A 113,973-nucleotide genomic window follows, 5' to 3' on the forward strand; every position below is an offset into this window, starting at 1 on the left:
ATTTGTTGCTGACGCTGGATGTCCTGCTCGCCGAGCAAAACGTCACGCGTACGGCGCAACGCCGTAATCTTTCACAACCTTCAGTCAGCGTTCAGCTCGCGAAGTTGCGGGAATTTTTTGATGACCCTTTGCTGCTGCCGGGACCACGGGGGATGCGGCCGACCGCGCGTGCTGATGAATTACGTGAGCCGCTGCGACAAGCACTGGCCGCGCTGGAGCAGGCCGTATCTGCGGGTGAAGTGTTTGACCCCTCGACGGCAAAGAATATCTGGAATCTGGGGGCGGCAGATTATGGCGAATCGACCATTGTGCTGCCCGCGTTACGGGCATTACGTATAGCCGCACCTTCTGCACGGCTGGCTATTTTTGAAACGTCACCTGCGCGGATTATCCGCAAAATGGAGCAGGGTACGCTGGATCTCGCATTCCATACCGGCGAGGCGGTGATGAATGGCCTGCACAGCCGATTATTGTTTGCTGAACGTTATGTTTTGGTGAGCAGAAAAGGACATCCGCAGGTTAAAGGCAAGATATCGCGTTCAGCGTTTTGCGCACTGGAACATGTGATCGTTTCACCTGATGGTGGGGGTTTCTATGGCAATACCGACATCGCGCTGGCGGCCACTGGATTATCGCGCCGCGTCGTCATGTCAGTGCCGCATTTCCTGTTTGTCGTTCAGGTACTGATGACCACTGATCTGGTGGCGATGCTGCCGGAACGTCTGGTACGTGGAAATCCTGCTTTGCAGGTTACTAAACCGCCGCTGGATGTCCCGGGGTTCGAGATGTACATGGTCTGGCACGAGCGCGCTCATCGTGATCCTGCACATCAGTGGCTGCGTGAGTTTATCGCTGATTCAGTCTGAAAAAAGGCAGCCTTACGACTGCCTGTGTCTGACGGTGCGGAAAACCGGAACTTATTCGTTGAACAGCTTGGTATCATTCGCCAGGCTATCTACCACAACTTTTAAATCGTTGGCGGTAACTTTCTGTTTATCATTAGAAACTTGTTTACCGAATCCTTTACGCACGACTTTGATCACCGGTTTGCCAGTACTGGCGTCGATCAGCTCACCTTCGAAATACACTTCAGTGTCACGCGTGCGGTGGCCTGTCGCGGTTTGAGTTCCGGCAATAACCAGCGCGACCGGGACGACTTCATAGAACTGCAAACCTTCTGCCGACGTGTTCACACCGGTGATCGCACCTTTGAAAATCAATGTGCGCGGCCCTGCGTGATCTGTCAGTGGCAGGCGCTCTGCCAGTGCAGGTTTCATGCGGCTGTTGGCGTAATCCAGCACCCCCTGCAAGGTGGTTTTGTCGATCTGCGCCGTAGGCTGCGGTTCCGGGTAGAATTTAATCGGTTCGTATTTGATGTAAGAATAATTTTCTTTCTTAAACGAAGGATCGATCCAGCGCAGAACCGGATTTCCCCCAGCCGTTTTCACTTCCTTAAGGCCGGAATAATCGCCTAAAAAACCTGAGTATTTTTCCGTCTTGGTAATGTGGCTGGTACAACCGGCCAGGAACAGTGCGCCAGTCACTGCGGCGATCTGCATCAGTTTTATTGTTTTCATTCGTACCCTCGAAATATTTTAAGGAAGACCAAGTATGTATAGCACCGCTGCGGAATTTAACCTCTTAACGACAAAGAAAAATTGATATTCATCAGGATCGCGAAAATACGGTTCTGTGAGGTAATCATTTCTTCCTTAATTATTTTTTTGATGAATGAAACAAATAGTATTCACCTTTTGGACTGTCCCCCGTAGAGATGATGTTCCAGCCTTTTGACAGATAAAAAGCGACTGATTTTTTACTCTTTACTAAACATTTCAACGACCCCTGACGGGTAAACGTTTCTTCCGCAGCCTGAAGCAATGCTGAACCTGCGCCGGTTCCCTGATATTGCGGATCAACAAACAGGTTATGCAGGAAATTTTCCTGAGTGAAAATTGAGGCGAATCCCAGTAAATGTCCGTCACGTTCTGCCACCAGAATCGTCTCGCCGATCACTGCGCGGTCAAAATCTTCCAGCTGAAAATCGTCTTCCAGCCATGTCCAGGTATGCTTGCGTGAGGCCAGATACAACGTGCGTAAAAACGGACGGTCTGCTTCTTCATAAGGACGGACAATAAGTGATGAGGACAAGTAAAACTCCTGAGGAAATTTTTCATCAACGTGTGTTGTTCATGTCTGTTTCCTGATACTGCCAGTGAAGCGGAGTGAGTTCAATTACGTTGGCTGATCGGTTTTTTTAACGCATTTCCTGATTGATCTTCTGACCTCCGCCGCCAATAATGTTCCCTTGACTCGGGGTGCCCGCTGCAAAGCAGGGCTGAGATTTTACCCGTATTACCTGATCTGGATTATGCCAGCGTAGGGAAGTCAGGTATCTCTCCTGATACCGCCTTCCTGAGTGCCGGTGGGGAGATTTATGAATACCCGACCTACCTTCTTGCCCGGCGCCTTAGCCGCCACTTCTCTGAAACGACTCCGCCTTTCAGCGCCGCTGGTTCACTGCCTGACCAACGACGTGGTGCAATCTTTTACCGCCAATGTCCTGCTGGCGCTGGGTGCATCTCCGGCGATGGTGGTTGATCCCGCCGAAGCGGCGCAATTTGGCGCCATTGCTGATGCCTTATTGGTGAACGTCGGCACGCTGACACATCCCCATGCCGATGCGATGCGGGCGGCTATTCACGCAGCCAGTCAGGCCGGAAAGCCCTGGGTGCTGGATCCGGTTGCTGTCGGCGGTCTGAGCTGGCGTACAGAATTCTGTCGTGAAATCATCACACTTAAACCTGCCGCAATCCGCGGTAATGCCTCGGAAATCCTGGCTCTCAGCGGCCTCAGTGCGTCCGGGCGCGGCGTGGACAGCGGTGATGATTCCCTTTCTGCCTTACCTGCCGCACAGCAACTGGCGCGGGAGACCGGCGCGGTAGTGGCTGTGACGGGTGAAACCGATTACGTCACCGACGGGATGCGCAGTTGGGCGGTGGCTGGCGGACATCCGATGATGACCCGCGTGGTGGGTACCGGATGCGCATTATCTGCGGTGGTGGCGGCCTTTGTGGCTTTGCCGGGTGATCGCCTGGATAACGTGGCCGCCGCCTGCCGGGTGATGTCCTGTGCCGGCGAGCGCGCCTGTGCGGTCGTGAAGGGGCCGGGCAGTTTCACGCCTGAATACCTCGATAATCTGTATTTAATGGGCGAGGAATGGCTGAATGGCGAGGAAATACAATGAAACGTATTAATGCACTGACGATTGCAGGCACAGATCCGAGTGGCGGGGCGGGGATCCAGGCGGATTTGAAAACCTTCTCGGCGCTGGGTGCGTACGGCACCAGTGTGATCACCGCGCTGGTGGCGCAGAACACCCGTGGTGTGCAGTCGGTCTATAACATTGAGCCCGGTTTCGTTTCAGCGCAGCTCGATTCCGTACTGAGCGATGTGCGGATCGACAGTGCGAAAATCGGCATGCTGGCGAACAGTCAGATTGTGGAGGCGGTTGCGGAGCGACTCAGACATTATCAGCCGCCGTTTGTGGTGCTGGATACCGTGATGCTGGCGAAAAGTGGCGATCCGTTACTGCTGCCGGAGGCCGTGGATGCCGTGCGTCGTTTGCTGATCCCGCAGGCTTCCATTATTACGCCAAATCTGCCCGAAGCGGCGGCGTTACTGGAATGTGCGGTGGCGGCGAATGAAACCGAAATGCGTGAGCAGGGAGAAGCCTTACTGGCGATGGGATGTGGTGCCGTGCTGATGAAAGGAGGACATCTGAGTGATGAGGAAAGCCCTGACTGGCTGTTTGTGACCGGTTCCCGTGAGCGGTTTACTGCGCCGCGTGTGAATACCCGACATACCCATGGCACCGGTTGCACGCTGTCGGCCGCGCTGGCCGCGTTACGTCCGCGTCATCACAACTGGGCCGATACGGTACGCGAAGCCAAAGCCTATTTACAGCAGGCGCTGATGCAGGCCGACTCACTGGAAGTCGGCCACGGTATCGGGCCTGTGCATCATTTCCACCGCTGGTGGTAACCGCGGATTATGCCTGGTGCTGGGTTTCGCTCAGCGCCTGTTCAACCTGATGAAATTTCGTCAGCGCCTGTTGCAAATGAACGGCATCAAACGGGTTCAGCGGATAGAATTTTTCTTCTTTACGCGGGCGCAGCATGACGCGGATTTTAGTTGCTGACATCCGTTCAAACAGATAGCTGGCAATATCGTCGTTCTCCTCGTCCTGCCACGACAGCAGCAATGCCGCATGCTCACCGCTGCGGCGGCCAATAAATTGTCCGTGTGACCACAGCCCTTCAAATTCGCCATCCTTTTGCAGTTTTTTGCCACTGAACCACGGTGATTCAGCCAGCGTCAGGAGGGCTTGCGGCGTGATATCCGCATACAACTGGCGCCACTGCGGGCGGTTGTTATCCATCTGCCAGCAGGCCATGCCGAGATAATCGTTCAGTTCACGCCAGTCCTGTTCCAGTTTCTCCCTGAGTTCAGGATCCTGCACATGCATGAACTGTTGCAGGCCGGTCGCCTGCTCACCCAGCTTGTTATAGGCAATAACGGTCATGGTGCGGGGCTTACGGCGGAATGTGACCCACAGCAGCACTTTGGGGATGCGGAAAGTGATGGCCTGAACGGTGAGTTTGTAACGGTTGCCACGTGACATCACCAGGCCGCTGGAAGTGCCCCGTTTGTCCTGATAATTTCTCACCAGTACCACGCTGTTCTGTCCCATCCAGCCCGTGACGTAATGTTCTTTTTCGCTTTCTGCCACGTCCAGATCATGAACTATCTGGGTGATTTTCTCGTTATCGAGCTGGGAGAGGGACAGTGACTGATCGGCACTGTAGTAGCTTTTTTTCAGGGCGGCTGCGGCTGGCATAAAAGTATCCACGATATTGATGTGGTTTACAGCTTACACCAAGTTGTCATACAGATTTTAGGGATAACCCGCAAAATTTGATCGCTGTCGTTCACTGTTTGTGTATTACAACGTCCTTTTACTTACTCGGCATCAAACCAGTCACTGTTCTGTTCAGCAATCGGGGTAATGGTGGAAATCATTTCCTGCAAATGAATGCGGATAGCTTTTTCAGCGGCGTCCGGGTCATGCGCTTTCAGCCCGTCAAAAATCGCATAATGTTGTGCAATCAGATTTTCCGGCGGTGACACTTTACTGAGTGTCAAAAAGCGCACGCGATCCATTGTCGCTTTGATGTGCTCGACGGTTTCCCATGCCAGGCGGCAGTCGATGATCTGCGCAATCGTGCGGTGGAACTCATCATCCAGCAACAGGAATTCCTGCGTTTGCTGACTCTTTGCCGCCAGCGTCTGACGCTCAAGATTATGTTCGAGCAAGGCCAGATCTTTATCGGTGGCGACCATGGCTGCACGGCGTACCACGGCGGTTTCGACTGCTTCGCGAATGAAGCGTCCGTCGGCAACCCGCTTGGAGGAAATTTTCATTACATAGGTGCCGCGTTGCGGTAAAACCTGAACCAGCCCGGCTTCGGCCAGTTTGATAAAAGCTTCGCGAACCGGCTGGCGGGACACATTAAAGCGTGTGGAAATTTCTTTCTCCGACAGGAATGCCCCCGGCGCGATGGCACAGGTGACGATGTCCTGACGCAAGGTGCGATAAATCTGCTGATTAACCGGCACATTACTGAGAAATTCAAAGGAGTCTGTCATGGGCAAAAGTTGTCTTTAAAGTCGGGAAACGACAATACTAACATGAGTTTTCTGATGTTTTTGAGATTGTTAGCGCAAGCTTTCATCAAATTATTGGGAGTTTATATGCTCCCGGCAATACAGCTTTTTATAGGCCGCGGGTGTGATACCCAGCAGTTTACGAAATACCCGGCGAAAATACGCCACATCGTTAAACCCCGTCAGGCGTGCCACGTCTGCCACATTGCCGGTATTGGCCAGTAACAGCTTTTCTGCTGCAGCGACACGTTGTTTATGCAGCGCATCCGTCAGCGTCATCTGAAAGGTCAGGCGGAAAACCCGCCCGAGATAATCCGCGTTACAGTGCAGCCGCTGCGCCAGCTCAGAGGCCCCCAGTGGCAGATGAAACTGTGTGGTGATCAGCTGACGGGCTTTGTAGGCCAGCGCCACGCCGGGGCCGCCGGGTTCGACATTCTCCGGCCAGGCGCGCGAGACTTCCTCTAACAGCAAAATCAGGAACAGCTCAAGAGAATTACCGCCGCGTTCCTGTTCATATAAAAATAATCTGAACAGCGTTAACAGGGGTTCACTGTCCCTGACTTTACAATGCTGCGGAATATTTAGCTGTAAAGAGGGACTATTTTGCTGTGGTTTAATGATTGCTATATCTTCCACAATATCAAAATGCAGCCAGTAAAATTTTAAATCGGGATCAAAGGTTGTGACGCCTTTATGTTCCCTGCCGGGAAATAACAGTAAACTTTCTCCTGTATGCAAATCAAAACGCGTATTTTCTTCCTGTAAAGACAACGAGCCACGGACGACATAAATTAATTCGTGCGAACTCAGACGTCGGGTCGGATGTGTGCCAATTCCTCTGGAAATGAACAGGCCACCGTTTTGCACTTTAACCGGGTAATTTACGGAGAACGCGAGCATTTCAGGCATTTTAAGGCACTCATCAGGCAAGTTTTGCCTGACAGTAGCACAGGAAACGTGCACCACCAGCCGGGTATGAAGAGGTTTTGATCTGCTTCACAGATTCTGGATGTGAGTCGGAATTGTCCCGTTTAACTACTTTTCTCTCCTCTTGTTGGCATGAGAACCCTATGCCAGATTTATGGCGTACCTTATTTAATCTCAGGGCTGATACGAATAATTAGCCTTATTCATTGTGTTCCTACAGCTTATAAATAACGATATAAAAGCGAGGAAAGATAATGCCAACAGATTCAGTTAATACAGGCTCTGCACCGGTAAACGGTGAGGACAGAATACTTTCTGCTAATGCCAAACTTTCTGTCAGTGAAAAAATCGGTTATGGATTAGGTGATGCCGGTGGCACGATAATTACCTGTCTTATCACCAGTTTTCTGACATTCTTTTATACCGATGTTTTCGGGCTGACACCTGCGATTGTCGGTACGCTGTTTATTTCGCTGCGTGTGATTGACGCGATTTCCGATCCGCTGATGGGCATTCTGGCTGACCGCACGCAAAGCCGCTGGGGACGTTTTCGTCCCTGGCAGTTATGGATCGCGTTGCCTATTGGCGTGGTCGGATTTCTCACTTTTACGGTACCCGGCCTGAGTGGCGATGCCAAAATTGCCTACGCCTTCTTCACCTATTTCCTGCTCTCCGTGTCCTATACGGCAATCAACGTGCCGTACTGCGCGCTGATTAACACCATGACCACTGATCATCGCGAAGTGATGTCTTGTCAGTCGTGGCGCTTTGTACTGTGCGGCGTGGCGGGCTTTATGGTTTCCGTCGGGCTGCCGTGGCTGGTGCAGGTGTTGGGTAAAGGCAATGCGGCGGTGGGATATCAGCAGGGCGTAGGGTTGCTTTGCGCGGTTGCTGTGGTGATGTTCCTGTGGTGCTTCTTCACGGTACGCGAACGCCTGCCCCTTGCACTGCTCGGGCAATTCAGCGTTAAGGAACACATTCGCGGGATGCTGAAAAACGATCAGTTGCTGCTGGTTTTACTGATGTCTTTCCTGCTGATCAACGTGTTCAATCTGCGTGGCGGCGGCTACATGTATTTCATCACTTATGTGCTGAAAGGCGGGGCGGGCTACGCCTCTATGTTCTTCGGCATGGTAACGCTGGCATCCATTCTTGGCGCGGTGATCGTCAATCAGCTGACCAAATTTATCGACAGCGTGCGGCTGTATATGTTGACTAATCTGGTACTGGCGGTGTTTTCCCTGATGCTGTGGTTTGTCCCTGCCGGTGAACATTATCAGACGCTGTGGCTGGGTATCATCTTTGTACACTGTGTGATCCTCGGGTTCACCTTGCCGCTGCACTTTTCCATCATGGCGTTCGCCGACGATTACGGGCACTGGAAAAATGGTATCCGTTCCTCCGGCATGAACTTTGCCTTCAATTTGTTCTTTATCAAACTGGCCTGGGCATCAAGTGCCGGGATCATCAGCCTGGTCTTCATTATGGTCTCTTATCAGGCTGGCGCAGAGCATCAGACTGCAGCGTCGCTCGGCGGGATCACTTTGCTGGAAACATTGTTGCCTGCGGCGATGCATCTGCTGCTGGCGGGAACGCTGATGTTTTGCAAACTCGATAACAAATTGCTGTCGCGGATGTCGCACGATTTGGCCGCAAAAATCTAATTTACTGTTTTTCAGGAGGTTGTATGCCGTTTTCTCCGGTTGATTCTTTAGAAGTGCCTTTGCAAAAAGTGAATGTTTCCGATGCGTTCTGGCTGGAATATCAGCGACTGGTAAAAGATGTGGTGGTGCCGTATCAGTGGAAAGCGCTCAACGATGACGTCGCCGACGCCGAACCAAGCCATGCGATTGAAAATTTCCGAATTGCCGCCGGGCAAAGCGATGGCGAGTTTTATGGCATGGTTTTTCAGGACAGCGACGTGGCTAAATGGCTGGAAGCGGTGGGGTATTTGCTGGCGAAAACGCCGGATCCTGCGCTGGAAGCAACGGCGGATCAGGTGATCGAGCTGGTCGGCGCGGTGCAGCAACCTGACGGCTATCTGAACACGTATTTCACCGTCAAAGAGCCGCAACAACGCTGGGCCAATCTGGCTGAATGTCACGAACTTTACTGCGCCGGACATCTGATTGAAGCGGGTGTGGCCTATGCGCAGGCGACCGGCAAAACCCGGTTACTCGAGATTGTCTGCAAACTGGCGGATCACATCGCAGACGTTTTCGGGCCGGGCGAACAGCAACTGCATGGCTATCCGGGGCATCCGGAAATTGAACTGGCGCTGATGCGTTTGTATGAACAAACTGCCGAAACGCGATATCTCGAACTGACCCGCTATTTTGTTGAACAGCGCGGCACACAGCCGCATTTCTACGATATCGAATATGAAAAACGTGGAAAAACTTCGCACTGGAATACTTACGGTCCGGCGTGGATGGTGAAAGATAAGGCCTACAGTCAGGCGCATGTACCGGTGGCTTTGCAGACAACGGCCATCGGGCACGCGGTGCGTTTTGTGTATCTGTATGCCGGTGTGGCGCATCTGGCGCGGTTGAGTCAGGATCAGGAAAAACGCGAGGTGTGCCAGCGATTGTGGGAAAACATGACCCAGCGGCAGATGTACATCACCGGTTCAATCGGCTCGCAAAGCAGCGGTGAGGCGTTTTCTTCCGACTATGATTTACCCAACGACACGGCTTACACCGAAACCTGCGCATCGATTGGCCTGATGATGTTCGCCAACCGCATGTTGCAGATGGATTCTGACAGCCGTTATGCCGATGTGATGGAACGTGCGCTTTATAACACTGTGCTGGCCGGTATGGCGCTCGACGGCAAACATTTTTTTTATGTGAATCCTCTGGAAGTGCATCCGAAAAGCATTCCGTTCAACCATATTTATGACCACGTAAAACCGGTGCGTCAGCGCTGGTTCGGCTGTGCCTGCTGTCCGCCGAATATTGCGCGTCTGCTGGCGTCGCTCGGCCATTATATCTATACCCAGCGTCCGGACGGTGTGGATATCAATCTGTATATCGGCAGTGATGTCGAAGCGACCATCGGCGGAAAGGCGTTGCGACTGAAACAGTCCGGCGGTTATCCGTGGGCAGAAGGCGTGCTGATTGAAATCGATACCGATCAGCCACTGGAAGCCACGCTGGCGCTGCGTTTACCTGACTGGTGCGTCAGTCCGCAGGTCACGCTCAATGGCAATCCGCTTGAACTGACCAGCCTGACGCAACGTGGATATTTGCGTTTGACGCAGGAATGGCAGAAAGGCGATCGTATTGAAATGATGCTGCCGATGCCGGTGATGCGGGTGAAAGGCAACGCGCTGTTGCGGCATGTTGCGGGGAAAGTGGCAGTGCAGCGCGGGCCGCTGGTGTATTGCCTTGAGCAGGCTGACAACGGCAGTGAACTGCATAACATCCGCCTGCCGGGTGATGCGCAATTCCGTCTGATTTCCGGCAGCGGATTGTTCGCCGGTAAAACCTTATTGCAGACACAGGGCGAACGCCGGACATCCGTTCAGGCCAGTCAGCAGCCACTGTATCGTTACAATCCGCCAGCGCAACAAACGGTACCGCAAACCATAACCTTTGTGCCGTACTTTACCTGGGCGAATCGTGGGGAAGGAGAGATGCGGGTTTGGGTGGACGAATAAAACCGTCATCCTTCAGCCTGTTTCACGCGTCTGATCCCGGATAACCCCTGGACCAGACGCGCTTTATCCACTTCGGTTAGCTGCGGCGCATGCAGCAGAATCATAATCTCTGATTTATCTTCCTCACTGAACCCGCCGGCCAACAGGCGCTGACTAATGGCGCTCAAAATTTGCTTATCCTGTGCAGAGATGGAGTCCCTGACCCTATCGAGGCTTTTCGGTTTGTCCCCCATATCGGGCTGCGATAACCAGTCAGCAAAATAGCGGTACTGGATAGCTTTGGCGACGTCCATCTGCGCCTGAATAAAAGGAAGCACCGAGTGCGGGTCAAGCCCTGCCTCTTCCGCTTCAGCCTGCGCGAGAGAGAGGACCTTCTTTTCACGCACCAAATCTTCGACCGGTAAATGATTTGCCGCTTTATAAGCCGCCACGTCTTTCATATCCACCATGCGTCCGTTCATCGCCGTTGTGAGAGAAGAGATCGCTGTGGCCGGCACTGATGCTGCATAAACTGAGCCCACCATAAATAACGAAGACAAAAACACCATGATATAAGCCATAACACCCTCAGTTGCGTCAGGAAGAATAAGGAATTTACTTTGCCATCAAAATAATACCGCAGTGTTACAAAGATTCATGCATTACGCCTGAAATGTGCTCTGACGGCTTTTGAGTGATGGGCAGTATGGCAAGCATGGCGTACCGGGTACAGATTGTGCGGATGGCGGAAAGGGCGCTCCCGGAATGAACAGCATCGCGTTAATGTAAGATTACATTCAGCGAATAGGGAAAAATGCCGCTCCCCTGTGGCAGGGAGCAGCATTGGCATTCAGAATATCAGTTGTGAGACAGAGTGGAGTCGGGCAGGTGTTTTGGTGGTTTAATCACGAAGAACACCAGCATTGCACCCAGTGCGGCGACGCCACCAGCGAGAATAAAGGCACTGTCAAAACGTCCGGTGTTTTGCACAATGAAACCCGTCACGACCGGACCAATGATGCCCGAGACGCTGCCGACCAGATGAATAAATCCGCTGGTGCCGCCGACGCGGGATTTATGCACCACATCCTGAATAATCGCCCAGTAAATCGCACCGGTGGTATACAGGAAGAAAATAGACACTGACATCAGAATGACTGCCGGCACCACGCTGGTGACAATACCGGCGAGGGCGACACAAATAGCCGCGGCTAACAGGCTGACCACTAATATAATTTTACGCGACAATAACAAACGGCCGGTAATATTGAAAATCTTATCAGAAATATAACCGCCCAATGCCAGGCCGACAAAACCGACAATCCACGGAATAACCGTTGTCAGACTCATCTCTTTGATATTCAGGCCATGTGCCTGAACCAGGTAAGCCGGGAACCAGCTGAGGAAGAAAAATAAAATATAGTTGTAGCAGAAGAACGCAAATGCCGTAACCAGAATAATCGGCTGACGTAAATAATAGCCCAGACCATGTGCGGCCTGCGCCATATTCTCTTCTTCGCTTAAATGCTCGTTCTTCATTTCATCAACTAAACGCAATTCTTCCGGTGAAACGCGTTTACTTTTCAGCGGATTATCGGCAACGGTAAAGAACCACACGACCATCCAGACGATCCCGATACTGGCAATGACCATAAACGCCGGACGCCAGCCGAAGGAAATCGCCAGATACCCGACAATCGGCCCGGCCACTGCACCGCCGAGGGGAGAACCGGCGCTGAGCAAGCCCATCGCGGTTGCCGCCTGTTTCTTCGGGAACCAGCCGTTAATCATCTTATTTGCTGAGGCGCAGATCGGTCCTTCGGCCATGCCGAATAATACCCGTAAAATAAGCATGGAATAAAAACCGGTCGCGATAGCGGTCATGCCGCAAAATACTGACCATAAGCCGACGGCTAATCCCATTACCAGCGTCGGACCGAATTTATCCACGGCCAGGCCACCGATAAAGTTAAATATCGCGTAACCAAAGAAGAAACTGCCAAATATCATGCCGAATTGTTCGGGGTTAATGGTCAGTTCTTTTTCTATCATAGGCACAGTAATCGACAGCGCAACGCGGTCGAGGTAATTGATCATGTAAACCAAGAACAGCAAGAATACGATGATCCAGCGTAGGTTCTTAAACATAAATGTATGCTCCACTTGTAGGTGTCGTTTTAATAGTGTTGCGTTTTTATAGGTAGAATATGAGGTACGGGAGGCGGGAAGATATTTGAAATCTTCCCGTCTTTTATAAAAAAAATCAAAAAATCAGAATGTCAGTAAAACCTTGCAGCAGGAACGCTGATCTTTCTCAAACAGCGTTAATGCCGCTTCCACTTCGCTGGCGGGCATCCAGTGCGTCACCAGTTTTTCGGGTGCGATTTTTCCCTGCTCCATCCATTCAATCACCTGGGGGAACCGGTGACTGTTCAGGCGTGAAGAAAACAGTGAAATCTCTTTGCTGGTAATGCTTTGCTGCGTGACCAGGCTGGGCTCGCCGGAGAAACCCATCATACCGATACGTGCTGCCGGAGACGCCAGCAGAATAGCTTCCTGCAAAATCGCCGGATGGCAGGCGGCATCGACGATGAGCGTTGGTCGCACACCTTCAGCGGCCAGTTCATCAGCCACGCTGCGTTCGCTATTGTTGATGATCCAGTCTGCGCCGCTGGCCTGCGCCATCTGCAACCGTTCGTCGATACGGTCAGCGACAATCACTTTCTGCACACCATAAACGCCTTTCAGCACCTGAATCACCGTCAGCCCCATCGGGCCGGCGCCGTATATCAGCGCGGTATCCTGCGGCGTCGGTTGTAGAAACGCCGTGATATTGGCCGCGATAGTAAACGGCTCGACCATACTGGCGAGTTTGTCCGGGATTATTTCCGGCACCACATAAGCGTTTTTCGCTGGCGCACAGGCGTAATCACTGAAACCGCCGTCGCGGTGGACGCCGATAACCTGCAGTTCTGCACAGACATTCGGGCGGCCAATCGAGCACGGATAACAATGTCCACAGCTGACGACCGGATCGATAACCACGCGCTCGCCGATACGTTTGACGTCTACGCCTTCACCGACGCTGTCGATGTGGCCGAAAAACTCATGGCCGATTACCCGTGGATATTTCGCAAACGGATTGTGACCGTGATAAATATGAACATCTGAACCACAGATGCCCGCGTGACTGACCCGAACTCGTACCTCACCGGCGGCAGGTACCGGCAAAGCACGTTGCTCGATGACTAACTTTCCAGGTTTCTGAATAACGACACTGTTCATTTTTCGCTCCCTCACCAGTTCCACAAAGTGCCGTCTTCCAGACGGGCCACCGGCAGATACGCCGGTTCGTACGGATATTTCGCGGCCAGCTTTTCGTCAAACTCAATGCCCAGCCCCGGTTTTTCGCCCGGGTGCATGTAGCCGTTGTCGAACGTCCAGTTATGCGGGAAGACTTCCAGCATTTGCTCGGAATAACCCATGTATTCCTGCACGCCGAAGTTCGGCACCCACAGGTCGAAGTGCAGGGCTGCGGCCATACAAATCGGCGAAAGGTCAGAAGGGCCGTGGGAACCGGTACGCACCTGATACAACGAAGCGAAATCAGCGATGCGGCGCATGCCGGTGATGCCGCCAGCGTGCGTCAGTGTGGTGCGGATATAGTCGATAAGCTGTTCTTCGATAAGCTGTTTGCAATCCCAGATACTGTTGAACACTTCGCCGACTGCAATGGGTGTGACTGTGTGCTGGCGGATCAAACGGAAGCATTCCTGATTCTCAGCGGGGGTCGGATCCTCCATCCAGAACAGGCGATATTCTTCGATGCTTTTGCCAAAGCGCGCTGCTTCGATGGGCGTCAGACGGTGGTGCATGTCGTGCAGCAGATGTTCGTCGAAACCGAATTTATCACGCACGGCTTCGAACAGTTTTGGCGTGAAATCGAGGTATTTTTCCGTCGACCACAACTGCTCTTCCGGCCAGTTACCTTTCGTCGCCGGTTCGTAGGCCAGACCTTTGCCTTTCGCCATGCCGTAAGTCGTTTTCATGCCCGGAACACCGCATTGTGCGCGGATCGCCTTGAAACCGAGCTCTTTATGTTTGGCGTAATCGTCGAGCACTTCATCAATGGAATGGCCGGTGGTGTGGCAGTAGACCATGACGCCGGTGCGGGATGCGCCGCCGAGCAACTGGTACAACGGCATGTTGGCGGCTTTGGCTTTGATGTCCCATAACGCCATGTCCACGGCAGAAATCGCCGACATAGTGACCGGGCCGCGACGCCAGTAAGCGCCTTTGTAGAAAAACTGCCAGATGTCTTCAATCTGATGCGCATCACGGCCAATCAGTTGCGGACACACATGATCTTTCAGATATGACGCGACCGGTAACTCGCGACCGTTCAGCGTGGCATCACCAATGCCAGTCAGTCCGCTGTCAGTGGTGATTTTCAACGTAACAAAGTTGCGTCCCGGACAAGTGACAAAAACTTCAGCATTCACGATTTTCATCGGTTACGACCTTCTGCAGTAAAAGTAGGATGCATTTTCTGTGGTTATAAATACGCCTCATCCTAACTACCATACAAGTATGTTTATCGTTTTTTGCCGGAGAGGATCACACTTTGTGAGGGAAATGTTGCGGGGATTAAAAACAAAACGCCTGCTATTAACAGGCGTGATTTGACGTGAAAGAGCGGCAACTATTCCGCCAGCCGTACCACTTCATCCCATACGGCTTCATCGACCGGGATGCCCAAACGGTGGTTTTCTTCGCGGTTGGAAGCGGCAGTCTGGCCCGGATAACGGACATCGCGGCTGTTTTCTGCGGGGTCGGACTGATTCACATAGTCTGCAACGCTGTCGGCCATGCGTTCGGTGAATTCGGCACCACCGAGTTGTGTCGGGTCAAACACCATAAAAATCTGGCTGGCGCCGGTACAACTGCCTTTGCCTATTTTGTCGATCTCATTGGTGGGCGATCCGGCAGACAACAGCGCGGCCATAGCATCGAGCACAATTGCCAGGCCGGAGCCTTTCCAGTAACCCGTCGGTAAAATACGCATGGAGGCCTCGATTGGGCCAGGATCGTCTGTGAGATTTCCCTCTTTATCGTAGCCGCCGGGGAACGGCAGTTTTTCCTTTTTCAGCCGCGTGACCTGCAATTTACCGTAGGAATATTGTGACATCGCCATATCCAGCACGATCGGGCCTTTGGCCCGGGGCACGGCCATCACGAACGGGTTGTTGCCCACGCGGGGGTTTTTGCCGCCCCACGCAGGCATACAGGATTCAGTATTCGTCCAGCAAATCGCCGCCATGCCTTGTTCTGCCGCATGCCAGCCATAACTTCCGCCACGCATCCAGTGACTGCTGTTTTTCAGTGCGACAATGCCGACGCCGTATTCTTTTGCCATCTCTGCCGCTTTTTCGACGGCAAACAGGGCGTTGGTAATGCCGATCCCGCGGTTACCGTTGTAGATGGCGATGGCGCCAAGAGATTTTTCCAGCGCTGGTTTGGCATGAATATCAATCCAGCCTTTTTTAACGTAATCGACAAAGCGCGCCACACGGTTCAGCCCATGGGATGAAATGCCGTCGCAACTGGACTCTGTGTGGATTCGTGCACAGGTACGTGCGCTTTCTTCATCCAGACCGGCTTTTTGCAGGGCGCGGAAGATGGTCTGTTGCATCATGCTGAATTCAATTCTTGGCATGGTTGGCTCCGGTTGAGAGATCATCAGGCGTCAGAGGGGATAATTCTTCTGTCTGGATAAGAATATTATTATCACCCCAACATTTTTCGTATGGCCAGCCGGTAAGTTGCTCGGCAACTAAACGGGCTTCTGGTGTAACATCGTATTTACTACCGCCGGCTTTCAGACGCTCAATTTCACTGACCAGCAACGCATGGTTATGTCGGGTGAGACGGAATTTCATTGAGCTGTATAACCCTACCAGCAGGAAAATGACGGAACCTGCGCCAAATACCAGCGTGATGCCGTAAACAGCTTCGACCGGTTGCGTTGCGCTTTTCGGTGTAAATCCGTAATGCTGTAATAACAGGCCAACTCCAAATAACGCCACCGCCTGAACGGCTTTGCGTACAAATGTCATTACCCCGGCGAATATCCCTTCGCGCCGTTTTCCGGTCAGCATTTCATCCACATCGGGAATAAAGCTGTAGATATTCCAGCAAACATAACTGGTACCCGAACGGCCAACGCCCATTAAAATGACGGAGAGATAAAGCAGCGCCATATTAAAAGGCAATTGTAATAAATGAATGGCTAAAAATAACCCGACACTGCCCAGCATAAATAGCTGTGCGATGCGGTAAGAAGCCCCGTTGCCTAATTTCATACACAGGAAAATAAACAAGGCGACGCAGACAAACTGCACCAGAGTCATTAACGTCATGGCATTCGACGCGGTCACGGCGTTTTGCCCGAGGACAAAAATAATGTAGTAGGCCAGCACCGCACCGAGCACGTCGAGGGCGACATAACCGCCAAGATACATCCCGACATGCTGACGGAAGGTGCGGACTTTCATTGTCGAAATCAGTGATTTAAACAGATGTTTCATGTCACGGCGGAAAGAAAGTTTTGGTGCAGCGACGTCAACCGGGATCGGACGCTCCCAGGTGTAGAAGTAAAGCATCAGGATCACCACGGCAAACAGCACGCCAAAAATCACCCCCATAATCAGAAATGATGACGATGAATCTTCACCGAGATAGGCAATGATCCGGCCGGGTAACCAGGCCGCTAATATCGCGGCACCGGTAGAGAAGAACATTCTGACGCCGGTCAGTTTGGTGCGCATTTTAAAACTGGATGTCATTTCCGCTGCCAGTGTTTCATAAGGCACAATTGCCAGCGTATAAGCAGCATAGAATAGAATATAAGTGAAAAGGTAGTACCAGAATCCCATGCCGCTGACCCACATAATAATGTAGGTCACCATAATCAGCGGAGCACCAAATAAGAAGAAGAAACCGCGGCGGCCGTATTTTTTACCCAGCGGATTACGATAGAAATTATCCGTGACATACCCCATAAGCGGATCGAAAAAAGCATCCAGCAGACGTGCTGTCGCAATAACGGCACCGGCCTCTGCGGGGCTTAATCCTGCATAGGTAGTATAGAAAAACATTATCCACAGACCCAAAACCGCAAAACAACCGCCGCCGAAGAAATCTCCTCCGCCGTAAGCCAGCATATTTTTTACCGATATCGGTCTTTCTTTATCGTGATTAATCATACTACCCCTGCATTCCGTCACCGGATAAATAAGAGTCGTAAAAAGAAATACGTCGTTTTTGCCCGCAAAAAATTCATGAATGAATTATTCAGCGACATCGGCAGATTAAAATTAGGTAATGCACTTCTACCATACAAGTATGTGAAGTGGGTTTTATCGGATGGGATCACAAAAATAAGGGCAGAATTCCTCTGTACTGCAAGATGGATCACAGTACAGAGAATGAACAATGAGAAGGGGTAATATCAGCCGAGCAGTTCGCATTGAGGGGGTAAGCGGCACTGAATGGCATCAGGCAACACTTCGATACGGAACTGTTTGCCGGTCAGCGGTTCGCCGTCGAGGTTGAAGGTCATGTCGTGCGGCGCGGTGATTTCGAGCCACGGCAGACTGGCAGAAAGGATGTTTTTATTTTCTTCATTGCTGAGCAGACTGCGCAGGAATGAAGGCAGCAGCTCTTCTGATGTCAGAAGGCGTAGCTGCAACAGGCCGTCGTTGATCAGCGCGTCCGGGCAAATTTGTTGCCCGCCACCGGCCTGTCGGCCGTTACCGATGCCGATAACCAGCGCATCGCCTTCCCACTGAAAATCAGGGCCTTTAATTTCGCAGCGGTCAGCTTTGAGCGTATCCAGGCGTAAAAGTCCGTGGATGAAATAGGAAACACCACCCAGAGCTGCTTTCAGTTTTTCCGGTGTTTCCGTAGTGATACGCGTCCCAAAGCCGCCGGTCGCCATGTTGATGAAGAAATGCTGGCTGTTGACGCATGCCAGATCAATATCGACGGCCCGGCCTTTTACCGCCAGTTGTAACGCCTGTTCAGGCGTAGGGGGAATACCGCAGGCGGTGGCGAAATCGTTCGCCGTCCCTAGTGGCACAATCCCCAGTACAGGTCTGACACCGTCAATTTGCGCCAGCGCACCTGCCACTTCGTTAATGGTGCCATCACCTCCACCGGCGATCACGGTTTCACAGCCCAGTTCTATGGCTTCAGCGACATAACGCGCCGCATCACCGTGTTCCCAGGTGACCCGTACTTCCAGCTTCACGCCTTCGGCACGCAGCGCGTTCACCGCTTCGCGCAGTTCTTCGATGGCTGCACCTTTTCCATTTAAAATCAGCAGTGCTGTGGTCATGTACGCTCCTTTTATCTATACATAACAACAATAGATGATTATGACCGTATTTGGCTATCGGATAAATCAGTGAAGCATTCTTTCTGGTATTAAATAATTGCAGTTAAAGTCATTCAATAAAACACTTATTTATCTGCAAATGATTTTTTATTTTGAGGGCGGAAAGAGGTTATTTGTTCACTGAATGGGAGAACAGAGAATTGCCCGAATACCAAAAGAAAAGCCAGCTCAAGGGAGATTGAGCTGGCCAAGGAGGTGGTTCCTGGTATAGTCCGGTGCTTTATTTTGCATTCGAAGTAAATTGCGAATGCATATTAACCAGTCACCCTAAAAATAGATGTGATCGAATTCTTGTTTTCGAAGAATTCCTTATTTTGAATGCGGATTCCGGGTGTCGGTTTCTTCCAGATTACGCAACAAAATAGCGAATTCCAGGCTGACATCTTCCGGCAACGCGACATATACGAAGTGGCCATTACCCGGCGCCACGTCGGTCGGCTGACCTTTTTTGTTGCGCAGCGCTTCCAGTGTGAACTGAACGTTACCCTGCGGCGTCATCATTTCCACACTGTCGCCGACGCTGAACTTATTTTTCACGTCGATTTCTGCCCAACCATCCTTACGGTTACCGGTGAATTCACCGACAAACTGCTGGCGGTCGCTGACGGAGAAACCGTATTCGTAGTTCTGTTGTGCGTCATGCGTATGACGGCGCAGGAAACCTTCGGTGTAACCGCGATGCGCCAGGCCTTCCAGCGTTGAAAGCAGAGTCGGGTCAAAAGGTTTTCCGGCGACTGCATCGTCAATGGCGCGGCGATAAACCTGTGCGGTGCGGGCGCAATAGTAGAAGGATTTGGTACGGCCTTCGATTTTAAGCGAGTGCACACCCATTTTGGTCAGGGTTTCCACGTGCTGTATCGCCCGCAGATCCTTGGAATTCATAATATAAGTGCCGTGTTCGTCTTCAAACGCACTCATATATTCGCCCGGACGCATCGCTTCTTCCAGCATAAAGACTCTATCCGTCGGCTGGCCGATGCCTAATGTCGGTTCGGCGGCTTCAACCTGTTGAACGGGGATTGGCTCGTACTGATGCACGATATTGCCGATGGCGTCTTCTTTGCCTTCCTGAACCTTATATTCCCAACGACAGGCGTTGGTGCAGGTTCCCTGATTGGGATCGCGTTTATTGATGTAACCGGAAAGCAGGCAGCGGCCTGAATACGCCATGCACAGTGCGCCGTGCACGAAGATTTCGATTTCCATGTCCGGCACCTGAGCGCGGATTTCAGCGATCTCTTCCAGCGACAATTCGCGGGATAAAATCACCCGCGTCAGCCCCATTTGTTTCCAGAATTTTACTGTCGCCCAGTTAACGGCGTTGGCCTGCACCGACAGGTGAATATCCATCTGCGGAAACGCTTCCCGCACCATCATGATAAGGCCAGGATCGGACATAATCAGGGCATCCGGCCCCATATCGATGACCGGCTGTAAATCACGGATAAAGGTTTTCAGCTTGGCGTTATGGGGTGCGATATTCACTACCACATAGAATTTTTTACCCAGAGCATGGGCTTCGTTGATGCCGGTCTCCAGATTCTGGTGGTTAAATTCGTTATTACGTACGCGCAGGCTGTAGCGCGGCTGACCGGCATAAACTGCATCGGCACCGTAAGCAAAAGCGTAACGCATGTTTTTCAGGGAGCCGGCAGGGGACAGCAGTTCCGGAACAAAAGAATCGCGGGTAAACATAGTCAATCTCAGTCTGATCACAAGTCAGGGCCGTCCCGGATGCGGGGCGACGAAAGGTCGGAATTGTAACGTCTGAGTTGATCAAAAGCAGCCAGTTCGTGTGGGTATTTGAGGTTTTACGGGGGCAGATCAATTTTTGCATCCTGAGGCTACAACAGGGAATGTGGCAGCCTCAGGACAATCAGGTCAGGCGGTTTGCTGGGTAAGATCACGGATATCGGTACTGGTACCGTTTTTCACGACCGACTGAACGCCTTTCTTCGATGCACTTTCCGTTGAGTACATTTCGCTCACGCCGATCACCTGATGATTTTTTGCTTTCAGCACAAAGTAGAACTGGCCGTCTTTCGAGGGTTTGACTTCGTACTGCGCTTCGTCAGGTGCGTTGGTTTGAACCGATGAAATGCCGTTTTCGGCCGAGGCTTTGCTGGCATACATTTCACTGGTGAGGATAATCTCTCCGTTCCCGGCCTTCAGGTTAAAGTGAAACTGTCCATTCTTCGCTTTTTTCAGATCATAGTGACCATTAGCCATAAAGGTAATCTCCATCAGAGGGGTTATTTTCCAGAGATAAGTGTAGTTAAAGGAAACTTTTTCGCGGAGACAGGAGAAATTTAAGGCATGAAATGTGAACTGGCCGACAGACTTTCAGCAACTTTACAAAACTCAATTGCCGGCCAGAAGCGCGTTAAACCAAATGGCAGGGCTCCGCTTCCCAGCGGTAACCGACGCCGTATACCGCGCGGATAAACGCCTTTTCGCCGTCCAGTGATTCGAGTTTGCGACGCAGATTTTTGATGTGGCTGTCGATGGTGCGATCGGTCACAACGCGGTAATCGTCGTAGAGATTATTGAGCAGCACTTCGCGGGTAAAAACGTAACCCGGTTTGACGGACAGGGTTTTCAGCAGGCGGAATTCCGCTGGCGTCAGCTCCAGTTCGTGCCCCTGGAATGTCGCCTGAAAGCGGGCTTCATCAATATGCAGACCGGTTTCTTTTGCCACGTGCTCATCCGGACGTACACAACGGCGCAGGATCACTTTCACGCGCGCGACCACTTCCCGCGGGCTGTACGGCTTGCAAATGTAATCATCGGCACCGATTTCCAGGCCAAGCAGGCGGTCGATCTCTTCGGTTTTGGCGGTCACCATCATGATCGGGACATCAGAGAACTGGCGGATATCGCGGCAAATCGACAGGCCACTGCTGCCCGGCAGCATCAGATCCAGAAGGATCAGCGCCGGTGGCTGATTTTTAACCAGCGTAATCACGTCGTGCCCGTCCGGTAACCATTGGGTGGCATAGCCGGCGGCTTCCAGGTAGTCGATCAGCAACTGGGCGAGTTTAGGTTCATCTTCCACGATCAGAATTTTCAACGGCGCAGGGCCGGACAGTACAGAGTCGTTCATTCAGTTTCTCAGGCCATGTGGAACAGAAAGGGGCAGGACGATGGTAATGCGCACGCCACCTGCCGGAGAGTGGCTGGCGCTGATTTGCCCGCCGTGGGCTTCGACGATATTCTGGCAAATCGCCAGACCTAACCCCGAGCCGCCGCTGGCGCGGTTACGCGAGCCTTCGGTACGGTAAAATCGTTCAAAAATACGGATCAGTTGTTCATCACTGATGCCCGGCGCGCTGTCCTGGAACATCAGATGCAGCGTTTTTTCGCGAATTTCTCCCAGAATTTCCAGGCCGCCATTTGGGTCAGTATAGCGCAGGCTGTTTTCCAGCAGATTGTTGATAAGTTGCGACAACCGCTGCGGGTCACCAAATACTTCGGCGCTTTCCGGCAGATGGCTGGTGAGCGTTAAATGTTTGTTGTGGAAACGATCGCGCGAACCGGCCTCTGCCAGTTGCACCAGATGTACCACATCAGTGTCGACTTTACGGTACGCCAGCGCACCGGCATCAGACAGCGAAAGCTGGTGCAGGTCATCGACCAGTTTGGTCAGAATCGATACTTCAGATTGCAGTGATTCCAGTGAACCGACTGTCATTTTTCGCACACCGTCCTGCATGGCTTCCAGCTCACCGCGCAATACCGCCAGCGGGGTGCGTAATTCGTGAGAAATATCCGCCATGAATGCCCGGCGCATTTGCTCGTTTTTCTCCAGCGTCATTGCCAACTGGTTAAAGTCCTGCGCCAGTTTCCCCAGTTCGTCTTCACTGTCGACCTCCACGCGGGTGCTGAAATTTCCTGCGGCAAGCTGGTGGGTGCCATTCACCAGCCGTTTTACCGGCGCGAGCATTCCGCGGGATAAAACCCAGGTTACGGCGGCGGCCAGCAGTGCAGTAAAGGCGACAATCATCCAACTGGTCCGGCTTTGCTGGCGCTCAAAGTTGATATCGGCATCGCGGGTCAGGCGCTCAGCAGGTGTGGAAATTACCGAACCGATGACGACGCCATCAACGGTCATCACGCGGCGCGGTCCCTGGAGATCGGGGGGAACAGGCTGATCGTAACCACCGATCCGGCGATCGTGACTGTCGAGGATCCAGAATTTTGTCCGCCAGCCCTGCGGTGGCATTCTCGGGCTGCTGTTTTGTTCAAATGAGCGCATCAGCTGATAGATTAACCGGTCATTTGTTTCCAAAAATTCCCAGTTGCCATGCTGCTTGTACTGCTCCTGCAATGTGTCCGCCAGCAGCTCGACACGCTGTTCATTGCTTTGGCGGATGTAGTCAATAAAGCCCCGTTCGAAGCTCATCCGTACGCCCCAGTTCATGGTGATCAACACCAGCGCGCAGGTACAAAAGATGGCCATAAACAGCTTGGCAGTGATACCAGGTTTCATGATTTTCTCATCGGATCGGGGGAGCCGGCCTCAGCACGACGACGGCTAATGATGGCATTTTTCTGCGTGTCAGGCGGCACTTTGGAAAATACCCAGGCGGGCAGGGCAATCACCAGTGCCATTGACATGTAGCAATACAGGAAAGCGGTGTGCAGGGTGCTGCTGTCAGGTGTAATCGCTTGCTGATGTGCAAACAGGCCAATCAGCAACCCGGCGACGCTGACACCGAGGCTCATCGACAATTGCATGATCATCGACAGTAAGCTGTTGCCGCTGCTGGCAAGGCGCGGCGGCAAATCTTTGAGCGTAAGAGTATTCATCGACGAGAAGCGCAGGGAGTTCACCATTCCCTGGAAGAAAAGCACAATCGGGATCATCCACATGGCGCCATAAATCGCCACCAGCGGGAAGATAAGCGTAATCAGTGCCAGCAGCAAGGTGGCGCTGACCAGTGCAGAACGGTAACCCAGCTGATTTACCAGCCGGACCACCACGCGTTTCATCCCCATGCTGCCCAGCACCATCGGGATCATCATCAGCCCGGCGTGGAAGGGCGTAAAGCCCATCCCGAGTTGCAGAAAGACCGGCGTCATAAATGGCAACATGCCGCTGCCGATACGTCCCAGCAGGCTGCCGATCAGACCGATCTTAAAGGTTGGTGTATGGAACAGGCGCAGGGAAAACAGTGCCGAGAGATTGCCGCGCGCATGCATCCAGTAAATGCCCAGCGCGCCGCCACCGGCCACCACCAGCAATACGATTTCCAGCGCCGTCAGCCCCATGCTGCGGCTGCCTTCCAGTGCCAGCGTCAGCGTCGCCATACACACGGCCAGCATGACAAACCCGCTGATATCAAAGCGCCGGGTCTGCATTTTATAATTTGGCATGATCATTAATGTGGCGATGCAACCGGCCAGACCGACCGGCAGATTGATCAGAAAAATCCAGTGCCAGCTGGCATATTGCACCAGAAAACCACCCAGCGCCGGACCCAGTAACGGACCGACCTGACCGGGCAGTGTCACCATCGTCATCGCTGCCATGTATTCGCTGCGCGGGACAATTTTCAGCACCGTCAGCCGTCCGACCGGCACCATCATCGCGCCGCCGATCCCCTGAACTATGCGCGACATCACCAGTTCACGCAGGCTTTCCGATTGCGCGCACAGCAGCGAGCCGAGCGTGAACAGCACAATGGCTGAAAAGAATACCCACTTCACACCGACTTTATCCGCCAGCCAGCCGCTCGCCGGTAACATCACCGCAACCGTCAGCACATAAGCGACAATAACCGAATGCATGTGCAGCGGGTTTTCGCCCAGACTGCGGGCCATGGACGGCAGGGCAGTATTGACGATCGTGGTGTCGAGGGCCTGCATAAAGAAGCCAAAGGCGACGATCCACAATTGCCAGCGAACCGAAGGTGGCAGCGGCGTGGAAGGCGATAAGGTGTCAGTGTTTTCAGATTTCATGAGTCATCGCATCAGCACAATCATTTTTGTGGCATTTCAGGAGGGAATTCACCTGCAGACCGGCTCACAGTGTAGCCAGAATGTTTCAGCAGAAAATGGAGGAAATAAGGAGAGTCTTTCCCATTTTTTGACAATTCCTCTGACAATAAAGAATAGCTTTCAGCCTGACATTTTATATCAAAATGCTAAGGTTGACCTTTGACCATGAACCGTTCGCACGCAAAGTAAGTCTAATCTGAACTTATAAAGGGAGAGAATGATGAGCAAAAGAGAACTGGGTCGTTCAGGTATTCAGGTGCCGCTGTTAACCTTTGGTGGCAATGTATTTGGCTGGACCGTCGATCAGGCTGCCTCGTTTAACCTGCTGGATGCCTTGCTGGATCATAAACTGAATTTCATCGATACGGCAGATGTGTACTCGAGCTGGGTTGAAGGCAACAAAGGGGGAGAATCCGAAACCATCATCGGCAACTGGCTGAAAAAATCCGGTAAGCGTGACCAGATCATTCTCGCCACCAAAGTCGGTAAGCCGATGGGCGAAGGTAAAGTTGGTTTGTCGCCGCGCTATATTAAAGAAGCGGTAGAAGCCTCTCTGAAACGTCTGCAAACAGATTATATCGATTTGTATCAGTCACATGATGACGATGCGGATACACCGCTGGCCGAAACTATGGCGGCATTTGACGCGTTAATCAAAGAAGGGAAAGTGCGCGCCGTCGGGGCATCTAACTACAGTGCGCCGCGTCTGGCCGAAGCGCTTAAAGTCAGCCAGGAAAACGGGCTGGCGCGTTATGAAACGCTGCAACCACAATACAATTTGTATGACCGCAAAGTGTATGAGGAAGCGCTGGAAAAAGTCGTGACAGATAATGGTCTGGGCGTCATCAACTTCTATGGCCTGGCCGCCGGCTTTCTGACCGGGAAATATCGAACCAAAGCCGATGCCGGTAAGAGTAAACGCGGCGAAAACGTGATTGCGCGTTGCCTGAATGAGCGCGGCCTGAAAGTATTGGCCGGACTGGATCAGGTGGCTGAGAAGCATGGCGCACAACCGGGACAGGTTGCACTGGCCTGGCAGATTGCCCGCCCGGGCATTACCTCACCGATCGTCAGTGCGACCTCCCTGCAACAGCTCAATGAACTGGCGCAGGCTGCAACCCTGAAACTCGATGATACCGATATCAGGACCTTAAATGACGCCAGTGCCTGGTAAATCCGGGATCTGAGATATAAAAAAACCGCCTGATTCAGGCGGTTTGCGTTTATCTGCATCTTTAAATCTTAACGGAACAACGTTTGTGCCCAGCGCGCCAGACCGGCGGTGACCGAGCCAAAATCATTCCCTCCGACCAGCGGGATACCCGGTAACTGAGCCTGCAACGCAGCACGTAATAACGGTGAACGCGCACTGCCACCGGTCAGGTAAATTACATCCGGTTTAATTTCGCTGCTGGCAAGTGCCAGACTGACCTGCTCCTGAATACGTTCCAGTGGCTGAGAAATCGCTTCGCTCAGTTGTTGCTGGCTGATCGTTTCTGCCAGACCCGATTCAATGAAGTCCATTGCCGCCGTTACGCTTTCATGTTCAGACAGTGCAATCTTACTTTCTTCCGCTGCACGAACCAGACGGTAGCTCAGACGTTGTTGCTGAATTTTCAGCAGGCGTTTGATCAAATCAGGCTGCGCTGCATCGCGGATCAGATCACGCAACATGCGGCCATTCGCCACACTATAGAAATCCAGTTGCGCCGGAACGTCGTTGGTCGCGACGGCATTCCAGTAAGGCAGGGCCGGAATAGCGATACCTTTCTGGGTTTCACTGCCCATACCAAATTGTGGTGTCAGTTGCTTGAATGCGGTCATGATATCCAGATCATTACCGCCGACGCGGCAACCACTATGGCCGAGCAGGCTGTTCTGACGCTCTGCTTTATCACGCCATTGTGGCCCCATCAGCAGCACCGAGCAGTCGGTGGTACCGCCGCCGATATCGACAACCAAAACCGTTTTCTCTTCGGTCAGTGTGGCTTCGAAATCCAGACCTGCCGCCACCGGTTCAAACTGGAAAGCGATATCGCGGAAACCTGCGCGTTCAGCCGCACGCTGCAAAATCCCCTGCGCCTGGGCATTGGCCTCTTCACCCCCCATACCCTGAAAGTTAATCGGGCGGCCGATAACGGTCTGTTCAATACTTTCCTGCAAGACGGATTCAGCCTGGCGTTTGATGTGGAACATCATCGCACAAACCAGATCTTCGAACAGAGCGATCTGTTGAGGTTTCAGGCCATTTGCGCCAAGGAACGATTTTGGCGAACGCACAAAGTACACTTCTTCCGGATCTTCCATATAGGTCGAAAGCGCCTGCAAACCGAAGTTTACGCTGTTGGCATTGACCGGAATATCTTCCTCGCGGTTAAAGCTGATACTGCGACGCAGCAGCGCCAGATTTTCATCACTGCCTGCCGGAACCTGTCCGTGACGGTTCAGCCATTCGCTGACCGCTTCACGTGTCGGCGCACAAAGCATGGAGGGTAAGTAAGGATCGTTATTTTCGAGCGCCAGAAGGTGAGCGTTATTGTCACGCATCACCGCAACGGAGCAATTCGCTGTACCGTAGTCAAATCCAATAAACATCATTGTTCCCCATGCCAAAGAAGGGACGGGACTTTACCGGAGAGAGCGAGATTCATCAAGTCAGATGGGCGGTACAATTCTGAGGAAGTCCCTCTCCTGGGACGGAGAGGGAACAAAGGGCGGAGAATTACTTCATTTCTATCACTTCAATAGCCCCTGTGCTTTCGCGACGACATTATCAGCGGTAAAGCCGAACTCTTTAAACAGTTGCTCTGCGGGTGCGGATTCCCCGAAGGTTGTCATGCCGACAATGGCACCGTTAAGGCCTACATACTTGTACCAGTAATCGGCGATACCGGCTTCAACAGCGACGCGTGCGGTCACAGTTTTCGGCAGAACAGACTCACGGTACGCTGCGTCCTGTTGATCGAAGACATCGGTGGACGGCATGGACACCACGCGAACCCTGGTACCCAACGCGGTCAGTTTCTCTGCGGCTTCCACCGTGATGCCGACTTCAGAGCCGGTGGCAATCAGGATAACGTCCGGTGTGCCGTCAGAATCTTTCAGTACATAACCGCCGCGAGCTACGTTAGCCAGTTGCTCAGCCGTACGGGGCTGCTGAGTCAGGTTCTGGCGCGAGAAGATAAGTGCAGAAGGACCGTCAGTACGTTCGATGGCGTATTTCCAGGCGATAGCTGATTCTACCTGATCGCCCGGACGCCATGTGTTCATGTTTGGCGTCACACGCAGGCTGGCCATTTGTTCTACCGGCTGGTGCGTCGGGCCGTCTTCACCCAGACCGATAGAGTCATGGGTATACACGAACACGTTGCGGATTTTCATCAGTGCCGCCAGACGAACGGCGTTACGGGCATATTCCACGAACATCAGGAATGTCGCGGAATAAGGCAGGAAACCGCCGTGCAGGGCGATACCGTTAGTGATGGCGGTCATGCCAAATTCACGGACACCGTAGTGAATGTAGTTACCCGCTTTATCGTCACCGATAGATTTTGAACCAGACCACATCGTCAGGTTACTTGGCGCAAGGTCCGCAGAACCGCCGAGGAATTCAGGCAGGATTTTACCGAAGGATTCCAGGGCGTTTTGCGAGGCTTTACGGCTGGCAATATTGGCCGGTTTCGCCTGCAATTCTTCGATGTATTTCTGCGTTTCGCTTTGCCAGTTAGCAGGCAGTTTGCCGCTCACACGGCGCTCAAATTCTGCGGCCAGTTGCGGATAGGCTTTTGCGTAAGCCGCAAATTTCTCGTTCCAGGCTTTCTCTTTCGCTTTACCGGCTTCTTTGGCATCCCATTGGGCGTAAATATCCTGCGGTATTTCAAACGGAGGATAGTTCCAGCCGATATGTTTACGGGTGGCAGCGACTTCATCATCGCCCAGCGCAGCGCCATGCGCGCCGTGGGTGCCGGCTTTGTTCGGTGAGCCGAATGCAATGACGGTTTTGCATAGCAACAGCGACGGTTTGTCGGTCACCTTGCGGGCTTCTTCGATTGCCGCTTTCACCGCGTCAGGATCATGCCCGTCAATACCGCGGATCACATGCCAGTGATAGGCTTCAAAGCGTTTGGCGGTGTCATCGGTGAACCAGCCTTCAACATGGCCGTCGATGGAGATACCGTTGTCATCATAAAACGCAATCAGCTTGCCGAGCTTCATGGTGCCGGCGAGCGAACAGGCTTCGTGTGAGATGCCTTCCATCATGCAGCCGTCGCCTAAAAAGGCGTAGGTGTAGTGGTTCACGATGTCGTGATTTTCACGGTTAAACTGAGCTGCAAGCGTACGCTCGGCAATCGCGAAACCTACGGCGTTAGCGATACCCTGACCCAGCGGGCCGGTGGTGGTTTCGACGCCCGGTGTATAGCCGAATTCCGGGTGCCCAGGCGTTTTCGAATGCAACTGGCGGAAGTTTTCCAGCTCTTTCATTGGCAGATCGTAACCCGTCAGGTGCAGCAGGCTGTATTGCAGCATTGATCCGTGTCCGTTAGACATCAGGAAGCGGTCGCGATCGGCCCATTTCGGGTTGGTCGGGTTGTGATTCATGTAATCACGCCACAGCACTTCAGCGATATCCGCCATTCCCATTGGTGCGCCGGGATGGCCTGAGTTCGCTTTTTGAACGGCATCCATGCTCAGGGCACGGATCGCATTCGCAAGTTCTTTACGAGAGGGCATATTCACTCCATCTGTTTTTTTAAAGCTAAAGTTCAGCGCTTAAATTGAGTTAAAACTAAAGTTGTGCTGACAGCATATCTTCGAGTTTTTTCTGATCGACGGCGAACTGGCGGATACCTTCGGCCAGTTTATCTACCGCCATCGCATCCTGATGATGTTCCCAGAGGAATTCAGCCTGAGTCAGCGGTGCAGGCTTTTTACCCGCCTGAGAGGACGGTTGCAGTTTGCGTTCAACCGGCGCGTCACTGGCTTTTAGCTCTTCCAGCAGGTTTGGAGAAAGGGTCAGACGGTCACAGCCTGCCAGTGCCAGAATTTGTTCCACTTTGCGGAAACTGGCACCCATGATGACGGTCTCGTAACCGTGGGATTTGTAGTATTCGTAGATATCCCGGACAGATTTCACGCCCGGATCTTTTTCAACGTCGTAAGTGGCATTGGGCTCTTTGGCTTTGTACCAGTCGTAGATACGGCCAACGAAGGGAGAAATCAGGTAGACACCGGCTTCGGCGCAGGCGCGTGCCTGAGCAAAGGAGAACAGCAGGGTCAGGTTACAGTTGATGCCTTCTTTTTCCAGTTCTTTGGCGGCCTGAATGCCTTCCCACGTAGACGCCAGTTTGATCAGAATGCGCGATTTATCAATGCCATGATCCTGATATAAACCAATCAGTTTGCGGGCTTTTTCGATACACAAATCCCGGTTAAATGACAGCCGGGCATCCACTTCTGTCGAGACGCGCCCCGGTACACTTTTCAGAATTTCGGCCCCGATATTGACGGCCAGTTTATCTGTGGCATTGATCACCTGAGCTTCTTTGCTGCCGCCTTGCTTGCGGGCATAGTCCAGCGCGTCTTTAACCAGGTTTTGGTATTGTGGCAGGTCGGCTGCTTTGAGGATCAGCGAAGGATTGGTCGTCGCATCCTGAGGCTCGAAATGACGGATAGATTCAATGTCACCGCTGTCGGCAACGACGGTGGTGATTTTTTTTAGTGCGTCTAACTGGTTCATCTCTTAGCTCCTTGGCGAGAAAAAACGATACAGCAATTAAGGTCGAACGACTCTCTTTCGTAGGGCTCCTACCCTGCATCATCCGGTTAACAAACTGAATGCGCTTTTTCTGATTACTGCAATGGGTCTCAACAATGGCGGCCCCTGTTGCCCGTCAAACTGAGCGTCTGGCGAGAAAAGCGCAAGGACAAACTTTAAGCTTAGTGCATTTTTACGAGACGTCTTCCATGAATGAAAAGTAATCAATGTAACCGCTAATTTTTGGTCGTGATCCGCGTTTAGTCGTGGCAGGGTTATCTATACTGGTCAGCGGGAAAACCAGATGCTGATATTTCCCCGTACCCTACAAAAACAAGAAAAGGATCCTGCAATGGACGAACAACTCAAGCAAAGTGCGCTCGATTTCCATGAGTTTCCGGTGCCCGGAAAAATTCAGGTTTCGCCCACCAAGCCTCTTGCGACACAACGTGATCTGGCGCTGGCCTATTCTCCGGGCGTTGCTGCCCCGTGTCTGGAGATCGCTAAAGATCCGCTGGCGGCATACAAATACACCGCACGCGGCAATCTGGTGGCGGTGATTTCCAATGGTACTGCCGTTCTCGGACTGGGGAATATCGGTGCACTGGCAGGGAAACCGGTGATGGAAGGCAAGGGCGTATTGTTCAAAAAATTCGCCGGTATCGATGTTTTTGATATCGAAGTGGATGAGAACGATCCCGATAAACTGATCGATGTGATTGCCGCACTAGAGCCGACATTCGGTGGCATCAATCTTGAAGATATCAAAGCGCCGGAATGTTTCTACATTGAAAAAAAGCTTCGGGAACGCATGAAAATCCCGGTGTTTCATGACGATCAGCACGGCACCGCCATTATCTGTACTGCCGCAGTATTAAATGGTCTGCGCGTGGTTGGGAAAAGCATTTCCGATGTGCGGCTGGTCGTTTCCGGCGCAGGGGCTTCCGCCATCGCCTGCCTGAATTTGCTGGTGGCGCTGGGGCTGAAACGCCACAACATCACGGCCTGCGATTCCCGTGGTGTGATTTATCAGGGGCGTGAAGAAAATATGGCCGAAACCAAAGCGGCGTATGCCATTGCAGATAACGGCCAGCGTACGCTGGCCGATGCAATCCCGGATGCGGACATTTTCCTGGGCTGTTCCGGCCCCGGCGTGCTGACGCAGGAGATGGTGAAAACCATGGCCAAAGATCCGCTGATTCTGGCGCTGGCCAATCCGGAGCCGGAGATTTTACCGCCGCTGGCAAAAGCCGTCCGGCCGGATGCCATTATCTGCACCGGACGCTCGGATTACCCGAATCAGGTGAACAATGTGCTGTGTTTCCCGTTCATTTTCCGCGGCGCGCTGGATGTCGGGGCGACCACCATTAATGAAGAAATGAAACTGGCCTGCGTTCATGCTATCGCGGATCTGGCGATGGCCGAACAAAGTGATGTGGTGGCTTCCGCTTACGGTGAAGAAGAGCTGTCTTTCGGCCCCGAATATATTATTCCTAAGCCTTTTGACCCGCGTTTGATCGTGAAAATTGCGCCTGCGGTGGCGAAAGCTGCAATGGATTCCGGTGTGGCCATGCGCCCGATTGAGGATCTGGAAGCGTATACCGAAAAACTCGCCGAGTTCGTCTACAAAACCAATCTGTTCATGAAACCCATTTTCTCGCAGGCGAAGAAAGACGCTAAACGGGTGGTGATGGCAGAAGGAGAAGAGGAGCGCGTACTGCATGCCACGCAGGAGCTGATTTCCCTCGGGCTGGCGAAGCCAATTCTGGTCGGGCGTCCCAGTGTCATCGCTATGCGCATCAAAAAGCTCGGCCTGCAACTGGAAGCGGGACGGGACTTTGAAGTGGTGAACAACGAATCTGATCCGCGTTTTAATGAATACTGGCGTGAATATTATGAGCTGATGAAACGGCGCGGTGTATCGCAGGAGCAGGCGCGTCGGGCAGTGATCGGCAATCCGACACTGATTTCTGCCATCATGCTGCTGCGCGGAGAAGCCGATGCGATGATTTGCGGCACGGTTGGCACCTATCATGAGCATTACGATATCGTGGAGAATGTATTCGGGTTTCGCAAAGGTACACATGTTGCCGGGGCGATGAATGCGCTGTTGCTGCCGAGCGGCAACACTTTTATTGCGGATACCTACGTCAATGATGACCCGACGCCGGAACAACTGACGGAAATCACGCTGATGGCGGCAGAAACGGTGAGGCGGTTTGGCATTGAGCCGAAAGTTGCGCTGTTGTCGCATTCCAGTTTTGGTACATCAGACAGCCCGGCTGCGCTGAAAATGCGGCGTACGCTGGAGCTGATTAATGAGCGTGCTCCTGATCTGGAAATTGACGGTGAGATGCACGGCGACGCGGCGCTGGTCGAAAGCATCCGCCAGGACATCATGCCGGACAGCCCGCTGAAAGGTTCAGCAAATATCCTGATCATGCCGAACATGGAATCAGCGCGTATCAGTTACAACCTGCTGCGGGTGTCGTGTTCGGAAGGAGTGACCGTCGGACCGGTGCTGATGGGGGTGTCGAAACCGGTACATATCCTGACGCCAATTGCATCGGTCAGGCGAATAGTCAATATGGTGGCGCTGGCTGTCGTTGAAGCACAAACCGAGCCTTTATAAACACCTTATAGTGAAGAAAACGGGCCTCATAGCGAGGCCCGTTTTTCTCAATCGCTGGCTCAGTATTTTACTTCGCCGATACGCTCCAGCGCATCGACGATCAGATCCCAGAAACGCTGATGATCAAGTTTAACTGCCACTTGTGTATGGCAATCCGGCGGAGCTGGGACGCGGAAATCGGCTACTGTCATGCCCAGCGTTAAAGTGCCGGTCAGTTCGATATCCACCGGCACTTTTTGCACGGTCATTACGTTCGGATCAATCACGTAAGCCACAGCACAAGGATCATGAACCGGTGGAGAATCAAAGCCCTGACGGTCTTTGTAGCTCAGACCAAAGAACTCCAGCAACTCACCGACAAATTTAGCGGGCTGAGTACCCACAGCGGCAATGCGCGCGGCGACTTCTGGTGTCGCCAGCGCCTGATGGGTTAAATCCAGTCCGACCATGGTCAGCGGCCATTTTTCGTTGAACACGATATGCGCGGCTTCAGGGTCAATCTTGATATTGAATTCTGCGACCGCACTCCAGTTACCCACGTGATAACCGCCGCCCATCAGCACGACTTCCTTCACGCGTTCAGCAATGCGCGGTTCTTTGCGCACCGCCATGGCTATGTTGGTCAGCCCGCCAGTGGGTACCAGCGTGATAGTTTTCGGTGGATGAGACATGATCAAATCAATGATCAGATCGATGGCGTGAACAGGTTCAAGGGTGATGGCCGCCTCCGGCAGCACCGGACCATCTAGGCCGGACTCACCGTGGATTTCGTCAGCCACTTCAATCTGACGCACCAGCGGACGGGTTGCGCCCGCCGCAAACGGCACGCCGGTCAGATTAATAACACGCGCCACGGCAAGGGCATTGCGGGTGACTTTCTCCAGCGTTTGATTGCCGACGACCGTAGTAACGGCCAGCAACTCAATTTCCGGGTTACCGTGAGCCAGTAACATCGCGATAGCGTCGTCGTGCCCCGGATCGCAATCAAGGATGATCTTTTTGACCATTTTTTATTCCTTTAATTAATGTAGTGGTACGTCGGTTTCGTCAGCCAGATCGGATTATTTTTTAGCGTGTTGCAGCCACTTATCCAGTTCATTGGCAAATTGCTGGCGGTCGCGCTGATTAAGCGCGGGTGGTCCGCCGGTCTGTACGCCGCTGGCGCGCATGGTGTCCATGAAATCACGCATATTCAGACGTTCTTTAATGGTTTCAGTCGTGTAACGCTCGCCGCGTGGGTTGAGCGCAACACCACCTTTTTCAATCACTTCCGCTGCCAGCGGAATATCGGCGGTGATCACCAGATCGCCGGGTTCGGTGCGTTTCACAATTTCGTTATCCGCAACGTCGAAACCCGCTTCTACGCGTAAGGTGCGCAGGAATTTTGACGGCGGTGTGCGGATGATCTGGTTGGCAACCAGTGTCACCATCATGCCGGTGCGTTCCGCAGCGCGGAACAGCACTTCTTTAATGACGTTCGGACAGGCGTCTGCATCAACCCAGATTTGCATCAGTTTGGCGCTCCGTTTTCAGATAAACCCTTTTCAGCCAGCCAGTCGCGAACTGGCAGGAAATCGCTGTAAAGCGCGGCTTCCGGGCTGCCTTCTTCAGGTTGATAGCCGTATTCCCAGCGCACCAGCGGCGGCATCGACATTAAAATGGATTCTGTACGGCCACCGGTTTGCAGGCCAAACAGTGTTCCGCGATCCCACACCAGATTGAATTCGACGTAGCGGCCACGGCGGTAAAGCTGGAACTGGCGCTCGCGTTCGCCCCACGGCAGGGCTTTACGTTTTTCCACTATGGGCAGATAAGCGTCGGTAAAGCCATTGCCCACGGCCTGCATAAAGCTGAAGCTGGTGTCGAAATCCGGCGAATTCAGGTCATCAAAGAATAAGCCGCCGATACCGCGCGCTTCGTTGCGGTGTTTGATAAAGAAGTAATCGTCGCACCACTTTTTGTATTTCGGGTACACATCATCGCCAAACGGCTGGCAAAGTTGTTGTGCTGTCAGGTGCCAGTGGCGGGCATCTTCTTCAAAACCGTAATAAGGCGTGAGGTCAAAGCCACCGCCAAACCACCAGACCGGTGCTTCGCCGGGCTTTTCCGCAATGAAAAAGCGTACGTTGGCGTGGCTGGTTGGCACATAAGGATTCAGCGGATGAATAACCAGTGAAACGCCCATCGCCTGAAAACTGCGACCAGCCAGTTCGGGGCGATGCGCGGTTGCTGAGGCAGGCAGGGTGGCACCGGCAACATGCGAGAAGTTTACCCCCGCCTGTTCAAACACTGCGCCATGGGTCAGCACCCGGCTCTGGCCGCCGCCACCTTCTTCCCGCACCCATTGATCTTCAGAGAACTGGCCGTTGCCATCAGCGGCGGCCAGTTGCTGGCAAATATGATCCTGGAGCTTAAGCAGGAAAGTTTTAACTTGCTGGATGTCGGGAATGGATTGGCTCACGGGCAAACTCGCAGACGTTGACTGAAAAGACATTCAGCGCTTTGCAGGCGCTGAATCAGAAAGAGGAAGTGATTATATACCCAAAATCAGCCTGGTCGCCCAGATGCGTCTGCTTTTGGTGGCGGAAGAACTTTACCGTGGCTTGCGTTCATTGGCATCGAAGTAACTGAAGAAATTCACAATACCCTGAGAAATCGCCTGTGCGATCTCGCGACGGAACGCCGTGGTGCTGAGCAACTGTTCTTCCTGATGATTGGTGATAAACGAAGTTTCCACCAGAATCGACGGGATCGACGGAGATTTCAGAACAGCAAACGCCGCCTGTTCGGTCTGCTGGCTGTGCAGATGGTGGATCGGGCGGATCCTGTCGAGCACGTGATGCCCCAATGTCAGACTGTTTTTGATGGTGTCGGTTTGCACCAGATCGAACAAAACCTGTTGCAGATAATTGTTGTCTTCTTTGGCATATTTCGCGCCCGCAACCAGATCGGCATCGTTTTCTTTTTTCGACATATACCGCGCCATTGTGCTGCTGGCACCGCGATTAGAGAGGGCGAAAACAGACGCGCCGGAAGCGGTGGGGCTGGTGTAACCATCGGCATGAATCGAGACAAACAAATCGGCCTGATGCTGATGCGCCAGTTCAACGCGCTGATAAAGCGGAATAAAGTGATCAGAGTCACGGGTCAGTTTAACTTCAATATGACTTTGTTCACCGAGGAATTCCCGCACATAGTTGGCGATTTCCAGCACGACGTGTTTTTCTTCCGAGCCTTCATGACCGACCGCACCGGAATCGATGCCGCCATGGCCGGGGTCAATCATCACCAGTTTTTTTGCGCCCGCCGGTTTAGGGGCCGGGGCTGATTTGGTGATGTGTTCCTGCTGCGCAGCGCTGGCAGAGCGCGAACCGAATGCGGCAATCGCTAATCCCAGCCCGGACAACAATAGCTGGCGACGTGTGGCGGTGGCAGGCAAAGGCTGGAAATGCAGAAATTTGTTCAGAGGGTTTAACATCAGTCCGTTACCGTCAGAAAAGTGCAGAATGCTCTATGTTATAGAGTATCTTTTTTATAGTTTCGATCTGAGAACTATTACTTTTTATGAATATTGTGTCGTGAATGATGTCATGACCGAATAAATATCCGTTGCAGGAAAGGTGTCACGTTGTTTTATGTGAAGATTTTATCGTTCCAAATGGTTTGTAAAGTCCTCAATTTGTGATTTTGATGTTGCGTATCAAACAGATCACGCGATAATCATATAAACCCCTATCAACAGCGGCGAACAGTGATGGAAATTCGCGTATACCGTCAAGAAGATTTTGAAGAAGTACTGACCTTATGGGAGCGCTGCGATTTATTGCGCCCGTGGAATGATCCTGAGCTGGATATTGAACGTAAAATTAACCACAGCCCGGAGTTTTTCCTGGTGGCGGAAGTCGGTGGTGAAGTGGTAGGCACGCTGATGGGGGGGTATGACGGTCATCGTGGTTCGGCGAATTATCTGGGTGTGCATCCGGATTATCGCGGGCGTGGCATTGCCAATGCGCTGGTTAACCGTCTGGAGAAGAAGTTAATCGCCCGCGGCTGCCCGAAGATGAATTTAATGGTGCGTGCTGAAAACGATGCAGTGGTCAGTATGTATGAAAAACTGGGTTATGAAATTTCGGATACTCTTTTGCTTGGCAAACGTTTGATCGAAGATCAAGAGTACTGAAGCTGTTTCCTCAATAAAAAGCCCCGGCAAGTATGACTTTGCCGGGGCTTTTAGTTTTCTGATTTACTTAATCAATTTTACGCTTTTGACATCCACTTCCACAGAGTTCCAGTCTTTATCGACTTTACCTTCAATGCGGATTTTGTCCTTCGGCGACACGTTCTGTCCCTGCCAGCGTTTGCCGTCAATTTCGACATTGAGTGTGCCGGTATTGTCGCGGAAAATGTATTTATCGTGGTCGATACGCTGATCGATAAACCCTTCCAGCATAACCCACTGATCATCTTTCATGGTTTGCGCATCTTTTACTGTACTCAGCGCCGTGGTGCCAGTGAAACCGCCCTGTGCTGCTGGCTGGGTCTGCGACTCCTGCGCTGACGGGCCGTTAAAGCCACCGGTCTGTTGGGCAAATGCAGTCGCTGAACAAAGTGCAATCAGGGTTGCCAGAGTGATCTTCTTCATCATAATAGGTCGTCCTTAATTTAACGTTTCCGGGTACCGGCAACTATGACATCGTTTCGCATGTCTTGCCGTGCTGGAGACCATTAAAACAGACAGTTCTTAACAGTTTCTTAAGCGCATACCCGGCATACTTTAAATTGCAGATTATGAATTATTTTGGGTATGTCCTTGAGTGATGGTTAACTTTCACCTTATTTGCAGGAATGTTGTCCTTTTTATGAACCCGGATGATTATAACGACCACGGTATGTTGCGATTGCCGCTGTGGTTCTGGACTATTTTGATTTTGCAGGCGAGGACCTGGTTATTGTTTGTGATGGCCGGCGCATCGCGCCAGCAGGGGAGTGATCTGCTGGCGTTGTTTTATCCTGATCAGCAAAGTTTCTGGTCTGGCATGCTGCTCGGGTTGCCGCCCGCGCTGGTTTTTCTGCTTAGCGGCCGTCGCCATCTGTGGCCGCGTATCTGGCAGGCCGGTTACTGGTTACTCCTGGCAGGGATGTTTATCACTTTCGCATTGCAGGGGCTGGGGCTGTGGCAAAGCACAGATACGATTTCCGGCGTGGATATCGTGCTGGCCTTGCTGGATGCCGCCGCGCTGGCTTACTGGTTACTGAGCCGCCGTCTGCGCGCTTGTTTTGATGCCGCGCGGCGTCTGGCCTGATGCATATTCCATTCGAGGCTGAACTTTTTTACCAGAAAAGTACTCGAACTGGCGCTGAACAATAATGCGTAAATAAATAATAATTTCACTGCCGGTTTATCCGTCAGGCCGCACCGGCCAACGGGAACGGGGAGTATAGGAGTGTACCGAATGACTGTTCGCCTGCGGGTTCGCCCGATGTTACTGGTGCTGCCGCTGATCCTGACCGGCTGTTCGTCGATGTCATCTATGTCATGGCCGGGCGTGTCCTGGTCAGCCATGAATCCGCTTAACTGGTTTGGCAGCAGCCTGACGGTCAGCGACAAAGGGGTGGGTGATATTACGGCCAGCACCCCGCTGACAGAAACGGCCATTAAAGATGCGCTGGACGGCGACTATACCCTGCGCAGCGGTATGTCGATGAGCAACGGCAAAATGCTGAGCTTCTTCCAGGCGATGGACGGTAAAGACGTGAAGATGTCGATCAGCGGTGAGCCGAAAGGTAACGTCCAGCGCGTCGATGTTGTTGATACGAAAGTTGAAAGTGAATGGGGCGTTAAAATCGGTACGCCCTTCAGCGATCTCTACAGCAAGGCTTTCGATGTGTGCGTGAAGGGCGAAGGGGACGATGCTGAAAACGTCGAGTGTAAAGCGCCGCAAAGTGCTCACGTGACGTATGTGTTCAGCGGTATCTGGCATGGCCCGGATTCGCTGATGCCTTCGGATGATGCCCTGAAAGACTGGAAGGTCAGCAAAATTATCTGGCGTGCTAATCCTGCGCAGGCCGCTGCCGCGCAATAAACGGGTTTCTCCGCTTAAAAAGCCCTCAATGCCTTGCCTTCGCGCAAGGCATTTTTATTGACATCCGGTATGATATCGCCGGTCAAATTAACGAGGATGAGAAAATGACTCAGGTTCAGAGCGGCATTTTACCCGAACATTGCCGTTTCGCGATTTACATTGAAGCGAAAGCTCAGGGGGACCTGGATGCGCTCCGGCACGGCTGCCGTGCATTTTTGGCCGTACTGGAAGACATGCAGAAAAAATTTCCCACTGAACATCTTGGTGCGGTCGTGGCCTTTGGCAACGATGTATGGCGTGATTTATCCGGAAATCAGGGTGCCGCTGAGCTGAAGTCTTTCGAGCCGCTGGGTAAAGGTCTGGCACCGGCGACGCAGCGCGATATGTTGTTGCACATTCAGTCCCTGCGTCATGACGTGAACTTCGCGCTGGCACAGGCGGCATTGAAAGCCTTCGGCAGTTCAATCACTGTCGAAGAAGAAACCCACGGGTTCCGTGCGCTGGAAGAACGTGACCTCAGCGGTTTTATCGACGGAACTGAAAACCCGAAAGCAGAAGCCCGCGCTCAGGTGGCGATTATTCCTGAAGGCAGTGTTGATGCAGGCGGCAGTTACGTGATGGTTCAGCGCTGGAAACATAATCTGGTGCAATGGGAACGCTTCTCCGTGCAGCAGCAGGAAGATGTTATCGGGCGTACAAAAGAAACCGACGAAGAGCTGGATTCAGAAACTCGCCCGGACACTTCCCACGTCAGTCGTGTTGACCTGAAAGAAGACGGCAAAGGCCTGAAAATTCTGCGCCAGAGCCTGCCTTACGGTACGGCCAGCGGTGAGCACGGTTTGTATTTCATTAGCTATTGCGCCCGTTTGTGGAACATTGAGAAACAGCTGCTGAGCATGTTTGGCGATCTTGATGGCAAACGCGATGCCATGCTGCGCTTCACCCGTCCGGTGACCGGCAGTTATTATTTCGCCCCTTCACTGACCCGACTGTTAGCGCTTTAAGTTCTTCCGGCGCGTTCCGTCGCGGACGCGCCTGCTTCTTCCCTTTTTGTTATTCCCCCATCGCTTGTTAATGCCTTATAGCTTTTCATGCTTGAAAATCACCAAATGGTATATAAAACCGTTACAGCCTGACCCTCAGTTATAAATACACTGTGTGATATTGAGCGACATATATCAGCGTCGCATATCGGTTCACTCACCTAAGGCTAAGCATGAAAACACTCGGATTTACCGGCAATGTGCTGAAAAGTTCTGTGGCGGCATTGTTGCTGGCCAGCGGGGCGGCTTCGGCAACCGAATTGCTCAACAGCTCTTATGATGTGTCCCGTGAACTTTTTGCCGCGCTGAATCCGCCATTCCAGAAACAGTGGGCTGATCAAAATAATGGCGATAAACTCGATATTAAACAGTCGCATGCCGGTTCCTCCAAGCAAGCGCTGGCGATTTTGCAGGGCCTGAAAGCAGATGTGGTGACGTATAATCAGGTGACCGATGTGCAGATTTTGCATGACCGCGGCAACCTGATCCCGGCCAACTGGCAAAGCCGTCTGCCTAATAACAGTTCGCCATTCTATTCCACCATGGCCTTCCTGGTACGTAAGGGCAATCCAAAAAACATTCACAGCTGGGACGATTTAGCACGTCCGGGCGTGAGTCTGGTGTTCCCGAATCCAAAAACCTCCGGTAATGGTCGTTATACTTATCTCGGTGCCTGGGGCGCATTCAATCTGGAAGACAATAAAAACCAGACGCAGACCCGCGAAAAGATGGCGAGTTTCCTGAAAAACGTGCAGGTATTTGATACCGGCGGTCGTGGCGCAACCACCACATTTGTCGAACGTGGACTGGGCGATGTGTTGATCAGCTTTGAATCGGAAGTGAACAACATCCGTAAGCAGTACGGTGATGATAAATATGAAGTGATTGTTCCGAAGGTGGATATTCTGGCGGAGTTCCCGGTCGCCTGGGTGGACAAAAACGTTGAGAAAAATGGCACAGAGAAAGCCGCAAAAGATTATCTGAATTATTTGTGGAGCCCGCAGGCGCAGAAAATCATCACCAGTTTTAACTACCGCGTGTATGACAAAACGGCGATGGCGGCGGCGAAAGAGCAGTTCCCGGAGACCCAACTGTTCAAAGTTGAAGAGCAGTTCGGTGGCTGGCCACAAGTGATGGAAACCCATTTCAGTACCGGCGGTGAGCTGGATAAACTGTTAGAGCAAGGTCACAAGTAATGTTGTTGTCGAGCAAACGCGTATTACCCGGATTCACCCTGAGCCTCGGCAGCAGTTTGTTGTTCGTGTGCCTGGTGCTGTTGCTGCCGCTGAGTGCACTGGTGATGCAGTTGTCACAAATGACACTGGCACAATATTGGGATGTGATCACCAACGGTCAGGTGGTGGCGGCCTATAAAGTAACGCTGCTGGCGGCGGGCGTGGCGAGTATTTTTAACTGTTTCTTCGGCATGCTGATGGCGTGGATCCTGACCCGTTATGAATTCCCGGGTAAAAGTCTGATCGATGGTCTGATGGATTTGCCGTTTGCCCTGCCGACGGCAGTCGCCGGTTTAACGCTGGCAGGATTGTTTTCTACCACCGGTTTTTACGGTCAGTGGCTGGCGCATTTTGATATCAAAGTGGCGTACACCTGGCTTGGTATTGCGGTGGCGATGGCATTTACCAGCATCCCGTTTGTGGTGCGTACCGTGCAGCCGGTGCTGGAAGAATTAGGCCCGGAATATGAAGAAGCGGCTGAAACGCTGGGCGCTTCGCGCTGGCAGAGTTTTCGTCGCGTGGTGTTGCCGGAAGTGATGCCTTCCTTGCTGGCGGGTACGGCGTTGTCCTTCACCCGCAGCCTGGGCGAATTCGGCGCAGTGATTTTCATCGCCGGTAACATTGCCTGGAAAACCGAAGTGACCTCGCTGATGATTTTTATCCGCTTACAGGAGTTTGATTACCCGGCAGCCAGCGCTATTGCTTCGGTGATCCTCGCCGCATCGCTGCTGTTGCTGTTTGCGATTAACACCTTACAGAGCCGTTATGGCCGTCGTCTGGGAGGCCAGTAATGTCTGATATTCCGGCTTTTGCGGGCGAAAGACGTCAGCGTATTGACTGGGTGAAATGGTCATTGATCGGCACGGGGGTGCTGATTTGTATTCTGCTGCTGGTGATCCCGATGATCAGCATTTTTGTGCTGGCGTTTTCCGACGGCATTGCAGCGGTGTGGAAGAACCTGTCGGACTCCGACATGTTGCATTCTATCTGGCTGACCGTCCTGATGGCGCTGATCACCGTGCCGGTGAACCTGATTTTCGGCACGTTGCTGGCCTGGCTGGTCGCGCGCTTTAATTTCCCGGGACGTCAGTTATTACTGACGCTGATCGACATCCCGTTTGCGGTTTCACCAGTGGTTGCCGGTTTACTGTATTTGCTGTTTTACGGCACCAACGGCCCGATTGGCGGCTGGCTGGATGCGCACAATATTCAGTTTATGTTCGCCTGGCCGGGCATGGTGATGGTGACAGTATTCGTCACCTGTCCGTTTGTCATCCGTGAGCTGGTGCCGGTGATGTTGAGTCAAGGCAGTCATGAAGATGAAGCCGCGGTGTTACTGGGTGCGTCCGGCTGGCAGATGTTCCGCCGCGTGACCCTGCCGAATATCCGCTGGGCATTACTGTATGGCGTGGTGCTGACCAACGCCCGCGCGATTGGGGAATTCGGGGCGGTATCGGTGGTGTCCGGTTCTATCCGTGGCGAAACCTACACGCTGCCATTACAAGTCGAATTACTGCATCAGGACTACAACACCGCAGGCGCGTTTACTGCCGCTGCGCTGTTAACCCTGATGGCAATTGTCACACTGTTTCTGAAAAGCGGCCTGCAATGGCGTCTGAAGCGCCACAACGACCGTCTTGAGCGGGAGGAAAGTCATGAGCATTGAAATTAACGGTATCAACAAATATTTTGGCCGCACTAAGGTGCTCAATGATATCTCGCTCGATATTGCTTCCGGAGAGATGGTGGCGTTGCTCGGGCCTTCCGGCTCAGGTAAAACCACGTTGCTGCGTATTATCGCCGGACTGGAAAATCAAAGCGCCGGACACCTGAGTTTTCACGGTAAAGACGTGACGCGCCTGCATGCCCGTGATCGCCAGGTCGGTTTCGTTTTCCAGCATTATGCGCTGTTCCGCCATATGACGGTGTTCGACAACATCGCGTTTGGCCTGACGGTGCTGCCGCGCCGTGAGCGTCCGAATGCTGAAGCCATCAAACAGAAAGTCACTAAATTGCTGGAGATGGTGCAACTTGGCCATCTGGCAAACCGTTATCCGGCACAGCTTTCCGGCGGTCAGAAACAGCGTGTGGCGCTGGCCCGTGCGCTGGCGGTTGAACCGCAAATTCTGCTGCTGGATGAACCTTTTGGCGCGCTGGACGCACAGGTGCGTAAAGAGCTGCGCCGCTGGCTGCGTCAGCTGCATGAAGAACTGAAATTCACCAGCGTGTTCGTGACTCACGATCAGGAAGAAGCGATGGAAGTCGCTGACCGCGTGGTGGTCATGAGCCAGGGTAATATCGAACAGGTCGGCGCCCCGCAGGAAATCTGGCGTGAACCGGCAACCCGTTTCGTGCTGGAATTCATGGGTGAAGTTAATAAAATTCATGGCGAAATCCGGGGATCTCAGCTGTACGTCGGTGCATATCACTGGCCGCTGGATAACCCGCCCCTGCATCAGGGTGTGGTCGATTTATTCCTGCGTCCCTGGGAAATGGAAATTACGCCGCACAGTACAGCACGCTGTCCGTTGCCGGTGAAGGTGCTGGAAGTCAGCCCGCGTGGCCATTTCTGGCAGCTTATCGTGCAGGCCGAGGGCTGGCACGACGAACCGCTTTCGGTTGTGCTTTCCGAAATCCACGGTAATAGCGCACCGCAGCGCGGCGATCGTTTCTATGTCGGCGGACTGAATGGCCGCCTGTATGCTGGCGACCAGCCGTTACAACCCGTTGCGTTAGCGAAGAGTGCCTGATATTTTTTAATCAGCATTTTTCTCAGGGCGGTCATCGGGCCGCCCTTTTTATCGCCTGATACCTGTTTATGTGTTTTTTATCAGTCAATATACCTTTTTAATATAAGGCAAGCCCGTGAGTACGCTCGAACATTACATCGGCAATACCCCTCTGGTGAGATTACAGCGTCTGACGCAGGGGCTGGACAGCGAGATTTGGGTCAAGCTGGAAGGCAATAACCCCGCCGGTTCGGTTAAAGATCGCGCCGCGCTGTTTATGATTGAGCAGGCGGAAAAACGGGGCGAAATTCATCCGGGGGATACGCTGATTGAAGCCACAAGCGGCAATACCGGCATTGCGCTGGCGATGATTGCGGCGCTGAAAGGCTACAGGCTTAAATTGCTGATGCCCGAAAATATGAGCCTTGAGCGTCAGGCATCAATGCGGGCGTATGGTGCTGAACTGTTGCTGGTCAGCCGCGCGCAGGGAATGGAAGGCGCACGTGATCTCGCTCTGGAAATGGAAAAACAGGGACTGGGGAAAGTGCTGGATCAGTTTAACAATCCTGACAATCCGCTCGCACATTTTACGACGACAGGCCCTGAAATCTGGCAACAGACACACGGGCGCATCACCCATTTTGTCTCCAGCATGGGCACTACCGGCACGATAACCGGTGTCAGCCGTTATCTGCGCAGCCAGCATGCTGGCGTGAAAATTGTCGGGCTGCAACCGTCAGAAGGCAGCAGCATTCCAGGTATCCGCCGCTGGCCGGAAGAATATCTGCCGGGCATTTTCAATCCTGAACTGGTCGATGAAGTGATGGATATGGGGCAGGGCGAAGCAGAAGACACCATGCGGGCGCTGGCGCGTAGGGAAGGTATCTTCTGTGGCGTGAGTTCCGGGGGGGCGGTAGCGGGCGCTTTACGCGTCGCCAGAAATCATCCGGGTAGCGTGATTGTGGCGATTATTTGTGATCGTGGTGACCGTTATTTATCCACAGGTGTGTTTAATGTTTGATCCTATATTCATCTGTTGAATGTAAAATTAGAGTAAAAGCCGCTGCTAATGGCTGGCTTAGTGGTAAAAATGACCAAAATTTTAGCCAGGCGGAAATGAAGAATGAAAATTTTATTAGTCGATGACGATCTTGAATTAGGCACCATGCTCAGCGAATACCTGATCGCAGAAGGCTTTGATGCTTCTCTGGTGCTGACCGGTAAAGCGGGTGTGGAAGGTGCGATGTCTGGCGAATATACCGCAATGATCCTCGACATTATGCTGCCGGACATGAGCGGTATTGATGTATTGCGTCAGGTGCGTAAAAACAGCCGTCTGCCGATCATCATGCTGACTGCGAAGGGTGACAACATTGATCGTGTCATCGGTCTGGAAATGGGCGCAGATGATTACATGCCAAAGCCGTGCTATCCGCGCGAACTGGTGGCGCGTCTGCGTGCTGTGCTGCGTCGTGTGGAAGAGCAGCAGGAATCACACTCTGATAACTCCTCGGTCAACTATGGCGATCTGACGCTCAATCCGGCGACCCGCAGCAGTGAATGGCGCGGCGTGCCATTCGATCTGACGGCTTCTGAGTTCAACCTTCTGGAGTTACTGTTACGTTCTCCTGAACGCGTGGTATCGAAAGATGAGTTGTCGGAAAAAGGTCTCGGGCGTCCGCGCGAAGCTTATGACCGCAGTATTGATGTGCATATCAGTAACATCCGTCAGAAACTGGGGTCACTGGAAGGTGGCGATATTCTGACTATTGAAACGGTGCGCAGCATTGGCTATCGAATCCGCTAAACGACTGCGCGGCAGACTGTTCTGGAAAATACTGCTGGGATTCTGGTTTACTTTCGTGGCGATCACTCAGGGCCTCTGGGTGGTTTTTGCTTTCTACAATCCACATGAACCGCCGGAAAGCGGAATTGCCCGCCGGTTTGTGAAACTGCAAATTACCTCGGCTGTTTCCACGCTGCATTACGGCGGTCTGCCTGCTCTTAACGCCATGATGGCCGACTGGCCGCAAGATGACCGACAATTCTTCTCAGTGTCGCCGTCGTTGCTGCCTGCTAAAGGCAATACGATTAAGGATCTGGAACCCGGTAAAATTCCGCATGAAGTCGTGCAGTTTGTGCAGGGACCGGACGGGCAGGGTTACCGGCTGAAATATGATGTTGACGGGCTGATGCATGAATATCGCCCGAGACGTCACAGGGACTGGCTGAATATGCCGCCGCCACTGTTATGGCTGGGTGGACTGGGCGGTTTACTGTTCAGCGCCGTACTGGCATGGAACCTGACGCGGCCAATGTTGCAAATGCGTAAAGCCTTCGGACGGGTGGCGCAGGGGGATTTATCAGTCCGCCTGTTTACCAGTATGGGTAAGCGGCACGATGAGCTGTCTGAAGTGGCGCGTGATTTTGACTCTATGGCTGAACGCCTGCAGGTGCTGGTCAAAGCGCGCGAAGAGCTGTTGCATGATGTCTCGCATGAACTGCGTTCTCCGCTGGCGCGTTTGCAACTGGCAATCGGTCTGGCGCGGCAGAATCCGTCGAATGTCGAAAGCTCCCTGAGTCGCATAGAACACGAAGCGGGCAGGCTGGATAAAATGATTGGCGAACTGCTGGCGTTGTCACGTACTGAAAGCAGTGAAATCCCTGATGAAGAGTATTTCGATCTCTACGGATTGGTGGAGGCGGTCGTTAATGATGCCCGCTATGAAGCGCAGTTGCCGGGGGTCGAAATCGCGATGTACCCCGGGTCTCCGGATAATATGGATTACACCGTGAAGGGTAATGCTGAGCTGATGCGTCGTGCGGTGGATAATGTGGTGCGTAATGCCCTGCGTTTTTCGGCCCGCGGCCAAACTATCAGTGTTTCACTGGCTCAGGTTGAACAGTATTTGCAAATTGAAGTGGCCGATCAGGGGCCGGGCGTGGAAGAAGATAAGCTGTCGAGTATCTTTGACCCGTTCGTGCGCGTGAAATCGCCGCTGTCAGGCAAAGGCTACGGCCTGGGGCTTGCGATCACCCGCAAAGTGATGTTGGCGCATGAGGGGAAAGTAGATGCCCGTAACGCGCAGCCTCATGGCCTGATCATCAGCCTTCAAGTCCCGCACTGGCAAATGTGAGGCAATAAAAAACGGCGCTGATTAGGCGCCGTTTTTTTACTTCTCGCTGAGCAAATTACTTCCTGATGCGGATGATTGGGGTTTCGCCCACAGTCACGCTACCAGTCAGTTTAATCAGCTCTTTGATCTCGTCCATGTTAGAGATGACAACCGGAGTCAAAGTAGACTTCGCTTTCTCTTCCAGCAGAGCCAGATCAAACTCGATAACCAAATCGCCTTTCTTAACACGTTGACCTTCTTCAGCGATGCGTTTGAAGCCTTCGCCTTTCAGTTCAACGGTGTCGATACCGAAGTGCACGAACAACTCAATGCCACTGTCGGATTCGATTGAGAAAGCATGGTTAGTTTCGAAGATTTTACCGATAGTGCCGTCAACCGGAGCAACCATTTTGTTGCCAGATGGTTTGATAGCAATACCGTCACCAACGATTTTCTCAGCGAAAACAACGTCTGGCACATCTTCAATGTTGACAATTTCACCAGAGATTGGCGCTACGATTTCAATAGTGCCAACGTCTTTTTTATCATCAGAAACCAATGATTTCAGTTTATCGAACAAACCCATGATCTTCTCCTAAGCATTAATTTGGGCAGCTTTACCAGCATCGCGCAATTAGCAGAGTGTTTTTTCTTCAATGAACTTGTTAACCAGGTTCATCAACTCTTGCGCCGTAGGTTGGGCCAGGGCCTGGTCTGCCAGCGCTTTCACATCTTCGAAGTTTGTATTGCGAATAATTTTCTTGATGCGTGGGATAGAGATAGCGCTCATGCTGAACTCATCTAATCCCATGCCCAATAGAAGAAGTGTAGCACGTTCGTCACCGGCTAGCTCGCCGCACATCCCTGTCCATTTACCGGCAGCATGAGATGCGTCAATAACTTGTTTAATTAAACCAAGTACAGACGGAGACATTGGGTTGTACAGATGAGAAATCAGCTCGTTACCGCGATCCACCGCCAAAGTATACTGGGTAAGATCGTTTGTACCAATACTGAAGAAATCGACTTCTTTCGCCAGGTGATGCGCAATCACAGCCGCTGCGGGTGTTTCCACCATCACGCCGACTTCGATAGTCTCATCGAATGCCTGGCCTTTTTCACGAAGCTGCACTTTCAGCATTTCGAGTTCTGCTTTCAGTTCACGCACTTCTTCAACAGAAATGATCATCGGGAACATGATGCGCAGTTTACCGAACGCAGAAGCACGCAGAATACCTTTCAGCTGATCGTGAAGAATTTCTTTGCGATCCAGACAGATACGGATTGCGCGCCAGCCCAGGAACGGGTTTTCTTCTTTCGGCAGGTTCATGTACGGCAGGTCTTTGTCACCGCCGATGTCCATGGTGCGTACGATAACTGCCTGTGACCCCATCGCTTCAGCAACGGCTTTATACGCCTGGAATTGCTCTTCTTCGGTAGGCAGACTGTCACGATCCATGAACAGGAATTCTGTACGATACAGGCCGACACCTTCAGCGCCATTGCGCTCTGCACCGGCGACGTCGCGCACGGTACCGATGTTGGCACAAACTTCAACCTGATGACCATCAAGCGTGATAGCCGGTAAGTCTTTCAGTTTAGTCAGTTCGTCTTTTTCAGTGATGTACTGGTTCTGAACGGCTTTCAGCTCGTCAATAACGTCTGCTGTCGGGTTGACATAGATTTTATTGTTAACAGCATCGAGGATCAGATAGTCATCATTTTTAACTTGTTTGGTCACATCGCTGGTACCCACGATAGCAGGCAGTTCCAGGGAGCGGGCCATGATTGAGGTGTGAGAAGTACGACCACCCAAATCAGTGATAAAGCCCAGAACCTTGTTCAGGTTCAGCTGCGCTGTTTCTGATGGCGTCAGATCGGTCGCAACCAGGATAACTTCGTCCTGGATGGAGCTCAGATCAACGATGGTCATGTTCAGAATGTTGCGCAGCAGGCGTTTACCGATGTCACGCACGTCAGCCGCACGTTCTTTCAGGTATTCGTCATCAAGCTCTTCCAGGGCTTTCGCCTGGCCTTCAATGACAGAGAAAGCTGCAGCGTCAGCAGAAGCGTGCTCGTCTTTGATGAGGGCTATGATTTCCTGTTCAAGCTCTTCGTCTTCCAACAACATGATGTGGCCTTCGAAGATGGCTTCTTTCTCTTCACCGAAGGTCTCACCGGCTTTGGTCTTGATCACTTCCAGTTGAGCAGACGCTTTCGCACGGCCCGTCAGGAAACGTTCAACTTCCTGATCAACGTGATCTGGAGAGATTTTTTTCCGGTTGATGACAATTTCATCTTCTTTCAACAGAAGTGCTTTGCCGAAAGCGATACCGGGAGATACTAAAATGCCTGAAATCATAACCCTACCTTTCTCTTGACTGGTTTAAACTTTATAAGAGCGGCTGTGTATTACTCGAGCTCTGCCATCAGTTTTACCAAGTGTTCAACGGCTTTCTGCTCGTCTTCACCTTCAGCTGAGAGGGTCACAACGGTACCTTGGGTCAGGCCCAGAGTTTGCAGTTTGAAAAGGCTTTTAGCACTGGCGCTTTTACCGTTTGAAGTCACGGTGATGTCAGAAGCGAAACCTTTAGCTTCTTTCACGAACTGTGCAGCAGGGCGAGTGTGCAGACCATTAGGAGCGGTAATAGTAACTTCTTGCTGGAACATTGTTGTTTCCCCAACTTATTAAAGTAATGTTGTGGAGCTAAAGTTTAGCTTATGGCCTTCACTTTAGCCTGTAGAGATTCGCGCCTGACTATGGTTCAGGGGCAGGTTCAGATGCAACAGAAAAGAGAAAATAACGCACTCAGCGATAAAACTCTTTGCCCTGGATCCAGGCTTTTTCTGTTATTCCTCCATTATGCCGTCTTTTCCCCTCGTGTAACAAATCAGTAAATCGATTCAGCGGGGAAGACTCGTGGAAGCGATTAATTTCGAGCATCGAAATAATTGTCCGGTTAAATACTAAACCTGGCGGGTAAAATCAATGACGAAGTGGTGTAAAGTTTGACGCAGGCCACAAAAAAGCACCCCTCGAGGTGCTTTTTTGGCCGCTTTTAAGGATGTGGCATTATTGTTGCAATTCTTTTTCAGTGAATAAATCTGCAAACAATGCGGTACTCAGATAGCGTTCACCGGAAGAAGGCAGAATAACCACAATCGTTTTATCTGCAAACTCCGGTTCTTTGGATAATTTCACCGCAGCTTCAACCGCCGCACCGGAAGAAATCCCGGCCAGAATGCCTTCTTCTTCCATCAGACGGCGTGCCATCTGAATGGATTCGTCGTTGGTGATTAGCGTGACACGATCCAGCAATGCCAGATCCAGGTTACCCGGAATAAAGCCTGCGCCGATACCCTGGATTTTATGCGGGCCCGGCTTCACTTCTTCACCGTTGAGCGTCTGGGTGATAACCGGGGAGTCTGTTGGCTCAACGGCCACCAGTTTCACGCTGCTTTTTTTACTTTTCAGATAACGGCCCGTTCCGGTGATAGTCCCGCCGGTACCCACGCCTGCAATCAGCACATCCACTGCGCCATCGGTATCTTCCCAGATTTCCGGGCCGGTGGTTTGCTCGTGGATAGCCGGGTTGGCCGGGTTGCTGAACTGCTGAAGAATAAGATAGCGCTGCGGATCACTGGCCTGAATTTCTTCGGCTTTGGCAATCGCCCCTTTCATGCCTTTGGCGCCTTCTGTCAACACCAGATTGGCGCCGAGCGCTTTGAGCAGCTTACGGCGTTCAACGCTCATGGTTTCCGGCATAGTCAGTGTCAGCTTGTAACCGCGCGCAGCAGCCACATAGGCCAGTGCGATACCCGTGTTACCGCTGGTAGGTTCAACCAGTTCGATATCTTTGGTCAGAATGCCTTTCTTTTCAGCATCCCAGATCATGTTGGCACCGATACGGCATTTTACGCTGAAGCTCGGGTTACGTGACTCGACCTTAGCCAGAATTCGACCATTACCGATACGGTTCAGGCGAACCAGTGGCGTGTGGCCAATTGTTAATGAATTGTCTTCATAGATCTTGCTCATAACCCGTCCTTTAACTGTATGAAATATTCACGGTGTGAAGCTTTCAACACTATGAAATTAGTGGGAATCAGGAAAGCATACGCGAACCGCTTTCCCAGTGAAGTAAGGTTTTGGTATTTGCTATATCGATACGTTATTAAGAAATAAGTTTGAGGGAGAAAAGTCAAGCATAGCAGGCAGCCGCCCGCAGGCGGCTGTGAATAAAAAACGTTATTTGCGGCTGGAATTCACGTCGATACTATTGTTATAAACATCGCTTTTAACGTAAATATTGCGATAACGATCACACCACATGGCCGTCGCGCCGCACACGGCAACCGGCAGGATCACCAGATTCAGCAACGGGATCATCGTAAACAGGCTGACCAGCGAACCAAACTGCATGTTGTCGATTTTGTTGCTGCCGAGCGAACGGCGCATATCGGCAAAGCTGACTTTGTGGTTATCGAACGGATAATCGCAATATTGAATGACGACCATCCACGCGCTGAAGAAGAACCACAGCACCGGGGCCACGGTCTGGCCGATCACCGGAATAAAGTACAGCGCGAACAGCAGCAGGGCGCGCGGCAGGTAATACGCCAGTTTCTGCCATTCACGTTTCATGATACGCGGTAAATCTTTCATGATGTCCCAGATGCCGGTATCAGGCAGCGTTTTCCCTGTCAGGCGCGCTTCGAGTTGTTCGGCGAGCAATCCGCTGAAGGGGGCGGCTATCCAGTTGGCGAGGGTGCTGAAGAGATAGCTGAACACCAGCACGACAGAAAGCACCGCGACCGGCCAGATCAGATAATCCAGCCAGCTGAGCCACGACGGCACCTTGCTCATCATCGCCGGGATCCATTCACCCAGTTTGGTGAACAGCCACCAGAATGCGCCGCCCATCAACAGCACGTTGACGGCGAGGGGTAAAATCACAAAACGTCGTATCCCCGGCAAGGAAATGAGCGCCCAGCCTTGTTTGAAATAATGCACACCATTTTGTTGTCTGGTGCTGTGCGAGGAGGTCATAAACGAAATTTTCTCTCTGAGTTGAATGACATGGGCTATCATATCGGTATGATTTTCCACTGGCTAGCGGTGGATTGGCTGAAAAAACAGCAAAAAAAGGTGCAACTGCCCTATTTATTAGCAGAAAGTAGAGTCGAGACTTGCACTTATCTACGTGGGCAAATAGAGTTAATCATGTGAATGTTTGCCGTGGTGGCAATGTATTAGAACAACAGAGATAGCAATGATGCAGGATTTGCGTCTGATATTAATCGTTGTTGGCGCGATCGCCATAATAGCGTTGTTGTTACACGGTTTGTGGACCAGCCGTAAAGAACGCTCTTCGCTTTTCCGCGATCGTCCAGCTAAACGTGTGAAAAAAGAACGGGAACAATCTCCGTCCGAAGATTTTGTCGATGGAGTGGGGGAAGTGCGCGTGCGTCCTGCTTATCCTCAGGATGAACCGACTTTAGGTCAGTATGACGAGCCCGAACAGACTGCACCGCCACGTCAGCCGCAGGTTTCCCCTGCGCAGCCAGCGCCAGCATCTGTTGCTCGTCCTCAGCAACCGGCTCAGCCGCAGCAACATGCTGTGCAGGATGATCCCTTGCTGAGTGGTTATTCAGCTGCTGAACCCGTCACTGCACCGCGTCGCGAACCTGCCGCAGATTTTGCGCATCAGGAATACACGCCTGAAGCTAAACCGCACACACCGGTTCCGCCGCAGGAAATTCATGCTGATGCCGCGCCTGCTGCGAAAGCAGAACCTCAGGCTGCACCTTTTGCTCCTGCAGAAGAAGCACCGGCTGAGAAAGCGAAACTGAAAGAGACGGTTCTGGTATTGCACGTTGCCGCGCATCAGGGCGGTGTCATCGGTGGTGAAGTGTTGCTCAACAGCGTGCTTCAGGCCGGTTTCCAGTTTGGTGCCATGAATATTTTCCATCGTCACGTCAGCCCTGCGGGCAGCGGTCCGGTGTTGTTCAGTCTGGCAAATATGGTCAAACCGGGTTCCTTCGACCCTGACAATATGTCTGACTTCTCCACCCCAGGCGTTACGTTGTTTATGATGGTACCTTGCTACGGTGATGCGCATCAGAACTTCAAACTGTTGCTGCAGTCCGCCCAGCGTATTGCCGATGATGTCGGTGCGATGGTGCTTGACGATGAGCGTCGTATGATTACGCCGCAGAAGCTCGAAACGTACAAAGCGCGGATCCGCGAGGTCCTCGAGGCGATCGCCTGAGTCCGGCGTTCGTGAAACACCCACTTCCCTGACCCCCGCTTGCCGGGGGTTTTTTATCTCCACGGTGAGTCATGGCCACTATCGAAGAACAAATCAGTCAATTACGCACTCAGTTGCGCCATCACGAATATCAGTATCACGTTCTGGATGCACCGGAAGTGCCAGATGCCGAGTATGACCGCTTAATGCGCGAATTGCGCGAGCTGGAAACCGCGCATCCTGAGCTGGTCACCGCGGATTCCCCGACGCAGCGCGTGGGGGCGGCACCGCTTTCTGCATTTGAACAGGTCAGGCATCGGGTACCGATGTTATCGCTGGACAACGTATTTGATGAAGAAAGCTATCTGGCATTTTATAAACGCGTGCAGGATCGCCTGAAAACCGCTGAAGCACTGACGTTCTGCTGCGAGCTGAAACTTGATGGTCTGGCGGTGAGCCTGTTGTATGAAAATGGCGAACTGGTGCAGGCTGCCACGCGTGGCGATGGCACGACCGGTGAGAACATCACCGCGAACGTACGCACCATCCGCGCGATCCCTCTGCGTCTGCATGGCGACAACATTCCTGAGCGCCTTGAAGTACGTGGTGAGGTGTTTATGCCACAAGCGGGCTTTGAAGCGATGAACGACGAAGCGCGTCGTACGGGAGGGAAAGTGTTCGCTAACCCGCGTAATGCCGCCGCCGGTTCGTTACGTCAGCTCGATCCGCGTATCACCGCCAAACGTCCGCTGACCTTCTTCTGCTACGGCGTTGGCCTGCTGGAAGGGGGTGAACTGCCGCGCAGCCACTTCGCCCGCCTGCAACAGTTTAAAGCCTGGGGTTTACCGGTCAGTGATCGCGTCCGCCTGTGTACCGGCAGCGAAGAAGTGCTGGCGTTTTACCGTCAGGTTGAAGCCGACCGTCCGTCACTGGGCTTTGATATTGACGGCGTGGTAGTGAAAATTGACTCGCTGGATATTCAGGAAACGCTGGGCTTTGTGGCACGTGCGCCGCGCTGGGCAACAGCCTTCAAATTCCCGGCGCAGGAACAAATCACGCTGGTGAAAGACGTCGAGTTTCAGGTAGGGCGTACTGGTGCGATCACGCCGGTCGCACGTCTGGAGCCGGTTCTGGTCGCGGGCGTGATGGTCAGCAATGCCACGCTACATAACGCAGATGAAATCGAGCGCCTTGGGCTGCGTATCGGCGATACCGTGATTGTCCGTCGTGCCGGAGATGTTATCCCGCAGGTGGTGGGCGTGGTGCTGGATGAGCGTCCTGAAGATGCCCGCGAAGTGGTTTTCCCGACGCATTGCCCGGTCTGTCATTCTGATGTTGAACGTGTCGAAGGCGAAGCCGTGGCGCGTTGTACGGCGGGTCTGATTTGTGGTGCACAGCGTAAAGAAGCGCTGAAGCATTTCGTCTCCCGCCGGGCGCTGGACGTTGACGGCATGGGCGACAAAATCATCGATCAGTTGGTCGAGAAAGAATATGTCAAAACGCCGGCAGATCTGTTCCGTCTGACGGCGGGCAAACTTACCGGTCTGGACCGCATGGGACCGAAATCGGCGCAGAACGTGGTCAGTGCGCTGGAAAAAGCTAAAGAAACCACGCTGGCAAGATTCCTGTATGCGCTGGGCATTCGTGAAGTGGGCGAAGCCACGGCGGCTAACCTTGCCGCGCATTACGGCTCGGTTGAGGCGCTTAAAGCGGCAGATATTGAATCGCTGAAAGGCGTTCAGGATGTGGGTGATGTCGTGGCGAAACACGTGGTGAATTTCCTGTCGGAAGAACATAACCAGCAGGTCATCGACGAGTTGTTAAGCCCTGAAATCAATATTCACTGGCCGGAAGTGCAGGTCATTGTACCGGAAGAAATCGACAGTCCGTTTGCCGGCAAAACTGTGGTGCTGACCGGTTCGCTGTCGATTCTTTCCCGCGATGACGCCAAAGACCGTCTGACTGCGCTGGGCGCGAAAGTCTCCGGCAGCGTGTCGAAGAAAACCGATCTGGTGATTGCCGGTGAAGCGGCGGGTTCCAAGCTGGCGAAAGCACAGGAACTGGGCATTGAGGTGATCGACGAGGCGGAAATGATCCGTCTGCTGGGTGAATAAATCATGGAAAAAGAAGATCTGATCCAGATAGCCAATAGAGTGATGCCGTTCGGAAAATACGCCGGACGGGTGCTGATCGACTTGCCGGAAGAATATTTGCTGTGGTTCGCCCGCAAAGATGAATTTCCGCAAGGAAAACTGGGTGAACTGATGCAGCTGACGCTGACGATTAAAAGCGAAGGGCTGCAAAACCTGATCAATCCGCTGCGCCGCAATGGTCCGGGACTCGATGGCACCGACGAGTAAACGCTGTTGAGAACGGGTCAACTCATAAAACAAAGGCGCTGAATTCAGCGCCTTTTTTCTGCCTGCTATTTAGCCAGCTTATTCAGTAACAGGCGCGTGTTTCAGCGCCGCTTCCTGTTGTTTTTTCTGATAACGTTTTGCCAGCACCGCGCAGGTCATCAACTGTACCTGATGAAAAATCATCAGCGGCAGCACCATCATGCCAATCGCGCTGACCGGGAACAGAATGTTCGCCATCGGAATACCGTTCGCCAGGCTTTTCTTCGAGCCGCAGAACACGATGGTAATTTCATCGGGTTTGCTAAAGCCCATCCAGCGCGCCATATAGGTATTGATCACCAGGATAAAGGCCAGCAGCACCAGACTGAACACCACGATAAACAGCAGTGAACCGATGCCGACCTGATGCCAGATCCCCTGCGTCACGGCTTCGCTGAAAGCGGAATACACCACCAGCAAAATCGATGTCTGGTCGGTTTTGCCGATCATTTTACGGTGACGTTCGACAAAGCCGCCAATCAGCGGACGGAGTAAATGCCCGGCGACAAACGGCACCAGCAGTTGCAAAACAATATGCCAGACCTGTTCTAAACCATTCCCCGTTTCCCCCTGCACATGCATCAGCAGGCTGACCAGCAACGGCGAAACAAAAATCCCCAGCAGACTTGATGCGGAGGCGCTGCACACCGCTGCCGCTACGTTCCCGCCTGCCAGTGAGGTAAATGCAATCGCCGACTGCACCGTCGCAGGCAAAATACACAGATAGACAAAGCCGCTGTAAATTTGCGGACTGACGTCTACCGGATGCCACCACTGGAAAAGCAGCCCGAGGATCGGGAATAAAATGAAGGTACTGAACATCACCCACAAATGCAGACGCCAGTTATTGCTGCCCTGAAAAATAGCTTCGCGCGAGAGTTTTGCGCCATGCATGAAAAACAGCAGGCCGATGGCGAAAATGGTCAGATTATTGAAGAAAGCCACAAATATGCCGCTGGCCGGGAAGAACGTCGCCAGCAAAACCGTAGCGATGAGTGTCAGGGTAAAGCGATCGGGTAAGAAGCGCATAACAAGTCTCGGATTTGTTGTTTCTGAATGCGGCTATTCTGAGTCTTTGCGATACAATTAAAAAATTGATTTATTTAATCCATTAATGCAGAAAATTCATGAATTATTCGCTCAGGCAACTTCGCGTATTTGTGACCGTTTCACGCTACGGCAGCTTCAGCCGGGCTGGTGAGTCCATTGGTTTAAGCCAGTCGGCGGTCAGCCATAGTATGAAAGAGCTGGAAGCCGAAATGGGCGTGCGGTTGCTGGACCGCACAACGCGCGAAGTCGTGCTCACTGATGCCGGTCTGCGTCTGGCGAATCGTGTCGAGCCGTTGCTCGACGAACTCCACGCCATGCTGCTCGACACCCGCAGCTTCGGCACGCAGCATAATGGTCGGGTGCGTATTGCCTCTAGCCAGACGATTTCGGCGCAACTGATGCCGCAATGTATCTCCAGCGGCGAGCGGCAGTATCCGGACATTCGTATTTTGTTGCGCGATCAGGCGCAGCAACTGGTGCTTAACAGCGTCAGAAATGCGGAAGTGGATTTCGGCATTGTGATTGATCCGGGTGAAAACACTGATCTGGACTGCGAGCCGATTCTGCATGAGCCGTTTTTGCTGATGTGCCGTGAGGATCATCCGCTGGCGGCGCTGCCGGAGGTTGAATGGCAGGCACTGAACGGCCAAAAACTGGTGCTGCAGGATTACGCATCAGGAAGCCGGATCCTGATCGACGGCGCACTGAAAGCGCAGAAAGTGAAAGCGGAGATTGCTCAGGAAATCGGCCATCCAGCCACGTTATTCCCGATGGTGGAAGCCGGAATTGGTATCAGTGTTATCCCGGCGCTGGCGTTGCCCATGCCGGAAGGGAGCCGTCTGGTGGTCAGAAGCCTGGTGCCGGAAATCAACCGGGTGCTGATGCTGGTCAGACGTAAAAACCGGTCGTTATCACCCGCTGCACAGGCCATCTGGCAGGTGGTGAAAGAGCAGGCGAATTTATTGCGGGAAAAACGCAGCCAGCAGGGAATGTACAACCACTGATACCTTGCCGGCTGTTTCAGGCTTTGACCGGGGTTATACGTAGATATCGACTGCGTTGGTTTCTGAAGGCTTATTCACGCCTTCGTCTTTCTTCATTTCAGCGTCAGCTTGTTGTTGCTGCTGTTGCTGAAGTGCTTTCTGAGCCTGCTGCTGTTGAATCTGCGCGATCTGCTGTTGCAGCATTTCGATTTGCTGCTGCAGGAGTTCTTGCTGTTGCTTAACTTCGTCAGTATCGCCGCCTGAATTGCCCACGTTTTTGAGCTGCTCAGTCAGTTTGGTAATCTGCTTAGTCAGCTTTGCAATCTGGCTGGCACTGCCTGAGTCGCTGGTGGACGCAGAGCTTACCGAACTGCTGGTCGCGCTGATAGTCGTCATAAAAAGCCTCATTGAGTAAGAATAAAATTTTGCACGTAAAAGTGCTTAAGCTATATCGGCAAAAATCAGCGAGGCTTTACAGGCTTTGCATATTCCTTACGGTATTTATGGCTTTCATTCGGTTAACGCTTTCACTCTGAGCTTCGGCCACCGGGTCAGCCAGCCTTTGCTGCTGATCCGCTCGGCAAAAACTGCGGGGATCGCATGCCGCGGGTTTGGCGTAATACTGAAAGCAAACAAAGCATCCAGTCCCAGCGGCGCATTCAGCTCAATTTGCCCGTCAGCATTCATTCTTGCGCCGATAGCGGTTTCCATTTCCACCCAGTAGCTCATCGCCTCGGCGCTGGAGGCATAGGGCGCATGGCCGTGGCGCTCATGCATGCGGGCCTGATTTTTCACAGACCAGGGAAGGTCGGGCGATTGCGCTTTCAGGCGATGTTCATAGCGCTCGTCAGCTTCCGGCGAGCAATCCAGCGGATTGAAATACACCACGTCGATATCATTGAGTGCTGTGGCCTGCGCATATCCGTGTAGCCGGTCCCAGACCAGATTGCGGACAAAGCCCGCCGCCAGCCAGGCATCGTTAAGATTTTGCGTGCGTGCCTGCGTCAGTGCCAGCAAATGAAGCGGTTCCTCTCTGAGCCAGGTGATGATTTGCTGTTCCATTGTTGCCACGTGATGTTCTCCTTTTATCCGACGTCAGCGTTCTGAGAAGCCAAAGTGTAGCGCCCTTTTGTGACGCTTATCCAACGCACCATTTCGGATATGCGGCTTACGCCGGCGCGCTAAAATGTAGCAAGCCTCCCCTGAATACGGCTACAGGCCGCGCCTGCTGAGGGTTTCTTAAGTGGTACAGCCTTTGCAACATCCATCCTTTGCAACACAAATAAGAGCAAGGCTGTCGCAGTTCTTTTCAACAAAAATTGAATTATCACCGGGCAGGGGATCATTTATGCAAACCACGAAAGTCACACCTGTTTTAAAACGTACACTGGGGAGTTTTAAACTTTGGGGCATTGCCGTCGGGCTGGTTATCTCCGGCGAATATTTTGGCTGGAGTTACGGCTGGGCGCAGGCAGGCACACTGGGCTTTCTTATCACTGCTCTGGTGATAGCGGCTATGTATTGCGCCTTTATTTTCAGCTTTACCGAACTCACTACGTCGATTCCGCACGCGGGCGGTCCTTTTGCTTACGCTTACCGTGCGTTCGGGCCAACGGGCGGATTTGTCGCGGGTTTCGCAACGCTGGTGGAATTTGTTTTTGCGCCGCCTGCTATCGCGATGGCGATCGGGGCGTATCTCAATGTGCAGTTCCCGTCGATTGAGCCGAAATGGGTGGCTGTTGGCGCGTATCTGGTATTTATGGCGCTCAATATTCTCGGCGTCAGTATCGCCGCCACCTTTGAACTGCTGGTCACGTTGCTGGCAATTTTTGAATTGCTGGTCTTTATGGGCGTGGTGGCGCCGGGCTTTGAAATGTCGAACTTTGTTCACGGTGGATGGGCGGGCAGCGACACTTTCAGTCCCGCAGCCTTTTCCGGTATTTTTGCAGCCATTCCTTTTGCCATCTGGTTTTTCCTGGCGATAGAAGGTGCCTCAATGGCCGCTGAAGAGGCGAAAGATCCGCAGCGTACCATTCCGAAAGCTTTTATCGGCGGCATTCTGACTCTGACCGTTCTGGCGCTCGGCGTGATGTTGTTTGCCGGTGGTGTGGGCGACTGGACCAAGCTGTCGAACATCAACGACCCGTTACCGCAGGCCATGAAACTGATTGTCGGCAGCAACAGTGGCTGGCTGCACATGCTGGTCTGGCTGGGGCTTTTTGGCCTGATTGCCTCTTTCCACGGCATTATCATGGGGTATTCCCGTCAGATCTTCGCGCTGGCCCGGGCAGGTTATTTGCCTAAACGGCTTGCCAGCGTCAACGCCCGTTTCCAGACACCGCATCTTGGTATTATCGCGGGGGGCGTTGTTGGCATCGCGGCTATTTTCTCGGATTCACTGATCGTGATTGGCGGCCAGCCACTGACGGCCAATATCGTGACAATGTCGGTCTTTGGCGCCATTGTGATGTACATCATTTCGATGGCTGCATTGTTTAAACTCCGCCGCAGCGAACCGAATTTAATCCGTCCGTTCCGTGCGCCGCTCTATCCTTTTGCACCTGCTCTGGCGCTGGTGCTGGCAGTCGTCTGTCTGATCGCTATGATTTACTACAACACCTTACTGTTTTTGATCTTCGCCGCCATGATGTTGCTGGCGTATGCCTGGTTCCGTATCACCCATCAGTCGCGGACTGATGCTGCGGAAGATCCGCAATTACGTGGCCTGCGCCCGGTTCCCGCTAAAAGCAGCAAATAATCCGGCGCGCTAAGGAGTGTTATGTTTCAGACGACATTAAGTCACCGAAGGTATCAGTTTAAGGATTTACGCGAACTGATGGCAAAGGCGTCGCCCGCACGGTCGGGCGACTATCTGGCTGAAGTGGCTGCCGCCAGCGCTGAAGAGCGCATGGCGGCAAAAATGGCACTGGCTGATGTGCCGCTCAAAACCTTCCTGCAACAATTGCTGGTGCCGTATGAGGACGATGAAGTCACGCGGTTGATTGTCGATACTCATGATGTCGCGGCGTTTGCCGCGATTTCGCATCTCACCGTCGGGGATTTCCGCGACTGGTTGTTGAGTGAAAAAACCGACAGCGTTGTGCTGGCAGCCGTCGCCCGCGGGATCACGCCCGAAATGGCGGCTGCCGTCAGCAAACTGATGCGCAATCAGGATCTGATCCTGGTGGCTAAAAAATGCCGGGTGATTACTCAATTCCGCAATACTATCGGGCTGCCGGGGCACATGAGCGTGCGCCTGCAACCGAACCATCCGACCGATAATTTACAGGGCATTGCTGCCAGTATGCTCGACGGTTTGTTATATGGCTCCGGCGACGCGGTGATTGGCATTAATCCTGCCAGCGACAGCTTACCGCTGCTGGAAAACCTCAATTACATGCTTGATGACATCATTACGCGCTTTGAAATTCCCACGCAGTCCTGTGTTCTGACGCATGTCACTAACACCATCAAACTGGTGGAGCGCGGCGCACCGGTTGATCTGGTGTTTCAGTCGATAGCGGGAACTGAAGCGGCGAACAGCGGGTTTGGTATCAATCTGGCGCTGCTGGCGGAAGCGCAACAGGCGGCGCTTAGTCTTAAGCGTGGCACGCTCGGCGACAACGTGATGTATTTCGAAACCGGGCAGGGCAGTTGTTTATCTGCCAATGCGCATTTTGGGGTCGATCAGCAAACCTGTGAGGCGCGTGCGTACGCCATCGCCCGCCATTTTTCACCGCTGCTGATTAACACCGTGGTGGGGTTTATCGGCCCGGAGTATTTGTATGACGGTAAACAAATTATCCGTGCGGGTCTGGAAGACCATTTCTGCGGCAAACTGCTGGGCGTGCCGCTGGGCTGCGATGTCTGTTACACCAATCATGCAGAAGCCGATCAGGATGATATGGATACCTTGCTGACGCTGCTCGGCACTGCCGGGCTGACATTCCTGATTGGCGTACCGGGCGCGGATGACATCATGCTCAATTATCAGAGCACGTCTTTCCATGACGCGTTATATATCCGCGAATTACTCGGGCTGAAACATGCGCCGGAATTTGCCGTATGGCTGGAGAAAATGAAAATTATCGATCCGCAGGGCGTCTTGCAGGATACCCGGGCGTCCCATCCGTTACTGCGTCAGTTGCCGCAACTGAGCTGAGGTCTGTGCTGATGAATAAAGAAAAAGAGCAGGGATTATCGCCGCTGGTGCATAGCAACCCGTGGGAAACTCTGCGTCAGTTTACGGCCGCACGTATCGCGCTGGGACGTACCGGTTCGAGTCTGCCCACCGATGAGCTGCTGCGATTTGGTTTAGCCCATGCGCAGGCGCGTGATGCCGTGCATCAGCCCTTTGACAGCCAGAAGCTCGAACCCGAACTTTACGCGCTGGGGGTGGAAACGCTGACCGTTGCCAGCGCTGCACCGGACAGGGCGACCTATCTGTGTCGTCCTGATCTTGGCCGCAAGTTGTCAGAAAGCAGCCGTCAGGCCTTGCTGCGTCTGGCGCCGGAGCCTGCCGACGTGGTGCTGGTCATCGCTGACGGTTTGTCATCGAAAGCCGTGCACCGGCAGGCCGTACCGCTGATTGCGGCGTTATTGCCCTATCTGCGCACGCTGGAGCTGAAAATCGGGCCTGTGGTGCTGGCGCATCAGTCGCGGGTGGCACTGGGCGATGATATTGCGCAGGTGATGAAAGCGAAGGCGGTAGCGATTTTGATCGGAGAACGTCCGGGATTGTCATCTCCCGACAGTTTAGGCATTTACATGACCTGGGGGCCCCATACCAAAAGACTGGAATCGGAACGAAATTGTATTTCCAATGTGCGGCCGGAAGGGCTGAATTATCCGCAGGCGGCTTTTAAACTCGCCTGGCTGCTCGAACAATCTTTCCATCGCCAGTTGTCGGGCGTCAATCTGAAAGATGAAAGCGATAATCCGGCGCTACACAATAAGGTCGTGCCGATGTTTAAACTGGAGTAGGGGGAGGAGAAAAATAGAACCAGCTGCTGGTTCGCCTCCATCACGGTTTTTCTTCGGAGTACAGATGCGAAAAAAGCGCCTATAGGCGCTTTTTTCTGAATTGGTGGGCCGTGCTGGATTCGAACCAGCGACCAATTGATTAAAAGTCAACTGCTCTACCAACTGAGCTAACGGCCCGCAGAAGTGGTGGGCGATGACGGGCTCGAACCGCCGACCCCCTCCGTGTAAAGGAGATGCTCTACCAACTGAGCTAATCGCCCACTTCTGGGTACTTCCCCATGTAAGAAGAAACGTGCTGAGAAATGGTGGGCGATGACGGGCTCGAACCGCCGACCCCCTCCGTGTAAAGGAGATGCTCTACCAACTGAGCTAATCGCCCATTTCTCAATTCTTCCTACTTATCACAACGCGGCACTCTTAAAGAGTGGTGGGCGATGACGGGCTCGAACCGCCGACCCCCTCCGTGTAAAGGAGATGCTCTACCAACTGAGCTAATCGCCCCCGTCGTGATGGAGTCGCATTATAGGGATACTTGAAATTACGTCAACGCTTTTTAAAAACAAAAATGTTCATTCGGCTTATTTTTAGTCAACCTGACGTGTTTCTCGCCCGCGTAGTCGATTCTTTACGCATTCATGGCCTTAAACCACGTGACTGCCCCTGGTTGTGCGTTGAGGAATCAGGGCAGAGTGGTAGAATGTCAGCCACTTTTTGTTAATTGATAGCGACGTTTTTTGGCGTTGCGTGATTAAGGTTGCACCCAGATGAAAATCAAAACCCGTTTTGCCCCAAGCCCGACCGGCTATCTGCACGTCGGTGGCGCCCGTACCGCGCTCTATTCCTGGCTCTTTGCCCGCAACCTTGGCGGTGAGTTTGTGCTGCGTATCGAAGACACCGATCTCGAACGTTCCACTCAGGCAGCTATCGACGCGATTATGGATGGCATGAACTGGCTGAATCTGGACTGGGATGAAGGCCCGTATTTCCAGACCAAGCGTTTTGACCGTTATAACGCGGTGATTGATGAGATGCTGGAAAACGGCACGGCTTATAAATGCTATTGCTCTAAAGAACGTCTGGAAGCGCTGCGTGAAGAACAAATGGCAAATAACGAGAAGCCTCGTTATGACGGCCGCTGCCGCGACAGCCACGAACATCACGCTGCTGATGAGCCGTGTGTGGTGCGTTTTCGTAACCCGCAGGAAGGTTCTGTCATCTTTGACGATCAGATCCGCGGACCGATCGAATTCAGTAATGACGAGCTGGATGATCTGATCATCCGCCGTACCGACGGTTCGCCGACCTATAATTTCTGTGTCGTTGTCGATGACTGGGATATGGAAATCACCCACGTCATCCGTGGCGAAGACCATATCAACAACACGCCGCGTCAGATAAACATCCTGAAAGCGCTGGGCGCGCCGGTACCGGTTTACGCGCACGTTTCTATGATTCTGGGTGACGACGGTAAAAAACTGTCCAAACGCCACGGTGCGGTCGGCGTGATGCAATACCGTGATGACGGTTATCTGCCGGAAGCGCTGCTGAACTATCTGGTGCGTCTGGGCTGGTCTCATGGCGATCAGGAAATTTTCAGCCGCGACGAAATGAAAGCGCTGTTCTCACTGGAAAACGTCAGCAAATCTGCCAGTGCGTTTAACACTGAAAAACTGCAATGGCTGAACCATCACTACATTAACACGATGGATCCGCATTACGTGGCGACCCATCTGCTGTGGCATGTTGAGCAGGCGGGTATCGAAACCCGTAATGGTCCGCAGCTGTTTGAAATCGTGACCCTGTTGGGCGAACGTTGCAAGACGCTGAAAGAGATGGCGGAGTCCTGCCGTTACTTCTACGAAGATTTTGCAGAGTTTGATGCCGATGCGGCGAAGAAACACTTACGCCCGGTTGCACGTCAGCCGCTGGAAGTGGTTCGCGCCAAACTGGCTGCTATCACTGACTGGACCGCTGAAAACATTCACCATGCGATTCAGGGCACGGCGGATGAGCTGGAAGTAGGGATGGGTAAAGTTGGTATGCCACTGCGCGTTGCGGTAACGGGCGCAGGCCAGTCACCAGGTGTTGATGTCACCGTTCACGCTATCGGCCAGAGCCGTGTGCTGGCGCGTATCGATATGGCGTTAGCCTTTATTGCTGAGCGCGAAACACAAGCACAGTAATGGCGGTTAAATAGCGATAAAAAAGCCAGCGCGGGAAACCGGCTGGCTTTTTCTTTTCGTAAAACCCGGGTGTGAAAAACGTCTTAATTAACGTTGTTCAGTTGCCGGTGTTTCAACGGTCGGGCGGTAGGCCAGGAAATACATCAGGCCAACGAAGCCCGCACCACCTACGGCGTTACCGAGGAACACGGCCACGAAGTTAGGCAGGTATTCTGACCAGCTCAGCGCACCGGCAAAGATTGCCGCAGGCACGATAAACATATTTGCTACCACGTGCTGGAAGCCGATGGCCACGAACGCCATAACCGGGAACCACATGCCGATCACTTTGCCGCCAACTTCTTTGCTGGCGAAGGCCAGCCAGATTGCCAGACACACCAGCCAGTTACAGCCGATACCGGAAATGAACGCATGCATGAAGTCTGCGTTGACCTTCGCGGTGGCGGTTGCCACCGTTTTGCTCAGGAAAGCGCCTTCCGTCAGCCCCAGAACGTGGCCGAAGAAATAGGCCACTGCCAGGCTGCCCAGCAGGTTAGCGACAGTGACCCAGAACCAGTTACGCAGCACCGCGTAAAGGCTGATCTGACGCGCGAACCAGGCGATAGGTAAGGTCATCATATTACCGGTCAGCAGTTCTCCCCCTGCTAACACGGTCAGAATGATGCCTACCGGGAAGACGGCAGCGCCAAGCAAGTTACTGAATGAACCCCAGGATGCAGGTAATGTCCCTATTACATGCAGATCCAGAAGGAAACCGGTGGCGATGAATGCGCCAGCCAGAAAGCCCAAAATTAACAAATTCAACACGGTGGCGCGGCTTTTATTAACGCCCGCTGTGACGGCGATGGATGCGATTTCTTTAGGTGAATACAAGGACATGGGAGTGCTCGAATGGTGTAAGTTATGATTATTGCGCGAGAAGTCTATTCTGAGATTTATCTCAAAACAAGGCGATTATCATAGTCTGCTAACATTTTATTAATCATTCGGACATAGATGTTAAGGAAATGCGTAAGCAGATCAGAAAGCTAGGAAAAATGCGGGCTGGCGGACAAATTGTAAAACAAAGCGTCTGTCTGAAAATTTCCCTGATGGCAGAGGATTTTTCCCTGTGGAATGGGGGATTTGGCGGCTTTTTCAGCGCTTGAATTGAGAAACGGATTTAGCCGTTGACAGGGGTAGCGACGTTTCATATTATGCGCCCCGTTCACCCGTTTTTACGGGCATGAATTGGGGGTATAGCTCAGCTGGGAGAGCGCTTGCATGGCATGCAAGAGGTCAGCGGTTCGATCCCGCTTATCTCCACCAACTTCCTTTCCAGAGCAAGTTGGCTGTTTCCTTCCCAGGGAAACAAAAAAGTAAATGTGTACGACCTCGTGTGGGGGTATAGCTCAGCTGGGAGAGCGCTTGCATGGCATGCAAGAGGTCAGCGGTTCGATCCCGCTTATCTCCACCAAATATTAAAGAAACCCGCTTCGGCGGGTTTTTTGCTTTTGGCGCTTTGTCATTTCTCCTGCCTGTTTTACTGCGCTGAATCGCAGACATAAAAAAAGGCGCCGGAGCGCCTTTCTCGTCGTTCTGTATTTGCTTACTTACGCCAGTACCAGACCCGCGATAGAAGCAGACAACACGCTGACCAGCGTTGAGCCGTACAGCAGTTTCAGGCCGAAGCGTGAAACCACGTTGCCCTGATGTTCGTTCAGGCCTTTGATAGCGCCGGCAACGATACCGATGGAAGAGAAGTTTGCGAAAGACACCAGGAACACGGACAGGATGCCCACGCCGCGTGGTGAAAGTTCGGTTGCTACTTTCTGCAGATCCAACATCGCAACGAATTCATTGGAAACCAGTTTGGTTGCCATGATGCTGCCTACCTGCAAGGCTTCGTGACTTGGTACGCCCATCATCCACGCGAATGGATAGAAGACATAACCCAGCACGCCCTGGAAGGTGATACCGAATACCACGTCGAACAACGCATTCAGGCATGAAATCAGTGCGATGAAACCAATCAACATGGCTGCAACGATGATAGCCACTTTGAAGCCTGCCAGGATGTATTCACCCAGCATTTCAAAGAAGCTCTGACCCTGGTGCGTATTACCGATTTGCAGGTCTTCTTCTGAATCAACCTTATAAGGGTTGATCAACGACAGTACGATGAAGGTACTGAACATGTTGAGCACCAGCGCAGCAACAACAAAGCGCGGTTCCAGCATGGTCATGTACGCACCCACAATCGACATAGAAACCGTCGACATTGCTGTGGCAGCCATGGTGTACATACGTTTTTCAGACATTTTGCTCAGAATATCTTTATACGCGATAAAGTTTTCTGACTGACCCAAAATCAGGGAGCTGATGGCGTTGAAAGATTCCAGTTTTCCCATGCCATTAATTTTCGACAGAACCGTACCGATAATACGGATGACGAAAGGCAGTACACGAATGTGTTGTAAAATACCGATCAACGCAGAAATAAACACGATCGGACACAAGACTTTCAAGAAGAAGAACGCTAATCCTTTATCGCTCATGCCTCCAAATACGAAGCCGGTCCCTTCCGCAGCGAATCCTAATAATTTTTCAAACAAGTCTGAGAAGCCTTTCACAAAACCTAAACCAACAGAAGAATTCAGGAAGAAGTAGGCTAACAAGACTTCGATGACCAACAGCTGAACGATGAAGCGTAAACGGATATTTTTCCGGTCACGGCTCACCAGTAAAGCGAGTGCAGCGACAACGGCCAACGCTAATACAAAGTGCAATATTCGGGACATGGGTGCTCCAAATTAGAGGCAGGCTATATTTCGACGGTCATTTTATGTAACGCGTACATTTAAAACGTGAAGTCGATTGCAAATATAGAAATTACAGACACGAATTGCAACAAATCGCGGCCCATCACACAAAAAATCAAGATGTTAATAAAACTAAGCACAATTAGCATTCCTGTGCTAGTTTTATCATGTGCCGTAATGCGTTCTGAATCTGGCCCGTTAATGTCTGTTTTAGGAAAGTGCGCTGCGTCTGGCTTTCTGAAGCCGGGTGAGCGAATCACCCCCTCAGTTATTACCTTCTCGCTTACTGCTGCTGCCTATCAGAGTAATCACTCAGATCATTCCAAATGCACTTGATAATCATTATCAATTAGATATCATTGATGTAAGCGTAATAATTGTAAGGGTTAACTAACTATGCTGAACAGCCGGGCCGAATCTGCAGGCCGCGCGTCCAGAAAGATGAAGCTTTCACTGATGGGACCGGCCTTTATCGCCGCCATTGGTTATATCGATCCGGGCAACTTTGCGACGAATATTCAGGCCGGTGCTTCTTATGGCTATCAGTTGCTGTGGGTGGTGGTATGGGCCAACGTCATGGCGATGTTGATCCAGTTGTTGTCTGCCAAACTCGGTATCGCGACCGGCAAAAACCTGGCCGAACATATCCGCGATCGTTTCCCGCGTCCGGCCGTCTGGGCTTACTGGGTGCAGGCGGAGATTATCGCAATGGCCACCGATCTAGCCGAATTTATTGGCGCCGCCATAGGCTTCAAATTGCTTCTCGGGGTTTCCCTGTTACAGGGCGCAGTACTTACCGGGATTGCCACCTTTATTATCCTTGGGCTGCAAAAACGCGGGCAAAAGCCGCTGGAACTGGTGATCGCCGGTTTACTGTTGTTTGTTGCTGCGGCTTATATTGTTGAATTGTTCTTCTCGCAGCCAAGCATGCTGGCGCTGGGCAAAGGCATGTTAATCCCCGCACTGCCAACCGCTGATTCGGTGTATCTGGCCGCGGGTGTGCTCGGCGCGACCATTATGCCGCATGTCATTTATCTGCACTCTTCGCTGACTCAGCGGGGCGGCAAGGCGTCCAAAGCGCAGCGTTATTCAGCCACCAAGCTGGATGTCGGTATTGCCATGACCATCGCCGGTTTTGTGAATCTGGCGATGATGGCGACGGCTGCGGCGGCATTCCATTTCAGCGGACACAGCGGGATCAGTGAGCTGGATGAAGCCTATCTGACGCTGCAACCGTTGCTCGGCCACGCTGCCGCGACCACCTTCGGTCTGAGTCTGGTGGCAGCCGGTTTATCTTCTACAGTTGTCGGCACGCTGGCCGGACAGGTAGTGATGCAGGGGTTCGTGAAATTCTACATTCCGCTGTGGGTTCGCCGTACGGTGACCATGATGCCGTCTTTTATTGTGATCCTGATGGGATTAGATGCCACACGTATTTTGGTGATGAGCCAGGTATTGCTGAGCTTCGGGATTGCGCTGGCATTGCTGCCGTTGCTGGCTTTTACCGGTAACCGCAGCCTGATGGGCGAGATGGTGAATACTAAAACCGTGCAGTGGGCGGGGCGGGTCATCGTGCTGATCGTCGTCAGCCTTAACCTTTATCTGCTGACAGGTATGTTGAAATAACGCCTTCGCCAGCAACAGGTAATAAAAAACGGGACAGTTTGCGCTGTCCCGTTTTTGTTTTATTCCGTTGATTAATGGCGGTGATCGCCATGCCCGCCCCGGCGATCATCATGGCCGTGACCCCGATCCGGCCCGCGGCGGTGATCATAATGCGGACGTCCGTGGTCGCTGTGATGATAACGCGGTGGCGGCATCGGACGACGTGGAGGATGGCGTTCGTTCCACCAGCCATGATCGCGCCAGCGATAACCATCCCAGTAATAGCCGCGCGGGCTGCGTGCACCATAGTGGTGACCACGGTAACCATTCCACCAGCCTGGGTTACGCCAGTCATAGCCGTCCCAGTAATAACCCCGCCTGTCGCGATCACCGATATTGATAGAAAGGCCCGGCGTATTCAGGCTGAAGCTGCTGGCCTGCACGGTGGGTACCGCCGCAGGGAGCAGGGTAAAGAACAATGTGGCAAAAAGTACCGGCTTTAACATGAGTGGCCCCAGATTCCTTATAATTTATGCTGACAGTTATAAGGGGAAGAGGGCACCGGTACTATTGCTTACAATCCTGTTTTGAATGATTTACGCGCCTTAACGGTTTACTTACGAATCCTCCATAAAGGCGCGTTTTTTATACCGCAGGGTAATCGCTTACACTAAAATCCCTTCGATCGCCGCCAGTTCTTCTGTGCTGAAATGACGGTGAGAGACCATGCCCACGGCATCGTCGATCTGGCTGGTTTTACTGGCACCAATCAGGACGGACGTCACGCGGTCGCCGCGCAGAACCCACGCCAGCACCATCTGCGACAGCTTCTGACCGCGTGCCTGCGCAATATCATTCAGCTTACGCACTTTTGCCAGCTTCTCTTCCGTCAGCTGATCTGCTGTCAGGAACTTACTGCCGCTGGCTGCGCGGGAATCTTCAGGAATGCCCGCCAGATAACGGTCAGTCAGCACGCCGCCCGCCAGCGGTGAGAAGGCGATAGACCCGACGCCGTTATCCGCCAGCGTATCCAGCAGATCAGCCTCAACCCAGCGCTCGAACATGGAATATTTCGGCTGATGGATCAGGCACGGTGTGCCAAGATCTTTCAGGATTTCAAACGCTTTTTTGGCGCGTTCTGCCGGATAGTTCGACAAACCGACGTACAGGGCTTTGCCCTGACGCACGATCAAATCCAGCGCGGCCATGGTTTCTTCCAGCGGTGTATCAGGGTCAGGACGGTGATGATAGAAAATATCCACGTACTCCAGCCCCATGCGTTTCAGGCTCTGATTCAGGCTGGCGACCAGATATTTTTTCGAGCCCCAGTCTCCGTACGGGCCGTCCCACATGGTGTAACCGGCTTTGGAGGAAATAATCAGCTCATCGCGATAAGGCAATAAATCTTCCTGCAGGATGCGGCCGAAATGCTGTTCTGCCGAACCCGGAGGCGGGCCGTAGTTATTGGCCAGATCGAAATGGGTGATCCCATGGTCGAAAGCATGGCGGATCAGTTTCCGGCCATTCTCAAAATGGGCGTTATCGCCGAAGTTATGCCACAAACCCAGGGAAATGGCGGGCAGTTTCAGACCGCTCTGGCCACAGCGACGGTATTCCATATTCTCGTAACGGGTTGGACTGGCTTGATACACCATGTGAGTCCTTATAATAAATTCAGAAGTGAACAGAAGGTTATAAATGTCATAAAAAACCAATTTTAGTGTATGCGCTTTCACAAGCATTTCCAGCTAATCAGATCACATCCGGAACAATCCTTGTACGCAGGATCGTTGATTACCGTGACTATTCTTCCTGCCTATTACCTTTACTGCTGAATCCGCTTCCCTGCATTAACACAGTGCAGGGGTGTAACTCTGCGTTGCCATGCCTTATTTCGAATAATAAATGTGCTGTCCCCCGGTTTGGAGTAATACTCATATTAGTGGGATTAACTGGTTACTTTATTTTTCACAGAGGATCGTCATGGTTAATGAATACACAGTAGGTGACTATCTCTTAGATCGTTTATCACTCAGCGGGATCTCCGAGTTGTTTGGCGTGCCGGGCGATTACAATCTGAAATTCCTCGACAGTGTGATTAATCATCAGCAAATCACCTGGGTTGGCTGTACCAATGAATTAAATGCCGCCTATGGCGCAGATGGTTACGCCCGTACCAAAGGTATTGCGGCGTTGCTGACGACGTTTGGTGTCGGCGAACTGAGCGCACTGAATGGCATTGCCGGTAGTTATGCGGAATATGTGCCCGTCGTGCATATCGTGGGTACGCCAGCACTGACGTCTCAGCGTAAAGGTGAGCTGCTGCATCACACGCTGGGAGATGGCGAATTCTGTCATTTCATGCGGATGTCAGCTCCGGTCAGCGTGGCGCAGGCGTCCCTCACACCGGAAAATGCCCTAGCTGAAATCGACCGTGTGATTGAAGAAGTGATGTACAGCTCGCGGCCGGGTTACCTGTTATTGCCCAGCGATGTGGCCGCGTTGCCGGTCAGTACCCGTGCGCATGCGTTACCTGCGCGTCAGCCGCCTTTCTCGGCTTCTTCTCTGGAAGCTTTTACTGCCGCCGCTGAAACGCAGTTGCGGGGTGCAAACCGTGTTTCGTTGCTGGCGGATTTTCTGGCAGACCGCTTCAAGGTTAAAAAGGCGCTGGAACAGTGGATGGAAGAAGTGCCGCTGGCGCATTCAACGTTGCTGATGGGTAAAGGTTTATTCAACGAGCAGCAGGCGCATTTTGCTGGCACTTATTCGGGGGCCGCCAGCGCACCGTCAACGAAAGAAGCGATTGAAGGGGCTGATGTGGTGATCACGGTCGGGGTGAAATTTACTGACACCATCACCGCCGGTTTTACCCAGCAGCTTCCGTCCGGAAAATGCATCGACCTTCAGCCCTTTTTTGCCCGCGTGGGCGATAAGATCTTCCATCAGCTGCCGCTCGAAAAAACGGTCAGCGTGATGCACCGCCTCACCGCTGAACTGGCTTCCGGCCGGACGCCTTATCCTGTTAAACACAACGCATTGCCGTTGTCGCACGATAACAGCCTCGGGCAATATGCCTTCTGGCAACAGATTCAGGATTTCCTGCAACCGGGAGATGTGCTGGTCGCTGAGCAGGGCACCGCCTGTTTTGGCGCGGCGGCGCTGAATTTGCCGCAGGATTGCCAGTTCGTCGTCCAGCCGTTATGGGGCTCAATCGGTTTCACGCTGCCCGCCGCATTTGGTGTACAGATTGCCGTACCGGACCGCCGTGTCGTGCTGCTGATTGGCGATGGCTCCGCACAGCTCACCTTGCAGGGATTAGGTGCCGCCATCCGTTATGGCCTGCCGCCGATTATTTTTGTGATTAACAATGACGGTTATACCGTCGAACGGGCGATACACGGCGAAACCCAGCGCTACAACGACATCGCGCAGTGGAACTGGACACAGTTCCCGGCGGCCTTCGGCGGTAAAGAAGTCTTCAGTGCGCGGGCGGATTCGCCGCAGGCGCTGAAAAAAGCGATAGCAAAGGCCACCGCACGGCGGCAGATGGCCTGGATAGAAGTCATTTTGCCAAAAATGGATATTCCTGAACTGCTCAACTCAGTGACTAAATCGCTGGCGCAGCGTAACTCAGGGCAATAAATCAGTTTCCGGTGATGGCGGGACAGTCAGCTGGTCGATGAACCACCAACCCGCCGGACCGGGCTGATTGTTTTTACTCCAGACCGCATCCACCGATATCTGCTTCGGCCAGCCGCGCATCGGCAGGCTGACCAGTTTGTCATGTCCGAACTGTTTCACCAGCCAGTGCGGCAGTGTCGCCCAGCCAAATCCCTGTTCCGCCATTTCCAGCAACATCAGATAACTGGGCGCTGACCAGATCTGACCCCGCGCCCGAGGCATTTCACGACGGCTGTAAGGCTGCAGGCAAAGCTGGCGGAAGGTGTGCAACTGCTCCGGTTGCAGATCGGTGATTTTTGCCAGCGGATGTTCACGGCTGCAAAATACCGACATATCCGTTTGTTCCGGTAAACGCGCCACACCAATGTCCGGCGGATAACTCGCCTGTACTTCCACCATGCCGACATGGGCACGGCCAGACTGCAACAGGTCGATCACATCCTGATCTTCGGCGATCTGACATTCAAATTCGATATCCGGATACCGGCGTTCAAACCGGCGCAGCAGCGCCTCGTGGTGAGTCGGCTGGTAAGTGTCAGACAGCACAAACGTCAGGCGAGTTTCCACCTGCGTCGATAAACGCACCGCCAGTTCATCGAGGCGTTCGCTGGCCGCCAGAATCGCCTGAACGTGGCTGAGCACGCGTTGTCCGGCTGGTGTCAGCACCGGCTGGCGACTCTGGCGGTCAAACAGTGTTACGCCCAGATCCACTTCCAGATTGGCGATCGCCGTACTGACACTCGACTGACTCTTGCGCAGTTTACGCGCCGCTGCTGAAAACGATCCGGTATCGGCCGCTTCGACAAAAGCCATCAGGGCTTCCGGTGAATAGCGCATCAGGTACTCCTTCTGGTTCTGATCTATCTATTTTATCGATACTTTCTATCTTTTAACTATCTTATTTAGTGATGATAATGACTGCCTGTGACAGCCGTCACGTAACAATGATCAGGAATCAGGCAGGTTTTTATGTCTAAGCAAACACGGAATATCTCTCAGAAAACGTTCGGCGAACGCATTTTCCACGCGGTGGGTTTTGAAACAATCGCGGTACTGATTTCGGCACCGGCAGCAGCCTGGGCGCTGAACAAACCGGTCTGGGAAATGGGCGCGCTGGCGATCATGCTGTCGACGACAGCGATGGTCTGGAACATCGTTTATAACAGCCTGTTCGACAAATTCTGGCCGGTTTCCCGCGTGGTGCGGACATTTAAAATCCGCGTGGCGCACGCGCTGGGGTTCGAAGGTGGATTTATTATGATTGGTCTGCCGGTTGCCGCACTGTGGCTGGGGATCGGGCTGCTGGACGCCTTTATGCTGGAAGTCGGGTTCTTCCTGTTCTTCCTGCCGTATACCGTGGCCTACAACTGGGTTTACGACACGTTGCGCCAGCGCTGGATGGACCGCCGTCTGGCCGCAGAGGATTGCCCGGCCAAACATTAATCCGCATCGCTGAATGCACAAAAAAGCCCGCCGACATTTTCTTTGTCCGCGGGCTTTTTGTCGGTTATGGTTTTGCCATCCGCATAAACACAGGGTGTGCAAATGAAAACGTTAGGGTTGATTGGTGGCATGAGCTGGGAATCTACCGTGCCGTATTACCGCATGATTAACGAGCATGTGAAGCAGCAACTGGGTGGATTGCATTCTGCCAAACTGTTTCTCTACAGCGTCGATTTTTATGAAATCGAAAAGCTGCAAATGGCCGGTGACTGGCAGCAGGCAGGTGAAATTCTTGGTAACGCCGCGAATTCACTGGCGCGTGCAGGGGCGGAGGTCATCGTTGTGTGTACCAACACCATGCATAAAGTGGCAGACAATATCGAGCGGATCGGCGGCCTGCCGCTGCTGCATATCGCCGATGCGACGGCTGACAAAATCACCGGACAGGGGCTGCATAAAATCGGTCTGCTCGGCACGCGTTTCACCATGGAACAGGATTTCTATCGCGGACGTTTGCAGGAAAAACATCAGATTGACGTGGTGACGCCGGATGAAGCTGACCGCGCGATTGTTCATCGCATTATTTATGAAGAGCTGTGCCTGGGCAGGATTAAGGAGGATTCCCGCGCAGAATACCGGCGGATTATTGGCAAATTAGAACAGCAGGGCGTGGAAGGCATTATTCTCGGATGTACCGAAATCACCCTGCTGGTGGGCGCTGAAGACGCGAGCGTGCCGGTTTTTGACACCACCGCCATTCATGCGCTGGCGGCGGCGGAGTTTGCACTAAAGCAGGATTAATCTTCTTCCGGGACCGGCCGGTTGAGCCGCTGTTTTGCCACCTGCATCAGCGGTTTACCTGCCAGCATCAGCCAGGCTGGCAGCATCACGATGCACAGTAGCGGCAATAATTTCAGCCCCGGCACCACCGCTGCGGCCATAAACAAGCTGAGCCAGCCGTCGCGTGTCACGACCAGTACCATGCCCATGACGGCGCATGAAACGGTCACCGCCGCCGGCACATCCGGTGCGTACTGATGCAACATCAGGCCAAGCGATACCCCGACAAACACCGCCGGGAAAATGCGTCCGCCACGAAAACCGCAGGCTGCCGCCACCACTAACGCCGCCAGTTTGGTCAGGGTGATCGCCAGCAACGGCCCCATCTCAAACAACGCATTGGAATGTGCCAGTTCCTTCATTTCATCCAGCCCTTTAAACAGGGTAATTTCCCCGCCTGTCAGCGCCAGTAAACCCAGCACAAACCCGCCAATACCCAGGCGCAATACCGGATTCTGAATATTGTTAAACATCCGGTGAACATGCGGGAACAACCAGACGGCAATCATCCCCAGCGCGATGGCAATCAGCACCACGACTGACCCGCTGAAAATATCCATCAGGCTGGCGGCGTCATACGACGGAATGCTGAGCGAAAAATCGGGCTGAAAAAACTGATCGGTGGTGATGGCGCCAGCGCCCGCGGCGAGCAATGGCGCAAAAAGGCGATCCCATAACTGCACATCTTTGCTGGTGCCGAGGGTTTGCGAAAAAATCAGCGCGGCTGCCACCGGCGTGCCGAACAACGCGCCGATAGTCCCGGCCGCCGCCAGGATCACCCAGTCCGTCGTTGGCACTGCGGGCAATAAACGGGATCCTATTGCCGCCACCAGCGCGATATTAATCACTGTAATCGGATGTTCCGGCCCCAGACTGACACCGCCTGCCAGTCCGACCATCAGCGCCAGCGCCAGCCCAGGTAAAGCGCTGACTGCCACCGGGGCGCCAATCAGAGATTCCGTGGCAGGATCCGGCCCGGCGTGGCCTGGCATATACTTAATGATGGCGCCGACGCCAATGCCGGTCAGTGTCAGCATAAACAGCGTCCAGCTGGCGGATTGTGTATTGATATTCAGCACGGCGGGAATGTTCTCCCACAGCAGATTTTGCAGCGCGCCAGAAATCATCATGACGAATACCAGAACCAGGCTGGACATCACGCCAATAATGATCGCGGGCAGGGCAAAAGCTAACATGACTCTGGTGCGGGGATGGAACATGCACGTATTTCCTTATTTATAATTTTGTTTGCTCTGATAGCTTAGATGAATCCCGGCAAAGTCGGTTTGCGGGCTGTCGACATTATTTTGTGTGGCATGCTGCATAAATGTGGGTTGCTTCAAAACTGCGTTGCAGCGTATAGCAATTACCGCTATTTTGCCCACACGAATTTGGCGCAAATGCGCAGCATAATGAATTTACTTTTGCGGAGAATAACATGACCAAATACTCCCTGGTGGGCGATGTCGGGGGCACCAACTGCCGCCTGGCGCTTTGCGCGTTGGACAGCGGCGATATTTCTCAGTCTAAGACTTTCTCCGGGCTGGATTACGACAGCCTCGAAGCCGTGGTGCGTGAGTACCTCGCGCAGCAGCATCAGGATGTTGAGGATGCATGTATTGCCATCGCCTGCCCGATCACTGGCGACTGGGTGGCCATGACCAACCATACGTGGGCCTTTTCCATTGCCGAAATGAAGAAAAACCTTGGCCTGCAACATCTGGAAGTGATCAATGACTTCACCGCTGTTTCGATGGCGATCCCGATGCTGAAAGAAGATGACCTGTTGCAGTTCGGCGGTAAAAAAGCGCAGGACGGCAAACCGGCAGTGATTTACGGTGCTGGCACGGGGCTGGGCGTCGCACACTTAATTCATGCCAATAACCAATGGTTGAGTCTGCCGGGCGAAGGCGGCCATGTTGATTTCGCGCCAAACAGCGAAGAAGAAGACATCATTCTTGAGCAGTTGCGTACCGAAATGGGGCACGTTTCTGCCGAGCGTATTCTCTCCGGTCCGGGGCTGGTGAATCTCTACCGTGCCATTGTTAAATCAGATAACCGCGTGCCGGAAAACTTCAAACCGAAAGACGTGACAGAACTGGCGCTGGCAGACGAAAATCTGGACTGCCGCCGCGCACTGTCGCTGTTCTGCGTCATCATGGGGCGTTTCGGTGGCAACCTGGCGCTGAACATGGGGACCTTCGGCGGCGTGTACATTGCCGGCGGCATTGTTCCGCGCTTCCTGGACTTCTTCAAAGCTTCCGGTTTTCGTGCCGCGTTTGAAGACAAAGGCCGCTTCAAAGATTATCTGATGGATATTCCGGTGTTCCTGATCACGCACGATCAGCCGGGGCTTGTGGGTGCCGGGGCGTACCTGCGTCAGTCTATCGGCCTTCCTCTTCGTCCTTGAAGTTGCAGCGGTGTTGGCTGCGCTCGAAGACCCGAATCACTGACATCAGTCAGCTCATCGGGATCTTCTCACTTGCCGCCTTGCTGCAACTCCAATGACTTAGCGGAAGAATCGGGCTTTCTATTTCAAAAGCCCGATCAAAACCGCATTAACTGCCTGAATTCTTTCACCTTGCTGCGACTTACCGGCACCTCGAAATCTAAATCACTTAAGCGCAAAATATAGGTGTTATTGAACCACGGCACGATCTCGCGGATTTTCGACAGATTCACGCAGTACGAACGATGACAGCGGAAAAAATGCTCCTCCGGCAGGCGGTTGCATAATTCGGTGATGTTCATCGGCATGGTGAATTCTTCTTTGCGGGTATATACCTGCGTGACCTTTTCCTGCGCGGCGGCGTAATAAATATCGTTGATATCGGTAACGATAATCCGCTCATCTTTGATCAGATTGATGCTGTGACTGACACGCGGGGTGCTGCCCGCGACGGGGGCAACACCTTCCGGTTTATCGCCCGGTTCCTTCACTGTCAGCTCTTTATCCCGGCGAAAATGTGACTCCAGCTTTTGCAGCATGGTGACAATGCGTGACTCGTGATAAGGCTTAAGAATGTAATCAAATGCCTCGATTTCAAAGGCTTCTGCGGCGTGCTCCTTATAGGCGGTGATAAACACGATATAAGGTTTATGCGCAAACTTACTGATGTTTTGCGCCAGTAATACGCCGTCAAGGGAAGGGATGCTGATATCGAGAAAAATCGCGTCCACTTCATGTGATTGCAGGTATTTAAGCACGTCCAGCCCGTCATCCAATATTGCTTCAATGCTGATGCTGCTGTGGGTATTAATCAGATAACTCAGCTCTTCCTGAGCCGGTACTTCATCTTCGACGATAATCGCTTTCACTGAATTATCTCCCGGTGCGATGGCCCGAAAGGCGGGCGGGTAAAATGAAAAAGCGTCCCTGTAGTCAGGCTATTTTGCTCTCAAGGGCTTGCGTGACTTTTGCAGGAGCGTGGGTAATAACAAACGAAATATCGGTGCCTGGCTCAAGACGGCGGATGCTCAGGCCCTGACCATACAGCAATGAAACACGGTGATGCACATTGAGCAGGCCGATTTTGTTGCCGGGCATTTCATTGCGTGCCACACGGTCAATGGTTTCCTGATTAATACCGTGGCCGGTATCTTTTACTGACACCCTGATACCGTCAGCCTGATGCTTCACTGAAATCACCACCACGCCTTTTCCGCTGCATTTCTGGATGCCGTGCACAATGGCGTTTTCGACCAGCGGCTGGATCAGCAGGCTGGGGATTTTCACCGAAATGTCGTCATCAATGTCATAAATCACCGTCAGTTTGCTGCCGAACCGCGCCTGCTCAATGGCGATGTAATCCTGTACCTGATGAAGTTCTTTGCGCAAGTCGATCAGTTCATCGTTCAGTTCCAGGTTATAACGCAGATAACGGGAAAGGTTGATGATGAGCTGGCGCGCCACGTCGGGGCGGGCGCGGATAGACGATGAAATCGCATTCAGCGCGTTAAACAGAAAATGGGGATTTATCTTGCTCTGCAACGCCCGCATTTCGGCTTTATTGGCCATCTCGCGCAACTGTTCGGTGCGTGATACTTCCATCTGCGTCGACATAATTTGCGACAGCCCGATCGCCATCACTTTCAGCGAATAAGTGATGCGGTGCGGGTCGCAATAATAGATTTTCAGCGAGCCGGTGACTTCGCCTTTTTCCCACAGCGGAATAATAATCAGCGAGTGAATTTGCGGCGTACGGTGCATTTCATCGTTGTTTCTGACCGTGATTTCACCGCTTTCCAGCGTCGCTTTGGTCATCTCACTCAGCGTTTCATGGCCGATATTATACTCTTCAGCACCCACGCCGACGTACGCCAGAATGTTTTTGGTATCAGTGATCGCCACCGCATCGGCGTCGATATCATCACGAATAATGCTACAGATACTGGCCAGGGATTCGGCGTTGATATTCCTGCCTTCTATGTTACGGCCATCTATATTGCGAAAGTACGGCAGCGTTTTATTGGCAATATCCAGCGCCAGCCGCGCCTGCCGTGCGGCAATCACCTCTTTTTCATCCTCGACACTTTGCACCAGCAACACAATCAGGCCGATGGAACTGGCTCCGAGGATCAGCGGTGCAGCGATGTTCATGACGATATCCAGCCCGAGCGAAAACGGTCGCGCCATCAGTAAAATCAGGATCATGGTCAGCGTTTCGCACAGCATGCCGCCCAGAATGCCGACTTTCCAGTGCAGTGATTTTTTGACTTTCTTATTGATATAACCGGAAAGGAAACCTGCGGTAATACTGGTGATGAGGCACGGAACAGACGTTGGTCCGTGAATGTCGATCAGGAAACGGTGCGTGCCGGAAATCAGGCCGGTAATGATCCCGACCCACGGCCCGAACAGGATCCCGCCCGACATGATCGCGATCGTACGCACGTTGATCAGTGAGCCTTCGACGTTGATCCCTGAGAGCGTACCGAAAATGGCGAACAGAGAGAAAATGGCGGTGACCGCAGTCAGTTCCAGCGGCGTATGGGTTTCATTTTCTTTGTGCAGCAGTTTGCGGAACAGCGGGGTTCGCGTGAGGAAGAACAGACAGATGAGCATCAGCGCCGCACGGTCGAAGACCGCCAGCAGCATATCGAACATGTGAGGCATGGCAGATTAGGCTCTTTGCACGATTGAAAGATAAGCGTGCCAAATGGATTCAGCGGTTATTATATGTAAAAGGTCAGACTTTCACCATCGCCAGACACAGGAGCACATTCCGACATGATTTTGTTATCCACGCCGCGGCTGATCATGCAGCCCATCCAGGCTGACGACTGGGCATTTTTCTTGCGGCTGTATCAGACCCCGGACGTCATGCGTTTTATCGGCGATATCGAAACCCACGCACAGGTTCATAGCCGTTTTGAACAACGTCTTGGTCACTGGGATCGCTACAGTGATTTCTGGCTGTGCCTGCTGATCCGCGAAAAAGACACCGGCGCGGCGGTGGGACTGACCGGATTTTTCCCGGACTGGCGGCCCTATAAACAGGGCGAAGTCGGATTCATTCTGGCGCCTGAACATCAGCGCAAAGGTTATGCAGCGGAATCCCTGCGCGAAGTGCTGAACTTTGCGTTTGACCAGTGTGGTTTTCACCGTCTGCAGGCCAACGTGCTTGAAGGCAACGACGCTTCGCGCCGTGTGCTGGAAAAATGCGGATTCCTCATGGAAGGCCGTTTACGGGACAGCTACCGGATCGGCGACGAGTGGAAAAACGACTGGCTGCTGGGGCTGCTGGCGACCGATCCGCGTCCGCAGTAAAAAAATAATGCGCAGTATCTCGACAGCCATTTTCCTCTGCGTTATGTTCGTAGAAGGCCGTTACGCGGCCAGCGTCGCTCGGACGGTCCGGGCGCTTACGTATCCCAGAGGAAATTATGGCTGATTCCAGTTCACCCCGTCGTTTTTCACGTATTGATCGTCTTCCCCCGTATGTTTTCAACATTACCGCTGAACTGAAAATGGCCGCACGCCATCGTGGCGAAGACATTATCGATTTTAGTATGGGTAACCCCGACGGCCCGACACCGCCGCACATTGTGGAAAAACTGGTGCAGGTTGCGCAGCGTGAAGACACGCACGGTTACTCGACCTCACGCGGCATTCCGCGTCTGCGTCGTGCGATTTCCCGCTGGTATGCCGATCGTTATCAGGTAGAGATCGACCCTGAAAGTGAAGCTATCGTCACTATCGGTTCGAAAGAAGGGCTGGCACATCTGATGCTGGCGACGCTCGATCACGGCGACACCGTTCTGGTGCCCAACCCAAGTTATCCGATCCACATTTATGGTGCCGTGATTGCCGGTGCGCAGGTGCGTTCTGTGCCGCTGGCTGAAGGTGTAGATTTCTTTGCCGAGCTGGAAAAAGCCATTCGCGAAACCATTCCGCGGCCGAAAATGATGATCCTCGGCTTCCCGTCCAACCCGACGGCGCAGTGCGTGGAGCTGGATTTCTTCGAGCGCGTGGTGGCACTGGCTAAGCAATACAACGTGCTGGTGATCCACGATCTGGCGTATGCCGACATCGTATACGACGGCTGGAAAGCGCCGTCAATCATGCAGGTGCCGGGTGCAAAAGACATTGCGGTGGAATTCTTCACGCTGTCGAAAAGTTACAACATGGCGGGCTGGCGCATCGGTTTTATGGTCGGTAATCCTGAACTGGTCAGCGCGCTGGCGCGTATCAAAAGTTATCACGATTACGGCACCTTCACGCCGTTGCAGGTGGCGGCCATCGCGGCGCTGGAAGGGGATCAGCAATGCGTGAAAGACATTGCTGAGCAATATCGCCAGCGCCGTAACGTGCTGGTACGCGGGCTGCATGAAGCGGGCTGGATGGTGGAAAATCCGAAAGCGTCGATGTATGTCTGGGCAAAAATTCCGCCTGCATATGCGCATTTAGGGTCACTGGAATTCGCCAAACGTCTGCTGGCCGACGCTAAAGTTTGTGTGTCGCCGGGCATTGGTTTTGGTGATTACGGCGATACCCATGTGCGTTTCGCCCTGATCGAGAATCAGGACAGGATCCGCCAGGCGGTGCGCGGCATCAAAGCGATGTTCCGGGCAGACGGTTTGCTGCCACCGAAAAAAACGGCGGGTGAACCGCCTGTGGAGCCGGAACAGGCCGTTAACGAATAATATTCTGATGCGCTGAAAGCGATAAATGAAAGCCAGTCATTCAGATGACTGGCTTTTTTGTTTTTATGCGGCCGGTTTGTTCAGCGAATATCGGCAGGCGAACAGCCAAAACGCTCTTTGAAGCGCAGGGAAAAACGCGAGCTGGCCCGATAACCGCAGGCATCCGCGATTTGCGAAAGATTCCAGCGCGTGGTTTGCAGCAGGGTGATCGCATGATGCATGCGGATATCCTGCAACAACGTGCGAAAACTGATTTGCTCTTCCACCAGACGCCTTCTCAGCGTGGCTTCGCTCATCGCCAGTTGCTGGCTGGCGCTGGCGGCCGTCCAGGCAAATTCCGGCGCGGCCGCCAGCAGGGCGGTAAGACGTGTACCGAGCGGTTCTGCGGCGCGCGGCATAAACAATATGCGGCGTTCTGCCAGCGCGATAAGTACGGCGGTAAGACGATTTCGCTGCACTGTATGACTGGCCGGATTGCCGATCCCGCGCAGGCAAAAATCGAGCGTATCGCGTAATTCGTCATCCAGCGGGAGAGTTTCAAACCCGTTCAGCGGCGACAGCGCAGTCAGAAGGCGGGCGTTATCGCGATAAAATTCCGCTACCAGCGCAGGTGAAAACCCCAGATACAGCGACGAGAAAAAACCGTTTGCCGCGTCCGGCGTTTTACTGACGTGCGCCAGCGTATGCTGCGACACCACGATCAGATGTTCCGAATTCCCAAGCTGCACCGACGTGCCGTTTTCATGGCGCAGCGCCAGCTGACCAGAATTTACCCGCAGCAGCGAAGGCTCAAAAAAACGAAAATTCGACACCTGATGAGGCTGTTGCAGATAAGGCTCGGCCCGTGAAAAAAGCCGGTCATGACTGACCGGCAATTTATTTGGCAAAAGACTCACGGCGTGACTGTGCTGCTCAGAGGACATGGTTTCTCCTGCCTGCGGACTTTAATCCAGATTGGGATTTAACGTGTAGGTGCCGGTCAGGCTGGCCTGCGCCAGAACGTGACCTTCGATGGCCTGCAACACATCCGGGCCAAAGAATTTATCCTGCAAATCCAGTTTTTCAATGTCCAGCGCATACAGCGTAAATACGTAGTCATGCACCCGTTCATCGTTCCACGGCGGGCACGCGCCGTCGTAACCGTAATAGTCGCCGCCCATGTTTTCATCATCGCCAAACCATGCGGTATAGCCGTTGATGCCATGACGCATTCCGGCGCTGGCGGGCAGCGCGGGTTTGCCGTGCGGCGTCACGCTGTTGCTGTGACTGCCTGCGGCGATTTCGCGAGCATCTGCCGGAATATCCACCAGCAGCCAGTGGAATAAATCGATGCGCGGCAGCGAAGCTGGCACCACTTTGCCTTCCTGATTCACGTCGTCCGGGCGGCCTGGTACGTGCGGATCCACACACACCAGCACAAACGAACGGGTATTTTCCGGCACATCACTCCACGCCAGGTGCGGGTTCTTATTATCGGAAAGTGCAATGTGGTTTTGGGTATCTTTCACGGCAAATGAAAACTCACCCGGGATAGGTGCACCGTTCTCAAAACTCTGGCTAATCAATTTCATCGTAAACTCCGCATCAGACAATGCTATTTCAGTGTGCGTTGATTATAAAGAGCGGTGCGGACAGACAGGGAACATCACCGGTCAAATTATTCACTTTTCCTGTCATTATGAGCGGAAAGGTGAATGTCTGCCGCGTTTAATCCCTGTTGCGGGTATATCCACAAAGTCTGCGCAATTCCTTTCTATACTCAGGGCAATATTCCTGTTTTCCACACGTTATCCTCCGGCGAGGAAATTACTCATGAAAACCCGTTATTCGCTGTCGCAGATCAGCCTGCACTGGGCAACGTTACTGATGATTATTCTGACCTACACGGCGATGCTGACCCGTGATTATTTCCCTGAAGATAATCAGCCGCTGGTGCGTTTGCTGCATTTTAATTTCGGGATTTGTGTCTGGTTGCTGATGTTTGTGCGCATTTTCCTGCGGACCCGCCATGCGACACCGGCGATCACGCCGCCCGTGCCGCGCTGGCAAAAAGCCGCGTCCCATGCAGTGCATGGGGTGTTATATCTGCTGTTTCTGTCGTTGCCGGTGCTGGGGATTTTGACGCTGGAGTTTGGCGGGCGGGAGTGGTTTTTATTCGGCTGGCCGGTGCCACAGTTTGTGACGCCGGATCCCGATGTACGCCGCACGGTGAAAACGGCGCATGAGTTCCTGGCAAACTGCGGTTATTACCTGATTGGCCTGCACGCGCTGGCAGCGATTTATCATCATTACTTGCGCAAAGATGACACCTTACTGCGCATGATGCCGGGAAAATAAAGCGGGATTCACCGGCAGAAATCTGCCGGTGAAGGGGAGGCGGTTATTCTTCGTCGTGTTTGTAATGAATGACCCGGCGTTTACCGTCAATCTGTACGTCAGCCCATTTACGCGTTACCGGTTTGACCTCGCCGTTGCGCAGGGCAGTGATCAGCGCAGGGTTATCCTTTTCTTCATACAGATAAAGTTCTCCCGTTTGCGCCCATTTCCCGGCCTGTCTGGCGTAAATACGGCAGTTGACGGAAGGCGTATCCAGCGTATTACAGAGGAAAACTTCTTTCTGCCGGTCGTTGTTTAAATCCAGCGTATTGACGATACACGCGCCCTGCAGGCTGTGACAGTCGCGCAGTGTGTTGCGGTATTCATCCAGCTGCGGCAGGTTTTTCCACCAGGTGTCGTCGGGGGATACCGCGCCTTTCGCGAGCTGAATCATCTTCTTAGCATCTTCCACGCGATAATTTTCCGCCAGTGCAGCATGCTCTTTATCATCGTAAGCGCCCCAGCGTGATGTCTGCGCGATCATATTTTTCAGTGTGACCTGCAGGCGCGGATCGGCAGTAAACGCGGGGTGTTGTTGCAGCGCTGTCAGCGCCTCGTTGCCACGGCGACCGGTATCGAAACGCAGCATCTTCAGATCGAAATCCTTCGCCTGCGTTTTGCCGCTGTCGAGTCGCGCAATCTGATTGTTGACGCTGATACGGTAAGGATCGAGCAGCGGGCTGTTGGCCGCCATCAACAGAATGACCACCAGCAGCGACAACGGCTTATTGAATTGGGTAATACGCGGCAGCCAGTCCGGGCGTTTATCGATCACCGAAAAACTGTAGCAAAGGGCGGCGATCAGCGTCACGCTGATCACCAGCACCGCCCACAGACGTTGCGGCGTCCAGCCGTATTGCGAAACGCGCAGGCCGGTGGAATACAGCGCCAGCACGGCATACACCGGCAGCAGTAAAATCGCCGCATTCACCAGCAAACGGATCGCCCGCGGATACGGTTTTTCAGCGTGATCGGTTTCGCGTACCACGTTAACCAGCAGCAGAATGCCGAGCGCCATGGTGGTCAGCAAACTGGCTGCGGACCAGGCTTGCGATAACACCGTCAGGCCGGTGAACGGCAGGGCGAACAGGAAAATCAGCGCAACGAACGCCACCAGCGGCAGCAGGCCTTTGAGAATAAAACGGATGATATTGCGGGTGGTATTCATCAGCGCCGGTTGCGTGCGGCAGGTGACGATACTGATGCCCAGCAGCAGGCCGAACACCAGATGCATAAACAGCGGCGTATCGAAAAACAGCTCATGGAAATATTCAATGCCGATCACCCGGAACAGCCCGGCACATAATGCCATCACGCCAACGGCCAGCAGCATCATCAGCAACGTCAGCATGGCGCACAGCGTATTCTGGCTGTAGCAGGCGGAAAGGTTGGCGTAACGGTAACGGCTTTCTGCCGGGAACGCCTGCACCTGTAGCCACGGCAAAACAAAAAAGACCAGCAGCGTCAGCGACAGGTTAAACGGCACCATCACGCTGTCCCCGGACGTTGCCGCGATATTGCTTTTCGCCCAGGCTGCCATGCCCGCCAGTAACAGGATGAGTAACCCCGTTCCGCCCCAGAACCGGCGATCACCAGGCTGTACTACTGACAGAGAAATCAGCACCGGTAATGTTAATGCCATAGTCTGGCCGTAAATATTATGAGAGAACCCGGCATATCTGATGGCCGCGTGATCTGAAAAGAAGTAATACAGCAGGAACCCCTGCAACAGGCAAATCGCAAGGATTAACCAGCGGGTGGGAACGGGCAGAGGCGGCATCGCGCGACCTGCTCTGTTGAACTGAGACATCCGTGACTCTCCGAAAGTGTAAGAGGACATGTTGTTAAAAACGCATGCCAGTGTAGAGGGTTCCGGCTTCCGGTGCAGAAAACTCTTCACCTGAGCGGCCTCAGCGTTTTGTGAGCGACCCTTCATAACTGGCAAAATCAGCGGCAGTCACTAGGCTTATGGACTGGATGGAGAATTTCGAGGTGAAAATGGCAGAACATGAACTGAAAGAAAAGCGCATTGAAATTGTTAAGAATTTCTACGCCAAACTGGATCAGGCAGATGCCTCTTTACTGGATCTCTTTGCTGAAGATGTGGTGCTGTTTTTTCCGAAATTTGGCACTGCGCAGGGAAAGTCTTCACTGGGGGAACTGGGTAAACGCTTTGCGCTTGAAATCGACAAGATCCAACATATTCAGAACGCTTTCCGCTTTCTGAGTGACGGAGATGCCATTGTGCTGGAAGGGCAGATGCGCGGCGTGATGCAAAACGGTGACCGCTGGCCGACGTCCGAAGTCGGCAGCCATCATTTCTGCACTGTCTTTGTCTTTGAAGATTTGCTGATCAAACGGCTGAGCATTTATCTCGATCCGGACTTTAATCTTGAGGATAAAAAGCGGGTGAATAATTACCGGCAGGTGATGAAAAGCGAGGAAAGCAAAACCTGAGATTGTCGGATAAAAAAAGAAGGGAAACCGTTTCAACCCACGGTTCCCCTTCGCCAACTGCCTCTCATCAGGATTCGGCAGGGACAATGTTGTTCTTATAGCGTTGCAGAATGGGTGAGTTGATCTCCGACGGGTTTTGCAACTGCCACAGGTTACGTTCGATACCGTCATTCACCAGATAAATCACGCCGGATTCAATCGCCGACATCAGGCATAACATCACAGGCTCATTGGTGGTGTAGCCCAGTTCGCCTTCCAGCAACCGCTGATAATCGATAAAGCGGAACACCCCGGCCTGCACTTCATACGACAAAATCGTTTTGCTGGTATTTACGGAAGATAAAACCTCGCCGGTATTGACGTCGACAGCGCGCAGGTTCACGGCTATCTGGTCCAGCTGGTATTGCGTACTGGCACCGATACCGAAATACCGCGCCCCCACGCCGCCTGATTTCACATTACTTTCGTAACCGATTATCGAGCCTTCAATCAGAATATTCGCTGCCACCAGCGAGGAAAGTGGCCGCTGATTATTGATCGCGACACTGCCATTTTCCTGCGCGGCACGGATAATTTTGCGTTCGTTCAGCAGGTTTTGCAGCCCCTGACGTTCCAGCGGGATAAACCATTTTGAATCTTTGAGTGCCGATACCAGCATCGCTGTGGCGCTTTGTGGCACGGCGGTCGAGAAGTTACTGGCCGGATACGGTTTGAACTGGCCCGTTTCATCCTGAATGTTATAGACCGACACAAAAATCCGGCCCTGCGGCGAAGGCAAATGCGTCAGATCGGTATAGCTTGGCGCCCGGGGCAATAATGTCGGTCTTGCGGCTTCTTTCGGTGCTGCTGTGAGGCACCCGCTCAACACAAAAACTGCGATGAGTAATAAATAGCTGCGCATGATGTCGTTCCTGTTTTTATTGATCGTCGGAATCAGTTGGTGGTGGCGGACAAACCCTGAACCTGAATAGTGGAAATTTTACCGGTCTTGCGGTCAGTGACATTCATCACCAGCTGTCCGTCGGTATTCTGGATATCCACGATAAAGTCCTGTGTTACCAGCCGCCCCGGTTTTCCCTGATTGACGTTGCCCATCAGGCTGCCCAGCAATTGTGACTGAATCGAGGCGGTGAAATTGTCCAGTGCAGACGTCGAGGTGGACCCGAAGTCATACGCATCGGGGTCTTTATAGGAGTTTTGCGCCTGAGCTTCGTTGAGCAGAAACGCGCCATTATTCGGGTTGCCGCCGAAATTCGGGTTGATGAACTGGAAAACCATATTGCCGCCCCAGGAAACCGGGGACGCCGTCAGCAATGCCAGCAGCATGACTGAACGCGAAGCTGAGACTGGAATATTCACGATGCTCTCCTTAAGAGGCTGTGCATTAAAATTCGTCATGGGCGAGATCCCCGGTGCCCAGTAACGCTTTGTCTAATTGCCGCCGTGATAACGCTTCGGTTACACCGGCAATGGCGGTATCGACGTCCTTATTAAAATTGCGCCGGTTGGGAAACAGCAAAGTCTGATACAGGGTGTCCTGACCTATTTTTATGGTGATCCAGCTCCCCCAGCGGGCGCTGGGCCTTTCTGAAATGGTGATGGTTTCCGGGTAGTTCTGTTCCCATTTGCCGGTAAAGCCACGGTAAAAATCGTGGCCGACCGATGTCACGGTTCTGTCGGTGATAAGCCCCGGGTCTTTTATATCCGCAGCCTGAACATGCAGGCAGGTGGCGCATAACAGCGCCAGCCAGAGCCAGAAGCCCTTTATGCAAATAGTCATGATGTCAGCGCTTGAGATTGTCATTCGCCCAGGACGCCGCCTGGGTACGGTTTTTAACCGAGATTTTTCTAAATAAATTATAGAGATGCGTCTTGACGGTGTTCTCGCTGATAAACAGCAAACGCGCGATTTCCGTGTTCGAGGCGCCCACACGTAACTTATTGAGGATCTCTTTTTCACGATGGGTCAGGCCGGTTTCTTCTGAGTGAAGATGACGGAAAGCACCGGACTGATTGATCAGGTAACTGGCGAAGCCCTGAGAGAAGTAACATTCTCCGCGGATCACGCTTCTGATCCCTTCCACCAGATGTTCTTCGTCAGTGGAGAGATAAAAAACGGCGCTGATCCCCGGCCAGGTTTCAATTTCCCGAAAATGATAATTATCAGGTGTGTTTAATAATAATAACTTCACGTTGTCGTGATAGCGGTTAATAGCGGTTTGCCACAGTTCAATTGTCCGGCGATCGGCTTCCATCATATCGAAGAGAATTAATGCCTGTTGAAGCGCCTGATCCTCAAGTGATTTATGGATATTATGCAGCCGGGTATTGACACAAAGTTGCTGTTTTAATTGTTGCAATAAAGCACTGGCTTGTAATGATGGTTTGGTCACTAATAAAAGAATATTATTATTGATTGCTGCTTCATTACTCATAATGAAACCCTGCCCTGATTTTTATAGCCACAGTCTGCCACTGCCTGAATATTGAAAAGGCACGGAATAGACTGAGATTTTATTTTGCTAAATCTATAGCTGTATGTTTGCTGTGCATATCTGAAAGTAGCAAATATTCACAACCTGAGGCACATAATATTTTCAGGTGGTTTATGTGCGGTACTGACTCAATTTAGCTTTTGGTTTACCTTACGCAAGGCTTATTTATGTTTCAAAATGTAACTGAAAATGTATAAAGCTTTCCTTATGTATTCCGGGAAATTAAATTCCGCCCTATTAAAGAGGGCTTAAGTAATAAATTTACACTATCTTAACGTTTGGCCTTGTTAAGACAGCATATTTGTCAGATAGCGCTGCGAATTAAGGGGGCTCAAACACCAGCCGGCTGCGTATTTCGCCTTAAATAACTCAAACTGGTTTATCTTTTCGTATTGATTTTACTTAGGTGAGCACATCTGCAGGCTTCTTTATGCCCTGTTAAACCGCGCCGCAAGGCAGCGGGAAGGCATTTTTAAGCGACTGTTAAGGGGTGGAAATGTGCGGGGGATCTCTTTTAGGGCTGTTTTAGTTTCAGAGAGAATTAAGAATAGTTGCATTTGTGTGATTATTTAAAACGGTTTGCTCTGTAACTTTAGGATTAATGCCATGGGTTGATTAGCCGTGCTGACCTTTTACTGAGACGCGCTGGTCAATCCGTATGATAAATACCGCCTCATGCTTTTTGATGACGTCTGAAATTAAAATACGACGAGCGGGTGAGTTCCTTATTTTGAGCAAACACCATAATCAATTCGTCAGCAGCAATTAGCCGGTAAGCAAAGTGTGGTGCCGGTATATACAGGGTGACGAAATGAAAAAGACTTTATTGACCCTGGCGTTACTTTCAACCTCCTGGGGCATTCATGCACAGCAATTTGATATGGCCTATCCGGAAATGAATTCTGAGGTGCCGGATCAGATTTTTGCTGGCGTAAGGAATTCATCGGGGAATTCGTCAGTGATTTATCAGAACGGTAATAACAATCTGGCCACCACTTATCAGACGGGTTCTGGAAATTCCGGCGTTATCCGTCAGTCCGGGTCAGAGAATACTGCGCTGGTGAATCAGCGAGGTAATGGAAATAACGCGGATATATCCCAAAGCGGCAGTGATAATTTCGCCTACGTATCGCAAACCGGTGGCGGGGATGCATCCATTACGCAACAGAATTTTGGCAATACCGCATACATTCTGCAAAAAGGCCGGAGTGTGACGGAAATTCGCCAGAATGGTACGAACCAGAGCAGCGGCGTCGTGCAAAATTCGTCAGGAATGGCGATTAGAGTGACACAGCATTAACACACCAAACATCCGATATTAAACCAATGGGGTAGCATCATGAAACTTTGGAAAATTGTGGCAGTCTCCGCTTTAGTCGTCAGTGGCAGTGCATTTGCAACCAGTCCTGGTCATGGCGGGGGTGGCTCTGACCACGGTCATAATCCACCTTCATCAACTGTGCCGACATTCACTGCCACTCAGTGGAATTCTGAAATTCAGATTTACCAGCAGGGCACGGCAAACCTGGCGAATGCCACTCAATCTGGCGCACAAAAATCGCTGACCGCAATCAGTCAGGATGGCTACAGAAATAGCGCCGGGACGACTCAGACCGGTGATGGCAGCCTGATCAGTGTGGTACAAAAAGGTGAATACAACGGCGCTAACGTTTCTCAGAGCGCTAACGGCAGCAAAGTGCTCGTGTCCCAGAACGGTTCAGGCAACTATGCCCAGGCTTCACAAGGTGCCAATGGATCTCTGACCAGCATTACTCAGGTCGGTACCGCGAACCTGGCCTACGCGTCACAAAACTGATTAGTGTTCCCTCCCCTGCGAAGGGGAGGAGTAAAGCAGAACAGGGCACTAGCCCTGTTTTTTTTCGACGGAACCCTGAGGATAAACGCTATGCACTTACTGCTGATCGCCGCCGTGATGTCCAACCAGCTTTGGTTTGATACGCACAACGAGGCGCAGAATTATGTTATTACCCCGATGGTCAGTCTCACCAAAGCCTGTTCCTGTCAGGTGGCGGTTTCTGTTTTGCAGGAAAGCACCGCAGGCACCAGCACCAGCCGCCAGAGCCACAATGTGAATCTTTCCGCCAATCAGCCACAGCCTCTGGGACAGATGCGTTTTGCCGTCCAGCCCGGCGGGAAAACACAAATTATGATAACCATTACAGACGGCGACAAACTGCGTCTGGAAAAGCAGCTTACCTTGCCGAATGACGCCTGATACCGGGCGGATCACACCGCCAGATTGTCATAGCCTTTGCGGCGATAATTAAGGACAGAGATGCCCCAGAACACGACGAAAATCGCCACAGCCGCATAGCCGACGCTGCCCATATTCTCATTCAGGCGTTCGACAACCGCCCATATTCCGCCGTGTAAATCCAGTTTATCGGCCATCAGTCCGAGTGCTTCCAGGCCGCCGATCAACAGAGCGATCATCACGCTGGTGGCTGTAATCGTCATGTTGTAATAGAGCTTTCGCACCGGTTTATCGAACGCCCAGCCGTAAGCGCCGACCATGACAAAGTTATCCAGCGAATCGACCAGTGCCATGCCGCTGGCGAACAACGCCGGAAATACCAGAATGCTCCATACGGACATGCCGGAAGAGGCCCCCGCAGCGGAAATCCCCAACAGGCCAATTTCCGTGGCGGTATCAAAACCCAGCCCGAACAAAAATCCCACCAGATACATCTGCCAGCTTTTATTCACCAGATTAAACGCAAAGCTGAATAACCGGCTCATCACACCTCCCTGCATCGCGTGGGTTTCTCCGGCGTCCGGAAAGCTTTTGCCCTGTTTGATCTTCTGAAAACGGCGGTAAACATCGCGCAGGATCAGCGCATTCAGCAGGGCCATCATCAGTAAAAACAGTGCGGAAACCATCGTGCCGATGGTGCTGCCATAATCGTGCAACCAGCCAATTTTGTTGCCAAACATCAGTGACGTTGCGGCGATCGCCACGCAGGCCAGTACCACAATGCTGGAATGTCCGAGGGAGAAAAATGCCCCGACGGCCACCGGACGCTGACCCTGTTGCATCAGCTTGCGGGTAACGTTATCGATAGCTGCAATATGATCGGCATCGACGGCATGACGCAGCCCGTAACCGTAAGCCAGCAAGGCCGCCGCCACCAGCGCCGCATTGTGGCGAAACACCACCAGTGCCCAGCCCCAGGCCAGTAAATTGATTGCCAGCAGCCCGATCAGCAGCCAGAAAGCACGACGGTGCGTGTGAAAAAAATCACGGTTAATCATGGGAGTCCTTGTTGTTAAAACCAGAAGAAAATTGCAGACGGGCGCAGGCGATAACGGCCTGACCCAAAGCCAGCCCGCCGTCTCCGGCGGGCACGTTTTGCGGCATCAGCACGCGAAGGGGGGCTAAATAATGATGTAAAAGCTGGCGCAGCAGGCGGTTGTGCAGCACGCCGCCACCCAGTGCGACCGTGCGGGTGTCGGTTCTCACCGCGTGGTAGCAGGCGAGGGCGGCAAAGCCTTGCGCCAGCGCGTCGTGAAAAGCGAAAGCCCGTGCGGCAGGCGTGGCATTCCAGCCGAGCCATTGCTGCCAGAACGTCGCTAAATCCAGAAAAGTGCCCGACGGCGTATGCCGCAGTGGCATCGTGACCGGATGCGAAATACCCTGTGCACGTTGTGCCAGCGCTTCCAGACGGCATGCCGCTTCGCCTTCCCAGCTCAGTTGCGCAGGCGTACAGCCGAGTGCGGCGGCGACGGCATCAAACAAGCGCCCGCAGGAAGACGCCAGCGGGGCATTAATCCCGGCGGTGATGGCTCTGGAGAGCGGCAACCACGGATATGCCTGCAACACCTTTGCCTCCGGGCGTGTCTGCCAGTCCGGCACAAACGCCTGCCACTGCGCCAGCAAATTTCGCCACGGTTCCCGCGCGGCCCGGTCGCCACCCGGCAGCGCAACGGCAGGCAATCCGCCTAAATGTTCACAGTGCAGATAATCCACCTGTAAACACTCACCGCCCCACAGGGCACCGGTTTTATCGTCAGCAATACCATAACCCAGCCCGTCAAGCGCCAGCCCGATGACCTTGCTGCCATCCAGCGGCCAGTGATGTTCCGCCAGACACGCGGTGATATGAGCGTGATGATGAAGAACATCAATCATGCGTACACCGTGACTTTCCGCCTGCACATGACTGATATACGCCGGATGTGCATCACGGGCCACCGCCAGCGGCATACAGTCATAAAGGTGCTGAAAATGTTCAATCGCCTGCTGCTGCTGTCCGGCAATATCGCTGCGGGTGAGTGACCCGAAATGTGCGCTGAGAATCGCCTGATCACCGCGCACCAGACAGAAGGTATTTTTGAGGTCACCGCCCAGTGCCAGCAGCGACGGCTGGGCATCGAATCCGTCAGGCAACGTAAAAGCATCGGGCACATAGCCGCGTGCGCGGCGCAGCATTTCAGTACCGTGCGGCGTCACACGCAGCAGCGAATCATCGGCGCGCTGGACGATATCGCGGTTATGCAACAGCCACATGTCTGCAATGCCATCGAGTTGCAACAGCGCAGCCGCATTAGTCAGCACGGGGGCACAACCGTTCGCATTTCCGGAGGTCATCACCAGCGGAGTATCCACTGCCTGCATCAGCAAATGATGCAGCGGGGTAAACGGCAGCATCAGTCCGACTTCGTCCAGTTCCGGCGCGATTGCCGCGCACAGCGGCGACATCGCGCTTTTCGTTGCCAGTACGATGGGCGCGGCCGGTGACTCCAGCATTTCGCGCAGTGCAAATGGCGGGCTTTCATCGCTGCATTCTGCCAGCCAGCCGATGTCCGGCAGCATCACCGCCAGCGGTTTTGACGGACGCTGTTTACGTTCGCGCAGCCGCATCACCGCGTTTTGCTGCGTGGCATCGCAGGCCAGATGAAAGCCTCCCAGCCCTTTAATAGCGACGATTTTACCCGCGCGTAATGCCGCAACCGCGTATTCCACCGCCGCATCTCCTTGCGCCAGCATGTCGCCATTTTGCAACGTCGCGCTGACCTGCGGCCCGCACTGCGGGCAGGCGACCGGCTGTGCGTGAAACCGCCGGTCGGCGGGGTTCTGATATTCCTGCTGACAGTGCGGACACAATGTAAATTCCGCCATGCTGGTGGAAGGGCGGTCATAAGGCATGGCGCGGATCAGTGTAAAACGCGGGCCGCAATGTGTGCAGTTGGTGAAGGCGTAGCCGAAACGACGATCACCCGGGCGGGTGATGTCTTTCAGGCATTCCGGGCAGGTTGCCGCGTCGGGCACCACCTGCGTATCCATCCGGCTGTGACGGCTGTCAGCGATAGTGAAATTTTGCGGAAGCGTCTGCCAGTCGAAAGGATTGAAGCTGATGCTGTCGATGCGCGCCAGCGGCGGGCAGTCGCGCTGTAATTGTTCAATAAAAAGTTCGAGATTGACCGGCTGAAGCAGCCTGATTTCCACACCCGCGCTGTCATTACACACTTCCCCCCGGAGCTGCAGACGGTCGGCCAGTTGCCAGATAAAAGGTCGGAAACCGACGCCCTGGACTTTGCCGCAGACGCGAATGAGCAGACCGGAATCAGACATAAATACCTCTTAAATCTCAGGGGGGGGTTGCTCCTCCCCCTGCGAAGGGGGAGGAGCTTAAAAACTAAACCTCAACCACCGGGATCACATCTTCCACGGCGCTGCGCAGGCGCGCTTTCATGTCGCTGTAAGTCTGATGAGCGTAGTTCTCTGCCCAGCGCTGATCGGCGATCTGCTCGACTTTCACCGCGCAGTATTTGGTTTCCGGCGTTTTGGAAATCGGGTCGAGATTGTCCTGGGTCAGTTCATTACAGGCACCGATCCACCACTGATACGTCATGTACACCGCACCCGGGTTGATACGTTCGTTGTAGTTGGCGCGGGAAATGACTTTGCCACGGCGTGATGCCACCCAGACCAGTTGCTGATCACGGATACCCAGCGCCTGGGCGTCCACCGGGTGCATCTGCACGAAGCCCGGTTCATCAGCCAGCGTTTGCAATGCCGCACAGTTACCGGTCATTGAACGGCAGGAGTAGTGACCGACTTCACGCACGGTACACAACACCAGCGGATAATCGCCGTCCGGCACTTCAGCCGGTGCGCGCCACGGTGCGGCAAACAACTGGCCTTTACCGGTCGGGGTATCGAAGTGATTGTCGGCATACAGATATGGCGTCCCTGGGCTTTCAAGCGTGGTACAAGGCCACTGCACGTGTCCCAGTTCGCCCATTTTTTCGTAGGTGGCGCCGTAAAACAGCGGACACAGGCTGCGCATTTCGTCCCAGATTTCCTGGTTATCGTTGTAATGCATCGGATAACCCATTTCGGTCGCCAGCAGGCTGATAATGTCCCAGTCGCGCTTGACGTTATATTTTGGTTCGATGGCTTTCTCGAAGCGCTGGAAGCCACGGTCTGCGCAGGAGAAGACACCGCCGTGTTCGCCCCAGGAAGTGGCCGGTAAAATCACGTCGGCCTGCTCGGCGGTTTTGGTCATGAAGATGTCCTGAACCACCACGAATTCCAGTGCTTCAAAGCCTTTGCGCACCAGACCTAAATCGGCTTCGGTCTGCAACGGATCTTCACCCATGATGTAATAGGCTTTAACTTTGCCTTCAAGGGCCAGATGCGGGATTTCCGTGATACGGTGACCGACTTCGGTGTCCATCTGATTCACGTCAATGCCCCAGGCATCGGCGAATTTCGCGCGAACTTTCGGATCAGTGACGGACTGATAGCCCGGGAATTCATTCGGCAGCACGCCCATATCACAGGCACCCTGCACATTATTCTGACCGCGTACCGGTCCGACGCCGACGTTGGCGCGGCCAAGATTACCGGTCAGCAAAGCCAGCCCTGCCAGACCTTTTACCACGTCAACCGCCTGACCAAACTGGGTGACGCCCATGCCCCACATGATGGTGGCTGAAGGTGCAGCGGCGTAAGTGCGCATCGCCTGACGGATTTGCTGCGCAGAAACACCGGTCTGTTCTGCCACGGCTTCCGGTGAGTAATCCGCCACATTTTTGCGGTATTCCTCAAAGCCTTCGGTGTATTTCGCGACATAGTCATGGTCATACAGATCTTCTTCGATCAACACGTGGGCAAAGGCATTTACCAGCGCCATGTTGCAGCCGTTTTTGATTTGCAGATGCTGATCGGCAATACGTGCGGTTTCGATGCGGCGGGGGTCGCAGACGATGATCTGCGCGCCTTTTTCTTTCGCTTTGATCACACGGCGCGCGACGATGGGATGGGAATCCGCGCAGTTATAGCCGAACACCAGCAGACATTTTGAGTTTTCGATATCGCCGATGGAATTACTCATCGCGCCGTTACCGAGCGTGGCCTGCAAACCGGCCACCGACGGGCCGTGACACACGCGGGCGCAGCAGTCGACGTTATTGGTGCCGATCACTGCACGGGCAAATTTCTGCATCACATAGTTGGTTTCATTGCCGGTCCCGCGGGAAGAACCGGTGGTCATAATGGAACGCGGGCCGTGTTTTTGTTTAATGTCTTTCAGGCGCTGTGCGGTGTAACGGATGGCTTCATCCCAGCTGACGGCTTCGAATTTTCCGCCTTTCTGGCGGCGGATGAGCGGCTGGGTCAGGCGCGGGGTCAGCAGTTTGGTGTCATTGAGAAAATCCCAGCCGTAATAGCCTTTCAGGCACAGTTCGCCCTGATTGGTGACGCCGTTCGCGGCTTCCGCACGGATGATTTTTCCGTTATCTACAACCAGATTTAATTTACATCCGGCGCCGCAATACGGGCAGACAGTGGTGACTTTTTTCATGGTCTTGCTTCCTTAATCCGGGGTTAAAACAGCAACGGGGAGGTGCTGTCGAGCGCAGCGCGGCGGCGTTTTTCTGCGTTCATTTCCTGTAAGTGGTTACGGTCGATAGCGAAAAGTGCCTTGGTCGGGCAGATTTCCATACAGGCCGGGCCTTCAGCGCGGGTGTGGCACAGGTCGCATTTGTGCGCCTCGGCTTTATCCGAGGTGGTGACCATCGCCGCGCCGTTCTGGCGGAAAACGGGTTTGGTGACGACTTCCATGGCGCCGTACGGGCAGGCGACAACGCAGGTCTTACAGCCGATGCAGCGTTCCTGCATCACCTGTACATGATCTCCGGTGCGAAGAATGGCGCCGTTCGGACAGACGTTGGCACAGGGCGCATCTTCACACTGGCGACACATCACCGGTGTACTGAGATTGACACCTTTAATAACGTGCAGACGCGGTGCGAATGTCGCGGCGTTGAGCAGCGAGATATCCTGCGATTCACTGTGAGCCATCACGCAGGCAATTTCACAGGTACGACAGCCGATGCATTTTTTAGGGTCGGCGATGATAAACCGGTTCATTTTTCTCTCCAAATCCCCGTCGTCCTTGACATCGCAGGTGCGTTGGCTGCGTTCACTCGCCCGAATCACTGACTCATGTCAGCTCATCGGGACTCCTTCGCTTGCCGCCTTCCTGCCATGCCAATGCCTTAGGGGATTTCAGTGTGCTTTTAATTCAGGGGGTTAAAAGTTTTCATCTACTTCTATACATAAAACGTGCCAGTTTCGGATGCTTGTTTTTATCTATGTATTTCAGTTGGTTATATAAAAATTACGTAACGATGACGAAATGTCGGGCTGATGTCATGTCTGTTTCGTCACCGCATCGACAGTTATGTCGACAGCCGCTGTCAGAGGCTTTCGGGCCGGAAAGGGGTGATTCCCAGCCCCTGATCCAGCGCAGGCAATAGCTGATACAGGCGGTTCACGGCCTGTTCAACGGCGGCACTCATCGGGAAGTAAAAAGCCACCACGTCCGGCTGAATGCCGACAAAGGTGATCTGCGGGATATCCTCACGCAATTGCTGAATAAGGAACGTCAGCGGCAGATTGTGGGTGGTCATCATGAACATCTCAGCGATGTCATCTTCATCGATAATGCGCATTTCACCGGGCGTCAGCCCCATGTCGGTGGCATCGACAATCACCAGATGCGCAGGCCGCAGTTCGCGTAAATAACCGATGTCGTTCTCTGGTGCCGCACCGCCGTCAACCACAGTCCAGCCGGACAGCGGTTTTTCAGCGCACAGTTCGGCCAGCCGCGGGCCGGCACCGTCGTCGCCCATCATGCTGTTGCCCACGCACAGCAATGCGTAGCGGGAGGATAAATCAGGCATCGTATCTCCTGACCATCAGGTACATGGCGGGGTCGTTTTCAATCTGGGCAAGCAGGGTGATCAGCGCATCGCTCCAGCCCTGTTGCGTATCACTCATGTACGGGCGGGCAGCGCTCAGCGCCAGCGCCAGCAGGTGGGTGTGGCTGCTGTCGATAATGATCTCTCCGAAACGCTGCACACCGGCCAGTTTTCGATATGCTTCGCTGTTTTCTGGCAGGCAGTCAATCCAGTGCATATACCCGTCGAGAGGGCATTCGAGACGGGATTTCAGGCAGTCGATCACCCCGAGGTGATGGCCGATCGCCAGGCTGTAATACACCACTTCCTGCACTTTTTGCGAACTGCGTTTCAGGGCGCTTTTCTCATCGACAAACTTGCTGCTCAGCGAATAGAAAATCACTTTGTTCTTGTCCGGCTGATGACCGGCGTAGGGTTGATGTCGCGCGTAGCGCTGGTCGTTGACGGAGGTCATCACAGGTGTACCTCGCCACGCAGAACCTGCTGATAAATGTGCTGCAGGTTGCCGACAATTTCGTTGAGACGCAGATCGCCTTGTTCTTCAAGATATGCAGAAACGCGCTGTTCCACGGGTTGTAAGCCGGGCGCGGCCACGATATCCATAAAGGTGTCGGCAATCTGACGGCCATAACGGTAACCGGCCATCCGGCGCGCTTCGCGGTCCAGCAACACGCGCAGCGGCTGCGGTAAATCCGGGTGCAGCAGCAGAGCCGGTTCGGTGGCCGCCTCATCGTGTTGCTGGCCTTTGATCTTCTGATCCAGCAAACCCAGCGCCATCGCAAAACCATAAATGGTGGCGGCCGGTGTCGGCGGGCAACCCGGAATATACACATCCACCGGCACGATTTTGTCAGTGCCGCCCCACACGCAATACAGATCGTGGAAGATGCCGCCGCTGTTGCCGCAGGCGCCGTAGGAAATGCAGATTTTCGGATCCGGCGCAGAATCCCAGGCGCGCAGCGCCGGAATACGCATGGCGCGGGTCACGGCACCGGTGAACAGCAAAATGTCTGCGTGACGCGGCGACGGGACCACTTTAATCCCAAAGCGTTCGGCGTCGAACAGCGGGGAAATGGCCGCGAAAATCTCAATTTCACAGCCGTTACAGCCGCCGCAGTCCACGCGGTAAACGTAAGCTGAGCGGCGGATGCTGTGAAGCAGTGTGGATTTCAGTTTGGCAATGCTTTCATCCAGCGTGACGGGTACCGGCAGGCCATTTTCGTCACGCGGAGCAATCAGGTTATGACTCATGAATGAGCCTCCGTGGTCATGTGCCGGCCAATATCAATACGGTCGGAGGAAGAAAGGCTGTGCAGTTTTTTGCATTCGGGGCAGGTTTCATACTGCTCCCGGCGGTCAGCAACTTGCCGGTCGCTCAGGGCGGCGCTTTCCTGCAACAGGCTGAGTGCGAAGTCGATTTCCTTTTGTACCGCGTAAGGTTTGCCGCAGGCACGGCAGTGACAGATAGGAAAATCCGCGGTCTCAAACAGGTCTTCTTTACGCCAGACTGCCAGTTCAAATTCCTGCGACAGTCTGATGGCCGCCGTCGGGCAGACTTCCTCGCAGCGGGCGCAGAAAATGCAGCGGCCTAAGAACAGTTGCCAGCGGAGGGTTTCGCCGTCTTCTGCCGTGGTCATGGTCAGCGCGTTAGACGGGCAGGCGTTGGCACACGCGCCGCAGGCAATACACTGCTGTGCGGTGTATTGCGGTTTGCCGCGAAAATTCGCTGCCAGATCCAGCGGCTTAAACGGATAAGCCACGGTTGCGGTGCCGGTTTTAAGCACTTTTTTAATCAGTTTCAGCATGATGGGAGCAGCTCCTCAAAGCGGCGAATTTTTGCGTTCGATGCCGTAGCGTTCGATCTCTTTGTAAGGCACGACGATGGACGTTTTCTTACGCACATCGACAACCGTCATGCGGTCGGTGCAGGAATAACAAGGATCGAGACTGCCGATAATCAGCGGCGCATCGGAGACCGTATTGCCGCGCAACATGTAACGCAGCGTCGGCCAGTTGGCGTAAGTCGCCGCACGGCAACGCCAGCGGAACAGCTTTTGGTTGTCGCCGGTCATGCTCCAGTGAATGTCGTCACCGCGTGGTGCTTCAGCAAAACCGAGGGCGAAACGGTGAGGAATATAATTAAAGCCTTCCACCGCCAGCGGGCCGCCGGGCAGGCTTTGCAGGCCGAACTCGATCATATTCAGGGCGTTAAACACTTCGTGGATGCGCACTTTCAGGCGGGAATAAACGTCGTTACCGGTTTCGCTGCACAGTTCAAATGGCAGTTTGGCGTAACCGGCATACGGGTGATCCTGACGCATATCGCGGCGGTGACCGCTGCCGCGCACCATCGGGCCGACATTACTGAAATCCCGCGCCACCTGCGGATCCAGAATACCGACGCCGATGCTGCGCTGCCGGGTATTTGGCGTGCTGAGCAGGATATCCACCAGCTCGTTAAGATCCCGGCGCATGCTGCCCGCCAGCGCAATCGTGGCGATCATGTCGTCTTTGAGGATGTCACGGCGGATGCCGCCGATCAGGTTCATGCCGTAGGTTTTACGCGCGCCGGTCAGGATTTCTGCCATCTTCATCGACTGTTCACGGACGCGGAAAAACTGCATGAAACCGGAATCAAAACCGACAAAATGACAGGCAAGCCCGAGGTTCAGCAGATGGCTGTGCAGACGTTCGACTTCCAGCAGAATAGAACGGATCATCTGGGCGCGTTCCGGCACCACGATACCCATCGCGTTTTCGACCGAAGAGGTGTACGCCACGCTGTGCGTGAAGCCGCAGATGCCGCAAACACGGTCTGAGAGGAAGGTGACTTCGTTGTAGCCCATGCGGGTTTCGGCCAGTTTCTCCATGCCACGGTGCACGTAAAACAGCCGGTAATCGGCATCGATAATGTCTTCGCCGTCAACGAACAGACGAAAGTGTCCCGGTTCGTCAGAAGTGACGTGCAGCGGACCAATCGGCACAATTTTGCTGCCTTCTTTGGCTTCGGAAATAAACGGATAGGTTTCTTCGTCCGTGGTGGGTGCCGGGCGCTGGCGGTAATCCATCGCATCTTTGCGCAGCGGGTATAAATCGTCCGGCCAGTCATCCGGCAGCACCAGACGGCGTTCGTCCGGCAACCCGACCGGGCGCAACCCGTACATATCACGCACTTCACGTTCGCCCCAGACCGCTGCCGGTACGCGCGGTGTCACGGAAGGGAATTCCAGCGACACAGGATCCACTTCGGCGCGCACGGTGATCCAGCACTTCACGCCTTTTTCCATCGACAGCACGTAATACAGCGCGTAGTTGCCGCACAACGTACGTTCGTCATTGCCGAATAACACGGAAAGCCAGCCACCCTGCTGGTAATACAGCCATTCGACCACTTCCGGCAGCCAGTTCAGCCTGATGGTGACGGTCGCCTGCGTGTCGGTCTGCCATTCACTGCCTAAGATCGCCGACGGAAACTGCTTCGCCAGCGCGGCCAGATACTCTTTACCGACCGGGTTTTGATTTAATGCGGTATTGAACTCACTCATTACAAAGCCTCTTCCCGCCGCAGCGGGACAAGAAAAATGTCAGGTCAGCCTGCGACCAGCCAGGAAACCAGCGCCAGAAACGCCAGCCCGAAACCCGCCCAGGTGGTGCGGGAAGTTTTAAGAAAGCGCAGACGGGCGACGCTGTTCTCGATGAGCGCCACCACAAATACCGCGATCAGCAGTTTCACCAGACACAGCACCACGGCGGTCAGCAACGTCAGCGGCGTGAGTTGCTCCGCCAGTCCGAACGGGAAAAACAGACCAAGGAATAGCTGCAACACCACCAGTTGTTTCAGGCTGATGCCGATTTTCAGCACGCCCAGCGCCGCGCCGGAGTATTCGGTCAGCGGGCCTTCCTGTAATTCCTGCTCGGCTTCCGCCATGTCGAACGGCAGCTTGCCCATTTCGATATAGGTCGCGAATGCACAGGCCAGACCGGCCAGAACGAGGGTTAAGGAAGACGACAGCGGCCAGTGCAGAACACGGGCGGCAATGGCGCCAAGCGAGGTGGAACCGGCGACCAGCGCCGCAATCCACAGCCCGAGCAGCAGAATGGGCTCGACCAGCACACCAAGCACCGCTTCACGGCTGGCGCCGATGCCGGTGAAGGTGCTGCCGGTATCCAGCCCGGCGATGGCAAACACAAAACGCACCACGGCAAACAGGTAGATGACCGTGATCAGATCGCCCGCCGCGCCCATTGGCGACGCCAGCGTCACCACTGGCAGGGCGGTGGCGATCACCAGTAAGCCGCCGGTCAGCAGGTACGGCATGCTGCGAAACGCCGCACCGGCCGCAGCGGGTGCGACACTCTGGCGGGTCAGCAGTTTGGTGATATCACGGTATTCCTGTAACACGCCGGGTCCCTGACGGTTGTGCATCCGTGCGCGCATTACGCGGCTGAATCCGGCAAACAGCGGCGCGAGCGCCAGCAACGCAATCGCCTGAATCAGCGCCAGCGGCCACAACGAACCCGCGAGTAAGAATGAAGTGTTCATAGTCAGTTCCTCAGGCAAAAGCCACGACCAGCAACACGGCCAGTTCGATGAAAGCCAGACGACGGCAGAAGGCACCCAGCCAGCCACGGTGCAGCGCGGCCACCAGCGGAGCCGGTGTCATGTGCTGACGCAGGCGATAAAGCGGGGCAAACATCACGCGCAGCGGTTGGGCAAAACCCGTCGCTGTCACCACCATGTCAGCGGAATGGCCGTAGCCACAGGCCCAGGCATCGCCGCGTGAACGGTTTGGCAGACGGGAACCGCGCAATACCGTGGCGGCAATCCACGGCAGCAGCGGCATGCCCAGCAGCAGAATGGCGACCATCGGCGCGGATACCGCAGACGTGGCGGAGAACGCCGCGCCATGTCCGGCGGCCTGTAAAACAGGCACGTTCAGCACTGAGGCGGCAACGGCGGAGAAGTGCGGAATCAACCACGGCGAGGCGACACCGAAAACCACACACAACAGCGCCAGCAATACGCTGCTGAGTGTCATCAGTCGCGGGGCAGGCGTGGCGTCTGCCGCCGCCGGACTGCGTGGTGTGCCTAAGAAAGTGACGCCGAAAACTTTGGCAATACACATCAGCGCCAGCGCACCGGTCAGGGCCAGACCGACCGCCAGCAGCGGCCCGAGCAGACGTGCGATAAACACGTGACCCGCACTCAGCTGGAACAGCGACTGATACAGCAGCCATTCGCTGGCAAAGCCGTTCAGCGGCGGCAGGGCAGCCATCGACATCAGGGCAATCAGCATCGACACGGCGGTCCACGGCATCAGACGGGCGATCCCGCCGAGTTTTTCCATGTCCTTAATGCCGGTCTGCATTTCGATTTCACCGGCACCGAGGAACAGCGCGGTTTTAAACAACCCGTGATTAAACAGGTGAAACAATCCGGCCAGCAGGGCGAGCGAAGCCAGCAGCGGCAGATTCAGCGCCACGCCCACCATGGCGCCGCCGATGCCGAGCAAAATAATCCCGACGTTTTCCAGCGTGTGATAGGCCAGCAGACGGCGGATATCGTGCTCCATCAGCGCGTACAGGCCGCCGATAAATGCGGTCAGGATTGCCAGAAGCAATACCATCAGGCCCCACCAGAGTGGCGGTGCGCCGAGCAAGTCCAGACCGACTTTTACGATGCCAATAATGCCGATTTTCATCAGTGCCGAAGAGAACAGGGCAGCAGCGTGGGCGGGGGCGCTGGAATGCGACTGCGGCACCCAGGCGTGCAGCGGGATAATCCCGGCGTAGAGTCCGAAACCGGCCAGTGCCAGCAGGAAAGCCAGCGATTTAATGCCTGGCGTAAACGTGGTGTGGCGAAGAACCTCAAAATCCAGACTGCCGCTGGCGTGATGCAGCAGCGCAAACGCCAGGATCAGACACAGCGTGCCGAGGCGGCCGGATAAAAACTGATTCAGACCGGCACGGCGGCTTTTCACATCGTCGGCTTGTACGATCATGAAATACGCACACAGCGCGGCCATTTCCATCATCAGGATCAGTTCAGCCGCATTGGCGGAAATCGCCGCGGCAGTCAGCGCCGCCAGCAGCAGATTGCATAACAACCCGGTACGGGCGCGCTGCCGTGGACGGGCATTCGCCAGCCATGCGCAGGCATACAGGCTGCTGAACAAGGCCGTTACCGACATCGCCAGTAACAACAATGCATTCAGCGGGCTGAAGCTGGCGCGGTAAGGCAGAACCGGCAGTGTAAGGGTCATCGGTGCGCCACTGTTAACCATCTGAATCGCAGCGATAATAACCGCCACGGATGCCACCATGCTGCCAGCGCCTGAAATCAGGCTGCTTAATTTCGCGGCTCCTGCCAGTAACCCGCAGATAATGCCGCTGAAAACCCAGACCAGCAGCGCCAGCGTCAACAGTGACGCCGGATCCAACGCTAATAGTGCCGTCATTGTTTGGCCTCCGTGTCAGGCGCACTAAAGGATGTCAGCCCGGCCGGGAATACATTCATCGCATTCAGGCGTTTTTGCTGGCTGGCATTGTCAGACAGACTGGCCGTGATAAGCCGGATGGCCTGTGTGGGACAGGTCTTGATGCATGCCGGACCCTCAGGGCTGAAGCTGCATAAATCGCATTTCACTGCCACCGCGCGAACCCCCGGCACACAATCCAGGAAAGGGCTGATCGCACGTGGCGGGCGCGGCGCGGGCGGCGCTTTTGAGGTGTTACAGTCGACGGGCATGTCCAGCGGCGTGCTGCCGGAAAAGGTGATGGCACCGAACGGGCAGGCAAGCCCGCACAGTTTGCAACTGACGCAGAGGCTTTCATTGAGATGAATCGCGTCGTTTTCACGGGTGATAGCATTAACCGGACACACCTGTGCGCAGGGGGCATCTTCACACTGGTGACACATCACCGGCGCGGAATCCAGACGGTTTCGCATCACCTGCAAACGGGGGGCAGATTGTAAACCGTGACGCTGGTGTTCCTGCGAACAACTGGCCATACAGGTATTGCAGCCAATACAAAGTTTCGGATCAGCTATCACATATTGATTCATGGCATTTTTAAAGCTCATGAAGTCTCCTTGGTATTTCGTCAAAGGTGACGAAATCGGCACTTAAATTGACATTTCGACATTTATGTCGGAATAGATCCCAGTAAAAAAACGGCAATGAAAACATTCCTGTTATGCCGGTGTGATAATGTATTTCTGAATGTAAATCAGGCGTGGTCGAGTAATTTATCGAGTTGCGAATGAATGGGCTGATTAGTTTTCAGTGAGTCGAAAATACACTGATAAATAGCCGATATTTTATTGAGATAATGTTCCAGCACGGCGTTCTTATCTTTAATATCCACGGTGCCATCAACCCGGCCTTCTTCACTCAGCGTGGCGTGTGCAAACGCTCTGAAGTCGGGTTCTTCACCGCTGTGCGCCATGTTCAGGCTGTAAACGATATCCTGACTGTAGAAGTCGTCGCTGAGATGAATACTGACGGAAAAATGGTTAAACAGGGTGAAGCGGATATCCTGATCTTCGCCGCAACTGAATTCATGGTTTATCTTTTTATTTGAATGGGTTATGGCCTGTGTCAGGCTGTTCTGATACAGGCGCCATTGTGATTTCAGATGGCTGTTTTTGCTGGCTATATAATCCGCTTTACTGGTCAGTTCGCTGAGAGTGCTCATTGTCATTACCCGTTATTGAGGTGTGCGTAGGTGCCTTTCCGGTCCGTCTTTATGCAGAAAGTGACGACGAAAATACGGCGCATACATCCCTGCTGGCATAAAACGTGCCAGTTTCCGGTTTTGTTTAAAAACTGCTTTATTATTAAAAGGTTAAGATATTTAAAACCTGTGTGCCCGGTCGCATGAAAAACATAATGACATGTCGATGACACGGTATTTCGACATATATGACGGACTGCGCCGGGATTATTTCGCTATCCGGTTTTCTTCTCCGTGTCTCCGTGTCGAAAAATTGTGGCATCAATATTGCTACTTACCTTCCCATGCGCTGTTTATTAATCTCCTGACGGAGAGGGAAATAATGCACGAGATTACGTTGTGCCAGAACGCCGTGGAAATAATGCAACAGTTTGGACGGCAAAATAATGCCCGGAGAATTACGGCGGTATGGATGGAAATTGGCGCGTTTTCCTGCGTCGAACCTGAAGCGGTGCAATTTTGCTTCGAACTGGCGTGCCGCGAAACACTCGCTGAAGGCTGTGAATTGCATCTCCACACACCGGCGGCAGAAAGCTGGTGCTACACGTGCCAGCAGGACATCACTTTACTCAGCCCCGGCGTGCTGCTGTGTCCGCACTGTGGCGGACGTGATGTGCGGGTGGTGGCCGATGACGGCATGAAAATTAAACGAATCGAAATCGAATAACGGGCACCCGATGTGCCCGGGGAGAAAGCTATGTGCAGTACCTGCGGTTGTGCCAGCGGCGAACTTCGTATCGAAGGCGTCAGCCCTGAACACACTCATCACCATTCCCATGATCACGATGATTCACATGATCATCGCCACGGTCTGCCGTTTGCACCGCGACGCCTGGTGGACATCGAAATGGACGTGCTGGCGAAGAATAACCATATCGCTGCCCATAACCGCGAGCATTTTGCGGCGGCGGGCATTCTGGCACTGAATCTGGTGTCCAGCCCCGGCTCCGGTAAAACGACCCTGCTGACCAGTACCCTGACCCGGCTGGCACCGTATTTCGACTGCGCGGTGATAGAAGGCGATCAGCAAACCACTCACGATGCCGATCGTATCCGTGCCACCGGCGTCCCGGCGATCCAGGTGAATACCGGTAAAGGCTGCCATCTGGACGCGCAAATGGTTCATGATGCGCTGCATCAGCTGTCGCCAAACAATAACAGCCTGTTGTTTATCGAAAATGTCGGCAATCTGGTGTGTCCGGCCAGTTTTGATCTCGGTGAATTGCACAAAGTGGCGGTGCTGTCCGTCACGGAAGGCGAGGACAAGCCGCTGAAATATCCGCATATGTTTGCCGCATCGCGCCTTATGGTCCTCAATAAAATCGACCTGTTGCCGTATGTCAGTTTTGACGTCGAAGCCTGTATTGCCAATGCGCGCCAGGTCAATCCGCAGATTGAAGTGATCCGGCTTTCTGCCACTACCGGCGAAGGTATGGAGCAGTGGCTGGTCTGGCTGGAGCAGCAACGATGTGCATAGGCATTCCGGGACAAATCGTCGCGCTGCATGACCAGCAGCCTGATCACGCCTGGGCAGAAGTCTGCGGTCTGCGCCGCGAAGTGAATATTGCGCTGGTGTGCGACGGCCAGCCACAAACGCTGATCGGCGGCTGGGTGTTAATCCACGTCGGTTTTGCATTGAGCAAACTTGATGAACAGGAAGCACAAGAAACGCTGGCTGCGCTGCACGCGATGGAAGAAGTAGAAGCCGATGTCGCCCTGTTTCTCGGTGCGGGAGAGGCCCGATAATGCGTTTTGTTGATGAATTCCGTGATCCGAAACTGGCGAAAACGCTGATTGAACGGCTGCATCAGCGGGCGGCATTACTGCCTTACACCGCTGAAAAACCCATGCAGATTATGGAAGTGTGCGGCGGCCATACCCATGCCATTTTCAAATTCGGGCTGGATAAACTGCTGCCCCCGCAACTGGAATTTATCCACGGGCCGGGGTGTCCGGTGTGCGTGTTACCGATGGGGCGTATCGATGCCTGCTGTGAAATTGCCGCACATCCCGACGTGATTTTCTGCACCTTTGGCGACGCGCTGCGCGTGCCCGGCAAGCAAGGCTCGCTGTTGCAGGCGCGCGAACGGGGTGCCGATGTGCGTGTGGTTTATTCCCCGCTGGATACGCTGAAACTGGCCCGTGCAAATCCGGCACGTCAGGTGGTGTTTTTCGCCCTCGGTTTTGAAACCACGCTGCCGGTTACCGCTGTCACGCTGCAACAGGCACGGCGCGAACGTCTGCCCAATTTCAGCGTGTTCTGTCAGCACATCAGCCTGATGCCGACCTTACGCAGCCTGCTCTCGCAGGATGATGTGCGGATTGATGCTTTTCTGGCTCCCGGTCACGTCAGCATGGTGACGGGCACCGCACCTTATCATTTCATCAATGAAGAATTCGGCAAGCCACTGGTGATCAGCGGCTTTGAGCCACTCGATATGCTGCAAAGCGTGCTGATGCTGGTGGAACAAGTTTGCGAGGCATCGTGTAAAACGGAAAACCAGTATCGCCGCGTGGTGCCGGAAGAGGGTAACCTGCTGGCACAGGAAGCGATGCGCGAAGTGTTTACGCTTGCCGGTAGCAGCGAGTGGCGCGGTCTGGGCGTGATTGAAGCCTCAGGGATTTCCCTGGCCCCCGCCTATGCCTCATTTGATGCAGAGCGGCGCTTTAACCCGCAGGCACAACCGGTAGCGGACGATCCCCGCTCCCGTTGCGGTGAAGTGCTGACCGGGCGCTGCAAGCCGCATGAGTGCCCGCTGTTTGGCACCGCTTGTACGCCACATAATGCATTTGGTGCGCTGATGGTGTCTTCTGAAGGTGCGTGCGCGGCGTGGTATCAGTACCGGCATCAGGAAACGGCAATGGCGGATAAACCGCAGCAAAAGCATCAACAGCAGAAGGTAAGTCAGGATGAGTGATCGCAAAGAAGTCGTCACAATGGCGCATGGCAGCGGCGGCCGCGCCATGCAACAGATGATCGAACAGATGTTCATCAGCGCATTTGATAATCCCTGGCTTAACGAACGGGAAGATGGCGCACGATTGTCACTTGCCAGCCTGAGTGCACAGGGCGACCGGCTGGCGTTTACCACGGACAGTTACGTGATTGATCCCATCTTTTTCCCCGGCGGCAATATCGGCAAGCTGGCGGTGTGCGGCACGGCAAACGATCTGGCGGTCTGCGGGGCGACACCCGCCTATCTTTCCTGCGGTTTTATTCTGGAAGAAGGATTAGCGCTGGATGACTTACAAAAAATAGTCAGCGCGATGGCGCAGACCGCACATGCTGCGGGCATTGCCATTGTGACCGGCGACACCAAGGTTGTGCAGCGAGGTGCCGCCGACAAAATCTTTATTAATACCGCCGGGATCGGCGTGATCCCAACGGCCGTTAACTGGGCCGCCGGTACGATAAAAGCAGGCGATAAAGTGATCGTCAGCGGGACGCTCGGCGATCATGGTGCGGCGATCCTCAATCTGCGTGAAAAGCTGGGGATGGATCTGGGCGTGGAAAGTGACTGCGCGGTGCTTGCGCCGATGATTGCACCACTGCGACCGCTGGCTGGCGTGCATGCCTTACGTGATGCCACGCGCGGCGGGGTGAATGCGATTTTGCATGAATTCAGCGCCGCCAGTGGTTTTGGGATATGCATCGACGAAACCGCGTTGCCGGTGAAACCGGCTGTGCGTGGCATCTGTGAATTACTGGGGCTGGAACCGCTGAATTTTGCCAATGAAGGCAAACTGGTGATCGTCGTGTCCGACCGGGCCGAAGAGCAGGTGCTGAACCTGTTACGCAGTCATCCGCTGGGCGCTGATGCGGCGACTATCGGCGAGGTGACGATAAGTCCGCAGGTGTGTCTGCGCGGCGCGCTGGGTGTTTCCCGCCAGTTAATGTTGCCCCATGCGGAGCCATTACCCCGCATTTGTTGATCTCGTCAGGGGAGCGCGCCGCCGCGAAGGCGTAAACTTTCTTAATCGTTTCTTCAAAAACGCTTTACATCAAAAGCCAGAGCCCACGGTATGCAGAGTGCAACAATGAGCACCACAAAACACAAAGGATTACTGGAACTGACGCGCACATTGCTGCTGCAACAGAACATGACATCGCTGCTGGAAACCCTGACGCAAGTGGTGCAGAGCGCCGGTATTGCGGAGGCTGTGACGCTGGTGTTGTTCGACAATAACAGCGAACGCGTCAGTTTTTATGGCATCGATCCGCATCATCAGCCGGTCAGTTATGAAGATGAAACGCTGCTGGCGACCGGGCCGGTACATGCCTTGCTGAGCAATCCTAAAACGCAGGTCTGGCGCAGCGAAGCGTTGCATCTGCGCTATCCGCAACTGGCGGCGCTGAACCTGTATCCGGCGTTTACCGATTATTGTCTGGTGCCTCTGCTGGCCTCTTCCGGCTTGCTGGGGGGCTGTGAGTTTACCCGTCAGCACGCGACCCCGTTCAGTGAGGAAGACAAGAACGGTCTTTATGAGCTTTGTACGCTGGCGGCCATTGCGGTCGAACAAATCCAGTTGCGCGAAAACGCCTCGCTCCAGCAATCCCTGCTGCGCCATGAACGTGACGATTTCCGCATTCTGGTGGATATCACCAACGCCGTCCTGTCCAAGCTGGATCTCGACGAACTGACCGGCGAAATCGCCAAGACTATTCACCATTTCTTTCACATTAATGCCATCAGCATTGTGTTGTGTGATGCCGATAAAGACAGCGAACAGGCCAGTGTTTACGCGACACATTATGTGCAAACGCACGTCGCGGAGCGTGAACAGTCGCGCATGACGCTGGAGGGTTCCCTGGAACAGCAGGTGATGAAAAATGGCGAAATGTTGCTGACTAACGTGCGGTCCGCCGAAGAACCGGATAACGATGAAAGCACGTTGTTCCAGCTGTTATGGCGGGATCAGACCAAAACCCTGTGCATTCTGCCGCTACGTTTTGGTCATAAAACGCTGGGGGTGTTGAAACTGGCACAGTGCCAGCCGGATAACTTTAATTCCGCTAATCTGCGCGTGTTGCAGCAGATCGCCGAACGCATTGCGATTGCCGTGGATAACGCACTGGCCTATCAGGAAATTAAAAGCCTGAAGGAAAAACTGCAACACGAAAACCTGTATCTCACCGAGCAGATAAACAGCAATAACCCGGATTTCAGCGACATTGTCGGCCGCAGTTCCAGCATGTCGGCGGTGCTGAAACAGGTTGAGATCGTGGCGAAAAGCGACTGTTCTGTGCTGATCCTCGGCGAAACCGGCACCGGTAAAGAGCTGATCGCCCGTGCGATCCATAATCTCGGCGATCGTCGTGATCAGCGCATGGTGAAAATGAACTGCGCGGCCATGCCTGCCGGATTAATGGAAAGCGATTTATTCGGCCATGAAAAAGGCTCGTTTACCGGGGCTACCGCTCAGCGGATGGGGCGTTTTGAACTGGCTGATAAAGGCACCTTATTTCTCGATGAAGTGGGTGAAATTCCGATTGAACTGCAACCCAAGTTGCTGCGCATTTTGCAGGAGCAGGAGTTCGAGCGTGTCGGCGGCAATAAACTGATTTCGGTGGATGTGCGGATGATCGCTGCGACCAACCGCGACCTGTGCCAGATGGTTGCCGATAAAGAATTCCGCAGTGATCTGTATTACCGGCTGAATGTGTTCCCGATTGTCATCCCGCCGTTGCGTGAGCGCCCTGAAGACATTCCGCAACTGGTGAAATTCCTGACCTATAAAATCGCCAAGCGCATGAAACGCACCATCGACAGTATTCCCGCCGAGACCTTGCGTTTATTAAGCCGGATGCCCTGGCCGGGCAATGTGCGTGAACTGGAAAATGTTATTGAACGCGCTGTGCTGCTGACCCGCGGAACGGTGCTGGATTTACAACTTCCTGAGCTGAATTATCCGTTGCCGGTGTCTCAGCCGGAGAGGGTGATGCCCGCGCCTGATACTGCGCCCGCCCCGCATTTGAATGAGGAAGACGAGCGCGAACGTATTCTTCAGGTACTTAAGGAGACCAACGGCGTGGTCGCCGGTCCGCGTGGTGCGGCACAACGTCTGGGATTAAAACGTACGACGTTGTTGTCGAGAATGAAAAAATTGGGGATTGCCGCGCATTAACCGGGTCAGGCTGTTTTTACCGCACCGGACAATGAAATATGGCCGATGCGGTAATGCTGCCCGTCGCCTGCCAGCGGATTTCTCCCCGCCGTAAAATGGATTTTCTTCCAGTTTGTCGTGTCCCAGGCGGTGACGTCGATAAGTCTGTCGCTCACCGTTTGCTCACTGAATGGCGCAAGGTCACTGAACGGTGCGATATCCGTTATCTCTCTTTTCGCATATACCGCCTCCGCGACGTTTCCGCTGACATGTGCCGTCAGCACCGGATAAACCCGGATCTGCGGCCAGCCGAAGGCGCCGGCGACGCCCTGAAAACCTGCACCTGAAATAAAACGGTTCATATCTGATACGTCCTGCCACAGGTAAAACGGCGCGTAGATATTTTCTGCGCTGCCGGTTTGCAGGCAGTTGCGGCGGGCATAGAGATAGGTTTTGAAAATAAGCCCTGCAAAACCGTCCGTCCGATATCCGTTATCCGCAATGCGCTTTTCAATAATGCCCATGTCGTAGTCCGCAGGCAGGGTAAAACTGTATTGCATGGCAATCATGACCGGGCTCCTTGCGCAATTCTGAACATTTCACCGTGACTGAATGACCAGTCTTCCGGCTGAGTAAAACTCACCACCACCATCACATCAGCCTGAGAAATTCCCAGTGTGAGGTTTAATTTTTCGGCCAGATGGTGGAACAGTTGCTGTTTCTGATAACCGTTACGCGGTTTGCCTGCGGTGATGTGAAACAGCAGAAAATCGTCTGAACGCCGGTCATTTTCACCGGCTAAATAGGTCGGGTTGATCACCCGCTGGTGGCGGCTGACCGGTTCGAACAACTGAAAACAATC

The 113,973-nt window shown here is 53.4% G+C and carries 108 protein-coding genes, 6 tRNA genes and 1 riboswitch (2 of these 115 only partly in view); of the genes, 47 read left to right on the top strand and 67 right to left on the bottom strand.

The features are described 5' to 3' along the window. Positions 1-866: the 3' portion of a LysR family transcriptional regulator gene (locus tag LC431_RS08920; RefSeq protein WP_223509719.1), read on the top strand. It extends 28 nt beyond the left edge of the window; the window shows 866 of its 894 coding nt (coding positions 29-894); its start codon lies off the left edge, out of view; the stop codon is at positions 864-866. Between the two features lie 51 nt (positions 867-917). On the opposite strand, the gene LC431_RS08925 is transcribed toward LC431_RS08920, so the two are convergent. Further along, positions 918-1,577 (bottom strand): DUF3313 domain-containing protein, encoded by a 660-nt coding sequence (locus LC431_RS08925; RefSeq protein ID WP_013574389.1) that lies wholly within the window; start codon positions 1,575-1,577, stop codon positions 918-920. Positions 1,578-1,716: 139 nt separating this feature from the next. Next, complete coding sequence (locus LC431_RS08930) at positions 1,717-2,151, bottom strand: GNAT family N-acetyltransferase (protein ID WP_013574390.1); 435 nt, start codon at positions 2,149-2,151, stop codon at positions 1,717-1,719. Between the two features lie 153 nt (positions 2,152-2,304). Continuing rightward, a riboswitch (TPP riboswitch) is annotated at positions 2,305-2,403 on the top strand. A 34-nt stretch (positions 2,404-2,437) separates the two neighbouring features. On the opposite strand from LC431_RS08930, the gene thiM reads away from it, so the two are divergent. After that, the gene (thiM, locus tag LC431_RS08935) at positions 2,438-3,247 is read left to right on the top strand and encodes a hydroxyethylthiazole kinase (protein WP_013574391.1); all 810 of its coding nucleotides are present in this window, start codon (positions 2,438-2,440) and stop codon (positions 3,245-3,247) included. Next, a complete protein-coding gene (thiD, locus tag LC431_RS08940) occupies positions 3,244-4,044 on the top strand; it encodes a bifunctional hydroxymethylpyrimidine kinase/phosphomethylpyrimidine kinase (RefSeq protein WP_112151281.1) in 801 nt (266 codons plus the stop codon). The genes thiM and thiD overlap by 4 nt, the downstream gene beginning before the upstream one ends. 7 nt (positions 4,045-4,051) lie before the next feature. Here the strand turns inward: thiD and LC431_RS08945 are convergent, their stop codons facing one another. The 3 genes from LC431_RS08945 to LC431_RS08955 all read right to left on the bottom strand — a co-directional run bounded on the left by LC431_RS08945 (position 4,052) and on the right by LC431_RS08955 (position 6,627). After that, positions 4,052-4,900 (bottom strand): hypothetical protein, encoded by an 849-nt coding sequence (locus LC431_RS08945; protein ID WP_013574393.1) that lies wholly within the window; start codon positions 4,898-4,900, stop codon positions 4,052-4,054. A gap of 122 nt (positions 4,901-5,022) precedes the next feature. Next, complete coding sequence (locus LC431_RS08950; protein WP_013574394.1) at positions 5,023-5,709, bottom strand: GntR family transcriptional regulator; 687 nt, start codon at positions 5,707-5,709, stop codon at positions 5,023-5,025. Between the two features lie 90 nt (positions 5,710-5,799). After that, positions 5,800-6,627: an AraC family transcriptional regulator gene (locus tag LC431_RS08955; RefSeq protein WP_223509733.1), complete on the bottom strand. Its 828-nt coding sequence runs from the start codon at positions 6,625-6,627 to the stop codon at positions 5,800-5,802. Positions 6,628-6,908: 281 nt separating this feature from the next. Between LC431_RS08955 and LC431_RS08960 the strand changes: the two genes are divergently transcribed. Both LC431_RS08960 and LC431_RS08965 read left to right on the top strand, forming a co-directional pair. Further along, positions 6,909-8,318 (top strand): MFS transporter, encoded by a 1,410-nt coding sequence (locus LC431_RS08960; RefSeq protein ID WP_013574396.1) that lies wholly within the window; start codon positions 6,909-6,911, stop codon positions 8,316-8,318. A gap of 23 nt (positions 8,319-8,341) precedes the next feature. Further along, entirely contained in the window at positions 8,342-10,315 is a 1,974-nt protein-coding gene (locus tag LC431_RS08965) for a glycoside hydrolase family 127 protein (protein ID WP_013574397.1), read from the top strand. Between the two features lie 5 nt (positions 10,316-10,320). Here LC431_RS08965 and LC431_RS08970 read toward each other — a convergent pair whose 3' ends face one another. The 12 genes from LC431_RS08970 to mdtD all read right to left on the bottom strand — a co-directional run bounded on the left by LC431_RS08970 (position 10,321) and on the right by mdtD (position 24,713). Continuing rightward, positions 10,321-10,875: a chorismate mutase gene (locus LC431_RS08970; protein ID WP_223509720.1), complete on the bottom strand. Its 555-nt coding sequence runs from the start codon at positions 10,873-10,875 to the stop codon at positions 10,321-10,323. Between the two features lie 277 nt (positions 10,876-11,152). After that, positions 11,153-12,442: an MFS transporter gene (locus LC431_RS08975; protein ID WP_015689485.1), complete on the bottom strand. Its 1,290-nt coding sequence runs from the start codon at positions 12,440-12,442 to the stop codon at positions 11,153-11,155. A 123-nt stretch (positions 12,443-12,565) separates the two neighbouring features. Continuing rightward, positions 12,566-13,579, bottom strand: a complete 1,014-nt coding sequence (locus tag LC431_RS08980; protein ID WP_013574400.1) for a Zn-dependent oxidoreductase — start codon at positions 13,577-13,579, stop codon at positions 12,566-12,568. Between the two features lie 11 nt (positions 13,580-13,590). Further along, on the bottom strand, positions 13,591-14,805 hold the full coding sequence (gene manD / locus LC431_RS08985; protein ID WP_013574401.1) for a D-mannonate dehydratase ManD: 1,215 nt from the start codon (positions 14,803-14,805) through the stop codon (positions 13,591-13,593). Positions 14,806-14,996: 191 nt separating this feature from the next. After that, entirely contained in the window at positions 14,997-16,010 is a 1,014-nt protein-coding gene (gene yiaK, locus LC431_RS08990; protein ID WP_223509721.1) for a 3-dehydro-L-gulonate 2-dehydrogenase, read from the bottom strand. Further along, complete coding sequence (locus LC431_RS08995; RefSeq protein ID WP_013574403.1) at positions 15,997-17,559, bottom strand: MFS transporter; 1,563 nt, start codon at positions 17,557-17,559, stop codon at positions 15,997-15,999. Before LC431_RS08995 ends, yiaK begins: the two co-directional genes overlap by 14 nt. 245 nt (positions 17,560-17,804) lie before the next feature. After that, entirely contained in the window at positions 17,805-18,692 is an 888-nt protein-coding gene (yegS, locus tag LC431_RS09000) for a lipid kinase YegS (RefSeq protein WP_013574404.1), read from the bottom strand. 369 nt (positions 18,693-19,061) lie between these two features. Then, positions 19,062-20,447 carry a tRNA 5-hydroxyuridine modification protein YegQ gene (yegQ, locus tag LC431_RS09005; protein ID WP_013574405.1) on the bottom strand — a complete coding sequence of 462 codons (1,386 nt, stop codon included), beginning with the start codon at positions 20,445-20,447 and terminating at the stop codon, positions 19,062-19,064. A gap of 186 nt (positions 20,448-20,633) precedes the next feature. Beyond that, complete coding sequence (locus LC431_RS09010; RefSeq protein ID WP_013574406.1) at positions 20,634-20,981, bottom strand: YegP family protein; 348 nt, start codon at positions 20,979-20,981, stop codon at positions 20,634-20,636. Between the two features lie 154 nt (positions 20,982-21,135). After that, positions 21,136-21,855, bottom strand: coding sequence for a two-component system response regulator BaeR (gene baeR / locus LC431_RS09015; RefSeq protein WP_037036367.1), 720 nt, complete (start codon positions 21,853-21,855; stop codon positions 21,136-21,138). Continuing rightward, on the bottom strand, positions 21,856-23,241 hold the full coding sequence (baeS, locus tag LC431_RS09020) for a two-component system sensor histidine kinase BaeS (RefSeq protein ID WP_112151270.1): 1,386 nt from the start codon (positions 23,239-23,241) through the stop codon (positions 21,856-21,858). Then, complete coding sequence (mdtD, locus tag LC431_RS09025; protein WP_013574409.1) at positions 23,238-24,713, bottom strand: multidrug transporter subunit MdtD; 1,476 nt, start codon at positions 24,711-24,713, stop codon at positions 23,238-23,240. The genes baeS and mdtD overlap by 4 nt, the downstream gene beginning before the upstream one ends. 259 nt (positions 24,714-24,972) lie before the next feature. On the opposite strand from mdtD, the gene LC431_RS09030 reads away from it, so the two are divergent. After that, the gene (locus LC431_RS09030; RefSeq protein WP_013574410.1) at positions 24,973-25,926 is read left to right on the top strand and encodes an aldo/keto reductase; all 954 of its coding nucleotides are present in this window, start codon (positions 24,973-24,975) and stop codon (positions 25,924-25,926) included. A 68-nt stretch (positions 25,927-25,994) separates the two neighbouring features. Here LC431_RS09030 and yegD read toward each other — a convergent pair whose 3' ends face one another. The 3 genes from yegD to tal form a co-directional block, all read right to left on the bottom strand. Continuing rightward, positions 25,995-27,347, bottom strand: coding sequence for a molecular chaperone (yegD, locus tag LC431_RS09035; protein WP_013574411.1), 1,353 nt, complete (start codon positions 27,345-27,347; stop codon positions 25,995-25,997). Positions 27,348-27,488: 141 nt separating this feature from the next. Next, positions 27,489-29,483 carry a transketolase gene (gene tkt / locus LC431_RS09040; RefSeq protein WP_223509722.1) on the bottom strand — a complete coding sequence of 665 codons (1,995 nt, stop codon included), beginning with the start codon at positions 29,481-29,483 and terminating at the stop codon, positions 27,489-27,491. Positions 29,484-29,538: 55 nt separating this feature from the next. Further along, entirely contained in the window at positions 29,539-30,489 is a 951-nt protein-coding gene (gene tal / locus LC431_RS09045; RefSeq protein WP_112198398.1) for a transaldolase, read from the bottom strand. A 370-nt stretch (positions 30,490-30,859) separates the two neighbouring features. Here tal and maeB point away from each other — a divergent pair, with 370 nt between their 5' ends. Further along, positions 30,860-33,139 carry an NADP-dependent oxaloacetate-decarboxylating malate dehydrogenase gene (gene maeB, locus LC431_RS09050; RefSeq protein ID WP_013574414.1) on the top strand — a complete coding sequence of 760 codons (2,280 nt, stop codon included), beginning with the start codon at positions 30,860-30,862 and terminating at the stop codon, positions 33,137-33,139. A gap of 59 nt (positions 33,140-33,198) precedes the next feature. On the opposite strand, the gene LC431_RS09055 is transcribed toward maeB, so the two are convergent. From LC431_RS09055 to amiA, 4 genes are all read right to left on the bottom strand, one after another. Further along, complete coding sequence (locus LC431_RS09055) at positions 33,199-34,146, bottom strand: nucleoside hydrolase (protein WP_153374856.1); 948 nt, start codon at positions 34,144-34,146, stop codon at positions 33,199-33,201. Positions 34,147-34,200: 54 nt separating this feature from the next. Beyond that, positions 34,201-34,650, bottom strand: coding sequence for a YaiI/YqxD family protein (locus tag LC431_RS09060; protein WP_013574416.1), 450 nt, complete (start codon positions 34,648-34,650; stop codon positions 34,201-34,203). After that, positions 34,650-35,633: an oxygen-dependent coproporphyrinogen oxidase gene (gene hemF, locus LC431_RS09065; RefSeq protein ID WP_015689490.1), complete on the bottom strand. Its 984-nt coding sequence runs from the start codon at positions 35,631-35,633 to the stop codon at positions 34,650-34,652. Before hemF ends, LC431_RS09060 begins: the two co-directional genes overlap by 1 nt. 99 nt (positions 35,634-35,732) lie before the next feature. After that, positions 35,733-36,617, bottom strand: coding sequence for an N-acetylmuramoyl-L-alanine amidase AmiA (gene amiA / locus LC431_RS09070; protein ID WP_013574418.1), 885 nt, complete (start codon positions 36,615-36,617; stop codon positions 35,733-35,735). Positions 36,618-36,893: 276 nt separating this feature from the next. Here amiA and LC431_RS09075 point away from each other — a divergent pair, with 276 nt between their 5' ends. Then, positions 36,894-37,319 carry a GNAT family acetyltransferase gene (locus tag LC431_RS09075; protein ID WP_013574419.1) on the top strand — a complete coding sequence of 142 codons (426 nt, stop codon included), beginning with the start codon at positions 36,894-36,896 and terminating at the stop codon, positions 37,317-37,319. Positions 37,320-37,382: 63 nt separating this feature from the next. Here the strand turns inward: LC431_RS09075 and LC431_RS09080 are convergent, their stop codons facing one another. Further along, the gene (locus LC431_RS09080; protein ID WP_041673194.1) at positions 37,383-37,781 is read right to left on the bottom strand and encodes a YgiW/YdeI family stress tolerance OB fold protein; all 399 of its coding nucleotides are present in this window, start codon (positions 37,779-37,781) and stop codon (positions 37,383-37,385) included. Positions 37,782-37,998: 217 nt separating this feature from the next. Here LC431_RS09080 and LC431_RS09085 point away from each other — a divergent pair, with 217 nt between their 5' ends. The 10 genes from LC431_RS09085 to LC431_RS09130 all read left to right on the top strand — a co-directional run bounded on the left by LC431_RS09085 (position 37,999) and on the right by LC431_RS09130 (position 47,366). After that, positions 37,999-38,442 carry a DUF2919 domain-containing protein gene (locus tag LC431_RS09085; RefSeq protein ID WP_013574421.1) on the top strand — a complete coding sequence of 148 codons (444 nt, stop codon included), beginning with the start codon at positions 37,999-38,001 and terminating at the stop codon, positions 38,440-38,442. Between the two features lie 150 nt (positions 38,443-38,592). After that, on the top strand, positions 38,593-39,222 hold the full coding sequence (locus tag LC431_RS09090; RefSeq protein ID WP_183065307.1) for an RpoE-regulated lipoprotein: 630 nt from the start codon (positions 38,593-38,595) through the stop codon (positions 39,220-39,222). Positions 39,223-39,326: 104 nt separating this feature from the next. Next, positions 39,327-40,226 (top strand): Dyp-type peroxidase, encoded by a 900-nt coding sequence (locus tag LC431_RS09095; RefSeq protein WP_037036357.1) that lies wholly within the window; start codon positions 39,327-39,329, stop codon positions 40,224-40,226. A 212-nt stretch (positions 40,227-40,438) separates the two neighbouring features. Beyond that, entirely contained in the window at positions 40,439-41,461 is a 1,023-nt protein-coding gene (cysP, locus tag LC431_RS09100; protein ID WP_112151264.1) for a thiosulfate ABC transporter substrate-binding protein CysP, read from the top strand. Continuing rightward, entirely contained in the window at positions 41,461-42,291 is an 831-nt protein-coding gene (cysT, locus tag LC431_RS09105) for a sulfate/thiosulfate ABC transporter permease CysT (RefSeq protein WP_013574425.1), read from the top strand. Before cysP ends, cysT begins: the two co-directional genes overlap by 1 nt. After that, the gene (gene cysW, locus LC431_RS09110) at positions 42,291-43,166 is read left to right on the top strand and encodes a sulfate/thiosulfate ABC transporter permease CysW (protein ID WP_013574426.1); all 876 of its coding nucleotides are present in this window, start codon (positions 42,291-42,293) and stop codon (positions 43,164-43,166) included. The genes cysT and cysW overlap by 1 nt, the downstream gene beginning before the upstream one ends. Then, on the top strand, positions 43,156-44,250 hold the full coding sequence (gene cysA, locus LC431_RS09115; RefSeq protein ID WP_013574427.1) for a sulfate/thiosulfate ABC transporter ATP-binding protein CysA: 1,095 nt from the start codon (positions 43,156-43,158) through the stop codon (positions 44,248-44,250). The genes cysW and cysA overlap by 11 nt, the downstream gene beginning before the upstream one ends. A gap of 115 nt (positions 44,251-44,365) precedes the next feature. Next, the gene (gene cysM, locus LC431_RS09120; protein WP_013574428.1) at positions 44,366-45,250 is read left to right on the top strand and encodes a cysteine synthase CysM; all 885 of its coding nucleotides are present in this window, start codon (positions 44,366-44,368) and stop codon (positions 45,248-45,250) included. Between the two features lie 102 nt (positions 45,251-45,352). Further along, a complete protein-coding gene (locus LC431_RS09125; protein ID WP_013574429.1) occupies positions 45,353-46,036 on the top strand; it encodes a response regulator transcription factor in 684 nt (227 codons plus the stop codon). Further along, complete coding sequence (locus LC431_RS09130; protein WP_013574430.1) at positions 46,017-47,366, top strand: ATP-binding protein; 1,350 nt, start codon at positions 46,017-46,019, stop codon at positions 47,364-47,366. The genes LC431_RS09125 and LC431_RS09130 overlap by 20 nt, the downstream gene beginning before the upstream one ends. Positions 47,367-47,421: 55 nt before the next feature. On the opposite strand, the gene crr is transcribed toward LC431_RS09130, so the two are convergent. From crr to cysZ, 5 genes are all read right to left on the bottom strand, one after another. Next, positions 47,422-47,931, bottom strand: a complete 510-nt coding sequence (gene crr, locus LC431_RS09135) for a PTS glucose transporter subunit IIA (RefSeq protein WP_013574431.1) — start codon at positions 47,929-47,931, stop codon at positions 47,422-47,424. Positions 47,932-47,979: 48 nt separating this feature from the next. Continuing rightward, entirely contained in the window at positions 47,980-49,707 is a 1,728-nt protein-coding gene (gene ptsI, locus LC431_RS09140) for a phosphoenolpyruvate-protein phosphotransferase PtsI (protein ID WP_013574432.1), read from the bottom strand. A gap of 50 nt (positions 49,708-49,757) precedes the next feature. Beyond that, positions 49,758-50,015: a phosphocarrier protein Hpr gene (ptsH, locus tag LC431_RS09145; RefSeq protein ID WP_013574433.1), complete on the bottom strand. Its 258-nt coding sequence runs from the start codon at positions 50,013-50,015 to the stop codon at positions 49,758-49,760. 403 nt (positions 50,016-50,418) lie between these two features. Next, the gene (gene cysK, locus LC431_RS09150; RefSeq protein ID WP_013574434.1) at positions 50,419-51,384 is read right to left on the bottom strand and encodes a cysteine synthase A; all 966 of its coding nucleotides are present in this window, start codon (positions 51,382-51,384) and stop codon (positions 50,419-50,421) included. A 210-nt stretch (positions 51,385-51,594) separates the two neighbouring features. After that, positions 51,595-52,395, bottom strand: a complete 801-nt coding sequence (cysZ, locus tag LC431_RS09155) for a sulfate transporter CysZ (RefSeq protein WP_015689492.1) — start codon at positions 52,393-52,395, stop codon at positions 51,595-51,597. A gap of 223 nt (positions 52,396-52,618) precedes the next feature. Between cysZ and zipA the strand changes: the two genes are divergently transcribed. From zipA to LC431_RS09170, 3 genes are all read left to right on the top strand, one after another. Further along, positions 52,619-53,617, top strand: coding sequence for a cell division protein ZipA (gene zipA / locus LC431_RS09160; RefSeq protein ID WP_013574437.1), 999 nt, complete (start codon positions 52,619-52,621; stop codon positions 53,615-53,617). A 71-nt stretch (positions 53,618-53,688) separates the two neighbouring features. Beyond that, positions 53,689-55,710, top strand: a complete 2,022-nt coding sequence (gene ligA / locus LC431_RS09165) for an NAD-dependent DNA ligase LigA (RefSeq protein ID WP_015689494.1) — start codon at positions 53,689-53,691, stop codon at positions 55,708-55,710. Between the two features lie 3 nt (positions 55,711-55,713). Beyond that, a complete protein-coding gene (locus LC431_RS09170; RefSeq protein ID WP_013574439.1) occupies positions 55,714-55,956 on the top strand; it encodes a DUF3820 family protein in 243 nt (80 codons plus the stop codon). 78 nt (positions 55,957-56,034) lie between these two features. Here the strand turns inward: LC431_RS09170 and LC431_RS09175 are convergent, their stop codons facing one another. After that, positions 56,035-57,024, bottom strand: coding sequence for a bile acid:sodium symporter family protein (locus LC431_RS09175; protein ID WP_013574440.1), 990 nt, complete (start codon positions 57,022-57,024; stop codon positions 56,035-56,037). Positions 57,025-57,122: 98 nt separating this feature from the next. On the opposite strand from LC431_RS09175, the gene LC431_RS09180 reads away from it, so the two are divergent. Beyond that, complete coding sequence (locus LC431_RS09180) at positions 57,123-58,049, top strand: LysR family transcriptional regulator (RefSeq protein ID WP_013574441.1); 927 nt, start codon at positions 57,123-57,125, stop codon at positions 58,047-58,049. Between the two features lie 33 nt (positions 58,050-58,082). Here LC431_RS09180 and LC431_RS09185 read toward each other — a convergent pair whose 3' ends face one another. Next, positions 58,083-58,424 carry a FlxA-like family protein gene (locus LC431_RS09185; protein ID WP_013574442.1) on the bottom strand — a complete coding sequence of 114 codons (342 nt, stop codon included), beginning with the start codon at positions 58,422-58,424 and terminating at the stop codon, positions 58,083-58,085. 114 nt (positions 58,425-58,538) lie between these two features. Next, a complete protein-coding gene (locus LC431_RS09190) occupies positions 58,539-59,090 on the bottom strand; it encodes a nucleotidyltransferase family protein (RefSeq protein ID WP_217218237.1) in 552 nt (183 codons plus the stop codon). A gap of 286 nt (positions 59,091-59,376) precedes the next feature. Between LC431_RS09190 and eat the strand changes: the two genes are divergently transcribed. The 3 genes from eat to eutC are packed head-to-tail and all read left to right on the top strand — an operon-like array spanning position 59,377 to position 63,011. Then, positions 59,377-60,786: an ethanolamine permease gene (eat, locus tag LC431_RS09195; protein WP_015689496.1), complete on the top strand. Its 1,410-nt coding sequence runs from the start codon at positions 59,377-59,379 to the stop codon at positions 60,784-60,786. Between the two features lie 21 nt (positions 60,787-60,807). Beyond that, positions 60,808-62,190, top strand: coding sequence for an ethanolamine ammonia-lyase subunit EutB (locus tag LC431_RS09200; protein WP_112151262.1), 1,383 nt, complete (start codon positions 60,808-60,810; stop codon positions 62,188-62,190). An 11-nt stretch (positions 62,191-62,201) separates the two neighbouring features. After that, complete coding sequence (gene eutC, locus LC431_RS09205) at positions 62,202-63,011, top strand: ethanolamine ammonia-lyase subunit EutC (RefSeq protein ID WP_112151261.1); 810 nt, start codon at positions 62,202-62,204, stop codon at positions 63,009-63,011. Between the two features lie 101 nt (positions 63,012-63,112). Here the strand turns inward: eutC and LC431_RS09210 are convergent. The 4 genes from LC431_RS09210 to LC431_RS09225 form a co-directional block, all read right to left on the bottom strand. Then, positions 63,113-63,188, bottom strand: a tRNA-Lys gene (locus LC431_RS09210). 7 nt (positions 63,189-63,195) lie between these two features. Beyond that, a tRNA-Val gene (locus LC431_RS09215) sits at positions 63,196-63,271 on the bottom strand. Between the two features lie 43 nt (positions 63,272-63,314). After that, positions 63,315-63,390, bottom strand: a tRNA-Val gene (locus LC431_RS09220). A gap of 46 nt (positions 63,391-63,436) precedes the next feature. Continuing rightward, positions 63,437-63,512, bottom strand: a tRNA-Val gene (locus tag LC431_RS09225). Positions 63,513-63,775: 263 nt separating this feature from the next. Here LC431_RS09225 and gltX point away from each other — a divergent pair. After that, positions 63,776-65,194: a glutamate--tRNA ligase gene (gltX, locus tag LC431_RS09230; protein WP_013574447.1), complete on the top strand. Its 1,419-nt coding sequence runs from the start codon at positions 63,776-63,778 to the stop codon at positions 65,192-65,194. An 87-nt stretch (positions 65,195-65,281) separates the two neighbouring features. On the opposite strand, the gene LC431_RS09235 is transcribed toward gltX, so the two are convergent. After that, positions 65,282-66,073 (bottom strand): formate/nitrite transporter family protein, encoded by a 792-nt coding sequence (locus LC431_RS09235; RefSeq protein ID WP_013574448.1) that lies wholly within the window; start codon positions 66,071-66,073, stop codon positions 65,282-65,284. Positions 66,074-66,201: 128 nt separating this feature from the next. Between LC431_RS09235 and LC431_RS09240 the strand changes: the two genes are divergently transcribed. The 3 genes from LC431_RS09240 to LC431_RS09250 all read left to right on the top strand — a co-directional run bounded on the left by LC431_RS09240 (position 66,202) and on the right by LC431_RS09250 (position 66,650). After that, positions 66,202-66,342, top strand: a complete 141-nt coding sequence (locus tag LC431_RS09240; RefSeq protein WP_153374863.1) for a hypothetical protein — start codon at positions 66,202-66,204, stop codon at positions 66,340-66,342. Positions 66,343-66,426: 84 nt separating this feature from the next. Beyond that, positions 66,427-66,502: transfer RNA gene (locus LC431_RS09245), tRNA-Ala, on the top strand. Between the two features lie 72 nt (positions 66,503-66,574). Next, positions 66,575-66,650 (top strand) — tRNA-Ala (locus LC431_RS09250). A gap of 136 nt (positions 66,651-66,786) precedes the next feature. Here the strand turns inward: LC431_RS09250 and LC431_RS09255 are convergent. Further along, positions 66,787-67,974 carry a NupC/NupG family nucleoside CNT transporter gene (locus LC431_RS09255; protein ID WP_013574449.1) on the bottom strand — a complete coding sequence of 396 codons (1,188 nt, stop codon included), beginning with the start codon at positions 67,972-67,974 and terminating at the stop codon, positions 66,787-66,789. A gap of 417 nt (positions 67,975-68,391) precedes the next feature. Between LC431_RS09255 and LC431_RS09260 the strand changes: the two genes are divergently transcribed. Then, positions 68,392-69,621: an Nramp family divalent metal transporter gene (locus tag LC431_RS09260; RefSeq protein ID WP_013574450.1), complete on the top strand. Its 1,230-nt coding sequence runs from the start codon at positions 68,392-68,394 to the stop codon at positions 69,619-69,621. Positions 69,622-69,692: 71 nt separating this feature from the next. On the opposite strand, the gene LC431_RS09265 is transcribed toward LC431_RS09260, so the two are convergent. Together LC431_RS09265 and mgrA are read right to left on the bottom strand one after the other, a co-directional pair. Beyond that, positions 69,693-70,106, bottom strand: a complete 414-nt coding sequence (locus LC431_RS09265) for a DUF2502 domain-containing protein (RefSeq protein WP_013574451.1) — start codon at positions 70,104-70,106, stop codon at positions 69,693-69,695. 159 nt (positions 70,107-70,265) lie between these two features. Then, entirely contained in the window at positions 70,266-71,255 is a 990-nt protein-coding gene (gene mgrA, locus LC431_RS09270) for an L-glyceraldehyde 3-phosphate reductase (RefSeq protein WP_223509723.1), read from the bottom strand. A 328-nt stretch (positions 71,256-71,583) separates the two neighbouring features. Between mgrA and LC431_RS09275 the strand changes: the two genes are divergently transcribed. Further along, a complete protein-coding gene (locus LC431_RS09275) occupies positions 71,584-73,242 on the top strand; it encodes an alpha-keto acid decarboxylase family protein (RefSeq protein ID WP_223509724.1) in 1,659 nt (552 codons plus the stop codon). Here the strand turns inward: LC431_RS09275 and LC431_RS09280 are convergent. Further along, a complete protein-coding gene (locus tag LC431_RS09280) occupies positions 73,231-74,118 on the bottom strand; it encodes a LysR family transcriptional regulator (protein ID WP_112198043.1) in 888 nt (295 codons plus the stop codon). The two genes, LC431_RS09275 and LC431_RS09280, sit on opposite strands and share 12 nt — an antisense overlap. A gap of 132 nt (positions 74,119-74,250) precedes the next feature. On the opposite strand from LC431_RS09280, the gene LC431_RS09285 reads away from it, so the two are divergent. Then, entirely contained in the window at positions 74,251-74,724 is a 474-nt protein-coding gene (locus tag LC431_RS09285; protein WP_013574455.1) for a multidrug/biocide efflux PACE transporter, read from the top strand. A 102-nt stretch (positions 74,725-74,826) separates the two neighbouring features. After that, positions 74,827-75,525, top strand: coding sequence for an aspartate/glutamate racemase family protein (locus tag LC431_RS09290; protein ID WP_131638701.1), 699 nt, complete (start codon positions 74,827-74,829; stop codon positions 75,523-75,525). Here the strand turns inward: LC431_RS09290 and LC431_RS09295 are convergent. Beyond that, a complete protein-coding gene (locus tag LC431_RS09295; protein WP_013574457.1) occupies positions 75,522-76,784 on the bottom strand; it encodes an ion channel protein in 1,263 nt (420 codons plus the stop codon). The two genes, LC431_RS09290 and LC431_RS09295, sit on opposite strands and share 4 nt — an antisense overlap. Positions 76,785-77,002: 218 nt before the next feature. Between LC431_RS09295 and glk the strand changes: the two genes are divergently transcribed. Next, complete coding sequence (gene glk, locus LC431_RS09300) at positions 77,003-77,974, top strand: glucokinase (protein ID WP_013574458.1); 972 nt, start codon at positions 77,003-77,005, stop codon at positions 77,972-77,974. 137 nt (positions 77,975-78,111) lie between these two features. Here glk and LC431_RS09305 read toward each other — a convergent pair whose 3' ends face one another. Together LC431_RS09305 and LC431_RS09310 are read right to left on the bottom strand one after the other, a co-directional pair. Next, entirely contained in the window at positions 78,112-78,882 is a 771-nt protein-coding gene (locus LC431_RS09305; RefSeq protein ID WP_013574459.1) for a LytTR family DNA-binding domain-containing protein, read from the bottom strand. Positions 78,883-78,946: 64 nt separating this feature from the next. After that, entirely contained in the window at positions 78,947-80,680 is a 1,734-nt protein-coding gene (locus LC431_RS09310; RefSeq protein ID WP_013574460.1) for a sensor histidine kinase, read from the bottom strand. A 114-nt stretch (positions 80,681-80,794) separates the two neighbouring features. Here LC431_RS09310 and LC431_RS09315 point away from each other — a divergent pair, with 114 nt between their 5' ends. Both LC431_RS09315 and alaC read left to right on the top strand, forming a co-directional pair. After that, positions 80,795-81,334 (top strand): GNAT family N-acetyltransferase, encoded by a 540-nt coding sequence (locus LC431_RS09315; protein WP_131638702.1) that lies wholly within the window; start codon positions 80,795-80,797, stop codon positions 81,332-81,334. 116 nt (positions 81,335-81,450) lie between these two features. Next, the gene (gene alaC, locus LC431_RS09320) at positions 81,451-82,710 is read left to right on the top strand and encodes an alanine transaminase (protein WP_112151252.1); all 1,260 of its coding nucleotides are present in this window, start codon (positions 81,451-81,453) and stop codon (positions 82,708-82,710) included. Positions 82,711-82,790: 80 nt separating this feature from the next. Here alaC and LC431_RS09325 read toward each other — a convergent pair whose 3' ends face one another. Beyond that, positions 82,791-83,633 carry an AraC family transcriptional regulator gene (locus LC431_RS09325; protein WP_013574463.1) on the bottom strand — a complete coding sequence of 281 codons (843 nt, stop codon included), beginning with the start codon at positions 83,631-83,633 and terminating at the stop codon, positions 82,791-82,793. A 21-nt stretch (positions 83,634-83,654) separates the two neighbouring features. Next, positions 83,655-84,281 (bottom strand): YbhB/YbcL family Raf kinase inhibitor-like protein, encoded by a 627-nt coding sequence (locus tag LC431_RS09330; RefSeq protein WP_013574464.1) that lies wholly within the window; start codon positions 84,279-84,281, stop codon positions 83,655-83,657. A gap of 241 nt (positions 84,282-84,522) precedes the next feature. Between LC431_RS09330 and LC431_RS09335 the strand changes: the two genes are divergently transcribed. After that, complete coding sequence (locus LC431_RS09335; protein WP_037036325.1) at positions 84,523-85,047, top strand: cytochrome b; 525 nt, start codon at positions 84,523-84,525, stop codon at positions 85,045-85,047. A gap of 43 nt (positions 85,048-85,090) precedes the next feature. Here the strand turns inward: LC431_RS09335 and LC431_RS09340 are convergent, their stop codons facing one another. Then, the gene (locus LC431_RS09340; protein ID WP_112151249.1) at positions 85,091-86,896 is read right to left on the bottom strand and encodes a DUF4153 domain-containing protein; all 1,806 of its coding nucleotides are present in this window, start codon (positions 86,894-86,896) and stop codon (positions 85,091-85,093) included. A 188-nt stretch (positions 86,897-87,084) separates the two neighbouring features. Here LC431_RS09340 and LC431_RS09345 point away from each other — a divergent pair, with 188 nt between their 5' ends. Then, entirely contained in the window at positions 87,085-87,543 is a 459-nt protein-coding gene (locus tag LC431_RS09345) for a nuclear transport factor 2 family protein (RefSeq protein WP_013574467.1), read from the top strand. A 67-nt stretch (positions 87,544-87,610) separates the two neighbouring features. On the opposite strand, the gene csgG is transcribed toward LC431_RS09345, so the two are convergent. Genes csgG through csgD form a run of 4 tightly spaced genes read right to left on the bottom strand, consistent with a single transcriptional unit; the run spans position 87,611 to position 89,978 of the window. After that, a complete protein-coding gene (gene csgG / locus LC431_RS09350; RefSeq protein WP_013574468.1) occupies positions 87,611-88,444 on the bottom strand; it encodes a curli production assembly/transport protein CsgG in 834 nt (277 codons plus the stop codon). Between the two features lie 32 nt (positions 88,445-88,476). Next, a complete protein-coding gene (csgF, locus tag LC431_RS09355) occupies positions 88,477-88,869 on the bottom strand; it encodes a curli production assembly/transport protein CsgF (protein WP_369794818.1) in 393 nt (130 codons plus the stop codon). A 58-nt stretch (positions 88,870-88,927) separates the two neighbouring features. Next, a complete protein-coding gene (csgE, locus tag LC431_RS09360; protein ID WP_013574470.1) occupies positions 88,928-89,347 on the bottom strand; it encodes a curli production assembly/transport protein CsgE in 420 nt (139 codons plus the stop codon). Further along, positions 89,328-89,978, bottom strand: coding sequence for a biofilm master transcriptional regulator CsgD (gene csgD, locus LC431_RS09365; protein WP_013574471.1), 651 nt, complete (start codon positions 89,976-89,978; stop codon positions 89,328-89,330). The genes csgE and csgD overlap by 20 nt, the downstream gene beginning before the upstream one ends. Positions 89,979-90,849: 871 nt before the next feature. Here csgD and LC431_RS09370 point away from each other — a divergent pair. From LC431_RS09370 to csgC, 3 genes are all read left to right on the top strand, one after another. Next, positions 90,850-91,338 (top strand): curlin, encoded by a 489-nt coding sequence (locus tag LC431_RS09370; protein WP_112151248.1) that lies wholly within the window; start codon positions 90,850-90,852, stop codon positions 91,336-91,338. A 39-nt stretch (positions 91,339-91,377) separates the two neighbouring features. After that, the gene (csgA, locus tag LC431_RS09375) at positions 91,378-91,854 is read left to right on the top strand and encodes a curli major subunit CsgA (protein ID WP_013574473.1); all 477 of its coding nucleotides are present in this window, start codon (positions 91,378-91,380) and stop codon (positions 91,852-91,854) included. A 90-nt stretch (positions 91,855-91,944) separates the two neighbouring features. Further along, complete coding sequence (gene csgC / locus LC431_RS09380; protein ID WP_013574474.1) at positions 91,945-92,274, top strand: curli assembly chaperone CsgC; 330 nt, start codon at positions 91,945-91,947, stop codon at positions 92,272-92,274. A gap of 11 nt (positions 92,275-92,285) precedes the next feature. Here the strand turns inward: csgC and LC431_RS09385 are convergent, their stop codons facing one another. From LC431_RS09385 to hycA, 13 genes are all read right to left on the bottom strand, one after another. Further along, the gene (locus tag LC431_RS09385) at positions 92,286-93,311 is read right to left on the bottom strand and encodes a HoxN/HupN/NixA family nickel/cobalt transporter (protein ID WP_013574475.1); all 1,026 of its coding nucleotides are present in this window, start codon (positions 93,309-93,311) and stop codon (positions 92,286-92,288) included. Further along, on the bottom strand, positions 93,304-95,631 hold the full coding sequence (gene hypF, locus LC431_RS09390) for a carbamoyltransferase HypF (protein ID WP_166859971.1): 2,328 nt from the start codon (positions 95,629-95,631) through the stop codon (positions 93,304-93,306). The genes LC431_RS09385 and hypF overlap by 8 nt, the downstream gene beginning before the upstream one ends. Positions 95,632-95,695: 64 nt before the next feature. After that, positions 95,696-97,867 carry a formate dehydrogenase subunit alpha gene (gene fdhF, locus LC431_RS09395; RefSeq protein WP_015689505.1) on the bottom strand — a complete coding sequence of 724 codons (2,172 nt, stop codon included), beginning with the start codon at positions 97,865-97,867 and terminating at the stop codon, positions 95,696-95,698. Positions 97,868-97,890: 23 nt separating this feature from the next. Further along, the gene (gene hydN / locus LC431_RS09400; RefSeq protein ID WP_013574478.1) at positions 97,891-98,436 is read right to left on the bottom strand and encodes an electron transport protein HydN; all 546 of its coding nucleotides are present in this window, start codon (positions 98,434-98,436) and stop codon (positions 97,891-97,893) included. A 329-nt stretch (positions 98,437-98,765) separates the two neighbouring features. Beyond that, positions 98,766-99,251 carry a hydrogenase maturation peptidase HycI gene (hycI, locus tag LC431_RS09405; protein ID WP_223509726.1) on the bottom strand — a complete coding sequence of 162 codons (486 nt, stop codon included), beginning with the start codon at positions 99,249-99,251 and terminating at the stop codon, positions 98,766-98,768. Then, on the bottom strand, positions 99,244-99,723 hold the full coding sequence (hycH, locus tag LC431_RS09410) for a formate hydrogenlyase maturation protein HycH (protein ID WP_013574480.1): 480 nt from the start codon (positions 99,721-99,723) through the stop codon (positions 99,244-99,246). Before hycH ends, hycI begins: the two co-directional genes overlap by 8 nt. Next, positions 99,723-100,520, bottom strand: a complete 798-nt coding sequence (locus LC431_RS09415) for an NADH-quinone oxidoreductase subunit B family protein (protein WP_013574481.1) — start codon at positions 100,518-100,520, stop codon at positions 99,723-99,725. The genes hycH and LC431_RS09415 overlap by 1 nt, the downstream gene beginning before the upstream one ends. Continuing rightward, a complete protein-coding gene (locus tag LC431_RS09420) occupies positions 100,517-101,074 on the bottom strand; it encodes a formate hydrogenlyase complex iron-sulfur subunit (protein ID WP_013574482.1) in 558 nt (185 codons plus the stop codon). The genes LC431_RS09415 and LC431_RS09420 overlap by 4 nt, the downstream gene beginning before the upstream one ends. 15 nt (positions 101,075-101,089) lie before the next feature. Continuing rightward, on the bottom strand, positions 101,090-102,814 hold the full coding sequence (locus LC431_RS09425; protein WP_015689510.1) for an NADH-quinone oxidoreductase subunit C: 1,725 nt from the start codon (positions 102,812-102,814) through the stop codon (positions 101,090-101,092). A gap of 44 nt (positions 102,815-102,858) precedes the next feature. Beyond that, on the bottom strand, positions 102,859-103,812 hold the full coding sequence (locus LC431_RS09430; RefSeq protein WP_112151242.1) for a respiratory chain complex I subunit 1 family protein: 954 nt from the start codon (positions 103,810-103,812) through the stop codon (positions 102,859-102,861). Positions 103,813-103,822: 10 nt separating this feature from the next. After that, on the bottom strand, positions 103,823-105,727 hold the full coding sequence (locus LC431_RS09435; protein WP_223509727.1) for a proton-conducting transporter membrane subunit: 1,905 nt from the start codon (positions 105,725-105,727) through the stop codon (positions 103,823-103,825). Then, positions 105,724-106,335, bottom strand: a complete 612-nt coding sequence (locus LC431_RS09440) for a 4Fe-4S dicluster domain-containing protein (RefSeq protein ID WP_183065344.1) — start codon at positions 106,333-106,335, stop codon at positions 105,724-105,726. Before LC431_RS09440 ends, LC431_RS09435 begins: the two co-directional genes overlap by 4 nt. 164 nt (positions 106,336-106,499) lie before the next feature. Next, a complete protein-coding gene (hycA, locus tag LC431_RS09445) occupies positions 106,500-106,967 on the bottom strand; it encodes a formate hydrogenlyase regulator HycA (protein ID WP_013574487.1) in 468 nt (155 codons plus the stop codon). 361 nt (positions 106,968-107,328) lie between these two features. Here hycA and hypA point away from each other — a divergent pair, with 361 nt between their 5' ends. The 6 genes from hypA (at position 107,329) to flhA (ending at position 113,132) form a co-directional block, all read left to right on the top strand. Beyond that, positions 107,329-107,673 carry a hydrogenase maturation nickel metallochaperone HypA gene (hypA, locus tag LC431_RS09450; protein ID WP_013574488.1) on the top strand — a complete coding sequence of 115 codons (345 nt, stop codon included), beginning with the start codon at positions 107,329-107,331 and terminating at the stop codon, positions 107,671-107,673. Between the two features lie 30 nt (positions 107,674-107,703). Further along, the gene (hypB, locus tag LC431_RS09455; protein ID WP_015689514.1) at positions 107,704-108,483 is read left to right on the top strand and encodes a hydrogenase nickel incorporation protein HypB; all 780 of its coding nucleotides are present in this window, start codon (positions 107,704-107,706) and stop codon (positions 108,481-108,483) included. Next, positions 108,474-108,752 (top strand): HypC/HybG/HupF family hydrogenase formation chaperone, encoded by a 279-nt coding sequence (gene hypC / locus LC431_RS09460; protein ID WP_013574490.1) that lies wholly within the window; start codon positions 108,474-108,476, stop codon positions 108,750-108,752. Before hypB ends, hypC begins: the two co-directional genes overlap by 10 nt. Beyond that, the gene (gene hypD, locus LC431_RS09465; RefSeq protein ID WP_013574491.1) at positions 108,752-109,924 is read left to right on the top strand and encodes a hydrogenase formation protein HypD; all 1,173 of its coding nucleotides are present in this window, start codon (positions 108,752-108,754) and stop codon (positions 109,922-109,924) included. Before hypC ends, hypD begins: the two co-directional genes overlap by 1 nt. Next, positions 109,917-110,939: a hydrogenase expression/formation protein HypE gene (hypE, locus tag LC431_RS09470; RefSeq protein ID WP_013574492.1), complete on the top strand. Its 1,023-nt coding sequence runs from the start codon at positions 109,917-109,919 to the stop codon at positions 110,937-110,939. The genes hypD and hypE overlap by 8 nt, the downstream gene beginning before the upstream one ends. 105 nt (positions 110,940-111,044) lie before the next feature. Beyond that, entirely contained in the window at positions 111,045-113,132 is a 2,088-nt protein-coding gene (flhA, locus tag LC431_RS09475; protein ID WP_015689516.1) for a formate hydrogenlyase transcriptional activator FlhA, read from the top strand. A 5-nt stretch (positions 113,133-113,137) separates the two neighbouring features. On the opposite strand, the gene LC431_RS09480 is transcribed toward flhA, so the two are convergent. Continuing rightward, a complete protein-coding gene (locus LC431_RS09480) occupies positions 113,138-113,680 on the bottom strand; it encodes a DUF4865 family protein (RefSeq protein WP_223509728.1) in 543 nt (180 codons plus the stop codon). After that, positions 113,677-113,973, bottom strand: partial view of a tautomerase family protein gene (locus tag LC431_RS09485; RefSeq protein WP_119261372.1) — the 3' portion only. It continues 111 nt past the right edge of the window; the window shows 297 of its 408 coding nt (coding positions 112-408); its start codon lies beyond the right edge, outside the window — the gene reads right to left on this strand; it ends in the stop codon at positions 113,677-113,679. Before LC431_RS09485 ends, LC431_RS09480 begins: the two co-directional genes overlap by 4 nt.

This window comes from Rahnella sp. GSA61A (assembly GCF_019969905.1).
Lineage (GTDB): Bacteria > Pseudomonadota > Gammaproteobacteria > Enterobacterales > Enterobacteriaceae > Rahnella > Rahnella aceris.

What these genes read in the sequence shown, in the direction of transcription:
- LC431_RS08925 (WP_013574389.1), bottom strand. Translation starts at nt 1,577, where the DNA reads ATGAAAACAATAAAACTGATGCAGATCGCCGCAGTGACTGGCGCACTG.
- thiM (WP_013574391.1), top strand. Translation starts at nt 2,438, where the DNA reads ATGAATACCCGACCTACCTTCTTGCCCGGCGCCTTAGCCGCCACTTCT.
- thiD (WP_112151281.1), top strand. Translation starts at nt 3,244, where the DNA reads ATGAAACGTATTAATGCACTGACGATTGCAGGCACAGATCCGAGTGGC.
- LC431_RS08945 (WP_013574393.1), bottom strand. Translation starts at nt 4,900, where the DNA reads ATGCCAGCCGCAGCCGCCCTGAAAAAAAGCTACTACAGTGCCGATCAG.
- LC431_RS08950 (WP_013574394.1), bottom strand. Translation starts at nt 5,709, where the DNA reads ATGACAGACTCCTTTGAATTTCTCAGTAATGTGCCGGTTAATCAGCAG.
- LC431_RS08955 (WP_223509733.1), bottom strand. Translation starts at nt 6,627, where the DNA reads ATGCTCGCGTTCTCCGTAAATTACCCGGTTAAAGTGCAAAACGGTGGC.
- LC431_RS08960 (WP_013574396.1), top strand. Translation starts at nt 6,909, where the DNA reads ATGCCAACAGATTCAGTTAATACAGGCTCTGCACCGGTAAACGGTGAG.
- LC431_RS08965 (WP_013574397.1), top strand. Translation starts at nt 8,342, where the DNA reads ATGCCGTTTTCTCCGGTTGATTCTTTAGAAGTGCCTTTGCAAAAAGTG.
- LC431_RS08970 (WP_223509720.1), bottom strand. Translation starts at nt 10,875, where the DNA reads ATGGCTTATATCATGGTGTTTTTGTCTTCGTTATTTATGGTGGGCTCA.
- LC431_RS08975 (WP_015689485.1), bottom strand. Translation starts at nt 12,442, where the DNA reads ATGTTTAAGAACCTACGCTGGATCATCGTATTCTTGCTGTTCTTGGTT.
- LC431_RS08980 (WP_013574400.1), bottom strand. Translation starts at nt 13,579, where the DNA reads ATGAACAGTGTCGTTATTCAGAAACCTGGAAAGTTAGTCATCGAGCAA.
- manD (WP_013574401.1), bottom strand. Translation starts at nt 14,805, where the DNA reads ATGAAAATCGTGAATGCTGAAGTTTTTGTCACTTGTCCGGGACGCAAC.
- yiaK (WP_223509721.1), bottom strand. Translation starts at nt 16,010, where the DNA reads ATGCCAAGAATTGAATTCAGCATGATGCAACAGACCATCTTCCGCGCC.
- LC431_RS08995 (WP_013574403.1), bottom strand. Translation starts at nt 17,559, where the DNA reads ATGATTAATCACGATAAAGAAAGACCGATATCGGTAAAAAATATGCTG.
- yegS (WP_013574404.1), bottom strand. Translation starts at nt 18,692, where the DNA reads ATGACCACAGCACTGCTGATTTTAAATGGAAAAGGTGCAGCCATCGAA.
- yegQ (WP_013574405.1), bottom strand. Translation starts at nt 20,447, where the DNA reads ATGTTTACCCGCGATTCTTTTGTTCCGGAACTGCTGTCCCCTGCCGGC.
- LC431_RS09010 (WP_013574406.1), bottom strand. Translation starts at nt 20,981, where the DNA reads ATGGCTAATGGTCACTATGATCTGAAAAAAGCGAAGAATGGACAGTTT.
- baeR (WP_037036367.1), bottom strand. Translation starts at nt 21,855, where the DNA reads ATGAACGACTCTGTACTGTCCGGCCCTGCGCCGTTGAAAATTCTGATC.
- baeS (WP_112151270.1), bottom strand. Translation starts at nt 23,241, where the DNA reads ATGAAACCTGGTATCACTGCCAAGCTGTTTATGGCCATCTTTTGTACC.
- mdtD (WP_013574409.1), bottom strand. Translation starts at nt 24,713, where the DNA reads ATGAAATCTGAAAACACTGACACCTTATCGCCTTCCACGCCGCTGCCA.
- LC431_RS09030 (WP_013574410.1), top strand. Translation starts at nt 24,973, where the DNA reads ATGAGCAAAAGAGAACTGGGTCGTTCAGGTATTCAGGTGCCGCTGTTA.
- yegD (WP_013574411.1), bottom strand. Translation starts at nt 27,347, where the DNA reads ATGTTTATTGGATTTGACTACGGTACAGCGAATTGCTCCGTTGCGGTG.
- tkt (WP_223509722.1), bottom strand. Translation starts at nt 29,483, where the DNA reads ATGCCCTCTCGTAAAGAACTTGCGAATGCGATCCGTGCCCTGAGCATG.
- tal (WP_112198398.1), bottom strand. Translation starts at nt 30,489, where the DNA reads ATGAACCAGTTAGACGCACTAAAAAAAATCACCACCGTCGTTGCCGAC.
- maeB (WP_013574414.1), top strand. Translation starts at nt 30,860, where the DNA reads ATGGACGAACAACTCAAGCAAAGTGCGCTCGATTTCCATGAGTTTCCG.
- LC431_RS09055 (WP_153374856.1), bottom strand. Translation starts at nt 34,146, where the DNA reads ATGGTCAAAAAGATCATCCTTGATTGCGATCCGGGGCACGACGACGCT.
- LC431_RS09060 (WP_013574416.1), bottom strand. Translation starts at nt 34,650, where the DNA reads ATGCAAATCTGGGTTGATGCAGACGCCTGTCCGAACGTCATTAAAGAA.
- hemF (WP_015689490.1), bottom strand. Translation starts at nt 35,633, where the DNA reads ATGTCTTTTCAGTCAACGTCTGCGAGTTTGCCCGTGAGCCAATCCATT.
- amiA (WP_013574418.1), bottom strand. Translation starts at nt 36,617, where the DNA reads ATGTTAAACCCTCTGAACAAATTTCTGCATTTCCAGCCTTTGCCTGCC.
- LC431_RS09075 (WP_013574419.1), top strand. Translation starts at nt 36,894, where the DNA reads ATGGAAATTCGCGTATACCGTCAAGAAGATTTTGAAGAAGTACTGACC.
- LC431_RS09080 (WP_041673194.1), bottom strand. Translation starts at nt 37,781, where the DNA reads ATGAAGAAGATCACTCTGGCAACCCTGATTGCACTTTGTTCAGCGACT.
- LC431_RS09085 (WP_013574421.1), top strand. Translation starts at nt 37,999, where the DNA reads ATGAACCCGGATGATTATAACGACCACGGTATGTTGCGATTGCCGCTG.
- LC431_RS09090 (WP_183065307.1), top strand. Translation starts at nt 38,593, where the DNA reads ATGACTGTTCGCCTGCGGGTTCGCCCGATGTTACTGGTGCTGCCGCTG.
- LC431_RS09095 (WP_037036357.1), top strand. Translation starts at nt 39,327, where the DNA reads ATGACTCAGGTTCAGAGCGGCATTTTACCCGAACATTGCCGTTTCGCG.
- cysP (WP_112151264.1), top strand. Translation starts at nt 40,439, where the DNA reads ATGAAAACACTCGGATTTACCGGCAATGTGCTGAAAAGTTCTGTGGCG.
- cysT (WP_013574425.1), top strand. Translation starts at nt 41,461, where the DNA reads ATGTTGTTGTCGAGCAAACGCGTATTACCCGGATTCACCCTGAGCCTC.
- cysW (WP_013574426.1), top strand. Translation starts at nt 42,291, where the DNA reads ATGTCTGATATTCCGGCTTTTGCGGGCGAAAGACGTCAGCGTATTGAC.
- cysA (WP_013574427.1), top strand. Translation starts at nt 43,156, where the DNA reads ATGAGCATTGAAATTAACGGTATCAACAAATATTTTGGCCGCACTAAG.
- LC431_RS09125 (WP_013574429.1), top strand. Translation starts at nt 45,353, where the DNA reads ATGAAAATTTTATTAGTCGATGACGATCTTGAATTAGGCACCATGCTC.
- crr (WP_013574431.1), bottom strand. Translation starts at nt 47,931, where the DNA reads ATGGGTTTGTTCGATAAACTGAAATCATTGGTTTCTGATGATAAAAAA.
- ptsI (WP_013574432.1), bottom strand. Translation starts at nt 49,707, where the DNA reads ATGATTTCAGGCATTTTAGTATCTCCCGGTATCGCTTTCGGCAAAGCA.
- ptsH (WP_013574433.1), bottom strand. Translation starts at nt 50,015, where the DNA reads ATGTTCCAGCAAGAAGTTACTATTACCGCTCCTAATGGTCTGCACACT.
- cysK (WP_013574434.1), bottom strand. Translation starts at nt 51,384, where the DNA reads ATGAGCAAGATCTATGAAGACAATTCATTAACAATTGGCCACACGCCA.
- cysZ (WP_015689492.1), bottom strand. Translation starts at nt 52,395, where the DNA reads ATGACCTCCTCGCACAGCACCAGACAACAAAATGGTGTGCATTATTTC.
- zipA (WP_013574437.1), top strand. Translation starts at nt 52,619, where the DNA reads ATGATGCAGGATTTGCGTCTGATATTAATCGTTGTTGGCGCGATCGCC.
- ligA (WP_015689494.1), top strand. Translation starts at nt 53,689, where the DNA reads ATGGCCACTATCGAAGAACAAATCAGTCAATTACGCACTCAGTTGCGC.
- LC431_RS09170 (WP_013574439.1), top strand. Translation starts at nt 55,714, where the DNA reads ATGGAAAAAGAAGATCTGATCCAGATAGCCAATAGAGTGATGCCGTTC.
- LC431_RS09175 (WP_013574440.1), bottom strand. Translation starts at nt 57,024, where the DNA reads ATGCGCTTCTTACCCGATCGCTTTACCCTGACACTCATCGCTACGGTT.
- LC431_RS09180 (WP_013574441.1), top strand. Translation starts at nt 57,123, where the DNA reads ATGAATTATTCGCTCAGGCAACTTCGCGTATTTGTGACCGTTTCACGC.
- LC431_RS09185 (WP_013574442.1), bottom strand. Translation starts at nt 58,424, where the DNA reads ATGACGACTATCAGCGCGACCAGCAGTTCGGTAAGCTCTGCGTCCACC.
- LC431_RS09190 (WP_217218237.1), bottom strand. Translation starts at nt 59,090, where the DNA reads ATGGAACAGCAAATCATCACCTGGCTCAGAGAGGAACCGCTTCATTTG.
- eat (WP_015689496.1), top strand. Translation starts at nt 59,377, where the DNA reads ATGCAAACCACGAAAGTCACACCTGTTTTAAAACGTACACTGGGGAGT.
- LC431_RS09200 (WP_112151262.1), top strand. Translation starts at nt 60,808, where the DNA reads ATGTTTCAGACGACATTAAGTCACCGAAGGTATCAGTTTAAGGATTTA.
- eutC (WP_112151261.1), top strand. Translation starts at nt 62,202, where the DNA reads ATGAATAAAGAAAAAGAGCAGGGATTATCGCCGCTGGTGCATAGCAAC.
- gltX (WP_013574447.1), top strand. Translation starts at nt 63,776, where the DNA reads ATGAAAATCAAAACCCGTTTTGCCCCAAGCCCGACCGGCTATCTGCAC.
- LC431_RS09235 (WP_013574448.1), bottom strand. Translation starts at nt 66,073, where the DNA reads ATGTCCTTGTATTCACCTAAAGAAATCGCATCCATCGCCGTCACAGCG.
- LC431_RS09240 (WP_153374863.1), top strand. Translation starts at nt 66,202, where the DNA reads ATGCGTAAGCAGATCAGAAAGCTAGGAAAAATGCGGGCTGGCGGACAA.
- LC431_RS09255 (WP_013574449.1), bottom strand. Translation starts at nt 67,974, where the DNA reads ATGTCCCGAATATTGCACTTTGTATTAGCGTTGGCCGTTGTCGCTGCA.
- LC431_RS09260 (WP_013574450.1), top strand. Translation starts at nt 68,392, where the DNA reads ATGCTGAACAGCCGGGCCGAATCTGCAGGCCGCGCGTCCAGAAAGATG.
- LC431_RS09265 (WP_013574451.1), bottom strand. Translation starts at nt 70,106, where the DNA reads ATGTTAAAGCCGGTACTTTTTGCCACATTGTTCTTTACCCTGCTCCCT.
- mgrA (WP_223509723.1), bottom strand. Translation starts at nt 71,255, where the DNA reads ATGGTGTATCAAGCCAGTCCAACCCGTTACGAGAATATGGAATACCGT.
- LC431_RS09275 (WP_223509724.1), top strand. Translation starts at nt 71,584, where the DNA reads ATGGTTAATGAATACACAGTAGGTGACTATCTCTTAGATCGTTTATCA.
- LC431_RS09280 (WP_112198043.1), bottom strand. Translation starts at nt 74,118, where the DNA reads ATGCGCTATTCACCGGAAGCCCTGATGGCTTTTGTCGAAGCGGCCGAT.
- LC431_RS09285 (WP_013574455.1), top strand. Translation starts at nt 74,251, where the DNA reads ATGTCTAAGCAAACACGGAATATCTCTCAGAAAACGTTCGGCGAACGC.
- LC431_RS09290 (WP_131638701.1), top strand. Translation starts at nt 74,827, where the DNA reads ATGAAAACGTTAGGGTTGATTGGTGGCATGAGCTGGGAATCTACCGTG.
- LC431_RS09295 (WP_013574457.1), bottom strand. Translation starts at nt 76,784, where the DNA reads ATGTTCCATCCCCGCACCAGAGTCATGTTAGCTTTTGCCCTGCCCGCG.
- glk (WP_013574458.1), top strand. Translation starts at nt 77,003, where the DNA reads ATGACCAAATACTCCCTGGTGGGCGATGTCGGGGGCACCAACTGCCGC.
- LC431_RS09310 (WP_013574460.1), bottom strand. Translation starts at nt 80,680, where the DNA reads ATGCCTCACATGTTCGATATGCTGCTGGCGGTCTTCGACCGTGCGGCG.
- LC431_RS09315 (WP_131638702.1), top strand. Translation starts at nt 80,795, where the DNA reads ATGATTTTGTTATCCACGCCGCGGCTGATCATGCAGCCCATCCAGGCT.
- alaC (WP_112151252.1), top strand. Translation starts at nt 81,451, where the DNA reads ATGGCTGATTCCAGTTCACCCCGTCGTTTTTCACGTATTGATCGTCTT.
- LC431_RS09325 (WP_013574463.1), bottom strand. Translation starts at nt 83,633, where the DNA reads ATGTCCTCTGAGCAGCACAGTCACGCCGTGAGTCTTTTGCCAAATAAA.
- LC431_RS09330 (WP_013574464.1), bottom strand. Translation starts at nt 84,281, where the DNA reads ATGAAATTGATTAGCCAGAGTTTTGAGAACGGTGCACCTATCCCGGGT.
- LC431_RS09335 (WP_037036325.1), top strand. Translation starts at nt 84,523, where the DNA reads ATGAAAACCCGTTATTCGCTGTCGCAGATCAGCCTGCACTGGGCAACG.
- LC431_RS09340 (WP_112151249.1), bottom strand. Translation starts at nt 86,896, where the DNA reads ATGTCTCAGTTCAACAGAGCAGGTCGCGCGATGCCGCCTCTGCCCGTT.
- LC431_RS09345 (WP_013574467.1), top strand. Translation starts at nt 87,085, where the DNA reads ATGGCAGAACATGAACTGAAAGAAAAGCGCATTGAAATTGTTAAGAAT.
- csgG (WP_013574468.1), bottom strand. Translation starts at nt 88,444, where the DNA reads ATGCGCAGCTATTTATTACTCATCGCAGTTTTTGTGTTGAGCGGGTGC.
- csgF (WP_369794818.1), bottom strand. Translation starts at nt 88,869, where the DNA reads ATGCTGCTGGCATTGCTGACGGCGTCCCCGGTTTCCTGGGGCGGCAAT.
- csgE (WP_013574470.1), bottom strand. Translation starts at nt 89,347, where the DNA reads ATGACAATCTCAAGCGCTGACATCATGACTATTTGCATAAAGGGCTTC.
- csgD (WP_013574471.1), bottom strand. Translation starts at nt 89,978, where the DNA reads ATGAGTAATGAAGCAGCAATCAATAATAATATTCTTTTATTAGTGACC.
- LC431_RS09370 (WP_112151248.1), top strand. Translation starts at nt 90,850, where the DNA reads ATGAAAAAGACTTTATTGACCCTGGCGTTACTTTCAACCTCCTGGGGC.
- csgA (WP_013574473.1), top strand. Translation starts at nt 91,378, where the DNA reads ATGAAACTTTGGAAAATTGTGGCAGTCTCCGCTTTAGTCGTCAGTGGC.
- csgC (WP_013574474.1), top strand. Translation starts at nt 91,945, where the DNA reads ATGCACTTACTGCTGATCGCCGCCGTGATGTCCAACCAGCTTTGGTTT.
- LC431_RS09385 (WP_013574475.1), bottom strand. Translation starts at nt 93,311, where the DNA reads ATGATTAACCGTGATTTTTTTCACACGCACCGTCGTGCTTTCTGGCTG.
- hypF (WP_166859971.1), bottom strand. Translation starts at nt 95,631, where the DNA reads ATGTCTGATTCCGGTCTGCTCATTCGCGTCTGCGGCAAAGTCCAGGGC.
- fdhF (WP_015689505.1), bottom strand. Translation starts at nt 97,867, where the DNA reads ATGAAAAAAGTCACCACTGTCTGCCCGTATTGCGGCGCCGGATGTAAA.
- hydN (WP_013574478.1), bottom strand. Translation starts at nt 98,436, where the DNA reads ATGAACCGGTTTATCATCGCCGACCCTAAAAAATGCATCGGCTGTCGT.
- hycI (WP_223509726.1), bottom strand. Translation starts at nt 99,251, where the DNA reads ATGCCTGATTTATCCTCCCGCTACGCATTGCTGTGCGTGGGCAACAGC.
- hycH (WP_013574480.1), bottom strand. Translation starts at nt 99,723, where the DNA reads ATGACCTCCGTCAACGACCAGCGCTACGCGCGACATCAACCCTACGCC.
- LC431_RS09415 (WP_013574481.1), bottom strand. Translation starts at nt 100,520, where the DNA reads ATGAGTCATAACCTGATTGCTCCGCGTGACGAAAATGGCCTGCCGGTA.
- LC431_RS09420 (WP_013574482.1), bottom strand. Translation starts at nt 101,074, where the DNA reads ATGCTGAAACTGATTAAAAAAGTGCTTAAAACCGGCACCGCAACCGTG.
- LC431_RS09425 (WP_015689510.1), bottom strand. Translation starts at nt 102,814, where the DNA reads ATGAGTGAGTTCAATACCGCATTAAATCAAAACCCGGTCGGTAAAGAG.
- LC431_RS09430 (WP_112151242.1), bottom strand. Translation starts at nt 103,812, where the DNA reads ATGAACACTTCATTCTTACTCGCGGGTTCGTTGTGGCCGCTGGCGCTG.
- LC431_RS09435 (WP_223509727.1), bottom strand. Translation starts at nt 105,727, where the DNA reads ATGACGGCACTATTAGCGTTGGATCCGGCGTCACTGTTGACGCTGGCG.
- LC431_RS09440 (WP_183065344.1), bottom strand. Translation starts at nt 106,335, where the DNA reads ATGAATCAATATGTGATAGCTGATCCGAAACTTTGTATTGGCTGCAAT.
- hycA (WP_013574487.1), bottom strand. Translation starts at nt 106,967, where the DNA reads ATGAGCACTCTCAGCGAACTGACCAGTAAAGCGGATTATATAGCCAGC.
- hypA (WP_013574488.1), top strand. Translation starts at nt 107,329, where the DNA reads ATGCACGAGATTACGTTGTGCCAGAACGCCGTGGAAATAATGCAACAG.
- hypB (WP_015689514.1), top strand. Translation starts at nt 107,704, where the DNA reads ATGTGCAGTACCTGCGGTTGTGCCAGCGGCGAACTTCGTATCGAAGGC.
- hypC (WP_013574490.1), top strand. Translation starts at nt 108,474, where the DNA reads ATGTGCATAGGCATTCCGGGACAAATCGTCGCGCTGCATGACCAGCAG.
- hypD (WP_013574491.1), top strand. Translation starts at nt 108,752, where the DNA reads ATGCGTTTTGTTGATGAATTCCGTGATCCGAAACTGGCGAAAACGCTG.
- hypE (WP_013574492.1), top strand. Translation starts at nt 109,917, where the DNA reads ATGAGTGATCGCAAAGAAGTCGTCACAATGGCGCATGGCAGCGGCGGC.
- flhA (WP_015689516.1), top strand. Translation starts at nt 111,045, where the DNA reads ATGAGCACCACAAAACACAAAGGATTACTGGAACTGACGCGCACATTG.
- LC431_RS09480 (WP_223509728.1), bottom strand. Translation starts at nt 113,680, where the DNA reads ATGATTGCCATGCAATACAGTTTTACCCTGCCTGCGGACTACGACATG.